Source organism: Bacillus sp. FSL K6-0069 (assembly GCF_038007785.1).
GTDB lineage: Bacteria > Bacillota > Bacilli > Bacillales > Bacillaceae_G > Bacillus_A > Bacillus_A mobilis.
The window spans coordinates 545,001-660,343 of sequence record NZ_JBBOXN010000001.1; the positions used below are offsets into that span (position 1 = coordinate 545,001).

92 protein-coding genes, 16 tRNA genes, 2 rRNA genes and 4 pseudogenes (2 of these 114 cut by a window edge) are annotated in these 115,343 nt (G+C 35.2%); 87 read left to right on the forward strand and 27 right to left on the reverse strand.

The genetic code is table 11. The features are described from left to right. The 17 genes from MHB74_RS02750 to MHB74_RS02830 all read left to right on the forward strand — a co-directional run. Positions 1–1,340 (forward strand): 23S ribosomal RNA (locus MHB74_RS02750) (it extends 1,582 nt beyond the left edge of the window). A gap of 101 nt (positions 1,341–1,441) precedes the next feature. After that, positions 1,442–1,557: ribosomal RNA gene (rrf, locus tag MHB74_RS02755) — 5S ribosomal RNA — on the forward strand. Positions 1,558–1,565: 8 nt separating this feature from the next. Beyond that, positions 1,566–1,640, forward strand: a tRNA-Asn gene (locus MHB74_RS02760). Positions 1,641–1,642: 2 nt separating this feature from the next. Continuing rightward, a tRNA-Ser gene (locus MHB74_RS02765) sits at positions 1,643–1,734 on the forward strand. Between the two features lie 17 nt (positions 1,735–1,751). Then, positions 1,752–1,826, forward strand: a tRNA-Glu gene (locus tag MHB74_RS02770). Positions 1,827–1,830: 4 nt separating this feature from the next. Continuing rightward, positions 1,831–1,906 (forward strand) — tRNA-Val (locus MHB74_RS02775). A gap of 24 nt (positions 1,907–1,930) precedes the next feature. Beyond that, positions 1,931–2,007, forward strand: a tRNA-Met gene (locus MHB74_RS02780). A gap of 3 nt (positions 2,008–2,010) precedes the next feature. After that, positions 2,011–2,086, forward strand: a tRNA-Asp gene (locus MHB74_RS02785). A gap of 9 nt (positions 2,087–2,095) precedes the next feature. Continuing rightward, positions 2,096–2,171 (forward strand) — tRNA-Phe (locus MHB74_RS02790). Positions 2,172–2,189: 18 nt separating this feature from the next. Next, positions 2,190–2,265 (forward strand) — tRNA-Thr (locus tag MHB74_RS02795). Positions 2,266–2,275: 10 nt separating this feature from the next. Further along, positions 2,276–2,359 (forward strand) — tRNA-Tyr (locus MHB74_RS02800). Positions 2,360–2,366: 7 nt separating this feature from the next. Further along, a tRNA-Trp gene (locus MHB74_RS02805) sits at positions 2,367–2,440 on the forward strand. 19 nt (positions 2,441–2,459) lie between these two features. After that, positions 2,460–2,535 (forward strand) — tRNA-His (locus MHB74_RS02810). A gap of 63 nt (positions 2,536–2,598) precedes the next feature. Next, a tRNA-Gln gene (locus MHB74_RS02815) sits at positions 2,599–2,673 on the forward strand. 5 nt (positions 2,674–2,678) lie between these two features. Further along, a tRNA-Gly gene (locus MHB74_RS02820) sits at positions 2,679–2,753 on the forward strand. Positions 2,754–2,767: 14 nt separating this feature from the next. Next, positions 2,768–2,838 (forward strand) — tRNA-Cys (locus MHB74_RS02825). A 10-nt stretch (positions 2,839–2,848) separates the two neighbouring features. Further along, positions 2,849–2,930 (forward strand) — tRNA-Leu (locus MHB74_RS02830). A 178-nt stretch (positions 2,931–3,108) separates the two neighbouring features. Here the strand turns inward: MHB74_RS02830 and MHB74_RS02835 are convergent. Then, positions 3,109–3,429, reverse strand: a complete 321-nt coding sequence (locus tag MHB74_RS02835) for a DUF3884 family protein (protein ID WP_061680182.1) — start codon at positions 3,427–3,429, stop codon at positions 3,109–3,111. Positions 3,430–3,781: 352 nt separating this feature from the next. Between MHB74_RS02835 and MHB74_RS02840 the strand changes: the two genes are divergently transcribed. From MHB74_RS02840 to MHB74_RS02900, 13 genes are all read left to right on the forward strand, one after another. Next, positions 3,782–4,501 carry a YebC/PmpR family DNA-binding transcriptional regulator gene (locus MHB74_RS02840; protein WP_000532956.1) on the forward strand — a complete coding sequence of 240 codons (720 nt, stop codon included), beginning with the start codon at positions 3,782–3,784 and terminating at the stop codon, positions 4,499–4,501. Positions 4,502–4,650: 149 nt separating this feature from the next. After that, a complete protein-coding gene (locus MHB74_RS02845) occupies positions 4,651–5,112 on the forward strand; it encodes an NUDIX hydrolase (RefSeq protein WP_061680183.1) in 462 nt (153 codons plus the stop codon). 481 nt (positions 5,113–5,593) lie between these two features. Continuing rightward, positions 5,594–6,370 (forward strand): transglycosylase domain-containing protein, encoded by a 777-nt coding sequence (locus tag MHB74_RS02850; protein ID WP_000664703.1) that lies wholly within the window; start codon positions 5,594–5,596, stop codon positions 6,368–6,370. Positions 6,371–6,557: 187 nt separating this feature from the next. Then, entirely contained in the window at positions 6,558–7,208 is a 651-nt protein-coding gene (locus MHB74_RS02855) for a DsbA family protein (RefSeq protein WP_000841317.1), read from the forward strand. Positions 7,209–7,322: 114 nt separating this feature from the next. Beyond that, positions 7,323–7,396 (forward strand) — tRNA-Gly (locus MHB74_RS02860). A 198-nt stretch (positions 7,397–7,594) separates the two neighbouring features. Beyond that, positions 7,595–8,737 carry a tRNA epoxyqueuosine(34) reductase QueG gene (gene queG, locus MHB74_RS02865; protein WP_060629454.1) on the forward strand — a complete coding sequence of 381 codons (1,143 nt, stop codon included), beginning with the start codon at positions 7,595–7,597 and terminating at the stop codon, positions 8,735–8,737. Between the two features lie 44 nt (positions 8,738–8,781). Beyond that, a complete protein-coding gene (locus MHB74_RS02870; RefSeq protein ID WP_061680184.1) occupies positions 8,782–9,669 on the forward strand; it encodes an amidase domain-containing protein in 888 nt (295 codons plus the stop codon). A 58-nt stretch (positions 9,670–9,727) separates the two neighbouring features. Beyond that, the gene (gene trmL / locus MHB74_RS02875) at positions 9,728–10,216 is read left to right on the forward strand and encodes a tRNA (uridine(34)/cytosine(34)/5-carboxymethylaminomethyluridine(34)-2'-O)-methyltransferase TrmL (protein WP_000538149.1); all 489 of its coding nucleotides are present in this window, start codon (positions 9,728–9,730) and stop codon (positions 10,214–10,216) included. A gap of 128 nt (positions 10,217–10,344) precedes the next feature. After that, on the forward strand, positions 10,345–12,414 hold the full coding sequence (locus MHB74_RS02880) for a sensor domain-containing protein (RefSeq protein WP_061680185.1): 2,070 nt from the start codon (positions 10,345–10,347) through the stop codon (positions 12,412–12,414). 393 nt (positions 12,415–12,807) lie between these two features. Continuing rightward, positions 12,808–14,703 carry a PrkA family serine protein kinase gene (locus MHB74_RS02885; protein WP_061680186.1) on the forward strand — a complete coding sequence of 632 codons (1,896 nt, stop codon included), beginning with the start codon at positions 12,808–12,810 and terminating at the stop codon, positions 14,701–14,703. 446 nt (positions 14,704–15,149) lie between these two features. Continuing rightward, complete coding sequence (gene yhbH, locus MHB74_RS02890) at positions 15,150–16,325, forward strand: sporulation protein YhbH (RefSeq protein WP_061680187.1); 1,176 nt, start codon at positions 15,150–15,152, stop codon at positions 16,323–16,325. A gap of 129 nt (positions 16,326–16,454) precedes the next feature. Continuing rightward, complete coding sequence (locus MHB74_RS02895) at positions 16,455–19,838, forward strand: leucine-rich repeat domain-containing protein (RefSeq protein WP_340843831.1); 3,384 nt, start codon at positions 16,455–16,457, stop codon at positions 19,836–19,838. Positions 19,839–19,993: 155 nt separating this feature from the next. Next, positions 19,994–20,860: a GNAT family N-acetyltransferase gene (locus tag MHB74_RS02900; RefSeq protein ID WP_061677013.1), complete on the forward strand. Its 867-nt coding sequence runs from the start codon at positions 19,994–19,996 to the stop codon at positions 20,858–20,860. A gap of 60 nt (positions 20,861–20,920) precedes the next feature. On the opposite strand, the gene MHB74_RS02905 is transcribed toward MHB74_RS02900, so the two are convergent. The 5 genes from MHB74_RS02905 to opuD form a co-directional block, all read right to left on the reverse strand. After that, positions 20,921–21,781 carry a transporter substrate-binding domain-containing protein gene (locus MHB74_RS02905; protein ID WP_061677012.1) on the reverse strand — a complete coding sequence of 287 codons (861 nt, stop codon included), beginning with the start codon at positions 21,779–21,781 and terminating at the stop codon, positions 20,921–20,923. Then, positions 21,778–22,545 carry an amino acid ABC transporter ATP-binding protein gene (locus MHB74_RS02910; protein WP_061677011.1) on the reverse strand — a complete coding sequence of 256 codons (768 nt, stop codon included), beginning with the start codon at positions 22,543–22,545 and terminating at the stop codon, positions 21,778–21,780. The genes MHB74_RS02905 and MHB74_RS02910 overlap by 4 nt, the downstream gene beginning before the upstream one ends. Positions 22,546–22,575: 30 nt before the next feature. Then, entirely contained in the window at positions 22,576–23,229 is a 654-nt protein-coding gene (locus MHB74_RS02915; protein WP_061677010.1) for an amino acid ABC transporter permease, read from the reverse strand. Then, positions 23,210–23,875 carry an amino acid ABC transporter permease gene (locus MHB74_RS02920; RefSeq protein WP_061677009.1) on the reverse strand — a complete coding sequence of 222 codons (666 nt, stop codon included), beginning with the start codon at positions 23,873–23,875 and terminating at the stop codon, positions 23,210–23,212. Before MHB74_RS02920 ends, MHB74_RS02915 begins: the two co-directional genes overlap by 20 nt. Positions 23,876–24,065: 190 nt before the next feature. After that, positions 24,066–25,616 (reverse strand): glycine betaine transporter OpuD, encoded by a 1,551-nt coding sequence (gene opuD, locus MHB74_RS02925; protein WP_061677015.1) that lies wholly within the window; start codon positions 25,614–25,616, stop codon positions 24,066–24,068. A gap of 268 nt (positions 25,617–25,884) precedes the next feature. Here opuD and colA point away from each other — a divergent pair, with 268 nt between their 5' ends. From colA to MHB74_RS02955, 7 genes and pseudogenes are all read left to right on the forward strand, one after another. Further along, positions 25,885–28,782: a collagenase ColA gene (gene colA / locus MHB74_RS02930; RefSeq protein ID WP_061677008.1), complete on the forward strand. Its 2,898-nt coding sequence runs from the start codon at positions 25,885–25,887 to the stop codon at positions 28,780–28,782. A gap of 246 nt (positions 28,783–29,028) precedes the next feature. After that, complete coding sequence (locus tag MHB74_RS02935) at positions 29,029–29,577, forward strand: NfeD family protein (protein ID WP_001173143.1); 549 nt, start codon at positions 29,029–29,031, stop codon at positions 29,575–29,577. A 12-nt stretch (positions 29,578–29,589) separates the two neighbouring features. Next, complete coding sequence (locus tag MHB74_RS02940; protein WP_000155003.1) at positions 29,590–31,164, forward strand: flotillin family protein; 1,575 nt, start codon at positions 29,590–29,592, stop codon at positions 31,162–31,164. A gap of 245 nt (positions 31,165–31,409) precedes the next feature. Continuing rightward, positions 31,410–32,444 (forward strand): annotated as a pseudogene (locus MHB74_RS29165) (HAMP domain-containing protein); the annotation flags it as partial. 81 nt (positions 32,445–32,525) lie between these two features. Continuing rightward, the gene (locus MHB74_RS29170; RefSeq protein WP_416241272.1) at positions 32,526–33,386 is read left to right on the forward strand and encodes a methyl-accepting chemotaxis protein; all 861 of its coding nucleotides are present in this window, start codon (positions 32,526–32,528) and stop codon (positions 33,384–33,386) included. 152 nt (positions 33,387–33,538) lie between these two features. Further along, positions 33,539–35,149, forward strand: coding sequence for an ATP-binding protein (locus tag MHB74_RS02950; protein WP_081110163.1), 1,611 nt, complete (start codon positions 33,539–33,541; stop codon positions 35,147–35,149). Then, positions 35,149–35,841, forward strand: a complete 693-nt coding sequence (locus MHB74_RS02955; RefSeq protein ID WP_061677005.1) for a response regulator — start codon at positions 35,149–35,151, stop codon at positions 35,839–35,841. The genes MHB74_RS02950 and MHB74_RS02955 overlap by 1 nt, the downstream gene beginning before the upstream one ends. Before the next feature lie 43 nt (positions 35,842–35,884). Here MHB74_RS02955 and MHB74_RS02960 read toward each other — a convergent pair whose 3' ends face one another. Further along, positions 35,885–37,189: a CitMHS family transporter gene (locus MHB74_RS02960; protein ID WP_061677004.1), complete on the reverse strand. Its 1,305-nt coding sequence runs from the start codon at positions 37,187–37,189 to the stop codon at positions 35,885–35,887. A gap of 253 nt (positions 37,190–37,442) precedes the next feature. Between MHB74_RS02960 and MHB74_RS02965 the strand changes: the two genes are divergently transcribed. The 22 genes and pseudogenes from MHB74_RS02965 to MHB74_RS03065 all read left to right on the forward strand — a co-directional run bounded on the left by MHB74_RS02965 (position 37,443) and on the right by MHB74_RS03065 (position 58,627). Continuing rightward, the gene (locus MHB74_RS02965; protein ID WP_000857649.1) at positions 37,443–37,697 is read left to right on the forward strand and encodes a hypothetical protein; all 255 of its coding nucleotides are present in this window, start codon (positions 37,443–37,445) and stop codon (positions 37,695–37,697) included. 131 nt (positions 37,698–37,828) lie between these two features. After that, positions 37,829–38,332 carry a nitrous oxide reductase accessory protein NosL gene (locus MHB74_RS02970; RefSeq protein ID WP_061677003.1) on the forward strand — a complete coding sequence of 168 codons (504 nt, stop codon included), beginning with the start codon at positions 37,829–37,831 and terminating at the stop codon, positions 38,330–38,332. 293 nt (positions 38,333–38,625) lie between these two features. Beyond that, positions 38,626–39,462, forward strand: coding sequence for an ankyrin repeat domain-containing protein (locus tag MHB74_RS02975; RefSeq protein ID WP_141658048.1), 837 nt, complete (start codon positions 38,626–38,628; stop codon positions 39,460–39,462). A gap of 163 nt (positions 39,463–39,625) precedes the next feature. After that, a complete protein-coding gene (locus MHB74_RS02980) occupies positions 39,626–40,306 on the forward strand; it encodes a GNAT family N-acetyltransferase (RefSeq protein ID WP_061677002.1) in 681 nt (226 codons plus the stop codon). Between the two features lie 307 nt (positions 40,307–40,613). Further along, complete coding sequence (locus MHB74_RS02985; RefSeq protein WP_061677001.1) at positions 40,614–41,180, forward strand: glycerol-3-phosphate responsive antiterminator; 567 nt, start codon at positions 40,614–40,616, stop codon at positions 41,178–41,180. After that, the gene (locus MHB74_RS02990) at positions 41,177–42,274 is read left to right on the forward strand and encodes an ABC transporter ATP-binding protein (RefSeq protein WP_061677000.1); all 1,098 of its coding nucleotides are present in this window, start codon (positions 41,177–41,179) and stop codon (positions 42,272–42,274) included. Before MHB74_RS02985 ends, MHB74_RS02990 begins: the two co-directional genes overlap by 4 nt. After that, a complete protein-coding gene (locus MHB74_RS02995) occupies positions 42,274–43,206 on the forward strand; it encodes a carbohydrate ABC transporter permease (RefSeq protein WP_061676999.1) in 933 nt (310 codons plus the stop codon). Before MHB74_RS02990 ends, MHB74_RS02995 begins: the two co-directional genes overlap by 1 nt. Beyond that, a complete protein-coding gene (locus MHB74_RS03000) occupies positions 43,203–44,024 on the forward strand; it encodes a carbohydrate ABC transporter permease (RefSeq protein WP_061676998.1) in 822 nt (273 codons plus the stop codon). The genes MHB74_RS02995 and MHB74_RS03000 overlap by 4 nt, the downstream gene beginning before the upstream one ends. A 21-nt stretch (positions 44,025–44,045) precedes the next feature. Next, the gene (locus MHB74_RS03005; protein ID WP_061676997.1) at positions 44,046–45,422 is read left to right on the forward strand and encodes an ABC transporter substrate-binding protein; all 1,377 of its coding nucleotides are present in this window, start codon (positions 44,046–44,048) and stop codon (positions 45,420–45,422) included. A gap of 403 nt (positions 45,423–45,825) precedes the next feature. After that, positions 45,826–45,930: pseudogene (locus MHB74_RS03010) on the forward strand (serine/threonine protein phosphatase); the annotation flags it as partial. Between the two features lie 222 nt (positions 45,931–46,152). Further along, positions 46,153–47,271, forward strand: a complete 1,119-nt coding sequence (gene tnpB, locus MHB74_RS03015; protein WP_340843845.1) for an IS200/IS605 family element RNA-guided endonuclease TnpB — start codon at positions 46,153–46,155, stop codon at positions 47,269–47,271. A gap of 79 nt (positions 47,272–47,350) precedes the next feature. Then, positions 47,351–47,431 (forward strand): annotated as a pseudogene (locus tag MHB74_RS03020) (serine/threonine protein phosphatase); the annotation flags it as partial. Between the two features lie 144 nt (positions 47,432–47,575). Then, a complete protein-coding gene (locus tag MHB74_RS03025; protein ID WP_061676995.1) occupies positions 47,576–48,247 on the forward strand; it encodes a response regulator transcription factor in 672 nt (223 codons plus the stop codon). Positions 48,248–48,258: 11 nt separating this feature from the next. Beyond that, entirely contained in the window at positions 48,259–49,494 is a 1,236-nt protein-coding gene (locus MHB74_RS03030; RefSeq protein WP_141658047.1) for a sensor histidine kinase, read from the forward strand. A 206-nt stretch (positions 49,495–49,700) separates the two neighbouring features. After that, positions 49,701–50,522 carry a hypothetical protein gene (locus MHB74_RS03035; protein ID WP_061676993.1) on the forward strand — a complete coding sequence of 274 codons (822 nt, stop codon included), beginning with the start codon at positions 49,701–49,703 and terminating at the stop codon, positions 50,520–50,522. Positions 50,523–50,535: 13 nt separating this feature from the next. Further along, positions 50,536–51,282, forward strand: coding sequence for a C39 family peptidase (locus MHB74_RS03040; protein WP_061676992.1), 747 nt, complete (start codon positions 50,536–50,538; stop codon positions 51,280–51,282). 277 nt (positions 51,283–51,559) lie between these two features. After that, positions 51,560–52,573 (forward strand): annotated as a pseudogene (locus MHB74_RS29175) (HAMP domain-containing protein); the annotation flags it as partial. A 120-nt stretch (positions 52,574–52,693) separates the two neighbouring features. Beyond that, the gene (locus tag MHB74_RS29180) at positions 52,694–53,512 is read left to right on the forward strand and encodes a methyl-accepting chemotaxis protein (RefSeq protein ID WP_445661912.1); all 819 of its coding nucleotides are present in this window, start codon (positions 52,694–52,696) and stop codon (positions 53,510–53,512) included. A 78-nt stretch (positions 53,513–53,590) separates the two neighbouring features. Further along, complete coding sequence (locus tag MHB74_RS03050; RefSeq protein ID WP_061676990.1) at positions 53,591–55,195, forward strand: sensor histidine kinase; 1,605 nt, start codon at positions 53,591–53,593, stop codon at positions 55,193–55,195. Beyond that, the gene (locus tag MHB74_RS03055; protein ID WP_061676989.1) at positions 55,192–55,899 is read left to right on the forward strand and encodes a response regulator; all 708 of its coding nucleotides are present in this window, start codon (positions 55,192–55,194) and stop codon (positions 55,897–55,899) included. Before MHB74_RS03050 ends, MHB74_RS03055 begins: the two co-directional genes overlap by 4 nt. A 122-nt stretch (positions 55,900–56,021) precedes the next feature. Continuing rightward, the gene (locus MHB74_RS03060; protein WP_061676988.1) at positions 56,022–57,368 is read left to right on the forward strand and encodes a 2-hydroxycarboxylate transporter family protein; all 1,347 of its coding nucleotides are present in this window, start codon (positions 56,022–56,024) and stop codon (positions 57,366–57,368) included. 59 nt (positions 57,369–57,427) lie between these two features. Further along, positions 57,428–58,627, forward strand: a complete 1,200-nt coding sequence (locus MHB74_RS03065) for an NAD(P)-dependent malic enzyme (RefSeq protein WP_061676987.1) — start codon at positions 57,428–57,430, stop codon at positions 58,625–58,627. 293 nt (positions 58,628–58,920) lie between these two features. On the opposite strand, the gene MHB74_RS03070 is transcribed toward MHB74_RS03065, so the two are convergent. Further along, a complete protein-coding gene (locus MHB74_RS03070; RefSeq protein ID WP_061676986.1) occupies positions 58,921–59,445 on the reverse strand; it encodes a DUF4871 domain-containing protein in 525 nt (174 codons plus the stop codon). A gap of 115 nt (positions 59,446–59,560) precedes the next feature. Next, on the reverse strand, positions 59,561–60,487 hold the full coding sequence (locus tag MHB74_RS03075) for a DMT family transporter (protein WP_061676985.1): 927 nt from the start codon (positions 60,485–60,487) through the stop codon (positions 59,561–59,563). A 120-nt stretch (positions 60,488–60,607) separates the two neighbouring features. Between MHB74_RS03075 and pdxR the strand changes: the two genes are divergently transcribed. After that, positions 60,608–62,008, forward strand: coding sequence for a MocR-like pyridoxine biosynthesis transcription factor PdxR (pdxR, locus tag MHB74_RS03080; protein ID WP_061676984.1), 1,401 nt, complete (start codon positions 60,608–60,610; stop codon positions 62,006–62,008). Between the two features lie 33 nt (positions 62,009–62,041). On the opposite strand, the gene MHB74_RS03085 is transcribed toward pdxR, so the two are convergent. The 3 genes from MHB74_RS03085 to MHB74_RS03095 form a co-directional block, all read right to left on the reverse strand. Then, positions 62,042–62,554, reverse strand: a complete 513-nt coding sequence (locus tag MHB74_RS03085; protein ID WP_000351216.1) for a GNAT family N-acetyltransferase — start codon at positions 62,552–62,554, stop codon at positions 62,042–62,044. A gap of 145 nt (positions 62,555–62,699) precedes the next feature. Next, positions 62,700–64,145: a HAMP domain-containing sensor histidine kinase gene (locus tag MHB74_RS03090; protein WP_061676983.1), complete on the reverse strand. Its 1,446-nt coding sequence runs from the start codon at positions 64,143–64,145 to the stop codon at positions 62,700–62,702. Between the two features lie 65 nt (positions 64,146–64,210). Then, entirely contained in the window at positions 64,211–64,882 is a 672-nt protein-coding gene (locus MHB74_RS03095; protein WP_061676982.1) for a response regulator transcription factor, read from the reverse strand. Positions 64,883–65,212: 330 nt separating this feature from the next. Here MHB74_RS03095 and MHB74_RS03100 point away from each other — a divergent pair, with 330 nt between their 5' ends. Then, entirely contained in the window at positions 65,213–65,335 is a 123-nt protein-coding gene (locus MHB74_RS03100; RefSeq protein ID WP_001068392.1) for a hypothetical protein, read from the forward strand. A 342-nt stretch (positions 65,336–65,677) separates the two neighbouring features. Here the strand turns inward: MHB74_RS03100 and MHB74_RS03105 are convergent, their stop codons facing one another. Then, positions 65,678–66,184 (reverse strand): GNAT family N-acetyltransferase, encoded by a 507-nt coding sequence (locus MHB74_RS03105; protein WP_061676981.1) that lies wholly within the window; start codon positions 66,182–66,184, stop codon positions 65,678–65,680. Positions 66,185–66,414: 230 nt separating this feature from the next. Further along, positions 66,415–67,221: a formate dehydrogenase accessory sulfurtransferase FdhD gene (gene fdhD / locus MHB74_RS03110; RefSeq protein ID WP_061676980.1), complete on the reverse strand. Its 807-nt coding sequence runs from the start codon at positions 67,219–67,221 to the stop codon at positions 66,415–66,417. 301 nt (positions 67,222–67,522) lie between these two features. Between fdhD and fdhF the strand changes: the two genes are divergently transcribed. The 7 genes from fdhF to MHB74_RS03145 all read left to right on the forward strand — a co-directional run bounded on the left by fdhF (position 67,523) and on the right by MHB74_RS03145 (position 79,039). Beyond that, on the forward strand, positions 67,523–70,459 hold the full coding sequence (fdhF, locus tag MHB74_RS03115) for a formate dehydrogenase subunit alpha (RefSeq protein ID WP_061676979.1): 2,937 nt from the start codon (positions 67,523–67,525) through the stop codon (positions 70,457–70,459). Positions 70,460–70,471: 12 nt separating this feature from the next. Next, entirely contained in the window at positions 70,472–70,954 is a 483-nt protein-coding gene (locus MHB74_RS03120; RefSeq protein ID WP_001040525.1) for a DUF1641 domain-containing protein, read from the forward strand. A gap of 156 nt (positions 70,955–71,110) precedes the next feature. Next, entirely contained in the window at positions 71,111–72,982 is a 1,872-nt protein-coding gene (locus MHB74_RS03125) for a glycerophosphoryl diester phosphodiesterase membrane domain-containing protein (RefSeq protein ID WP_061676978.1), read from the forward strand. A 369-nt stretch (positions 72,983–73,351) separates the two neighbouring features. Then, positions 73,352–74,485: an alanine dehydrogenase gene (gene ald / locus MHB74_RS03130; protein WP_001219741.1), complete on the forward strand. Its 1,134-nt coding sequence runs from the start codon at positions 73,352–73,354 to the stop codon at positions 74,483–74,485. 103 nt (positions 74,486–74,588) lie between these two features. Beyond that, positions 74,589–76,004 (forward strand): amino acid permease, encoded by a 1,416-nt coding sequence (locus MHB74_RS03135; protein ID WP_061676977.1) that lies wholly within the window; start codon positions 74,589–74,591, stop codon positions 76,002–76,004. A gap of 266 nt (positions 76,005–76,270) precedes the next feature. Continuing rightward, on the forward strand, positions 76,271–76,648 hold the full coding sequence (locus MHB74_RS03140) for an ArsR/SmtB family transcription factor (protein WP_061676976.1): 378 nt from the start codon (positions 76,271–76,273) through the stop codon (positions 76,646–76,648). Positions 76,649–76,672: 24 nt separating this feature from the next. Beyond that, positions 76,673–79,039 carry a heavy metal translocating P-type ATPase gene (locus tag MHB74_RS03145; protein ID WP_061676975.1) on the forward strand — a complete coding sequence of 789 codons (2,367 nt, stop codon included), beginning with the start codon at positions 76,673–76,675 and terminating at the stop codon, positions 79,037–79,039. Positions 79,040–79,299: 260 nt separating this feature from the next. On the opposite strand, the gene MHB74_RS03150 is transcribed toward MHB74_RS03145, so the two are convergent. Then, the gene (locus MHB74_RS03150; protein WP_061676974.1) at positions 79,300–80,763 is read right to left on the reverse strand and encodes a nicotinate phosphoribosyltransferase; all 1,464 of its coding nucleotides are present in this window, start codon (positions 80,761–80,763) and stop codon (positions 79,300–79,302) included. A gap of 199 nt (positions 80,764–80,962) precedes the next feature. On the opposite strand from MHB74_RS03150, the gene MHB74_RS03155 reads away from it, so the two are divergent. The 3 genes from MHB74_RS03155 (at position 80,963) to MHB74_RS03165 (ending at position 84,231) form a co-directional block, all read left to right on the forward strand. Next, a complete protein-coding gene (locus MHB74_RS03155; RefSeq protein WP_061676973.1) occupies positions 80,963–82,234 on the forward strand; it encodes a tetratricopeptide repeat protein in 1,272 nt (423 codons plus the stop codon). A 2-nt stretch (positions 82,235–82,236) separates the two neighbouring features. Then, entirely contained in the window at positions 82,237–82,362 is a 126-nt protein-coding gene (locus MHB74_RS03160; RefSeq protein ID WP_140384220.1) for an NprX family peptide pheromone, read from the forward strand. 168 nt (positions 82,363–82,530) lie between these two features. Further along, complete coding sequence (locus MHB74_RS03165; RefSeq protein WP_061676972.1) at positions 82,531–84,231, forward strand: M4 family metallopeptidase; 1,701 nt, start codon at positions 82,531–82,533, stop codon at positions 84,229–84,231. Between the two features lie 63 nt (positions 84,232–84,294). On the opposite strand, the gene MHB74_RS03170 is transcribed toward MHB74_RS03165, so the two are convergent. After that, a complete protein-coding gene (locus MHB74_RS03170) occupies positions 84,295–84,843 on the reverse strand; it encodes a TVP38/TMEM64 family protein (protein ID WP_061676971.1) in 549 nt (182 codons plus the stop codon). 398 nt (positions 84,844–85,241) lie between these two features. On the opposite strand from MHB74_RS03170, the gene MHB74_RS03175 reads away from it, so the two are divergent. After that, on the forward strand, positions 85,242–85,760 hold the full coding sequence (locus MHB74_RS03175) for an RNase A-like domain-containing lipoprotein (RefSeq protein ID WP_061676970.1): 519 nt from the start codon (positions 85,242–85,244) through the stop codon (positions 85,758–85,760). Positions 85,761–85,775: 15 nt separating this feature from the next. Then, complete coding sequence (locus MHB74_RS03180) at positions 85,776–86,048, forward strand: hypothetical protein (RefSeq protein WP_000288799.1); 273 nt, start codon at positions 85,776–85,778, stop codon at positions 86,046–86,048. Between the two features lie 202 nt (positions 86,049–86,250). Here the strand turns inward: MHB74_RS03180 and MHB74_RS03185 are convergent, their stop codons facing one another. From MHB74_RS03185 to MHB74_RS03195, 3 genes are all read right to left on the reverse strand, one after another. After that, complete coding sequence (locus tag MHB74_RS03185; RefSeq protein WP_061676969.1) at positions 86,251–87,513, reverse strand: VanW family protein; 1,263 nt, start codon at positions 87,511–87,513, stop codon at positions 86,251–86,253. Between the two features lie 234 nt (positions 87,514–87,747). Further along, complete coding sequence (locus MHB74_RS03190) at positions 87,748–88,764, reverse strand: LCP family protein (RefSeq protein WP_333490711.1); 1,017 nt, start codon at positions 88,762–88,764, stop codon at positions 87,748–87,750. 187 nt (positions 88,765–88,951) lie between these two features. Then, on the reverse strand, positions 88,952–90,130 hold the full coding sequence (locus MHB74_RS03195) for a NupC/NupG family nucleoside CNT transporter (RefSeq protein ID WP_061676967.1): 1,179 nt from the start codon (positions 90,128–90,130) through the stop codon (positions 88,952–88,954). Positions 90,131–90,221: 91 nt separating this feature from the next. On the opposite strand from MHB74_RS03195, the gene gloA2 reads away from it, so the two are divergent. From gloA2 to aspA, 3 genes are all read left to right on the forward strand, one after another. Next, a complete protein-coding gene (gene gloA2, locus MHB74_RS03200; RefSeq protein WP_061676966.1) occupies positions 90,222–90,608 on the forward strand; it encodes an SMU1112c/YaeR family gloxylase I-like metalloprotein in 387 nt (128 codons plus the stop codon). 107 nt (positions 90,609–90,715) lie between these two features. Then, positions 90,716–92,014 (forward strand): hemolysin family protein, encoded by a 1,299-nt coding sequence (locus tag MHB74_RS03205; RefSeq protein ID WP_061676965.1) that lies wholly within the window; start codon positions 90,716–90,718, stop codon positions 92,012–92,014. 277 nt (positions 92,015–92,291) lie between these two features. After that, positions 92,292–93,725, forward strand: coding sequence for an aspartate ammonia-lyase (aspA, locus tag MHB74_RS03210; RefSeq protein ID WP_000562161.1), 1,434 nt, complete (start codon positions 92,292–92,294; stop codon positions 93,723–93,725). Positions 93,726–93,786: 61 nt separating this feature from the next. On the opposite strand, the gene MHB74_RS03215 is transcribed toward aspA, so the two are convergent. Both MHB74_RS03215 and MHB74_RS03220 read right to left on the reverse strand, forming a co-directional pair. Further along, a protein-coding gene (locus MHB74_RS03215; protein ID WP_151360624.1) for an IS3 family transposase occupies positions 93,787–94,943 on the reverse strand; the annotation gives its coding sequence in 2 pieces (ribosomal slippage) (positions 93,787–94,691 and positions 94,691–94,943; 1,158 coding nt in all). 110 nt (positions 94,944–95,053) lie between these two features. Then, positions 95,054–96,673 carry an L-lactate permease gene (locus MHB74_RS03220; RefSeq protein WP_061676386.1) on the reverse strand — a complete coding sequence of 540 codons (1,620 nt, stop codon included), beginning with the start codon at positions 96,671–96,673 and terminating at the stop codon, positions 95,054–95,056. Positions 96,674–97,572: 899 nt separating this feature from the next. Here MHB74_RS03220 and MHB74_RS03225 point away from each other — a divergent pair. Together MHB74_RS03225 and MHB74_RS03230 are read left to right on the forward strand one after the other, a co-directional pair. Then, a complete protein-coding gene (locus tag MHB74_RS03225) occupies positions 97,573–97,860 on the forward strand; it encodes an ArsR/SmtB family transcription factor (RefSeq protein ID WP_000081429.1) in 288 nt (95 codons plus the stop codon). Between the two features lie 191 nt (positions 97,861–98,051). Then, positions 98,052–98,231 carry an acid-soluble spore protein H gene (locus tag MHB74_RS03230; protein WP_000382683.1) on the forward strand — a complete coding sequence of 60 codons (180 nt, stop codon included), beginning with the start codon at positions 98,052–98,054 and terminating at the stop codon, positions 98,229–98,231. Positions 98,232–98,270: 39 nt separating this feature from the next. Here MHB74_RS03230 and MHB74_RS03235 read toward each other — a convergent pair whose 3' ends face one another. Together MHB74_RS03235 and MHB74_RS03240 are read right to left on the reverse strand one after the other, a co-directional pair. Then, positions 98,271–99,620 (reverse strand): peptide MFS transporter, encoded by a 1,350-nt coding sequence (locus tag MHB74_RS03235; RefSeq protein WP_017560398.1) that lies wholly within the window; start codon positions 99,618–99,620, stop codon positions 98,271–98,273. A gap of 381 nt (positions 99,621–100,001) precedes the next feature. Beyond that, the gene (locus MHB74_RS03240) at positions 100,002–100,967 is read right to left on the reverse strand and encodes an ABC transporter substrate-binding protein (RefSeq protein WP_061676385.1); all 966 of its coding nucleotides are present in this window, start codon (positions 100,965–100,967) and stop codon (positions 100,002–100,004) included. A gap of 162 nt (positions 100,968–101,129) precedes the next feature. On the opposite strand from MHB74_RS03240, the gene MHB74_RS03245 reads away from it, so the two are divergent. Genes MHB74_RS03245 through MHB74_RS03255 form a run of 3 tightly spaced genes read left to right on the forward strand, consistent with a single transcriptional unit; the run spans position 101,130 to position 104,023 of the window. Further along, the gene (locus MHB74_RS03245) at positions 101,130–102,134 is read left to right on the forward strand and encodes a FecCD family ABC transporter permease (protein WP_061676384.1); all 1,005 of its coding nucleotides are present in this window, start codon (positions 101,130–101,132) and stop codon (positions 102,132–102,134) included. Then, a complete protein-coding gene (locus tag MHB74_RS03250; RefSeq protein ID WP_061676383.1) occupies positions 102,131–103,189 on the forward strand; it encodes a FecCD family ABC transporter permease in 1,059 nt (352 codons plus the stop codon). Before MHB74_RS03245 ends, MHB74_RS03250 begins: the two co-directional genes overlap by 4 nt. A 12-nt stretch (positions 103,190–103,201) precedes the next feature. Then, positions 103,202–104,023, forward strand: a complete 822-nt coding sequence (locus tag MHB74_RS03255; protein ID WP_061676382.1) for an ABC transporter ATP-binding protein — start codon at positions 103,202–103,204, stop codon at positions 104,021–104,023. A 31-nt stretch (positions 104,024–104,054) separates the two neighbouring features. On the opposite strand, the gene MHB74_RS03260 is transcribed toward MHB74_RS03255, so the two are convergent. After that, positions 104,055–104,786 (reverse strand): class I SAM-dependent DNA methyltransferase, encoded by a 732-nt coding sequence (locus MHB74_RS03260; protein ID WP_061676381.1) that lies wholly within the window; start codon positions 104,784–104,786, stop codon positions 104,055–104,057. Between the two features lie 213 nt (positions 104,787–104,999). Between MHB74_RS03260 and MHB74_RS03265 the strand changes: the two genes are divergently transcribed. The 4 genes from MHB74_RS03265 (at position 105,000) to MHB74_RS03280 (ending at position 108,263) form a co-directional block, all read left to right on the forward strand. Beyond that, complete coding sequence (locus MHB74_RS03265; protein ID WP_000095914.1) at positions 105,000–106,190, forward strand: glycine C-acetyltransferase; 1,191 nt, start codon at positions 105,000–105,002, stop codon at positions 106,188–106,190. 44 nt (positions 106,191–106,234) lie between these two features. After that, the gene (locus MHB74_RS03270) at positions 106,235–107,200 is read left to right on the forward strand and encodes an L-threonine 3-dehydrogenase (RefSeq protein WP_000723117.1); all 966 of its coding nucleotides are present in this window, start codon (positions 106,235–106,237) and stop codon (positions 107,198–107,200) included. A gap of 111 nt (positions 107,201–107,311) precedes the next feature. Further along, on the forward strand, positions 107,312–107,854 hold the full coding sequence (gene pyrE / locus MHB74_RS03275; protein ID WP_017560405.1) for an orotate phosphoribosyltransferase: 543 nt from the start codon (positions 107,312–107,314) through the stop codon (positions 107,852–107,854). Beyond that, positions 107,841–108,263, forward strand: a complete 423-nt coding sequence (locus MHB74_RS03280; RefSeq protein WP_061676380.1) for an NUDIX hydrolase — start codon at positions 107,841–107,843, stop codon at positions 108,261–108,263. Before pyrE ends, MHB74_RS03280 begins: the two co-directional genes overlap by 14 nt. A gap of 37 nt (positions 108,264–108,300) precedes the next feature. Here the strand turns inward: MHB74_RS03280 and MHB74_RS03285 are convergent, their stop codons facing one another. The 3 genes from MHB74_RS03285 to MHB74_RS03295 all read right to left on the reverse strand — a co-directional run bounded on the left by MHB74_RS03285 (position 108,301) and on the right by MHB74_RS03295 (position 112,738). After that, complete coding sequence (locus MHB74_RS03285; protein ID WP_061676379.1) at positions 108,301–110,184, reverse strand: vWA domain-containing protein; 1,884 nt, start codon at positions 110,182–110,184, stop codon at positions 108,301–108,303. Between the two features lie 3 nt (positions 110,185–110,187). After that, positions 110,188–111,081, reverse strand: coding sequence for an ATP-binding protein (locus tag MHB74_RS03290; protein ID WP_061676378.1), 894 nt, complete (start codon positions 111,079–111,081; stop codon positions 110,188–110,190). 127 nt (positions 111,082–111,208) lie between these two features. After that, the gene (locus MHB74_RS03295) at positions 111,209–112,738 is read right to left on the reverse strand and encodes a cardiolipin synthase (RefSeq protein ID WP_061676377.1); all 1,530 of its coding nucleotides are present in this window, start codon (positions 112,736–112,738) and stop codon (positions 111,209–111,211) included. Between the two features lie 377 nt (positions 112,739–113,115). Between MHB74_RS03295 and MHB74_RS03300 the strand changes: the two genes are divergently transcribed. Then, positions 113,116–113,448: a hypothetical protein gene (locus tag MHB74_RS03300; RefSeq protein WP_061676376.1), complete on the forward strand. Its 333-nt coding sequence runs from the start codon at positions 113,116–113,118 to the stop codon at positions 113,446–113,448. A gap of 496 nt (positions 113,449–113,944) precedes the next feature. After that, a protein-coding gene (locus tag MHB74_RS03305; RefSeq protein WP_061676375.1) for a putative bifunctional diguanylate cyclase/phosphodiesterase crosses the window boundary here: on the forward strand, positions 113,945–115,343 show its 5' portion. 308 nt of this gene lie beyond the right edge of the window; 1,399 of the gene's 1,707 nt are visible here — the first part of the coding sequence; it begins with the start codon at positions 113,945–113,947; the stop codon falls past the right edge of the window.

Consider the following 115,343-nt stretch of genomic DNA (forward strand, 5'->3'; position numbering starts at 1 on the left):
CTCCTTATGGAGCGAAGTCTTTGATTCCCCGCTGCCAAGAAAAGCTTCTAGCGAGATAAAAGGTGCCTGTACCGCAAACCGACACAGGTAGGCGAGGAGAGAATCCTAAGGTGTGCGAGAGAACTCTGGTTAAGGAACTCGGCAAAATGACCCCGTAACTTCGGGAGAAGGGGTGCTTTCTTAACGGAAAGCCGCAGTGAATAGGCCCAAGCGACTGTTTAGCAAAAACACAGCTCTCTGCGAAGCCGTAAGGCGAAGTATAGGGGGTGACACCTGCCCGGTGCTGGAAGGTTAAGGAGAGGGGTTAGCGTAAGCGAAGCTCTGAACTGAAGCCCCAGTAAACGGCGGCCGTAACTATAACGGTCCTAAGGTAGCGAAATTCCTTGTCGGGTAAGTTCCGACCCGCACGAAAGGTGTAACGATTTGGGCACTGTCTCAACCAGAGACTCGGTGAAATTATAGTACCTGTGAAGATGCAGGTTACCCGCGACAGGACGGAAAGACCCCGTGGAGCTTTACTGTAGCCTGATATTGAATTTTGGTACATTTTGTACAGGATAGGCGGGAGCCATTGAAACCGGAGCGCTAGCTTCGGTGGAGGCGCTGGTGGGATACCGCCCTGAATGTATTGAAATTCTAACCTACGGGTCTTATCGACCCGGGAGACAGTGTCAGGTGGGCAGTTTGACTGGGGCGGTCGCCTCCTAAAGTGTAACGGAGGCGCCCAAAGGTTCCCTCAGAATGGTTGGAAATCATTCGTAGAGTGCAAAGGCATAAGGGAGCTTGACTGCGAGACCTACAAGTCGAGCAGGGACGAAAGTCGGGCTTAGTGATCCGGTGGTTCCGCATGGAAGGGCCATCGCTCAACGGATAAAAGCTACCCCGGGGATAACAGGCTTATCTCCCCCAAGAGTCCACATCGACGGGGAGGTTTGGCACCTCGATGTCGGCTCATCGCATCCTGGGGCTGTAGTCGGTCCCAAGGGTTGGGCTGTTCGCCCATTAAAGCGGTACGCGAGCTGGGTTCAGAACGTCGTGAGACAGTTCGGTCCCTATCCGTCGTGGGCGTAGGAAATTTGAGAGGAGCTGTCCTTAGTACGAGAGGACCGGGATGGACGCACCGCTGGTGTACCAGTTGTTCTGCCAAGGGCATAGCTGGGTAGCTATGTGCGGAAGGGATAAGTGCTGAAAGCATCTAAGCATGAAGCCCCCCTCAAGATGAGATTTCCCATAGCGTAAGCTAGTAAGATCCCTGAAAGATGATCAGGTTGATAGGTTCGAGGTGGAAGCGTGGTGACATGTGGAGCTGACGAATACTAATAGATCGAGGACTTAACCATATAATATGAAGCAAGTGTTATCTAGTTTTGAGAGAACATAAAAAACTTGTTGACTTTTAAAGTGAATAAGTTATAATAATGATTGTCTCAAAAGAATAATGTCTGGTAATGATGGCAGAGAGGTCACACCCGTTCCCATACCGAACACGGAAGTTAAGCTCTCTAGCGCCGATGGTAGTTGGGACCTTGTCCCTGTGAGAGTAGGACGTTGCCAGGCAATATTATTCCGCAGTAGCTCAGCGGTAGAGCTATCGGCTGTTAACCGATCGGTCGTAGGTTCGATTCCTACCTGCGGAGCCATTGGAGAGCTGTCCGAGCTGGCCGAAGGAGCACGATTGGAAATCGTGTATACGTCACAAGCGTATCAAGGGTTCGAATCCCTTGCTCTCCGCCATAGGATTTATAATATTTGGCCCGTTGGTCAAGTGGTTAAGACACCGCCCTTTCACGGCGGTAACACGGGTTCGAATCCCGTACGGGTCACCACTTTGGAGGATTAGCTCAGCTGGGAGAGCACCTGCCTTACAAGCAGGGGGTCGGCGGTTCGATCCCGTCATCCTCCACCATATAAATTATATAAATAGTATTATCGCGGGGTGGAGCAGCACGGTAGCTCGTCGGGCTCATAACCCGAAGGTCGCAGGTTCAAATCCTGTCCCCGCAACCAAATGGTCCCGTGGTGTAGTGGTTAACATGCCTGCCTGTCACGCAGGAGATCGCCGGTTCGACCCCGGTCGGGACCGCCATTTTAATAAGGCTCGGTAGCTCAGTAGGTAGAGCAGAGGACTGAAAATCCTCGTGTCGGCGGTTCGATTCCGTCCCGAGCCACCATTTATCTTAATAATATACGCCGGCTTAGCTCAATTGGTAGAGCAACTGACTTGTAATCAGTAGGTTGGGGGTTCAAGTCCTCTAGCCGGCACCATGTAAGTTTCGGAGGGGTAGCGAAGTGGCTAAACGCGGCGGACTGTAAATCCGCTCCTTCGGGTTCGGCAGTTCGAATCTGCCCCCCTCCACCATTTACATAGGGGCATAGTTTAAAGGTAGAACTGAGGTCTCCAAAACCTCCAGTGTGGGTTCGATTCCTACTGCCCCTGCCAAATATATTTACACAACATGGCGGTTGTGGCGAAGTGGTTAACGCACCGGATTGTGGCTCCGGCATTCGTGGGTTCGATTCCCATCAGTCGCCCCATTTTTATTTTAAAAATTACAAATAATCTAATGGATACTTACATATAATTAAGTAAGAAATCAATGGGCTATAGCCAAGCGGTAAGGCAACGGACTTTGACTCCGTCATGCGCTGGTTCGAATCCAGCTAGCCCAGCCATTTTCGCGGAAGTAGTTCAGTGGTAGAATACAACCTTGCCAAGGTTGGGGTCGCGGGTTCGAATCCCGTCTTCCGCTCCAATAAAATTTCATATGGCGGCATAGCCAAGTGGTAAGGCAGAGGTCTGCAAAACCTTTATCACCGGTTCAAATCCGGTTGCCGCCTTTTCTTTTGTGCCGATGTGGCGGAATTGGCAGACGCGCACGACTCAAAATCGTGTTCCTTCGGGAGTGTCGGTTCGACCCCGACCATCGGTATCATGAACGGCGTAAAAAACTCTATACTAACTGTATAGATTTTTTTTGTATTTTCTTCGCGTGACAAAATAAGCACAAAAAGTGTGCGGTGAGTAAACTAAGAAACATTAAGAGGGCAAAAACATTCATTTTTATCCTTTTAATTCCGGTATTCTATACAATATTCCCTCCAAGCACTCTAGAGCGAATTTCTCCAGCCCGGTGACATGAAGTTAAATCCGACACCACCAGTAGAGATTAGCACATTATCAGCTGTTAATTTTGTAATTTCTAAAAACTTCTTTTTAAACTCTTCTCTGTTGTACTTGTACATGGTTGAGTGGCACGCCCACATGTGTGTTGAAGTACTCAACCAGTCCCCTAATTCCTTTAATTCAGGAAACGACTCAAATTGAATTGGTTCATCTAATTTCATAAATCTTACTTGATAGATAGTTGGGTTTAACTTCTCGCCAATTCCTTTAAGACCATGTGCTTTTTTCTCATTTGAATGTGTCATAATTCTCCCCCACATCTTCCCTTCAAATTTTTTCCTGTTTTTATTATACAACGATAGAAAGTGATTATAGTAATATTATGGAAATTGTTATCGGAGATATAAAAAAACTCTAACAGAAATGTTAGAGTTTTTTTGTTAAATTGTGCTATGTGCTTCTAAAATTCGTAATAAACGTAGGAATTCATGTATAATATAACTTGTCGAAAGAACAAAATGATAGTAATTTATATTATGTCTGTAATATGAATCAAAAATGAACTTTTTATATTTCTTTTAAAAATGTGTTGAATACACATTATATTTCATATTAATATTTTTATGTAGATTTAAAACGGGAAAGAGAGTGGAAAGTATGGGTCGTAAATGGAATAATATTAAGGATAAAAAAGCATCAAAAGATGCAAATACAAGCCGTATATACGCGAAATTTGGACGTGAAATTTATGTGGCAGCAAAACAAGGTGAGCCAGATCCAGAATCAAACCAAGCGCTTAGAGTCGTATTAGAACGTGCGAAAACATACAATGTACCAAGAACAATTATTGATCGTGCAGTTGAAAAAGCAAAAGGCGGTTCAGAAGAAAATTATGACGAGCTTCGTTATGAAGGATTCGGACCAAATGGATCTATGGTAATTGTAGATACACTTACAAATAACGTAAACCGTACTGCAGCAGATGTACGAGCTGCATTTAGCAAAAACAGTGGTAACATGGGTGTAAACGGTTCTGTAGCTTACATGTTTGATGCGACAGCTGTTATCGGTCTTGAAGGTAAAACATCAGATGAAGTTCTTGAAATTTTAATGGAAGCAGATGTAGATGCACGTGACATTCTTGAAGAAGAAGATGCTGTTATCGTGTATGCTGAACCTGATCAATTCCATTCTGTACAATCTGCACTTAAAGATGCTGGTGTTGAAGAATTCACAGTTGCAGAATTAACAATGCTTGCACAAAGTGATGTAGAACTTCCTGAAGATGCTCAAGTACAATTTGAAAAAATGGTTGATGCATTAGAAGATCTAGAAGATGTGCAACAAGTTTACCACAACGTAGACTTAGGAGAATAATCCGATAGAAGCCCCCTGTTCGTTTAACGGATAGGGGGCTTTTTTTATGAGGTTAATTAAGTTGATGAATTAGTAAAGGGATTTTGTTGTAGACAGGGAATATGCTTATAGGGATATGTGAAATATTCATTATTGCTAGGAGGCTTAATATGGAACATAAAACACCGAAGCATATCGTTGCCGTAGCAGGCTATTTAACAAATGAAAAAGGTGAAGTGTTATTGGCTAAAGTACATTGGCGAGCGGATACGTGGGAGTTGCCAGGAGGACAGGTGGAAGAAGGAGAAGCGCTCGATAAAGCAGTTTGTAGGGAAATGTTTGAGGAGACGGGTTTGACTGTGAAGCCGCTTGGAGTTACAGGTGTTTACTATAATGCTTCTATGCATATTTTATCTGTTGTTTTTAAAGTCGCATATGTGAGCGGTGAAATACAAATTCAGCCTGAAGAAATACAAGAGGCTAAATTTGTTGCTTTAAATGAAGAGAACATAGATGAGTACATAACGCGTCCTCATATGAAATCCAGAACGATTGATGCGATGAGAGCGACACATTTTATTCCATACGAAACGTGGGAAGTGCAGCCGTATAATTTAATAGCTAGATTATAAAGAAAAGGGTAGCTGGTTTGAGATACAATCAAATCACTACTCTTTTTGTATACTGTTTAAGAAAAAGGTCAAAATAATAATAGTGCTAGTATTGATTTTAAGAACGTTTGTTCTGTATAATGTATGATATATTGTATACATTTAGATTACTAGATACTTACAAATATATATATTTGTAGATGATATAATGAAAATAGGGTGTTTTAATAGGGAAGTATAGGCTTAAGGTATACTCTACTATTGGTTTAGCATACTCTATATTCAATATTTCAGATGAATAGTAGATAAAAATAGACTGTGATACAATACTTTTTTACCCCGTTATTTGCCGGACAGCCCGATTGGGGAGGGCTGATTAAAGTTTCACTTTATACCTTACAATGATGTAAGGTACGTGTAAGAGAAATCGATGGGATGTTTTTTTACAACAAGGTATTCTTAAAGTAAGAGTTATACGCTGTGTGGAAAAGAGGTGTTCAAGATGAAAGAACGAGTATTATCTAGGGTGAACTATCATCAAAAAGTTGCATTAAATCCAATGACTAAATTCTTTTATAAAGCCATTATTTTATTATTATTGTTAAGTTGTACGTTATTATTCGTTGGAAATGTGATGATTGAGCAAAGTGATATTAGTAAATTACATGTACCGGCTAAGTTAGAGGTGCCAGAATCATTAACACATGCATTTATTGCGACAGAAGATAAAAGGTTTTATCATCATAACGGTTTAGATTATATAGCGATTGTCAGAGCGTCTGTTGAGAATATAAAGGCTGGTGGTGTTGTGCAAGGCGGAAGCACAATTACACAGCAGTTATCCAAAAATGCTTTTTTAACAAATGAACGTACATTTTCTCGTAAGTGGAAAGAGATTTTCTATACGAAAAAAATTGAACGCACATTTACGAAGGATGAAATTTTAAAATTGTATGTAAGCAATATTTATTACGGAGAAGGAGCATGGGGAATTGAAAAAGCGGCAAACCTTTACTTCGGTAAAAAAGTAAGCCAATTAACGCTGGCTGAAAGTGCAATGATGGCTGCTGTAGTAAAAGCACCTGCTTATTACTCACCTGCACAAAATTATGATAAGGCCGTAGAGAGACGAAATGTCGTTTTGAGATTGATGGAGAAAGAAGGCTATATCAATCATGATGAGTATGTGCAAGCAGTTAGTGAGAAGTTAGTCATTCGTCATGATATTAAAACAGAGCAGTCGATGTTAAATAATGCGCGTGAAAAAGCAGTAAGCTAAAGGAAGTTCCTACATAGGAGCTTCTTTTTTTGAATAAATTGTGACAAAAGGCGACACAATATTGTCACAAATGTTCTGTTTTTGTAATTTATGTGAGCGTGTTCATTGCGTGACGCATATAAGTGTTGATATTATGTGTATTGTGTACAATGCTGTATACAGAATATGAATTTAAAGAGGAATGTATATGAAATCAAACAAACTCATGGCTCTTGGTATAGTTTTTTCTATCGCAGTATTGATTGTAATCGGAACAATTGCGTATAGCATCATAAATGACAAAAAAGATAAAGGGAATGAGATGTTTGCTTATTCCACACAACAATCTTTAGGGAAAGATGATGCTCCAGTTAAGGTAGTTGAATTTGGAGACTTCAAATGTCCTGCTTGTCGTACTTGGGATGTAACAGTATTGCCACGATTAAAAGAAGAGTATATTGATAAAGGTAAAGTGCAGTTATATTTTATTAACTTCCCGTTTATTGGAAAAGACTCTGATTTAGGTGCAGCAGCTGGTGAAGCAATTTATAAACAAGATCAAGATTCATTCTGGACTTTCTATGATGAGATTTATCAAAGTCAAAAGAAAGACACGGAAGAATGGATTACAGAAGAGTTACTTCTTAACATTGTGAAAGAGAAGCTTCCGAAAGTTGATGTAGAACAATTTAAGAAAGATTTACACAGTAAAGAAATAAAAGAAAAAGTACGTAAAGATTCAGATCGTGCTCAAAAATTAAAAGTTCAAGGTGCTCCTTCAGTATACATAAACGGAAATCTTGCAAACCCTGATTTCGATAGTATGAAGAAGGCGATTGATAAAGAATTGAAAAAGTGATGAGCTATTCATCACTTTTTCGACTTTTTTCGATAAAATTCTTGCTTCCGTTTTTTGTACATGCTATACTACTTTACATAAGTTATTCTAATATCTTATATGTATTTCATATTTGCGGGTGTAGTTTAGTGGTAAAACAAGAGCCTTCCAAGCTCTGGTCGAGAGTTCGATTCTCTTCACCCGCTCCAAATTTATTAAATGTTTTTCTATAAATTGTGATCAACGCAGTGTTTCGTTTCTAAGATAAACGAGGCATTGCGTTTTTTAATGTTTGAAAAAGATAATTGTATGCGAAAATAGAAGTAGAGAATAGTATTCCAAAAGTGAATTGCTAACTAATATAGACGTTACATAAAGGGTGAGTTCATCTGAGGAGGCGATGAGGAATGGATTTTGAACAATTAAAGCAAGATGTAATTGCGTATAGTAAAACGATTGGTATAGATAAAATAGGCTTTGCTAGTGCTTCACCATTTGAGGAATTAAAGCAACGCTTAATCCAGCAGCAACAATTAAATTATCAATCTGGATTTGAAGAGCCTGATATAGAAAAAAGAACGAACCCACAACTTTTACTACCTGGTGCAAAATCAATTATTGCGATTGCATTAGCGTATCCTTCAAAATTAAAAAATGCACCATTAAGTAAGCGTGGAGAACGCCGCGGGATTTTTTGTCGTGCTTCTTGGGGACAAGATTATCATCTTGTTTTACGAGATCGTTTGCAAAAATTAGAAGCATATTTAATCGAAAAACTTCCCGATATAGAAGTTAAGTCAATGGTTGATACGGGAGAGTTAAGTGATCGAGCTGTTTCGGAGCGTGCCGGTATTGGGTGGAGCGGTAAGAATTGCGCTATTATTACACCCGAATTTGGTTCGTATGTATATTTAGGAGAAATGATTACAAACGTTCCATTCCCACCAGATCAGCCAATAGAAGATCAATGCGGGAGCTGTACGAAATGTATTGATATTTGTCCTACAGGTGCTTTAATACAAGGAGGACAGTTAGACTCGAAGAAATGTATTGCATTTTTAACACAGACGAAAGGATTCCTACCGGAAGAATATCGTGACAAAATAGGAAACCGTATATATGGATGTGATACATGTCAGACTGTTTGTCCAAAAAACAAAGGAATGGATTTTCATAACCACCCTGAGATGGAACCGGATCCTGAGTTAGTTAAGCCGCTATTAACACCACTTTTAACAATTAGTAATCGTGATTTTAAAGAGAAATATGGAATTATGTCTGGTTCATGGAGAGGTAAAAAGCCGTTGCAACGAAATGCAATTTTGGCACTTGCTCATTTTAAAGAGGCATCAGCAATTCCTGATTTAATAGGTGTTATGAAAGATGACCCAAGACCAGTACTTCGCGGAACGGCAGCATGGGCACTTGGGAAAATTGGTGGAGATGGCGTGGGCGAAGCCATTGAAAAAGCAATGCAGCGTGAGAAAGATGAAGAGGTTCTTCATGAAATGAATCGCGGACTTGAATTGTTAGCGCAGAAAAAAGAGTAGATAATATCTCCCTTTTTCATATTGTAATATGGGAGGGAGACGAAATGGTTGTAAAAATAAATATTGAAAAGCAAGTACAACAATTTTTAGCCTATATAACAGAAAAAAGAACAAATGTAGAGGGGATTGCTCAAGATTTATTCCAGATAGCACAGAGAAAGAAACAATTGTTTCAAAAGCGTAATGCACATGTAGTGAAAGCAACTGCGGACGTTTCTTTCATGAGACAATTAAATAATAGCAATCATCAAGAAATTGATTATCAAATACATTTTAAATATTTAATTAAGCATAAAGAATTATTTTATATCGAAGAGGAACAACTAAAACGAAGAGTTTGTTTAAATAATAGCCGGATAATAGGTGATTATGCTATTGAAGTGCCAGAAGCAGTTGGCATGAGTGAGACGTTAGAAAGAGAAGTTATAAAAGAGAAGTATGGTTCTTATCAGTATAATCGTTTAGAGGCAGTTAAATATGCAGAGCGTTGGTGGGATGATCGAAACCCTGTATATCGTAATTTCCCTGATAATTGTACGAATTTTATTTCTCAATGTCTTCATACTGGAGAAGTACCAATGAATGGATATCCTAATATTCGTAAAGGATGGTGGCAAAGGGAGAATCAGTGGAGTTGGAGCTGGGCTGTCGCACACTCTTTTTATTGGTATTTATCAGGTTCTACAACAGGGCTTCGAGCAGAAGCGGTAGAAAGGCCAGAGGATCTTATTCTTGGTGATGTCATTGCTTATGATTTTGAGGATGATGGTAGGTGGAATCATACGACGATTGTAGTAGCAAAAGACGCAGATGGTATGCCACTTGTAAATGCACATTCAGCGAATAGCCGTCGGCGTTATTGGAACTATGAAGATTCTAGTAAATATACACCACAAATGAAATATAAATTCTTTCACATTATTAATGGGTAGAGATTTTTCGCTCAAGTGGTATAATACGTAGTAGACAAAAAATAGAGGTGAATATCGCGTGGGAGTACATGTTGTTTTATATCAACCAGAAATTCCAGCAAATACAGGGAATATTGCTCGTACTTGTGCAGCAACTGGAACAGAATTACATTTGATTAGACCGCTTGGATTTTCAACGGATGATAAAATGTTAAAGCGTGCAGGATTAGATTATTGGCAGCACGTGAAAGTTACGTATTATGATTCAATTGAAGAATTTTATGAGAAAAATAAAGACGGTGAATTCTTCTATTTAACAAAGTATGGCGAGAAAGCTCATACAGCGTTTGATTATAGCAAACGTGAGAAGGATTACTATTTTGTATTTGGAAGAGAAACAAACGGTTTACCAGCTAATGTAATCGAAGAAAATTTCGATCATTGTTTACGTATTCCAATGACTGATAAAGTGCGCTCATTAAATTTATCTAATACAGCAGCTATTTTAATTTATGAAGCATTCCGTCAACAAAATTATCCAGGATTAGATTTAGAAATTGTTTATTAAAAGTCGCCATATGGCGACTTTTTTTCTAAAAATAAAAATAATATATAATCATACATTTAAAAAAGGGTACATATTCATATAGAATGGGGATATATGAATAAAAATAGATTAGACGGGTTGAGATAAATATGAAGGAACGATATAGTAATCAAAATACCTTTTTAAGTATGATAGATATGGATTTAATAAGAAGAGGATTATTACATGCTATTCAAGATTTAGTATTTATTGTGAAAGTTATGGATGATGAAACCTTTAAATATATTTATGTAAATAAGATAGGTATGGATTATGCGAAGCTAAGCGAAGAATGTTATGGAAAAACGTTCGCTGAAGTATTACCGGAAGATACGGCGGAAATATTACAAGTGCAATACGCAAAAGTAGCGAGCGAAGCGAAAGCACATACCTTTTGTGATGTAGTTAGTTTACCAACTGGTAATTTACATTATGAATCTTCACTTAATCCTGTATTTGATGAAGAAGGAGTATGTCAGTTTATTATTTGTATTACGAGGGATATTACAGCTCAAATTGAGGAGAAGATTGAAATAGAGGAAAAACAAATGCTATTTAAGTCATTACTAGAATATAATAATGACTCCATTATATCTATAGATTCTATAGGTAGAATTACATATGCAAACCCAGCAACGTATGAAATATTTGGATACCGATATGAAGAATTAAACAATAAATTTATTTTTGAATTTATTAATAAAGAATATGAAAAAGATTTCCAAATTATATTTAAAGGATCCATGCAAGGAAAAGCGAAGCAAATTGTTTCAAAGAAATATGTTCATAAAGAAGGGTACGAGCTCTATATTTCTTTAAGAACTATTCCAATTATTGTGAACGGGGAAATTGTCGGGATATATATTGTTACGAGGGATGTTACAAGGCAAGTATTAAATGAGATGAGAACGGAATATTTAGCTTATTATGACCAGTTAACAGGATTAATGAATAGAATTTCATGTACAAATAAGTTAAATGGTTTTTTAAATGAGAAGATAGATTTTGCGTTTATTTTTATAGATTTAGATGAATTTCATCTTATTAATGATACTTTTGGCCATAAAGAAGGAGATAAAGTATTACAAAAAGTTACAGAATGTTTAAGCAGTTTTCAAATAGACGGTATGCACTTATTTAGAGAACACGATGATCAATTTGTTATGTTAATAGAAAATATAACGAAAGAACGTGTAGAGGTAGTTGCAAAAAGCATACTAAAAAAGATTAGTGAACATTTTGTAATCGAAGAAGAGGACGTGTATTTAAGTGCGTCAATCGGAATTGTAATGGCTCCAACAGATGGAGAGGATGAAAAAATATTATTCCAAAGAGTTGATGCTGCTTTGGAAAAAGCAAAAGAAAAAGGAAAAGGGCATTATCATTTTTATTGCAATGGATTAGATTGTGAACGTGAACAAAGATTTATAATAGAAAACCAATTACATCGTGCTATAGAAAAAAACGAATTCTTCTTATATTATCAGCCACAAATGAATATTGAAACGAAAAAAATAGTCAGTATGGAAGCTTTAATAAGGTGGGAGAATAAAGAATTAGGATTTGTCTCTCCCAATCAATTTATTCCGTTAGCAGAAAGAACAGGATTTATTATTAAGCTTGATGAATGGGTAGTAAATGAAGTGTGTCAGCAAATACGTGAATGGTTAAATAAAGGATATGAAGTGGTCCCGATTGCAGTTAATATTTCAGCCAGGCACTTTCGTTCTATTACACTAATAGAGATGATTACACGAGCGTTACATAAGTACAATGTACCAGCTCATCTATTAGCGATAGAGGTTACAGAAGGAGCCCTTATACATAAAGACATATCGAAAAGAGTATTGCTACAATTAAAAGAACAAAATTTAAAGATTCATTTAGATGATTTTGGGACGGGATATTCATCTTTAAGTTATTTAAAAACGTATCCAATTGATACTTTGAAAATCGATCGTTCCTTTATGGAAGGTATACATGTAGATGAACGTGATACGAATATTACAGCTGCAATTATTCATTTAGCTCATACTTTGGAATTGAATGTAATTGCAGAAGGAGTAGAAAAAGCAGAACAAATACAATTTTTGAAGGAAAAGAATGTGAAGTTTGTACAAGGTTATTATTATAGCAAACCACTATCAAAATACGACGTGGAAAAAGTGTATTATAAATAATTCATAAAAAAAGTGATGTGCTAAGAAGCACATCACTTTTTATGTGTACCGGGTTTATCATTGTAACCGGATGTGAAAATAGCTGTAAGAAATGTGAGTGATACACCTAAAATTAATAATAATTTCATACTAATATCCCTCCTAATTTTTCAGTTTATGAATCTTAAATATGAATCGAAATGTATGTAAGGTTCTTGGAAGAAAAGAATTTATTTAAAATGAATAGCGGTGTAAAATCTTTAATACCTATATTATACAGAATTTTCTTTGAATTTTGGAGAGAATTTTATTGCACTACTGTATATTTCATTTTGATTTAAAGAATGTTTGAGGACATCCTAGCATACCTTTTATAATAATCCGATTGAACAAGGAGATGGGGGAGGAGCTATAATGGATATTCTAAAAAAAATTGAACAGCATCGAGAAGCAGAAGAACGCTTACAATGGGAAGGTACGTTTGCGGAGTATTTAGAGCTTGTGAAGGAAAGACCATGGGTGGCTCAAACAGCACACTCTCGCATTTACAATATGATAAAAGATGCTGGAATTGAAGAGGTAGATGGTAGAAGAAAGTATAACTTCTTTAGTAATCAGCTATTTGGATTAGAGGATGCTTTAGAACGTCTTGTAGAAGAATATTTTCATCCAGCTGCAAAACGATTAGATGTTAGAAAACGTATTTTATTATTAATGGGTCCTGTTAGTGGGGGGAAATCAACATTAGTTACGATGTTGAAACGAGGATTAGAAACATATTCCCGAACAGATCGAGGAGCAATTTTTGCAATTAAAGGCTGCCCAATGCATGAAGATCCACTTCATTTAATTCCGCATCATTTACGAGATGATTTCTTTGATGAGTATGGAGTTAGAATTGAAGGGAATCTATCACCACTAAACGTTATGCGCCTAGAGCAAGAATATGGTTCAAGAATTGAGGATGTAGTTGTAGAGCGTATTTTCTTCTCAGAAGATCGCCGTACAGGGATTGGTACATTTAGCCCGTCTGATCCTAAATCACAAGATATCGCCGATTTAACAGGTAGTCTGGACTTTTCAACAATCGCAGAATATGGTTCAGAATCAGATCCACGAGCATATCGCTTCGATGGAGAATTGAATAAGGCAAACCGTGGGATGATGGAATTCCAAGAGATGTTAAAATGCGACGAGAAGTTTTTATGGCATTTATTATCGCTTACGCAAGAAGGGAATTTCAAAGCGGGAAGATTTGCGCTTATTTCAGCAGATGAATTAATTGTAGCGCATACGAATGAAACGGAGTATCGTTCTTTCATAGCAAACAAGAAAAATGAAGCATTGCACTCAAGAATTATTGTAATGCCAGTTCCATATAATTTACGAGTGAGTGAAGAAGAACATATTTATGAAAAAATGATTCGTGAAAGTGATGTATCCAATGTGCATATTGCACCGCACACACTTCGCGTTGCAGCAATGTTTACGATTTTAACTCGTTTAAAAGATCCGAAGCGTCCGGATATTGATTTAATTAAAAAGATGCGTTTATATGATGGAGAAACAGTAGAAGGTTATAATGCGATTGATGTAGAGGAGTTACAACGTGAATATCAAGATGAAGGCATGAAAGGTATCGATCCTCGTTATGTTATTAACCGAATCTCTTCTACAATTATTCGAAAAGAGGTACCATCTATTAACGCATTAGATGTACTTAGATCGCTAAAAGACGGGTTGGATCAGCATCCGTCAATTAGTAATGAAGATCGAGAGCGTTATATGAATTTCATCTCATTAGCGAGAAAAGAATATGATGAAATTGCGAAGAAAGAAGTACAAAAAGCATTCGTGTATTCATATGAAGAATCAGCGAAGACACTTATGGATAATTACTTAGACAACGTTGAAGCATATTGCAATAAATCAAAATTACGTGATCCATTAACAGGTGAAGAAATGAGTCCAGATGAAAAGCTAATGCGCTCAATTGAAGAGCAAATTGGAATTTCAGAAAATGCTAAGAAAGCATTCCGTGAAGAAATTTTAATTCGCATTTCTGCTTATGCGCGTAAAGGAAAACGCTTTGATTATAATTCACACGAGCGTCTTCGCGAAGCGATTCAGAAAAAACTATTTGCTGATTTAAAAGATATAGTGAAAATTACAACATCAACGAAAACGCCAGACGAAAATCAGCTTAAGAAAATCAATGATGTTGTTGCACGCCTAATTGATGAGCACGGCTATAATTCTTCATCTGCGAATGAATTATTACGCTATGTAGGTAGCCTGCTAAACCGATAGTTTGATAACAAAACGCTGTCTCTTGTATTTTGCGGGACAGCGTTTTATTATCCATTCATATGTGTAAAGTGTCATACCTTGTCCAAATATAATAAATTAAGATGCAATTTCATGAATTTATTGTCAATTATTTTTACAATATGCATATGATAGAGTAACCAACCATTCATACGAAAAAAGCCAACACAATACAATATGTTGCAAAGTGTAAATGTGTGCAACTATGCATTGTGTTTCTTTCTTATCAACGGCTGAATGTTTCTTTCTAGTATGTGAGTGGCAAAATTTTGTTTAGAATGCTCGGGGTATTATATGAAAAACGTTATATATGTTTATGGGATGAATTTCGATGGGCAGTTACCTTTCATTCTTGCTTGCACAGTATAAAATAAAATTTCTAGCTTGCTGTTCATATAGAAAGACAATTACAGTAAGGAGGGAAAGAAATGGGTGAAGAAAACCAACCAAATTATACGATTTCACAGGAAAACTGGTCCCTCCATCGCAAAGGATATGACGACCAACAACGCCATCAAGAAAAAGTACAAGAGGCAATTAAGAATAATTTACCCGATCTTGTAACAGAGGAAAGTATAGTTATGTCTAATGGCAAGGATGTTGTAAAAATACCAATTCGTTCTCTAGATGAATATAAGATTAGATACAATTATGATAAAAACAAACACGTTGGGCAAGGAAATGGTGACAGCAAAGTTGGTGATGTCGTTGCGAGAGATGGATCAGGTGGTCAAAAGCAAAAAGGACCAGGAAAAGGGCAAGGAGCAGGAGATGCGGCTGGAGAAGATTATTATGAAGCTGAAGTCTCTATTCTAGAATTAGAGCAAGCGTTTTTCAAAGAGTTAGAGCTGCCTAATTTAAAGAGAAAAGAAATGGATGAAAACCGGATTGAACATGTTGAATTTAATGATATTAGAAAAACTGGATTATGGGGAAATATTGATAAGAAACGAACGATGATATCTGCATATAAACGAAATGCAATGCGTGGTAAAGCATCCTTCCATCCAATTCACCAAGAAGATTTAAAGTTCCGTACTTGGAATGAAGTATTAAAACCAGATTCAAAAGCAGTTGTATTAGCGATGATGGATACAAGTGGATCGATGGGAATATGGGAGAAGTATATGGCACGTAGCTTCTTTTTCTGGATGACAAGATTTCTAAGAACGAAGTATGAAACAGTAGATATTGAGTTCATTGCCCATCATACGGAAGCAAAAGTCGTTACAGAGGAAGAGTTTTTCTCAAAAGGAGAAAGTGGCGGAACAATCTGTTCTTCTGTATACAAAAAAGCACTCGAGTTAATCGATAATAAATATTCACCAGACCGCTATAATATTTATCCATTCCATTTTTCAGACGGTGATAATTTAACATCAGATAACGCTAGATGCGTAAAGCTTGTTGAAGAGTTGATGAAGAAGTGTAACATGTTTGGATATGGGGAAGTGAACCAATACAATCGCCACAGTACCCTCATGTCAGCCTATAAAAATATTAAAGATGAGAATTTCAGATATTATATTTTAAAGCAAAAAGCAGATGTATTCCACGCGATGAAGAGCTTTTTTAGAGAAGAAGCAGGAGAGAAAATGGCATAACCCCTTTAAAAAGGGGTTATTTTTTTGTAAACTTTTCATTTTTCTAGTTGACAATGAAAATGAAAATCATTATCATTTATTCGAGATATGATTACATTTAGATTTATATATTTTGGAGGAGATGTAAAGTTGAAAAAAAATAAAAGAAAACATATAAATGCAATGTTAGTGGCTGCGACATTATCGTTGCCGTTTGCTGTTTATGCTACACCGGTCTTAGCGGCTACTGCTACTATAGAGAAAATGGCTGCACAAAGTCCAAAGAAACATGTTTTTGATGTGGTAATTAAGGCTTATAAAGATAACTCAAATGAAGAGTCATATGCAACTGTATATATAAAAGATCCAAAACTGACGATTGAAAATGGGAAAAGAATAATTACAGCAACATTAAAAGATAGTGATTTCTTTGACTATCTGAAAGTCGAAGATAGTAAAGAGCCAGGTGTCTTCCATGATGTAAAGGTGCTTTCAGAAGATAAAAGAAAACATGGAACGAAAGTTATACAATTCGAAGTAGGTGAGTTAGGAAAAAGATATAATATGCAAATGCATATTTTAATTCCCACTTTAGGGTACGATAAGGAATTCAAAATTCAGTTTGAAGTAAACATGCGTACATTTGTAGAAAGCGATATAGAAGAGGATGAAGAAGAACAAATTGAAGATACACAAAATATCATACGTGATAAACGATTACAACAAGTAATTAATAAAACTGTATTAAATAGAAAAGATGTAAATGAACCTATATTTGAAGAAGATTTAAAAGAAATTAAAGAGTTAAATATATATGCAGGTCAAGGAATTGAGAGTCTAAAAGGATTAGAGTATATGGAAAATCTAGAAAGACTAATAATACAAGGGTCTGATGTACGAAATATAGCTCCTATTTCACAGCTAAAACGTTTAAAAGTAGTTGATCTATCTTTTAATAAAATAGAAAATGTTGAGCCGCTTGTAAACTTAGAAAGACTGGATATATTAGAGCTACAAAATAATAGAATTGCTGACATTACTCCACTGAGTCAACTTAAAAAGGTTAGAACAATTAACTTATCAGGTAATAAAATTAGTGATATAAAGCCTTTATATAATGTTTCTTCTTTAAGAAAGCTATATGTAAGTAATAATAAGATTACTGATCTTACAGGCATTGAGCAAATGAATAAGTTAGGGACATTAGGGGTAGGAAGTAATGGGCTTGTAAATATTGAACCAATTAGTAAGATGAGTGGCATTGTGGAACTTGATCTTCAAAAAAATGATATTAAAGATATTACATCATTATCTAAACTAGCTGGCTTACAATCACTTAACTTAGAAGAAAACTATGTTTCGGATGTATCACCAATTAGTAATTTGAACAATTTATATGATTTAAAACTTGCGACAAATGAGATTCGTGATATAAGACCTATTCATGAATTAGGAAAACGAATTAAGATTGATGCTCAAAGACAAAAAGTCTTTTTAGATGAAGCCTACATGAATAAAGAAGTGAAAATTCCTGTATATGATTTAAATGGGACAGCACTTCAAAATATTGAGTGGAAGAGTGAAGGCGGAAGTATTACGAACGGAGCAATAAAGTGGAATAGCCTTGGAGAAAAAACGTATGAATTTAAGATGGATACTGGCGAAAGTAAGATAAGGTTCCAAGGAAGGGTAATACAAAATATCGTTGAAAAACGAGAAGAGAGTTCGAACGTAATTCAAGATATGAAACTAAGACAATACATGAATAAACATAATTTTGAACGTAAAAATGTAAATACACCTATAACGAAAGAAGATTTATTAACAGTTAAGGCTTTGAAAATTACGGATGGGAAAAAAGAGGGCATAACAGATTTTTCTGGATTAGAATTAATGACAAATATGGAAGAATTGACATTACAAAATGTTAATATGAAAAATGTGGAATTTATCTCAGGTTTGAGAAATTTGAAGTCAGTAGATTTATCCTATAATCAAATTGAAGATATTAAACCGCTTCATTCATTAGAGAATCTTGAAAAATTAAATATTAGCAATAACGGTATAAAAAATGTTCCCGAACTATTTAAGATGCAGAAATTAAAAAATCTAGACCTATCAAATAATAAACTGGATAATGCTGCTTTGGATGGAATTCATCAATTGGAAAATCTAGATGCATTGTTAGTAAATAATAATGAAATCAATAATTTAGATGAGATTAGCAAAGTTAGCAAATTAAATAAGCTTGAAATGATGGGCAATAAAGTACGAGATATTTCTCCATTAGCTAGCTTGAAAAACTTACAGTGGTTAAATTTATCTGATAATAAGATTAAAGATATCTCTACTTTATCTTCTATGCTTGATTTACTTAGCTTGAAATTAGCTGGAAATGAGATTCGTGATGTAAGACCGGTCATTCAATTGGCTCAATGGATAACAGTTGATATTAAAAACCAAAAAATTGTTTTAGAAGATGGACAAATGAATCAAGAAATCCAAATTCCTATCTACGATTTAGAGGGAGAAATCTTCGAAGATATTGAACTGAAGAGTGAAGACGGTATCGTTACCGATAGAGGAACAGTCGTATGGAAAACCCCAGGAGAAAAAGTTTATGCATTCTCCTTAAACGGAAATTATCACGGTCTATCTCTATTATTCAGTGGTACGGTTATGCAAAATATAGTAGCGAAAGAAGAACCAAAAGAACCAACACCAGGAGCTGAAGAATCGAAAGAAGAGCCAAAAGAACCAACAAAAGAAGTTGAAAAACCAAAAGAAGAAGTAAAAGAACCAGCAAAAGAAGTTGAAGAACCGAAAGAAGAAGTAAAAGAACCAGTAAAAGAAGTTGAAGAACCGAAAGAAGAGCCAAAAGAACCAACGAAAGAAGTTGAAAAACCGAAAGAAGAGCCAAAAGAACCAACGAAAGAAGTTGAAAAACCAAAAGAAGAGCCAAAAGAACCAACAAAAGAAGTTGAAGGTCCGAAAGAAGAAGTAAAAGAACCAGTAAAAGAAGTTGAAGAATCGAAAGAAGAAGTAAAAGAACCAGTAAAAGAAGTTGAAGAACCGAAAGAAGAGCCAAAAGAACCAACAGCGGAGGTTGAAGAACCAAAAGAAGAAGTAAAAGAACCAACAGCGGAGGTTGAAGAACCAAAAGAAGAAGTAAAAGAACCAACAGCGGAGGTTGAAGAACCAAAAGAAGAAGTGAAAGAACCAACAACAGGAGTTGAAGGATCGAAAGTCGAGGTAAAAGAACCGGCAAAAGAAGTTGAAGGATCGAAAGACGCAGTAAATCAATCAGCAGTAGTTCAAGAACAAAACGTGAATAATCAAGTTGTGAAAGAAAAAGTAGTAGAGAATCAAAAAATGAAAGAAAGTAAACCAGCTGTTAATAAACAAGAAGAAAGTAAGAAATCATTAGGAGCAACAGGTGGGCAAGAAAATAATGTATCTTTATTTGGTGGCTTAGCATTAGTTCTTTCAGCATTAAGTATGTTTGTATTTAGAAAGAAATTATTTAAGAAATAAAAACGTTTTATCTTACTATAACGTAAAATAATTATATGATTTTTTGAGAAGACATTATTATGGCGATTTCATTTTGAAATATGCTTATGATAATGTCTTTTTTTGAAGGATATAAATGGAAAAAGTGTAAATGTATTAGAGAAGGAGGAGAGGTTATGCATGTTAGTTCTATTTTGAAAATCGAAGAGGTGGCAGCATTTATTGCGAATATGAATAAAGATGCTACTCATCATGTTGGTTATTGTGGAGATGAGAAAGAGGAGTTGTTACAGACAATTATTCATGATTTTTCGGATATAGGATGGGAACAATCTTTTGTTGCTACTTATGAGAATAATAATTTAATAGGTGTATTAGGATTTGATGTGGATGAAGTAAAAAAATGTGCAGAGATTTGGGGACCGTTTATTCTTTCAGCGAATTGGGAAGAAGTTGCTTTACATATGTGGAAGGAACTTATCGAAAAGGTGCCTTTTCATATTGAAAAGTTTTATGGTTTTTATCATGTGGAAAATAATAATTGTGCCCGCCTAATGAAGGAGTTATATGCAAAAGAACAAGATCGACATAGTATTTTCAGTTTAAGCCATAGTATTGTGGAAGAACGTAGTATATGTAATGTAGAAGAAGCTTTACCAAAAGTATTTGAGCAGTTTATCTCTTTACACAATAATACTTTTCCTAATACATATTATGAAGGAAATGAAATTATCGAACGTTTAAGTGATACGAATAAATTATTTGTAAGTATGAAGGATGATAAGTTAGAAGGTTACGTATATGTTGAAGTAAATCCGGAGTTTCAAGAAGCGAATATCGAATTTATTGCAAGTGCTGAAAATAGTAGAAGAAAAGGTGTCGGAGAGCGGTTATTACAAGCTGCTATTCAGTATATTTTCTCGTTCCACGGGATGAGAGAGATAGAGTTATGTTTGAATACGAATAATGATCGTGCGATGAAGTTATACAAGAAAGTAGGTTTTGAGGAGAAAGCATGTTTACAACACTATATAATAGAGTAAAAACCCATTCGTATGAAGATTATAATTCATACGAATGGGTTTTATTTAATTTAATTTAATTTAATTTAATTTGCCGCCCTCAGTAATAACGGATGCAGGAGTAATTTGAGGACCGAATTCTTCTTTTAGATGTTTGTCATATAGTGTATGTAGGAAGTTTTCTTTTCCTAGTTTTTCAAGCTCTTTATTTACCCAATCATGCACTTCTTTGTTACCTTTCTTCACTGCTATAGCAATTAAGTCATCTCCACCTAATTTGTCTTTTAATAAGTGGAATCCAGGGTTTTTGTTTGCCCAAGATAGAAGGACAAGATTGTCTTGAGCATATGCATCAGCACGGCCATCTTTTAGTGCTTGTAACGCTTCTGTATTTTTATCAAATTTAATCAATTCTACGTTTTTCATATTCTTTGTTAAATAAATATCTGCAGTTGTACCCTTTGTTACAATTACTTTTTTACCTTCTAAATCTTTTACTGATTGAATAGGACTACCATCTTTAACAAGCACTTGCACAGCTACTTTTAAATGTGGATTTGTAAAATCAACTACCTTTTTTCGCTCATCTGTTGCAGTCATATTCGCTAATACGAAATCTACTTTATCAGATTGTAAATACGGAATACGGCTTGCTGCTTCAACGGGAACAAATTTCACTTTTGATTCATCACCTAATAAGTCTTTTGCAAACCGTTTTGCCATATCAATTTCAAATCCAACGTTTTTACCATCTTTGTCAACGTAACCGAATGGTGGTTTATCTGTAAAAACAGCAACGACTAGTTCACCGCGCTCTTTTATTTGTTCAATTTTCCCACTTGGTTTTGCTGAGGTTTTTTCTGTTTTCTTTTCATTTGAACCACATGCAACGACTAAAATAGAAAGCAGTCCGATCATAATAAATGTTAGTAACTTTTTCATATAATATCTCTTCCTTTCACCGTTTCAATATAGAAAAATTGATTTAAGAAATGTTGTGCACGTTCTGTTTGCGGAGATGTGAAAAAAGTAGTTGGATCTCCTGTTTCACAAATTTCTCCTTCATCCATGAAAATAACTCGATCAGCAACAGCTTTTGCAAATCCCATTTCATGAGTGACGATTAACATTGTCATACCTTGTTTAGCTAAGCTCATAATGACTTCTAATACTTCTTTGACCATTTCAGGGTCTAGTGCAGCTGTTACTTCATCAAATAAAATGACTTCAGGATTCATACAGAGAGTGCGAACAATTGCAATACGCTGTTGTTGCCCGCCAGATAACTCTCTTGGATAGGCACCTTTTTTCTCTAGTAAACCGACTTTTAGTAATAATTGTTCCGCTTGCTTCAATACTTCATTTTTATTTCGTTTTTGTACTTTTAGGGGACCGAGTAAAATGTTTTCTAAAACAGTCATATGCGGAAATAAATGATAACTTTGAAAGACCATTCCGATTTTTTGACGGAGTTTTTGCCAGTTAACGTCGTTTTTCGGAAGGGGGGCTTCATGAAAAAGCATTTGCCCACTTTGGATATCCTCAAGACCATTTAAGCACCTCAGTAATGTACTTTTTCCGCAGCCACTTGGACCTAAAATAACGATGACTTCTCCGGAAGATACTTGTAAGCTAACGTCTCTTAAAACAGGGGTATCACCGTATGACTTATAGATGTTTTGTAATTGTAACAATGGAGCAGTCATATCTTTTCTCCTCTCAAACTATTGAATTGTCTATATCCATCTTGTCTCTAGTTTTCTTGACCAAATAGATAGTGGATAGCAAAGCAAAAAATAGAAAATAAATAAGCAACCGTATATGAGAAATGCTTCTCCTGTTCGCTCTACAATTTGTTGCCCAGCTTTTATGACTTCAGTTACACCAATTAAAACGGTCAAAGATGTTGTTTGAATAATACGAATGAAGATGTTTATTGTAGCTGGAATCATTCGCCGGATTGTTTGGGGAATGAGTACATATTGATACAATTGATTCTTATTCATTCCGATAGATTTTCCAGCTTCTACTTGGCCCTTTGGTAAGGACTGAAGTGCTCCTCTTACAATTTCTCCAATTTCTGTGATTCCCCATAATGATAGAGCTGTAATAGCGGCTACTGTACTAGAAACATCTATCCCTAGAGCGATTGGAAGGCCGAAAAAGAAAAGAAACAACCAAACAAGGATTGGGATAGAACGAAATAATTCAATATAAGTTCTTGAAATGAATCTTAAAATAGCAATCTTTGATGTACGGATAATTCCAAATAGAATTCCACCAATTGTACTAATGATGATTGTAAATAATGCAATTAATAATGTTTGTTCTAGTCCCTTTAGCAATTGCGGGAGTGATTCAATTAGTAGATTAATGCCCGAATTGCCCATAACGATTTCTCCTTTCTAACCAAGATAGTAGAAATGATAGTGGTACAAAAAGAAAGATATAGGAAGCAGTTAGCATAATGAGCATCTCAGATGTTTTGTAATAAATTGAAATTAAGTTTGTTGTTGTATACAACAATTCAGGAACAGCGATCGCAGAAACGATAGATGTTTCTTTTAATAAAAAGATAAAATTTGCAAATAAGGCTGGTGCAGAAATAGTTGTGGCTTGTGGTAAAACTACAAATCTAAATAGTTGCCATTTATTTAATCCAATGGCATATCCTGATTCCACTTGGCTTTTGGCTATTGAATCGAGACCCGATCGAATGACCTCTGTCATATATCCACCACCTAAAAAACACATTGCAAGTAATGCGATTGAAAAATTAGATAATGTAATACCTAATGATGGTAAACCGAAATATAAGAAAAATAATTGAATGAGTAAAGGGGTATTTCGAGCTACCTCTACATAAGCGCGAACGAATGTATGTAGAATGCGAACTCGAAAGAACAAGATTAAACCATTTATACTCGCAATAAGTAATGAAATGATAATGGCGATACATGCGATTTTTAAAGTTAATAGTGCACTATCTAGGAATAGTGGGATTTGTTCCCTCATAAAATCGATGTCTATTTCCACATGGACAACCTCCTTTCATTTAGATATCAAGAAAAAAAGATTAAAAGTTAGTAAAATATGTAAAAACATTCAATTTATTTCCTTTATAATAACATATAATTCCTATAAAACAAGTAGGTTTTATTTGTTTTAGGAAAATAAATGAAATGAAAATAGAAAACACCTCTCCTGAAAGAAGAGGTGCTAATCGTTACATAACTTTTTTTATTTTTTTCGGAACTTCTTTCGTTTGCGAATTAACATCTTCTTTTCGCAGCTCTTTAAAGAGCGAAGTAACCATAAGAACGACTACGATAGAAAATGGTAGTGCTGCGATTATAGCTGCAATTTGTAGTGCATTTAATCCTCCAGCTTGTAATAAAAGAGCTGCAATGATCGCGATTGTTAATCCCCATATAAGTTTTAAACTATTTTTCGGTGATAAGCTTCCGTTACTCGTTTGCATTGAAACAACAAACGTTGCCGAGTCGGCAGAAGTAACGAAAAATGTGGCTACTAAAATTAACCCGATAACCGTTAAAAATGTAGAGAATGGTAGGTGTGAAATAACAGCAAATAATCCAATCTCTGTACCGTTTTTTGCAATTTCATCAGCTATTCCAAGCGATTGGAACATTTCCATATGGATAGCCGTACCGCCAAATACTGCAAACCAAAATGTACATATAAGAGTTGGGACTAATACAACTCCAATAATAAATTCTTTTATTGTGCGCCCTTTAGAAATACGAGCGATGAATGTACCGACGAATGGAGACCAAGAGATCCACCATCCCCAATAGAAAATAGTCCAGTTTTCAATCCAAGAAGAAGATTTTTCATTAAATGCTCCTAAATTTAATCCCATACTAGGTAAAGCTCCGATATAAGAACCGAGTGTAGATGTGAAATATTTCATAATAAATACAGTTGGTCCTAAAAGTAAAAAGGAGATGAGTAATATACCTGCAAGAGAGAAATTTAAGTTACTCAAATATTTAATCCCACGATCTAAGCCCGTTTGTGCGCTTGTTAAATATAAAACAGCGAAGATGGCGATAAGTACGAGCTGTGTAAGTAAAGTGTTATGAATAGAAGGGAATAAATAGCTTAATCCTCCGGCGATTTGTTGAGCACCAATCCCAACAGATGGCACAATACCGAATACTGTGGCTAAAACAGCTAAAATATCGACTGTTTTTCCGATAGGAGAATTTTTCGATCGATTAAATAATGGAGTAACTGTAGCCCCAATTGTGCTACCTTTTTGTTTACGGAATGTGAAATATGCAATTGTTAAAGCAACCATCGCGTATAGTGACCACGGAAAGAGTCCCCAGTGGAAAAATGAATACTGCATGGCGAGTTTGGCGCTTTCCTCTGTACCTGCGTTTCCTGTTAATGGATCTGTAAAATGTGAAATCGGTTCAGTGATTCCATAAAAGAGGAGTCCAATTCCCATTCCTGCTCCAAACAACATGGATAGCCAAGATGGATAACTATACTGTGGTTTTTCTCCATCTTTACCAAGACGAATAGAACCGTACTTAGAAAATGCTAAATAAGTGGCTAAAATAATCATTGCGGTCATAAGTAGAGAGTAAAACCATCCAAATTTATTGAGGATAAATGAGTTTAAGGAAGATGTAACACTTTGTAAATCATAGCCTTGTATCCAACTTGCCGGGGTAATTCCCCATATGATGAATAATGTTGTTAGCAAGATGGAGATATAAAATACACTGTTCTCTTTTTTTATCATAGAATCCCACCCTTGTTTAATAAAGTTAACAATTATATTAATCATAACAATTAAAGGGTTAATTGTCAAAAAATTCTCTTTTTTACGCGTGTGAAGGGACTGTTTAATTGCCATAGATTCATAACTATTGGAGGTTAGATAAAGGGAAGGTTGTTCACGATATGTACAAAATGTAAGAAGAAATAATATGAAATATTGCATTTTATATTGTTGTATCTAGATTTTATGTTAAATTCGTGAATGGAATATTTGAATAGGGGGCAAGGATATGAACAAGAAATCAACAATTAATAAAGTAATGCTTAGCATTAGTACAATGGCTCTATCACTGGGGGCAATTCAAACTCATGTATCAGCAGAAGAAAAGGTGCCATATAATGTATTGCATTCGAGACCGGTTGGAATTGAAAAGCCAGTAGATGAGATTGGGCACGTTTCTAAAGCTGAGGAGACATTATCGTTTAAAGAACGGTTACAAGTAGGAGACTTCTCGCAGCGACCAGCATCTATTATGAAGAGCTCAGAAGTTAAGCAAGTTAAAGAAAGTTATTCAATGGCTGATTTAAACAAAATGAATAATCAAGAATTGGTTGAAACACTAGGAAGTATTAAATGGAATCAAATTACAGACTTATTCCAGTTCAATGAAGATGCAAAGGCTTTTTATAAAGACAAAGGGAAAATGCAAGCGGTTATAGATGAATTAACTCACCGAGGTAGTACGTTTACGAAAGATGATTCAAAAGGAATTCAAACGTTTACGGAAGTGTTACGTTCAGCTTTTTATCTCTCATTTTACAATAATGAATTAAGCGATTTAAATGAGAGAAGCTTCCAGGATAAATGTTTACCTGCTTTAAAAGCAATTGCAACCAATCCAAACTTTAAGCTTGGTACATATGAGCAAGATTCAGTCGTATCTGCATACGGTAAATTAATCAGCAATGCTTCAAGTGATGTAGAAACGGTTCAATACGCAGCTAATATTTTAAAACAATACAATGATAATCTTCGTACGTATGTAGACGATCGTATGAAAGGACAAGCTGTATACGATATGATGCAAGGTATTGATTATGATATGCAATCTTATTTATTTGAAACTCGTAAAGAGGCAAAAGATACAATGTGGTATGGGAAAGTAGATGGGTTTATTAATGAAATAAATCGTATCGCTCTTCTAAATGAAGTAACATCAGAAAACAAGTGGCTCGTTAATAATGGAATTTATTTCGCTAGTCGTTTAGGGAAGTTTCATAGTAATCCTAATAAAGGATTAGAGGTTGTTACACAAGCAATGCATATGTACCCGCGTTTAAGTGAGCCATATTTTGTTGCAGTAGAACAAATTACAACAAATTATAACGGGAAAGATTATAGCGGGAATACAGTAGATTTAGAGAAAATACGTAAAGAAGGAAAAGAACAGTACTTACCAAAAACGTACACATTCGATGATGGATCTATTGTGTTTAAAACAGGGGATAAAGTATCAGAAGAAAAAATTAAGAGACTATACTGGGCTGCAAAGGAAGTAAAAGCACAGTATCATCGTGTAATTGGAAATGATAAAGCGTTAGAGCCAGGCAATGCGGATGATGTATTAACGATAGTAATTTATAACAGTCCAGAGGAGTATCAGTTAAATAGACAACTGTATGGATATGAAACAAACAACGGTGGAATTTATATTGAAGAAACAGGAACATTCTTTACATATGAGCGTACGCCAGAACAAAGTATTTATAGCTTAGAAGAGTTATTCCGTCATGAGTTTACTCATTATCTTCAAGGTAGATTTGAAGTGCCAGGTTTATTTGGAAGAGGAGATATGTATCAAAATGAGAGATTAACTTGGTTCCAAGAAGGAAATGCAGAATTTTTCGCAGGATCTACTCGTACAAATAATGTAGTACCGAGAAAGAGCATTATTAGTGGATTATCATCTGATCCTGCAAGCCGTTATACAGCAGAGCGCACATTATTTGCTAAATATGGTTCTTGGGATTTCTATAATTACTCATTCGCATTGCAGTCTTATTTATATACACATCAATTTGAAACATTTGATAAAATTCAAGATTTAATTCGTGCAAATGACGTGGAAAATTATGATGTATATCGTGAAAAGCTAAGTAAAGATTCTAAACTAAATAAAGAGTATCAAGATTATATGCAACAGCTAATTGATAATCAAGATAAATATAATGTGCCGGAAGTAGCAAATGATTATTTAGCTGAACATGCACCGAAATCACTAACAGCAGTAGAGAAAGAAATTAGTGATACGATGCCTATGAAAGATGGGAAAATGAAAAAACATAGCTCACAATTCTTTAATACATTTACATTAGAAGGTACGTATACGGGTAGTGCAACAAAAGGTGAGGCAGAAGACTGGAATGCAATGAGTAAGAAAGTAAATGAAGCGCTAGAACAACTGGCACAAAAAGAATGGAGTGGCTACAAAACTATTACAGCATACTTCGTCAATTACCGTGTGAATAGCTCAAAGCAATTTGAATATGATGTAGTCTTCCACGGTATCGCAAAAGATGACGGAGAAAATAAAGCCCCAACAGTTACTATAAATGGGCCTTATAACGGACTTGTAAAAGAAGGTATTCGATTTAAAAGTGATGGCTCAAATGATGAAGATGGAAAAATCGTTTCTTATTTATGGGAATTTGGAGATGGAAGCACAAGTGCAGAGGTTAATCCAGTACATGCATATGAAAGAGAAGGAACTTATAAGGTAGCGTTAAGAGTAAAAGATGATAAAGGTAAAGAGAACAGAAGCGAAACAACTGTTACGATTAAAGATGGAAGTTTAACAGAATCAGAACCAAATAATCGTCCAGAGGAAGCAAATCGTATTGGGCTAAACACTACTATAAAAGGTAGCCTTATCGGCGGAGATCACACTGATGTTTATACATTTAATGTAGCATCAGCGAAAGATATCGATATTTCCGTTTTAAATGAGTATGGAATCGGGATGACATGGGTACTTCACCATGAATCAGATATGCAAAATTATGCAGCTTACGGTCAAGCTAATGGAAATCATATAGAAGCAAAATTTGGTGCAAAACCAGGTAAGTATTATTTGTATGTATATAAATATGATAATGGCGATGGAACGTACGAATTATCAGTAAAATAAGTGCTTTTCCAATGTATGTTTAACTTTACTTTTTGTGGAAAATAGTATATTATATAGATATATAATATATCGGTTATTTACTAGGAGGAGCCTGTCACAATAGGTTTCTCCTGTTCTTTTTTAGGGGCCTGTCTTACAGGCTTTTCTTTAAAGGGTAAATAACTGAAAATTAAGAACTATAATCTTTGAAAGAGGTGGGGCATACACATAACAAAAAAGGGATTGTTTAAGAGAGGGGGATAAGAAATGGCTTTGTTTGGTTATCCACTTGAAACAATTTATTTATACGGATTTATTATTGCTACTATACTCACTGTTATTTATATCTTTTTTGGAGATATATTTGAATCCATATTTAGTTTTGGAGGCGGATCTGTATCCGTTGTTACTTTATTACTTAGTTTTTTCGCCATGTTATGTGGACTTAGTTATATAGGAGAATATTTATTTTCCTTTAATAGCATTCTTATTTTTGGGGCTGCATTTGCTATATCCTTTATTGGTGTTTTCATAATGAAAATATTAATTTTAAAGCCAATCGCAGAAGCAGAACAAAACACTGTGCAGCGTATGGATGAATTCATTGGTTGTAAGGGAGAGGTCATTACGACTATTCCTACAGAAGGATTTGGTGAAGTATTAATTTCCTCCCAATTTGGAAACAATGCAATCCTAGCTAAAACAGTTGGAAAGAAAGATATTTCACAAGGAACTGAAGTTATTATCGAGGGAGTCCAAGATGGTGTTTTGCTTGTACAGAACATCGCTTATTCTTTAAAGAAACCAAAATTATAAGGGGGAATTTACATGACGATTCCATTAATTATCGGTGGAGTATTACTCGCAATTTTAATTCTACTCATTTTAGTATTCATTACAAAGTATCGAACAGTTGGACCAGATGAAGCATTAATTGTTACTGGAAACTGGCTTGGTGGCGGGAAAAATGTAGTTACCACTGATGATGGAAAGAAGATTAAGATTATTCGTGGTGGCGGTACTTTCGTAGTTCCGATTATGCAAAGAGCAGAGCCTTTAAGTCTATTAAACTACAAGTTAGAAGTGGGAACACGTGATACGTATACGAAACAAGGTGTACCGATTACAGTAAACGGTGTTTCTATTATTAAAGTAGGATCTACCATTGAAGAAGTTTCTACAGCTGCTGAACAATATTTAGGAAAAGAAACAGAAGAGTTGAAAATAGAAGCAAAAGAGGTTTTAGAAGGGCATCTACGTGCTATCTTATCTTCTATGACAGTAGAAGATGCGTATAGTAATAGAGAGCAATTTGCTCAAAAGGTGCATGAGGTAGCTTCTACAGATTTAAAGAAAATGGGTCTTCGCATTGTTTCCTTTACAATTAAAGAAATCATGGATAAGAACGGTTATTTAGATGCACTTGGTCAGCCGCAAATTGCGACAGTTAAGCGTGATGCAACTATTGCGAATGCAGAGCGTGAAAAAGAAGCTCGTATTGAAAAAGCTCGTGCTGAGAAAGAAGCGAAAGAAGCTGAATACCAACGTGATGCCCAAATCGCTGAAGCTGAAAAACATAAAGAGTTAAAAGTACAATCTTATAAGAGAGAGCAAGAACAAGCTCGTGCAGATGCCGATCTTTCTTACGAATTACAACAAGCGAAAGCGCAACAAGGTGTTACAGAAGAGCAAATGCGCGTTAAAATCATTGAGCGTGAGAAACAAATTGAATTAGAAGAAAAAGAGATTGCGCGTCGTGAAAAGCAATACGATGCAGAAGTAAAGAAAAAAGCAGATGCAGATCGCTATGCTGTTGAGCAATCAGCGGAAGCAGAGAAAGTAAAACAAATTAAAAAGGCAGATGCGGATCAATATAAGATTGAAGCTGAAGCGAGAGCTCGTGCAGAAGAAGTACGTGTAGAAGGTTTAGCGAAAGCGGAAATCGAAAAAGCGCAAGGTCAAGCAAAAGCAGAAGTACAAAAAGCACAAGGTACAGCGGAAGCAGATGTTATTAGGTTAAAAGGTTTAGCAGAAGCAGAAGCGAAACAAAAAATTGCAGAGGCATTTGAGTTATATGGCCAAGCGGCAATTATGGATATGGTTCTTAACATGCTTCCAAGTTATGCGAAGGAAGTTGCAAGCCCACTTAGCAACATTGATAAAATTACAGTTGTCGATACAGGCGGCGGTGGTAAAAATAGCGGTGCCGGAAAAGTTGCAGGTTATGCGACTGATTTAATGGCAACGATGCAAGAAACATTAAAGGCTTCTTCTGGCATTGACTTAAAAGAGTTATTAGAAGGATTTGCTGGAAAAGGAGCAGTACAACAATTATCAAACGATAAACCTGTTGTGTCTGTAGTAGAAGATGAGAAAAAAGAAGTAGCAAAAGATAAAGAATAGCAAAGTGAAGAACCTCTAGTAAGTGAGATACTAGAGGTTCTTCTGTGAATTATAATATTTCGAATAATATACATTTTTATATATTGTTTTAATTATATAAATTATATAGAATGAAAAAGGTATGTATCAACTCTTCAATAGAGAAAGATATAGAGAGTCACACTGATACATTTCAATCGTAAGATTTATATAAAGAAATTAAATGTAAGGCAATTACATTTAAAACGGTATGGAGGGGTAGAAACATGTTTCAAGGAAAATTAAGGAGTAGTAGCTTAAAAGCAAAGTTACTTGTATCATTTGTTATCATTTTAATTCTTCCAAGTATTGTAATTGGTTGGACGTCTTATCAACAAGCGAAGACAAATTTTAATGAAACGATTTCACAATCGGCGAAAGATAATATAAAAATTTTGGATAATGTAATTAATAAAGAATTGGATAGTAAAAAAGTAGATGCAGTTTATTTTACGAAGTTATTTACACAATCAAGTTACCAAGCGGATCAAATACAAAATATCCAAAATAAACTAGAAGAATATAATAAGTTACATCCAGAACTGGAAGCCATCTATACTGGAACCAGCAATGGGCAGTTTATTCAATCACCGTCTATTCAAATGCCAGAAGGATATAATCCTACAGAAAGAGATTGGTATAAAGAGGCAGCGAAAAAAAGTGGAGAAGTAATTATTACAGCTCCATATAAATCAAAAACGACAGGAAATATTGTTATTACAATAGCAAAACAAAATGAGGATAAGAGCGGTGTTCTCGGTATTGATTTAATTATTAATGATATCGTAAACACTTCGAAGATGGTTAATATCGGTAAAAGTGGATATGTAGCAATTTTTGATCAAGATAAAAATGTAGTAGCGCATCCAACGATGAAGCCAGGGGATAAGGTAGAAGAGAAGCTTGAAAAAAAGTTGTATAAACAAGAAATAGGTGATTTTAATTTCACATTAGATGGTGAAGAGCGCCATATCACTTTTAAAACAAATAAGATAACTGGATGGAAAATAGCAGGAATTATGCCTTCAAAAGAAATTATTGAAGCAGCTGAACCTATTTTCTATAAAACGATAACTGTTATTGGTATTTCATTAATAATTGGCGGGATTTTAATTTACTTCATAATTGCTTCTATAATTAATCCGTTAAAACAACTTGTTATATCATCGAAAAAAATTAGTGAAGGCGATTTAACAGAATCCATTACAGTTCATTCTAAAGATGAAATTGGACAGCTAGGAGAAAGCTTTAACGAGATGGCAGCATCATTACAGAAGGTCATTTCTAATATAAATACTTCAGCAAGTCATGTAGCGGCATCTTCAGAAGAATTAACAGCTAGTATGAAGCAGACGAGTGAAGCGACGGAACAAATTACACAAGCGATAGAGCAAGTGTCGAGTGGAGCGGAAATACAAACGAAAGAAGTTGAAGAAGGCGCAACGTTATTAGAAGAAGTTACAGAAGGAATTCAGCGTGTTGCAGATAGTTCTTCATTAGTATCCACAGCATCTATGTATACGAAGAAAAAGGCCGAAGATGGTGGGAAGTTAGTTGAACAAACTGTGAATCAAATGCAATTAATCCATGATTCGGTTTCACAATCAGATAAAGTTATTGTGTTGTTAGATGATAAATCGAAACAAATTGGAGCGATTCTTGAGGTGATTCAACATATTGCAGAGCAGACAAATTTACTAGCATTAAATGCTGCAATTGAGGCTGCGAGAGCTGGAGAGCAAGGAAGAGGATTTGCAATTGTAGCAGATGAAGTGCGAAAGTTAGCAGAACAATCAGGACAGTCTTCTACGGAAATTGGAAAACTAGTAAAAGAGATACAATTTGACATAAAAGAGACAGTAAGCTCTATGAAGCAAGTTGGAACAGAAGTACAATCAGGACTTGTAGTTGCAAATGAAACGAAGCAAAGCTTTGCTGAAATATTGAAGTCTACAGATGATACAGTTGTACAAATTGATAGTATGGTAGAAGTAGCGAAACAAATGACAGTAGATGCAAAACAAGTTAGCGCATCTATTAATGAAATTGCAGCTACGATTGAAGAAAATGCAGCAAGCGTTCAAAATATTGCTGGTTCTTCAGAAGAACAATTAGCTTCAGTGGATGAAATCAATGCAGCAGCAGTTCATTTATCGCAAATGGCAGAAGAATTACAAGAGATGATTGGAAAATTTAAAGTGTAATAAAAAATGTTAAGAAACGAGGTAGTAATTGTACTTCGTTTCTTTTTTTATGAAGATAAAAATAAAGAAATATAGAGTAACCGTGTTATGATTAGGTGTAATTACAAAAGACTGTAAATTCTTTAAATTCCATCTTTAATTATGTTAGGGGAATGGTTTTGAAATTTAAAAAGTTAAAACTACAACCGAGAATTACATTAACAATTAGTACACTTATTCTAGTCGTACTTCTATTAACAAGTTATTTATTTTATTACATATTGTCTGAAACGGTAGAAGAGCAAATTGGTAAACGGGCTTTGCATGTTGCGAAAACAGTTGCTGCTATACCTGAAATAACGGAAGCTTTTCAAAAAGAAAATCCAGCTTCTATTATTCAGCCAATTGCAGAAAAAATTCGAATTGATACAGATGCTGATTTTATTGTAGTTGGAAACAAAGAGGGGATTCGATATGCACATCCTAAGCGAGATAAAATAGGAGAAGAAATGGTTGGTGGAGATAACGAAGGGGTTCTATTAGAAGGGAAATCGTATGTTTCGAGAGCAACTGGATCATTAGGCCCTTCATTACGTGGAAAAGTTCCAATCCGTAATCAGGAAAATGAAATTATTGGCGTGGTGTCTGTTGGATTTTCAATGGATGATATTCATGGAGCCGTAGAAGTGTATGGAAAGCGCGTATTTTGGATTACAATAATCGGTCTTTTAATTGGAATAATTGGCTCTATATATTTAGCGGGAAGTATAAAAAGAATGATGTTTGGGATGGAGCCAGAAGAAATTTCATCTTTATACGAAGAGCATAGTACAGTGATTCAATCTGTACGTGAAGGGATTATTGTTATTGATCAAAATGGCATGATTAGTTTAGTCAACCAAGCGGCTTATGATATTCTTTCGCTAGATAAACAACGAAATATTATTGGAGAATTTATTTTAAATGTAATTCCTAATTCAACAATACTAGATGTATTTCAAACTGGTGAAGAACAGTTTGATCGTCAATTAAATATAAAAGGGCAGGCTGTGATTGCGAACCGTCTACCTATTAAAGTAAAGAATAAAGTAACTGGCGTTGTATCGAGCTTACGTTTGAAATCTGAAATGGATCAATTAACAGCAGAATTATCTCAGACGAAGCAATATACAGAGGCATTACGAGCGCAAACACATGAATATAACAATTTGTTGTATACGCTTTCAGGTCTTATTCAGTTAGAATCATATGAGGATGCTTTAGAGCTTATTCATAAGGAAACAGCGGTATATCAAGATTTTGTTCAATTTATTATGAAGCGAATTCAAAATCCGTGGTTAGGTGGGATTTTAATTGGATTCTATAATAGAGCGCGAGAGTTAAAGATTGATTTTATGCTAGATCGAGAAAGTAGCTTAGATAAATTAAGTCCGCACATTGAGAGTAATTATGTCGTTTCTATTTTAGGAAATTTAATTACGAATGCATTTGAAGCAATTGAGAGAAATGAAGAGAATGATAAGAAGGTAAGAATGTTTGTAACTGATATTGGAGAAGAAATAGTAATTGAAGTGGAAGATTCAGGACAGGGGATCCATGATGAAGTCATTACTAGTATATTCTATAAAGGCTTCTCGACGAAAGAAGGCGGGAAGCGAGGTTATGGATTAGCAAAAGTGAAAGAGCTAGTAGAAGATTTAAATGGAAGTATTGCAATCGAAAAAGGGGATTTAGGTGGTGCATTATTTATTATCGCATTACCAAAAGAGAGAGGCGAATTGTAATGGGTGAGGAGATTGAAGTATTGATTGTAGAAGATGATATTCGAATTGCGGACATTCATCGTCGTTTTACTGAAAAGGTTGGGGGCTTTAAAGTAATTGGAACAGCAACGACTGGAGAACAAGCGAAAGAATGGCTAGATCTTGTGAAGCCGCAGCTCGTTTTATTAGATGTGTATTTACCTGATATGCAAGGAACGGAACTTGTCACATATATTAGGCATAATTTACATGATACAGATATTATTATGATTACAGCTGCATCGGAAACAGATGTAGTGAGGCACGCTTTACGAGGCGGAGTAACAGATTATATCGTAAAGCCACTTATGTTTGATCGATTTAAGGCGAGTTTGGAAAGTTATCAAAAAAAGATTGTGCAGTTGAAGAAAAATAATCAATTATCTACAGAACAAATAGAACATTTATGGTCTCAAAGAGGCGTAAAAGGAACTGAAATAGAATATGCGCCGAAAGGGATCGATCCTTTAACTTTAGCAAAAATAAAAAAGCATATGTTAATAGTGAATGAAGAAGGAATTACAGCAGAAGTGTTAAGTACAATGGTAGGAGTAAGCAGGTCAACAGCGAGGCGTTATTTAGAGTATTTAATATCTGGAAAGAGAGTTTATGCGGAGCTTACATATGGGAGTGTAGGGAGACCGGAGAGACGGTATTTTCTTGTTTCTTCATAATAGAAAAAGAGTAGAGGATATATGTCCTCTACTCTTTTTTATCTTATATTGGAATAATCCCAATTACAATTCCAGTAATCAACATCACCATTGTTGTTCCAACTGCCCACAATAAAGTGAAGCGTTGATGTTCACCAAAATCAACTTTGGCCATTCCGACTAATAAATAAGTGGATGCGACAAGAGGGCTTAATAAGTGAACAGGTTGACCAAGTAAAGAAGCACGTCCCATTTCGGCTGCACTAATTCCGTAAGCAGCGGCAGCTTTCGTTAAAATAGGTAATACGCCGAAGTAAAATGCATCATTAGACATGAAAAATGTGAACGGCATACTAAGAAGAGCTGTAATAATTGGTAGTTGTGGTCCAAGAGCGTCTGGTATAAGAGTGACTACACTTTGAGCCATTGCATCTACCATTTTTGTTCCTGATAAAATACCAGTGAAAATTCCAGCGGCAAATACGAGAGAAACAACCGCTAATACGTTTCCTGCGTGAGAAGCAATACGTTCTTTCTGTTGTTCTAAGTTCGGATAGTTAAGCATAACAGCAATCGCGAAAGCAATTGTAAATAAAACAGGTAACGGCATAACTTCTAGTATAAGGAAAACAAGTAAGGTAACAGTTAATAAAAAGTTAATCCATAGAAGCTTAGGGCGTTTATGAACGGCAGCTTCTACTGTGGCAGCTTGCTCATCCATCGTTTGCATTTGTTTTAAATATTGTACATCCATAATGCCTAAACGTTTTCTTTCTTTTTTGCCAAGATAGTAAGCAACGAAAACGACCCAAATTGCACCAGCGATCATTCCTGGTATAAGTGGTGTAAAGAGTTCTGATGCGTCTAGTCCAAGAGCACTCATAACCCGAGCTGTCGGTCCGCCCCACGGTGTAAGATTTGTTACTCCTGCTCCTAACATAACAACCCCAGCTAATATAAGTGGATTCATTCCAAGGCGTTTATATAGTGGGTACATTGCGGAAACAGTAATCATATACGTTGTTGTTCCATCCCCATCTAATGAAACAATAATCGTAAGAATCGCTGTACCAACAACAATTTTTAAAGGATCTCCTTTTACAAATTTCAAAATCCTACTAATGACAGGATCGAATAAACCGCTATCAATCATAATTCCAAAATACAAAATAGCAAACATAAGCATAATACCAGTAGGTGCTAGTTTTTGAATCCCTTCTAACATCATAGGTCCCATATTTGCATAAAAACCGCCAATTAATGCGAAAGTAATTGGAATTAATATTAATGCTACTAGTGCTGACATACGTTTCGTCATAATTAAAAACATAAAGACAAATACCATCGCAAATCCAAGTAGTGCTAACATGTAATCTCCCCCTTAAAAATGATTGCGCTTTCAAAATGTAATGAAAATTCAGATAAAATGTTTTTTGTTTATCATAAAATCAATCATTCAAATGGTAAATAATTTGAAAAATAACATCATTAGAAGCATAATTTTTATTTTGGTCATTTTGTTCACAGGAGTTAATTTGAATTTTTAAAAAGTAAGCTGCTCTCCGTAAGAATGGTAGAATAAGATGAAAATATTGAAGTGTGAAATAGGGAGTAGATTTTATATGAAAACGAGAATGGAAGAGATTTATAGTTCTTATGAAGGAAAAGTAGAAGAGATTTTTGTTAAAGAATCTTCTTACGTATATGAGTGGGAAAAATTAATGATGATCCGAAAAAATAACGGTGAACTTGAAAAAGTTGCGATCGGTATTAGTGGAAATATAAGGTTAGTAAATGTAGTTGTTGGACAGCAAATTAATACAGATACATTATTAGTTAAGTTAGAAGATGATTTATTAATTACAGGTTGTGAATGATGAGAGATGTGTAGATATGACTACACATCTTTTTTGTTCCATATATTACAAAAAGAACATTGTTTTTTCACAAATCTCACACAAGTTTTTGATATTCTCCTAGTGGAAGATACGGTTAGGGAGGAAATAAAATGAGAACAAAGTATGTGATGCTTGCTATATGCTTATTCCTTGTCTTTACAATAGTAGGATGTGGTAAGAAACGAGCAGAGGCTGTGGCAATTGATGAGAAACATGATAAATGTGATATTTGCCAAATTGGGGTAATGGATAATCAATTTGCAACAGAAGTTATTTTAGAAAATGGAAAAGCGTTAAAGTTTGATGATATCGGTTGTATGTATAAATGGATGGAGATTAATCCAGGAGAAAAGACGAAAGAAAAATTTGTTCGCGATTATGATTCGAAAGAGTGGATTTCATTAGAAGATGCGACTTACGTATATGATAAAACAATAACGACACCGATGGCTTATAATGTTATTTCATTTGAAAGTAAAAAGGATGCAGAGAATTTTGTGTCTAACTATAAAGGAAAAGTTCTTTCATATAAAGAGCTAGCAGCGCATAAATGGGAAATGAATAAAGAGATGATGGGGAACCCGAAAAAGGGAAATCACGGTGGGCACCATTAATAATAAAAAAAGACAACTACATAGTTGTCTTTTTTTATTATTACTCAGGTGCAAATATAGAAAAGGTGTCAAATTTTTAGAAGAACGGTTACAATGGAATATAGTAACCTAAAGCAATTATGTATGTACTTTTTAGAAATGTATACAAATGCGGTAAAATCGTGCTAAACTAATTGCTGCGCTAATATAGGTTGAGAAACGTAGATATAAGTTTAGATAATCCGATTAAAGAAGGAATATAAAGGGCTTATGGATAAATGTAATCAAGAAGAGTTATTGTATGTGATGGAGGAATGGTTAAGAAAACATTATCTTTCATAGGAGCTGTAGTTGTGAGAAAACAAAAAATTTTATTATGTATGTTATTAGGATTTTTAATGACGGTAGTGGCTTGCGATAAGCAAGAGGAGCCAGAATCGAAACCGGTTCATGTGAAAAATGAAAAGAAAAAAGAAAAGCATAAAGAACAGGAAGAACCTAAAGAAGAAAAAAGTATAAATTTAATGGACAAACAGTTGCTACTTTCTGCGACTCTTGGAGACACGGAAACAGCTATGAAGTTGATTCAAGATGGAGCCAATATAAACGTAGAAGGTGACAATGGAGAAACGCCAATCCTTGCAGCAACGTATCAAAATCATGTAGAGACAGTTAAAGCGTTAATTGGTGCAGGGGCTAATATTGAAAGTAAAGACGAGAAACAAAGTAATCCATTTCTTTATGCAAGTAGAGAAGGCTATACTGACATTGTAAAGCTATTAATTAATGCAGGGGTTAATACGAAAGAAATTACTAAATCAGGTGGAACAGCACTCATTTCTGCATCTGAACGTGGCCATGTAGAGGTCGTAAAAGAGTTATTAGAGCATACGGATATTGATGTGAATTATAGAAATGCTCGTGGTGGAACAGCTTTAGTAGAAGCAATCGTATTAGGAAATGGTAGTGAAAGCCATAAGAAAGTAATTCAAATGCTTATTGACCACGGGGCAGATGTAAATATGGCCAATAAGGAAAATGTTACACCACTGCAATATGCTGAAAAAAGAGGTTTTAAAGATATTGCAAATATGTTGAGGGTAGCTGGAGCGAATGAAGTAATGCAGCCACAACCACAACCGGTGGAATAACAAAACAAAGAAATAAAAAGTACGAAATAATCTCATTTAGATAGACAGAATGAAGAAGTCATTTAGTATGGTGGATTCAGTAATGTGTATTTAAATGGGATTTTTATTTTGGGCATGAAAAATAGATTATGAATGGTATATGGAGTAACTAAGGAGGATATAAATGAGGCTCTCAGAACTTGATTTAATAGCAATTCAGGTAGAGGTTTTATTTGTTCATAATCAAGTAGGAAAAATGAAATATGTAAATGAACAAGGAAATCCAAAAGCACCACGCTTTTTTCTTGGCGGAACTCGTGAAGGTAGTATAACGAGATATCATTGTGATCTGGATGATGAAACGGTAGGTCAGATTGAGAAATTAATTCGAGAACCTTCAAATCATATAGAATTAGCTAAGATCATTGATGTATTAAATGAAGAAAGAACAGTAAAAAATATTTGGATGGGCACTGCTTTCATGTTCTCTAATAATTTACATAAGCCAACTAGAACAATACAGATAACAGAGAAGAATAAAGAGCTTTTGCGAGAAAATTTTCCTAATCTAATAGAACAGATGGAGTGGAGGCAACCTTACTTTGCAATTGTAAAAAATGAAAAGGTAGTTTCTATATGTTGCAGTGCTAGGAGTACGCCTGTAGCTGCTGAGGCGAGTGTGGAAACTTTAGCGGAGTTTCAAGGGAATGGATATGGTGCTGATGTTGTTACAGACTGGGCGATATCAATACAAGAAGAAAAACGCATTCCACTTTATAGTACTTCTTGGGATAATTATGCTTCACAAGCAGTTGCGAGAAAACTAAAACTGATTAACTATGGAATGAATTTGCATATCACTTAAATTTTAAAAATAGTTGTTTGCTGTTGGGGTTCATTCGTATATTTAGATTATTGTTAAAAAAATATGGTGAATATTAACATTCGATTAACACCTAATTAACAATCTATCAAAACTGACTTAATAAATGCGTAATATAGTAAAGGTAACAGAATAACTAGGGTAGAGAACATTTGAGAACACCCGCTTACATATAACGTGCCACTTTCTTAGGTGTGCTCTATTTCCTAGAGTTCAAATAAGGAGAAAGGTGTTCTATGTAAGTAGGTGTTTTTAGTTTGGATAAAAATAGAAAAGCTAGGTGGAATAAATGTTCAAAGAACCTTATATTGCGATGATAAAGGATTGGAAAGGGTACAAAACATACAAAAAATTACCGAAAACAGTTTTTCTTATGACTGGTTCAATGCTGGAGTTACCAGAGCGTGTATATGAATTACAGAAACATGGACATGATGTATTTCTTCATTGTGATTTTATACAAGGTTTAAATACAAATACAGAGGAAGCCCTTTTGTATATTCAAGATGTTATTGGGGCGCAAGGCATTATTTCAACAAAAGGCTCGACAATTCGAAATGCTAATAAAATTGGATTAAAAACGATTCAACGCATTTTTATTGTTGATACTTTGTCTCTTACAAAATCAATTGAGAATTGTAAAACGACTAAACCGAATGCGGTAGAGATTATGCCTGGTATTATGCCTTCCATTATTAAGCAGTTAGCAGAGGAAATAGAGTTTCCTATTATTGCAGGCGGACTAATTCAAACACGAGAAGATGCGGAAATTGCTATTCGTGCAGGAGCAAGTGCGATTTCAACGAGTCATTATGAAGTATGGATACAAGAAGAAAAAAGGAGTGCAATCTTGTGATTGAATTGAAAAATGTTTCAAAGGTGTATAAAAATGCGGAAGAGATAGCGGTTAAAGGTGTATCGGTTCACATTAAGAAGGGCGAGTTTTTTGTTTTAGTTGGACCTTCAGGATGTGGGAAAAGTACACTATTACGAATGATCGCTGGTTTAGAAGAGATTTCTTCGGGAGATTTAATTATTAATGAACATGTTGCAAATGATTTAGAGCCGAAAGACCGTAATCTATCAATGGTATTTCAAAATTATGCACTATATCCACACTTATCTGTAGAAGAAAACATTTTATTCGGACTTAAGGTAAGAAAAATACAAAAAGAAGAGCGACAAAAGCGATTAATGGAAGCAATTGAAATGGTAGGACTGAAAGAGTATGTAAAAATGAAGCCAGGACAGTTATCAGGGGGACAAAGACAGCGTGTGGCACTTGCTAGGGCGATCGTGAGTCAAGCACCGATCTGTTTAATGGATGAACCACTTTCAAATTTAGATGCGAAATTACGTGCGCAAATGAGGATTGAAATTAGAGAAATTCAGCAACGTCTAGGAATTACAATGATTTATGTTACTCATGATCAAATAGAAGCGATGACTATGGGAGATCGTATCATGGTCTTAAATAAAGGAAGTATACAGCAAGTTGGAACACCGCTTGATATATATAACGAACCCGCGAATGAATTTGTTGCAAGTTTTATAGGTTCTCCTTCGATGAATATAAATGATGGGGAAGTGGACAAAGAAAAAGGCGTATTACATATAGGACAATTGCAAGTTCCGTTATCTATAGGACAGTTAAAGCGATTACCAGAAGGAACTATTCGAATAGGTATGCGTCCTGAACATATTGCACTGTCTGAGGAAGGGCAAGAAGTGACGCTACAATCTGTGGAAGTATTAGGGAATGAATCTATATTAAATTTCGCAGTAAATGGAACAATTTGGAGTGCGAAAGTCATTGGACAGCTACTCCTGAACAAAGGTGACAAAGTAAAATTATTATTCTCGCAAGAAAAGTTATGCTTCTTTCACCAAAATACGAATGAACGGTTAAAAGTGGTAGCTGAAGAAGAGTTGAAAGTGGTGGCGAAATAATGATTGAAGTAGGTAAGTTACCAGCTCAAGCAAAAGTGTCAAAAAAGAAGAATTTATGGAGTAGAACGAAAGATTTAAGAGTAGGATTATTGTTTTTGGCGCCATCTATTTTACTGTTTTCAATTTTTCTTTTCTATCCATTATTTAGAACGATCTACTATAGTTTTTATTTAACAGATATACACGGAGAAGCTAATCTTTTTGTTGGCTTAGAAAATTATCAATACCTATTTTCTGATCCTGCTTTCTACAAGAGTATAAAGTCAACTTTATTATTTGTTGTATATACAGTGCCGACGAGTATTATAATCGCTTTATTTCTTGCATTGATTGCAAATGGAAAAGTAAGGGGTGTTGGGTTATTCCGTGTGTTATTTTCTTCCACTATGGGAATATCAGTAGCTGCTAGTGCGGTGATTTGGCTATTTTTGTTTCATCCAAGTGTAGGGTTATTTAATAATATATTAGCCTCTATGAATCTACCTGCAATCGCATGGTTAACGAGTCCAGATTGGGCGTTGTTCTCTGTATCGGTTACAACGGTTTGGGTGAATACAGGATTTGCATTTTTAGTTATATTAGGTGGTTTACAAAATATTGATACGTCTTTATATGAGAGTGCATCAATAGATGGTGCTAGCTATTTATATAAGCTTCGTCGTGTTACATTACCGATGCTATCACCAACTTTATTCTTTATCGTGACAGTAACGTTAATTAGTGCGTTTCAAAGCTTTGGACAAATTGATATTTTAACGCACGGTGGGCCAAATGATGCAACGAATTTAATTGTGTATTCGATTTATAAAGAGGCATTTGTGAATCATCAATTTGGAACAGCAAGTGCACAAGCGATGGTATTATTTATTTTCATTTTCATTGCTACATTACTTCAATTCAAGTTTGCTGAGAGAAAGGTGCATTATAAATGATCGTTAAACAGTGGAAACAAAATTTCCTATTATACATGCTGCTCATTATTAGTGCAGTAATGGTATTTTTTCCTGTACTCTATGCGTTTTTAATAAGCTTTATGACACCAGATGATATTCAAATGAGAAGGTTATTTCCGACCCAATTTACTTTTGATAATTTTATTAATATCTTTCAAAAAGTACCGCTGTTTACATACCTATATAACAGTTTAATCGTATCAACAGTCGTTATGATTGGACAACTTATCGTATCAAGTTTAGCGGCTTATGCTTTTGTCTTTCTTCAGTTTAAAGGAAGAAACCTTATTTTCTTCCTGTTTATTTCAACGATGCTTATTCCGTGGGAAGCGACGATGGTACCTAACTTTTTAACGATTCAAAACTTTGGTTGGATCAATAGTTTTGCTGGGATGACAGTGCCGTTTTTTGCAACAGCTTTCGGTATTTTCTTACTCCGTCAACATTTTATGACGCTTCCGAATGAACTGAAAGAAGCTGCTTTTATTGAAGGAATTGGAAATGTAAGGTTTTTATTTCGCGTCGTAATTCCGTATTGTAAAACGAGTTTTATTACGCTTGGAGTATATAGCTTTTTAACAACATGGAATATGTACTTATGGCCACTCTTAGTGACCACTGATGAAAAAGTGAGAACAGTCCAAATTGGTATAAAGCAGCTTCAGTCTCAAGAAGTTGCAACTGATTGGGGAAGTGTAATGGCCGGTGTTACGGTTATTGTAATTCCAACATTGATTTTACTATTTGTAGGGCAAAAGCAATTACAACAAGGGTTAACAAAAGGTGCAATTAAATAACGAAGAGAAGGTGAATGTAAAATGAATTTAGTTAAAAAAGGTGCTGCTCTATTAATGGCAGCAACAATGGCATTATCTAGTGCCGCTTGTTCAAATAGTAAAACGGAGGGGAAACCTGAAGCACAGGCAAAAGTAGCACCAGTTGAAAAAAATGGTGATAAAACTGTAATTCGTTTCTGGCACGCAATGGGTGGAAAAACACAAGGTGTATTAGATGGGCTTGTTGCAGACTATAATAAATCGCAGAATAAATACGAGATAAAGGCAGAATTCCAAGGGACATATGAAGAGTCTTTAACGAAATTTAGAACGATGTCTGCAACGAAAGAAGCACCAGCGCTTGTTCAATCGAGTGAAATTACAACGAAATATATGATTGATAGCAAAAAGATTACGCCAATTGATAGTTGGATAAAAAAAGATAAGTATGATACTTCAAAGTTGGAAAAAGCAATTACAAATTATTATTCAGTTGATGGGAAAATGTATTCTATGCCATTTAATTCATCTACACCAGTATTAATTTATAATAAAGATGCTTTTGCAAAGGCGGGCTTAGATCCAGAAAAAGCTCCGAAAACGTATACGGAATTACAAGAAGCAGCGAAAAAGTTAACGATTAAAGAAGGCGGAAATGTAAAACAATATGGATTCTCAATGCTGAATTATGGTTGGTTCTTTGAAGAATTGTTAGCGACACAAGGAGCTTTATATGTAGATAATGAAAATGGTCGTAAAGATGCTGCAAAGAAGGCGGTATTTAACGGTAAAGAAGGACAAAAAGTATTTGGAATGTTAGATGAATTAAATAAAGCTGGTGCACTTGGAAAGTATGGAGCAAGTTGGGATGATATTCGTGCCGCGTTCCAGTCTGGACAAGTTGCTATGTATTTAGATTCTTCAGCGGGTGTTCGCGACTTAATTGATGCATCTAAGTTTAATGTAGGCGTGTCGTATATTCCGTATCCAGAGGATTCGAAACAAAATGGCGTTGTTATTGGTGGAGCATCATTATGGATGACGAATATGGTTTCAGAAGAAACACAACAAGGTGCTTGGGACTTTATGAAATATTTAACGAAGCCAGACGTACAAGCAAAATGGCATACTGCAACAGGCTATTTCTCTATTAATCCAGATGCATACAATGAACCGTTAGTAAAAGAGCAATATGAAAAATATCCACAGCTAAAAGTAACAGTAGAACAATTACAAGCGACGAAGCAATCTCCAGCAACTCAAGGGGCATTAATTAGTGTATTCCCAGAATCACGAGATGCAGTTGTAAAAGCATTAGAAGCAATGTATGACGGAAAGAATAGTAAAGAAGCGTTAGATGAGGCTGCAAAAGCAACAGATAGAGCAATTAGTATTTCAGCTCGTACGAGTCAAAAATAAGAGAAAGCCGTATCCCAAAAGGATACGGTTTTCTTTACAAGGAGATAAGGGATCAAAAAAATGAAGAAGTCTTATCTCTTTTATATGAGTAAAGAGTCTAGAATGAATCTTGTCCTTTTCATTATTTGTTTAACTCCATTGCAACTTGTTTGCCATTTACGAAAACCTCTGCCACCGCTACTACAACTTCCATCACTTTTTTCATTTCTCATCTCTCCTTGTTTTTTTGTTTCATTTCTTACTTTTAGTATAAGGAAATATAGCAATTGCAACTATCGAATTGGATGACAAGAGACTTACATTGTTGTAAGGATAATAGTTTAGTTTGTAATAAATGTGATTTGGAATTACAGTTCGTAACTTTCTGACGTTTTGAACTATAATTAGAAAGGGGAGGGATAATATGAAAAGAATTCTTGTTATTAGTGATATTCATGGAGAAATAAAAAAGTTTGAACAGTTATTGGAAGAAGCTCAATACGATGCGAGACAAGATCAATTGATTTTATCAATTTAGCCAAGAAGACTCCTTCCTCAAGGAGCGTGAAGGACGTAGTCCAGCGAGTAGGTGGGAGATGAATTGGCTTCGAACAAGAGATGACAGGAGGGCATCTTAATTGTTCGACATATGTAAAGTGTTACCAGACAATTTGTAATAATCACTTCACTATCAATCGAATGTACGTTTGGTATATGATAGACATATATCGAAATGGAGGTGAAACGAAGGATGATTAATAAAGCGTATAAATTTCGTATCTATCCAAATAAAGCACAAGCGATCCTAATTAATAAAACGATTGGTTGTTCTCGTTTTGTATTCAATCACTTCCTATCTTTATGGGATAATGCATACAAAGAAACAGGAAAAGGTTTGACATATGGTACATGCTCTGCCAAACTTCCTGTCATGAAGAAAGAGTTTGTTTGGCTAAAAGAAGTGGATAGTATTGCTATTCAATCGTCTGTTCGCAACCTTGCGGATGCTTACACACGCTTTTTTAAAAAACAAAACAGTGCCCCGCGTTTCAAATCTAAAAAGAACAACGTACAATCTTATACCACAAAACAAACAAATGAAAACATTGCTGTTGTGGGAAACAAAATGAAATTGCCGAAACTAGGTCTTGTTCGATTTGCCAAAAGTCGTGAAGTAAAGGGACGTATTTTAAATGCTACGGTTAGACGGAACCCTTCTGGTAGATATTTTGTGTCATTGTTAGTTGAAACAGAAGTACAAGAACTTCCGAAAACACATTCTTATATTGGAATGGATGTAGGATTAAAAGATTTCGCCATTTTGTCAGATGGAACAACCTATAAAAACCCTAAATTTTTTCGCTCATTGGAAGAGAAGTTGGCAAAAGCACAGCGTGTTCTTTCTAGAAGAATGAAAGGATCTTCTCGCTGGAATAAACAACGAGTAAGGGTAGCTAGAATTCATGAATACATAGCTAATGCTAGAAAAGATTACTTGGACAAAATCTCAACTGAAATCATCAAAAACCACGATGTTATCGGTATAGAAGATTTACAAGTATCGAATATGTTAAAAAATCATAAGTTAGCAAAAGCGATTAGTGAAGTATCTTGGTCACAATTTAGAACGTTGCTAGAATACAAGGCAAAATGGTATGGAAAACAAGTCATTCCGGTATCCAAAACATTTGCTTCAAGCCAATTATGTTCTTGTTGTGGGTATCAAAATAAAGACGTTAAGACTCTAAATCTTCGTGAATGGGATTGTCCTGAGTGCAATAGTCATCACGACAGAGATATTAACGCAAGTATCAATCTTAAAAATGAAGCTTTAAGGCTTCTAACCGTAGGAACTACGGGGATAGCCTAATGAATTAGAAGCCACTAGGCTTCTGTACTTAGGAATCTCCCACTTCAAACAGTCCGTAAGGACGTTAAGTGGTGAGTAGTTCAATCAAGAATTAGATCATTACATTGAAACAGAAGAGTATATATTTGTACATGCTGGTGTTGAGCCAATGAAGCGAGTTTAGGAGGAATCTTATTTCTTTCAATTTTTTATTAAGCAAAATTTAAGGAAGAGTTTTTATAATAAATCTTCCAAATTTTATATCGAGAAAAACGTTAAAATATAATTATAAATAGAATTGAACAATATGGTGGAAGGTGAGAATATGCGCTTACTCGTAGTAGAAGATAACGCTTCTTTATTAGAGTCTATTGTCCAAATATTACGCGATGAATTTGAAGTAGATACAGCATTGAATGGAGAAGATGGGTTATTTCTAGCGTTACAAAATATATATGATGCCATTTTGCTCGATGTGATGATGCCAGAAATGGACGGTTTTGAAGTGATTCAAAAAATACGTGATGAAAAGATTGAAACGCCAGTCCTGTTTTTGACAGCGAGAGATTCTTTAGAAGATCGAGTGAAAGGGTTGGATTTTGGCGGGGATGACTATATCGTTAAGCCGTTTCAGGCCCCAGAATTAAAAGCAAGAATTCGTGCTTTGTTACGACGAAGCGGTAGTTTAACAACAAAGCAGACCATTCGCTATAAAGGGATTGAATTATTTGGAAAAGATAAAGAGGTTCAAGTCGATGGACAAGGTATTAAGCTAACACTAAAACAATATGAGCTTCTAGAGTACCTTGTTCAAAATAGCGGAAAGATTTTAATGCGTGAACAAATTTTTGATCGTGTTTGGGGATTTGATTCAGATACGACAGTAGCAATTGTAGAAGTGTATGTACATCATTTACGTAAAAAATTAGAGCCATTCGGTTATCAGAAAGATATTCAAACCGTTCGAGGTATTGGATACATATTAAAAGAACAATGAAAAAGGGAAGTATGTTTCAGAAGACGCGCATTCGATTGACTATATTGAATTCATTAGTATTTATCATTTTGATAGGCGTATTAGGTAGTATTGTTTATTCGTACACATATAAGCGGATTTATAGTGGAGTAAATGAATCGATAGAAAAAGTCGTTCAACATAGAGAGAATGCAGATGATAAAAAACTACCTAAAAAAATTAGAGGATATCCTCCAATTGGGGATCCGAGGATAATGGAATTAACCTGGAATGGAAACACAGTGGAGATAGGTGTTGAAAACGGCAAACGCCGTTTTATCTTTGAAGATAATTTGGAAAAGTTTTCGCCAAAGAAATTAGGAACTTTGCAAGATATAGAGGCGCAAGGGATATATTTTAGAACATTTGCATTTCAACAAAGTGGAAAAATTGTTCAAATCGTACGCGATATAACAGCTGAAGAAGAAATGTTAAATAATTTATTTTTAATTCTTGTTATAGGTTGTAGTGTAGGAAGCCTATTTGCAATAGGAATCGGCTTTTTCTTAGCTGGCAGGGCACTCGTACCCATTCAAAATTCATGGGAAAAGCAGCAACAATTCGTTTCGGACGCATCGCATGAATTAAGGACACCGCTTGCGGTTATTCAATCCAAAACAGATATATTATTTCAGTCACCATCTGCGACAATAGAAGAAAAAGCGATGGATATTTCTACGATTTCAAAGGAGTGTAGACGGTTATCTAAGCTTGTAGCTAATTTATTATTGTTAGCACGTTCGGATTCTAATCAAATTGAGATGGATAAGAAAACATTTGAAATGGATACATTGTTAGAAGAAATAGTAGATCCATATAAGGAGATTGCTTCTTATCAAGAAAAAGAGATGATATTAAAAGTAGAGCATGGTATATCATTTATGGGTGATAGAGAGAGAATTCATCAAATGATGGTCATATTGTTAGACAATGCGATGAAGTATACGAATGAAGGTGGTCATATTCAAATCGATTGTACGCAAACGAACAGTTCGATTCGTATACGAGTGAAAGATGATGGGATAGGAGTGAAAGATGAGGATATCCCCAAACTATTTAATCGTTTTTATCAAGGGGATAAAGCGAGAAGTGCGTCAGAAGGAGCTGGATTAGGCCTTTCAATCGCGAATTGGATTGTAGACAAGCATTATGGGAAAATATTAGTAGAGAGCAAATGGGAAGAGGGTACTTGTTTTGAAGTGATTCTTCCTAAAAACCAAAGAATATAAGTGAGAAGACGATCTTGTTTTTACAAGGTCGTCTTTTTTTAAGGGAAAGTTAAGAAACTATTTATAACATGTATGATATACAGAAAGTTCGCCGTATGAAGAAGCGATTATAAAAAGGTATTTGAGCAGATTATATCGATCATAACGTTATTTCGATTATGTATAGGGAATGATGTAAAAGAAAGTGTAAGAGGGAGGAATTAATTTTGAAAAAGAAAATGATGACGGTATTCACTATTGGAGTAATGAGTTTAAGTATATTAGGCGGTGCCTCTCCTTCTGAAACATCAAAAGGAAAGACAAATTACACGCAGCGTAGTAAAGAACAATTAAATAATGGAAAGATACATGCGGTACATACAGAAGAAAAGGCAGAGAATTTAGGGATTGAAACGGAAGGGAAAGAACAAATTACGCTAGAAAAAGAAATCCATGAGACGGAAGTAGGAAGGGAAGCAGAACAGTTAGGAATTTCGATTGAAGGAAAAGACGTTGGAACTCTTTCAGAAGAAATCTATGAAACAAAAATAAAGCAAGAAGCGTTAAAGCTAGGCATATCTATAGAGAATACAACGATTGTAAATTTAATTAATCAAATTAATACGATTAAAATTAACAATGAAGCGGATAAATTAGGCATTTCGGCAAATGGAAAAGAAATAGAGGACATTGAGGAAGAAATCTATGGAACGAAAGTAAGAGAGGAAGCAGGGGAGTTAGGTATTTCCCAAAAAGGAAAAGAGATAGAAACGTTAGCACAAGAAGTGTATGAACAAAAAGTACAGGAAGAAGCAAAAAAATATCATATTGATTTGTATGGTAAAGATATATATCAAGTATTAAAAGAAATTAATGAGCAAAAAGTATTACAAATGGCAGATGAGCTTAATATGGATAAAACGAATATGAACGTTCAAGAATTAGCCGAAAAAATAAAAAAAGATCAGCCTGAAAAAGGAAAAGAACTAAATTTTGTACCGGTGATTCGCACGGATGCTGACGCGTTTTATTCTTATTTAACGAACTAAAAAGGGCGTGAGAGTGATACGGAGATGGAAGTGGTATTTATGTATGGCCTTACTCGGTATAGCAGTATGGAACGTATATACAAATGGAATTACAAAGTATATGGAGAAGTTAACATTTTTCAATATACAAAGCGGAAAAGAAGCGGAGTTTAGTAATAATGATGAAAATGTTATCTTATCAAATGTACCTTTAATTCAGCAATTACCAGAGCTAGATAGAGGATGCGAAGTAACGAGCTTAGCGATGTTATTACAATATGCAGGTGTTTCAGTAGATAAGATGCAATTGGCAAGTGAAATCAAAAAGGTTAATTTTTTAGATGACGGTGTAAGAGGGAATCCGAATGAAGGATTTGTAGGAAATATTTATACTTTTTCTGAATCTGGATATGGTGTATATCATGAACCACTTTTTCAATTAGCAAAAAAATATTTACCTAATAAAGCTGTAGACTTAACAGGGAAGAGTATAGAAGAAATGTATAAGAGTGTAAAATCAGGACAACCGGTAGTTATGATTACGAATGCAACATTTGCACCATTAGATGAGGATGAATTTACTACATGGGAAACAAATAGTGGAGATGTTTCTATTACGTATAATGAGCATTGTGTTGTGCTTGTTGGATATGATAAGGAATTTGTATATATTCGAGATCCTCTCAGTGAAAGTTTGGATGTAAAAGTACCGAGAGATCGTTTTGAAGAGGCATGGATGCAAATGGGGAGTCAGGCGATTAGTTATGTGAAAAGCAATTAGTAAGGAAGGGGATGTAAGGAATTATAAGAGGATTTTGTGTGGGTGTATTTTGTTAAGAAATAAGAGAACTTCAGCTTATTAAATAAGCTGAAGTTCTCTTATTTTTTATGATTAAAACTTTAGAAGTAGTGAATATGTAAAAATGCATAATTGACGAAAAAATTACATGTTATCATTATATATTGTTTTATATATGTTGATTGTATAAAATTACACAAGTATTCACATTACATAAAGGAGGCTTATTATGCAAAAAATATTTAACTGGGTTAAATGTATGAGTATCAAGAAAAAATTAATCATTTCATTCTTTCTTATTTTAACTATACCAGGACTTATTATCGGTGGTGTTTCATATCAAACTGCCAAAACAAATTTTGAACAACAAATCACAGGTAAAGCAAAGGAAAACATTTCGATTTTAAATACTGTTATTTCTCAAAATATAGAAGAGAAATTTGTTGATGCAGCATACTTTGCAGACATCTTAACAGAGGATACATATCCAAACGGGCAAGAAGAAATAGTAAGAACGAAGTTAGCACAATATATAAAACTTCATCCAGAAGTAGAAGGCATTTATATTGGAACGCAGACGGGAAAGTTTATAAGAGAACCATTTATCCAAATGGCTGATGGGTATAATCCAACAGATAGATCTTGGTATAAAGAAGCGCATGAGAATAAAGGGAAAGTAATTGTTACTGCACCATATCAATCAGCATCTACCAAAAATATGGTAGTGACAATTGCTAAAGAAGTAAAAGATGGTAAAGGTGTTATAGGAATTAACTTAAATTTAGATAACATCTTAAAAATTTCCAAAATGATTAATATTGGTGAAAAAGGTTATGCAGTTATTTTAGATCAAAATAAGCAAATTGTTAGTCACCCATCCAGAAAACCAGGTGCAAAAGTTACTGATCCTTGGATTAAACCAATTTATGAAGAAAAACAAGGAAATGTGTCTTATACAGAACAAGATGATAAAAAGAATTTAATCTTTGCAACAAATGAGAAAACAGGATGGAAAGTAGTTGGAGTTATGTTCGACGAAGAAATTACCCAAGCTGCGAATCCCGTGTTTTATAAGACTTTGATTGTCATAGCTATCGCTATTGTATTTGGTAGTGTATTAATTTATTTCATTACAAAGTCTATTACAAGACCATTAAGAAAAATAGCTGACTCGGCACATAAAATTAGTAAGGGAGATTTGACAGAGAAAATTACAATCCATTCCAAGGATGATATAGGGAAATTAGGGAATTCATTTAATGAAATGTCTGCCTCTTTACAAGATGTGATTACTCAAATTAGTTTTTCAGCAGAACATGTCGCTGCATCGGCTGAAGAGTTAACAGCGAGCGTACAGCAAGCAAATGATGCGACAGATCAAATTACAATTGCAATGGAACAAGTATCAGGTGGGGCTGAATCACAAAGTCAAGGTGTTGAAGAAGGTGCGGCTACATTACAACAAGTAAATACAGCAATTCAAGATGTAAATGGAAGCGCGGAATCAATTTCTATCTCCTCATTACATGCGAGAGAAAAAGCTGAAGAAGGGGAAGAATTGGTTGAACAAGCAGCAAAACAAATGCAGTCTATTTCTAAATCAGTATCCGAGTCAGATGCTATTATTAAACTTCTTGATGAGAAATCAAAGCAGGTAGGAGCTATTTCTGAAGCAATTCAAAACATCGCTACTCAAACGAACTTATTAGCTCTAAATGCGGCTATTGAAGCAGCAAGAGCAGGTGAACAGGGCCGAGGTTTTGCTATTGTAGCAGATGAGGTTAGAAAATTAGCGGAGCAATCAGGAGAATCATCTGGAGAGATTGCAAATTTAATTGCAGAAATTAAGGCTGATATTGAACATACTGTTAAGGCGATGGATAATGTGAATGGGGAAGTTCAACAAGGCCTTGATGTTGTAATAAAAACGAAAGTAAGTTTTACGGAAATTTTAAGTTCTACTACACATATTGTTTCTCAAGTAAATCAAATGGTAGAAACAACGCAGAGAATTGCTGGAGATGCAAATGAAGTGACAAATGCTATTGATGAAATTGCAGCGGCTGCAGAAGAAAATACAGCTAGTATGCAAAGTGTTGCTGCTTCAACAGAGGAACAAATGAATTCAATGGAAGAAATTAGTTCAGCTTCGCAAAATTTAGCTGAGATGGCCGAAGAACTACAAGCGATGACTAGTAAATTTAAAGTATAATAAAAGCAGATAAGTAAGGTGAAAATAATATCACCTTACTTATTTTTCTATTTAGCAATTAGGGGAGTCATTAACGGGATGAAGAAAAGAAAAAGACTATGGAATTTATGGAAAACGATTACATTGTTAGTTTGTACAGTTGTAATTTTTTCTTTACTTGTGACAGATATATTAATTAGTCATAATGTAGAACGGACGACGGAGGATAGCCAAGCAGAGAAAGCAAAAACAATTGCACACATTGTGGCGAATGATTCGATTGTAATCGATGGTTTGACTGGGAAAGCAGATACTTCTGCAATCCAAACGTATACAAATAGAATATTAAAAAACACAGGTGTTCAATTTATTGTAGTTATGGACATGAATGGAATAAGAAAATCACATCCAAATCCTCAAAAAATAGGTCATCATTTTATTGGGGGAGATGAAGGGCCTGCATTGAAAGGAAAGGAACATGTATCGCTGGCAGAAGGAACTTTAGGTATTTCAATGCGAGTGTTTGTACCTGTATTTTCTGAAACAGGTGAACAACTTGGAGCGGTGGCCGTTGGTATTTCAGCAGATAATGTAAAAGAGAGAGTTAAGGAAAGTAGACATATCATTTATATTGGAGTTGGAGTTGGAGTACTAGTCGGAATTATAGGAGCAATATTACTAGCTAGACATATAAAGAAAAGTTTATTTGGTCTTGAACCTCACAGGATAGCAAAAATTCTTGAAGAAAGAAATACGATGCTACAATCTGTAAAGGAAGGTATTATTGCTGTAGATAAAGAGGCCAATGTAACTTTAATAAATAATGAGGCAAAACGATTGTTTAAGAAAAGTGGTCTTGAAGAAGATTTTATTGGTAAAGATGTTGAATTGTATATGCCTAATTCACGTATAAAAGAAGTATTACAAACGGGAGAGGTACAATTAAACGAAGAACAAAATATTTATGGAATTACGATTGTGACGAATCGTGTTCCTTTATATGTAAAAGGAGAAATAGTTGGTGCGATTGCAACATTTCGTGATAAAACAGAGATTAGAAAATTAGCAGAAGAATTAACTGGTATTAGACTATATGCGGAAGCATTACGGGCACAATCGCATGAATTTATGAATAAAATGCATGTCGTATTAGGGCTTACACACATGAAGCAGTATGAAGAATTGCAGAAGTATATAAGCGGTATGGTATCAGAGCATCAATATGAAATTGGTGGGGTTATGGAAAGAGTAAAAAGTCCAGTATTTGCTGGTTTTTTACTTGGGAAACTTAGCTATGCTAGAGAGAAAAATATAAAATTAATCATAAGTGAAGACTCTTACATGCCGGAAATAGATGATGAAAGTATTATTCATGAACTAATTACGATTGTCGGAAATTTAATTGATAATGCATTAGAGGCAGTGACGAATTGTGAAAAGAAGCAAGTTGAACTTGAGATACAATATGGTGATACATTAATCATTACAGTACAAGATACGGGGAAAGGTATACCAGAAGAAGAAATAGGGGCATTATTTACGAAAGGTTATTCCACAAAGGGAGATAACCGTGGTTATGGTTTGTATCTTGTAAAAGAAAGTATACAGCGAATAAATGGGGAAATTCATATGCATTCATTAGTAGGAAAGGGAACAACGATAACAATTGAAATACCTAAAGGTAGGGATGAGAGGCAAATATGATTAAAGTTTTAATTGTAGAAGATGACCCGATGGTAGCAATGTTAAATACGCATTATTTAGAGCAAGTAGGAGGGTTTGAACTTGTTCAAGCAGTTAACTCCGTAAAATCAGCGATAGAAGTATTAGAGAAATCACGAGTAGATTTAGTATTACTTGATATTTTTATGCCTGAAGAGACTGGATTTGAGCTTTTAATGTATATTCGGAACCAAGAAAAAGAAATCGATATTATAATGATTTCAGCTGTACATGATATGGGGAGTATTAAAAAAGCATTACAATATGGCGTAGTAGATTATTTAATTAAACCATTTACATTTGAACGATTTAAAAAGGCATTAACTATATATCGAGAAAAACTTACTTTCATGAAAGAACAACAAAAAATTAGTCAATCCGAATTAGATTCGTTAATTTTGCAAAAAGAAAAAAAAGAGCCTACTGTTACTAAAGAGCTTCCGAAAGGATTAACGAAGCAAACGATGCAATTAATTTGGCAGAAGATCGAGTCGCTGAATGGACGAGCATTTACAACAGACGAAATGGCACAATTAGTAGGAGTTTCAAGAGTTTCTATTCGAAAGTATGTAATGTTTTTGACTGAAATTGGAGTATTAGAAAACGAAATGGTGTATCAAAATGTGGGAAGACCAGTGAGTAAATTAAGATGTATTGACCAAACTAAAATAGAGTTTTACGTATAAGCGACTTATTATAAGTCGCTTATACTTTTTTTAATTACAAAATCAATTACAAAACTTACAAAAACTATTTTTACTATTGAAAGCGTTTTAATATTGTTATTAAGAAAACAAGGGGGTGCCATATGGGAATTCAAAAGAATGTGGAAGCGGTATCATTTCCTGGAGGAAATGAAGCACAAAGAGAATCGTTCGCTTCTAAAATTATGAATGTAAAAATCGGTGTTATACCTTTACCGTTATATGTAGTATTGGCTGCTATTATTTATGGGGCATCTGTATATAATAAATTGCCAGCAGATATGATTGGTGGATTTGCAGTTATTATGATCATGGGTATTTTCTTAGGCGACATTGGGATGAGAATTCCAATTTTGAAAAATATCGGTGGTCCAGCAATACTTTCGTTATTTATTCCATCATTACTTGTATTCTTTAACTGGATGAATCCAGCTTCAATGGAAGCTGCAACTATGTTAATGAAAAAATCGAACTTTTTATATTTATATATTTCTTGTTTAGTAGTCGGAAGTATTTTAGGAATGAACCGTAAAGTGTTAGTACAAGGTTTCGTTCGTATGTTTATTCCCTTAGTAGTAGGGACGTTAGCTTCTGTAGCAGTAGGATTATTGGTCGGTTCACTATTTGGATTTGAAATGAAGCAAACTTTCTTCTTTATCATCGTACCCATTGTGAGTGGTGGTATCGGAGAAGGGATTTTACCATTGTCATTAGCTTATAGTGATATTTTAAATGAATCATCAGCAACGTTTGTATCGCAGCTTATTCCAGCGGCTATTATTGGAAATATGTTCGCAATCGTGAGTGCAGGGTATATGAAGCGTTTAGGTGAGAAGAAGCCGGAACTTAGTGGTAACGGTGTATTAGTGAAAACAGATAATCAAGCAGAGTTATTAAAAGAACAAAATACAGAGAAGCCAATTGACTTCTCATTAATGGGAGCAGGTTTATTAATTGCGTGTACGTTCTTCATCTTTGGAGGATTTGCTTCTAAGTTCATCGGTATTCCTGGAGCAATCATTATGATTTTTTCAGCAGCACTTGTGAAATATTTTAAATTAATGCCAGCAAAAATGGAGCAAGGAGCATTCCATTTATATAAATTTATTTCGAAGAATTTAACTTGGCCGTTAATGGTCGGATTAGGGTTGCTATATATTCCGCTAAAAGACGTAGCAGCAGTTCTTTCAGTAGGATATGTTGTTGTGTGCGCATCAGTTGTTCTTACAATGGTAGCATCAGGTTTTCTTGTAGGGAAAGTGATGAAAATGTATCCAGTTGAATCAGCAATTGTAACGGGATGTCATAGTGGTTTAGGTGGAACTGGAGATGTTGCTATTTTATCAGCTTCAAATCGTATGGAATTAATGCCGTTTGCGCAAATTTCAACACGTTTAGGCGGGGCAGCAATGGTTGTAACAGCGACAATTTTATTAAAAATGTTTTCATGATCAAACAAGCTAGCTATATTCATATAGCTAGCTTGTCAAATTAAGGGGAGATTATAAGTATGTTAGAGAATCAAATTAATGAAAGATCATTGTTATTGCATAAAGAATTAGTAGGGAAAATTGAAATTACAAGTAAAGTAGAAGTAAATTCAGCGGATGATTTAAGCCTGACATATACACCAGGTGTAGCGGAGTCTTGCAAAGCAATTGCGGCGGATGAAGAAACAGTGTATGACTATACAGCACGCGGTAATATGGTGGCAGTTGTCTCAGATGGAACAGCGGTACTTGGTTTAGGGAATATTGGACCGAAAGCAGCTATGCCTGTTATGGAAGGGAAGAGTATTTTATTTAAGAAATTTGCGAATGTAGATGCCTTTCCGTTATGTTTAGGTACGACTGATGTGGATGAAATCGTTACCCTTGTGAAAAATTTAGAGCCTACGTTTGCAGGAATTAACTTAGAAGATATTGCGGCACCACGTTGTTTTGAAATTGAAAAGCGATTAAAAGCAGAAACAAATATTCCTGTATTCCATGATGATCAACATGGAACCGCTATTGTCGTCTTAGCAGCTGTTATTAATGCATTAAAAGTTGTTAGCAAACAAATGGATAATGTAAAAATTGTTATTAACGGTGCGGGTTCGGCAGGAATTGCAATTGGAAAATTATTATTAAAGGCTGGTGCAAAGCACATTACGTTAGTTAGCTTAGAAGGTATTGTTTGTGAAGGTGAAACATGGATGAACGAAGCGCAAATCGAAGTTTCAAGAATGACAAATCGAGAACATGTGCGTGGAACGTTAAAAGAAGCGATTCATCAAGCTGATATTTTTATTGGAGTATCTGCTCCTAACGTATTAACGAAAGAACTTGTACAAACGATGAATGAGAAAGCAATTGTGTTTGCTATGGCGAATCCAATTCCAGAAATCTTCCCAGAGGATGCATTAGAGGCTGGGGCAGCTGTAGTAGGAACCGGGCGCTCGGATTATGCGAATCAAGTAAATAATGTATTGGCGTTCCCAGGGATATTCCGTGGTGCGTTAGATGTGCGCGCGACGGATATTACAGAAGAGATGAAATTAGCGGCAGCATATGGGATCGCTAACATCATTACGGACGAAGAACGTAATACGAATTATGTAATCCCGAATCCGTTAGATAAAAGAGTTGTTCCAAGTGTTGCGGAAGCAGTAGCGAAGGCAGCTATTGATTCAGGCGTGGCGCAAATTACGACAATACCAAGTTATTAATAGCAAAAAGCAGTGCCTAAAAAGGCACTGCTTTTTTGAGATAAGAAATCAAAATAATGAAGAAGTGTAGAATTATTTATGTTTCTTCACTATTTATTTAATTCCATTGCAACTTGTTTACCATTTACTAAAACCTCAGTTACTGCTACGATCACTTCTATCACTTTTTTCATCTCTCATCTCTCCTCATTTCATTTCTTACTTTAAGTATAAGAGAAGAGAGATACTTCAACTATCGAAGTACATGACGTAGAAATTACATTGTTGTAAGAAAGTGGTTTATTTTTGTCACTTTACTTAGCGGTGATTACAAATTGCTCATAATATTTTTCATTTACATATATGTTTAATACCCATAATCCAGATGAAGGTAGTGACATAGTGAGTGGGAGTTCGGTTGTAGTAGAATCAATTGTATTTGAAGTAGTCCAAGTTGGTTTAGAATTTTCTTGTTGAAAGAGTACGGGTGTTGGGGTTACTGATCCTTGTTTTAGTGCAACAATAGATAGTTTTCCAGTTGGCATTTCAGGATCTAAAAAGTACCACATCATTTCATTGTGTTCATTTGCGATAATAGGTTTATCAGCCATTGCGACTTTTTCTTCGATGCCTTTTAAAGGTATTTTTTCTTGTATGAAGGAGGGTGTTTCTTCCCAATTTACATCTTTTAAAACGCTAAGATGAAAGAAGGAAGGTGCATTAACTTGAGTGGATGACGTTGCGATAGCTTCTTTTTTAGGTGCTTCTGAATCAGGCTGCGCTTGTGTGCATCCAGTGATGAGAAAGGAGAAAAGTAGCATAGTTCCAATTTTTTTCATGGTGTCACACTCCTAATTTTTATTGTTAGTGTAATTGTATTTGCTAGAAAGCGGGACAATTCCTTTAAAACGTCAAAAGAGGTCGTAAGTTTTGTACGACCTCTTTTGACATTTTCTATATTTGCTCAGTTGTAAAGGTTGGTTCTCGTTCTTTTTGCGGCATCGTTAAGAAAATAACAGAAAGAACGATACATACGCCGCCTAGTAATTGATAGGCTCCAAAGGATTCATTTAGCCAAGCGATTGAAACAATGGCAGCTACAAGTGGTTCAATGCTAGATAAAATGCTTGTTTCTGTTGCTGCTAAATATTTCAGACTACCGATATAGAGAAGGAAAGAAAGGGTGCCACTTATGATGATAAGAATAAGCATAGAAAAAGTTTTTGGTGTAAAAGTTTGTGAAAGCTGATTCCATTCAAACGAGCGATTACAAATAAGCAGGGCAATGCCACCGATTAGCATCCCCCAGCCAATTACTACAGTTGTTCCGCATTCTTTAATAAGAGAAGCTGGATGAAGGGTATAAAATGCAAATCCAATTGCTGTTAATAGACCAAAAATAATGGCTTCTTTTGATAAAACAATATTTTCAATTGAACCGTTTGTAATAATAAAGTACGTCCCTGTTAGTGCTGTTAAAATTGCGAGTAGTTGCAGAGAAGCAGGGAATTTTCGTTGTTCAAATGCGACATAAATGGTAATAAGAACAGGACCTAGAAATTGAAACAATGTCGCTGTAACAGCATTACTAATATGAACTGTTTCGATAAAGGCATATTGGGCACCGAGCATGCCGAGAATAGAGAAAATAATAAGTTGTATAGAATGTCTAGGGTGTTTCCAAATTTGAAATATGTTTTGTTTCTTTATAAGCAAGAAAGATAAAATAAATATTCCCGCAAGCAACAAGCGAATTGTTAAAAAATCAATTGAGGATACATTAGTATGCTGAAATAGCCACTGAATCATTGGACCAGATAATCCCCATAATGTAGCCCCTGTAATAATCATAATGAGTCCGATACGTCTACCATTGTTCATTATCATGTTTCTCCTCTCCGGTATTTGATTTTTTATGTGTGACATGATAAAAGGAATTATATATAACTTCTGGTACTGTAAAAAGTATCAGATATTAGTTTTATTAAGGGGTCAGATATTGTGTTAGAATTAACGCCTAATTTAAATACGAAAAGTAAAAAGGCATTGTACGTGCAATTGTATGAGTATATAAAAAAAGAGATTAAAGATGGAACGATTCCGGCTTTAACAAAATTACCTGCGAAAAGAAAGCTGGCGAGCTATTTACAAGTGAGTAAGAATACAGTAGAAGCGGCTTACGAGCAATTACTTGCCGAAGGTTATATAGAGTCGGAATCGAGAAAAGGTTATTTTGTATGTAAAGTTGAACAAATGATTTATGTAGAAGGAAGCGAAGAGAAAGTAGAAGAAGTACCGTTTCGGGAGGAGAACTATACATTTGATTTCACCCAAACAGGGGTTGATACGAATACGTTTCCGTTCACTATGTACCGTAAGCTTATAAATGATGTATGGCAGCCACATAATAATGAGTTGCTTTTTCTTGGACACCCTCAAGGGGAATTGAGCTTAAGGGAGGAAATTGCGAACTATTTGTATGAATCTAGAGGTGTGCGTTGTTCAGCTAGCCAAATCGTATTAGGCGCGGGTACACAAATATTAGTAAAGCTGCTGTTTCAATTGTTGAGGGGAAGTAAGTATGCAGTTGAAAACCCAGGTTATCACAGGAAAATGGTCGTTTTTGAACAGGGAGAAAAGAAGGTTCAAATGTTGTCTTTAGATAGGGATGGAATTTGTATGGCAGATTTAGAGAATAGCGATGCAAATGTTGTATTTGTTACACCTTCTCATCAATTCCCATATGGAATGATTATGCCTATTACGAGAAGGACGCAGCTTTTACAATGGGCGAAGAAAGAAGAAGACAGGTATATTATTGAAGATGATTACGATAGTGAATTTCGTTATTCAGGAAAGCCAATTCCGGCACTGCAAGGGTTAGATACAGATGGGAAAGTTATTTATATGGGGACGCTATCAAAAGCTTTGTTGCCCTCATTACGGATGAGTTATATAGTATTACCGAAGAATTTAATTAACAAGTATCAAAAGGAATATTTGTTTTATACGCAAAGTGTTTCGAGAATGGACCAAGAAGTGATTAGAAAGTTTTTAAATGAAGGTTATTGGGAAAAACATATTCATAAAATGCGTGTCGTCTACCGGAAAAAGAGAGATCGACTTGTTTTTGAAATAGAGAAGTATTTCTCTAATCGTGTTGAAGTAATAGGAGAAGATTCGGGATTACACATTTTATTACAAGTGCATAATGGAATGCGAGAAGAAGAACTCATTAAAGAAGCTGCGAAATATAGTATTAAACTATATCCTGTTTCTACGTATTATAAAGAAGGTACTGCACCTGAAAATGTAGTTTTACTTGGGTTTGCGATTTTATTAGAAGAAGAAATTGCGAAAGCGATTCAATTATTACATAAGGCATGGTATACAACAAAGTAAAAAAACATCCTCCAAGAATGAGGATGTTTTTTATTATTTATTTTCATCTAAGAATAAGACCATATGCTCTTCGTCCCAATATTGTCCGTTATATTTTAACGAACGTTCTTGTACACCAAATGTTTTAAATCCTAATGATTCATAAAGTTTTTTTGCCCCATCGTTGCCAACAACAACATCAAGCATAACTTGTTCTACTTCTAAAGATTTAGCAAGTTCAAGACATTCTTTAATAAGTGCTTTTCCTGCTCCAAGTCCGCGTGCTTTTGGAGACACATATACAGAACCGATTTTAGCTTTATGTTCTTGTTTTACATATGGTTTCGTTTCCAGTGTTGCAACCCCGATTAATTGTCCATCTTTAAATGCACCTAGCGTATAGTTTTCATCTTGTGCTAATTTTTGTGCTTTATATTCAATCGCACACTCTTTATTAATAATATCTTCATAAGAAGAGCTGAAAGCTTCAGGGTTTTGCTTTAATCCTTCTACACGAAGTTCTAAGTAAATTTCCGCTTCGTCTTTTGTTAATACATGGATATCCAATTATATCACCCTCCAAATCTTTGCAAATGTACCTTTATTTTATATTGAAATAAGAATAATTTCAAAAGCTTAGCTTATATGAGCTGATTTTATGAACAAAATAACACCAGTAGTGTTTACTACTACTGGTGTTTTCACACGCATCTTATTCAAAAGGTAGCTCAATTATAAAGTTTGTTCCTACTCCTAATTGGCTTGTTACTAGAATGGAACCGTTATGCAATTCTACAATTTCTTTTGCAACAGCTAGCCCAATACCTTTGCCGCCAGTAGCCCTCGTTCTGGATTTATCAACACGATAAAAACGATCAAAAATATGCGGGATATCTTCTTCAGGAATACCTTCTCCTTCATCGTCTACACTTATTGTAAAAGAATTTGTTTCCGTGAGTACACGTATCGTAATAGTTGTGTTTTCAGGCGAATGTTGATAAGCATTGTGTAATAAATTTAACATAACTTGTTCCATACGTCTTTCGTCTATGCAAACTTCTAAATCATCTTTGCAATATACATGGAGTTGCATTTGTTTATTTGTTAATGTTGTTTTTGTTTTTTCAACCATTCGTTCTAAAAATGGTTTAAGGATTACTTTTTGTTTTTTGATAACAAACTGGTGTTGTTCTAATTGCACCAGCATAAATAAATCTTGGACGAGATCGGTTACACTATCTGTTTCATCCTCAATGATTTGTAAGTATTCTTCACGCTCTTCTTTCGTTAAAGAGTCCCTTTTTGCTACCTTCGCATAACCTTTCATATAGGTCAATGGCGTTAATAGTTCATGGGCGACACTAGCAAGAAATTCATTGCGTTCTTTTTTCATATAAGTCAGTTCACTGGATAAATCTTCAATCGTCTTTGCTAAGCTTCCAAGTTCATCATTCCGTTTAATACCTAATTGAATTGGCTTATTTAATTTTGACATTTTTTCTGTCGCCCTCTTCATTTTTATAAGCGGTTCTGTAATAACACGAGAAAAAACAAAGACAGAAATAGTCGTTAAAATAATCGTTAAAACACTAATAATCAGAAATTGATTCATGAGTTTAAGTAACATTTTTTCTAAGAAAGATGTCTTTAATAACATATATAACTTACCTTGAAATCCTTGAATTTCAATTGGACTTACTGTTGAGATAAATTTTGATTTTTTCCAATTTCTTTCAATGATTAATCCGTCTTTTGGGATAGGTTCTGTTTTACAAGTAAGTTGTTTTTTCATTTCTTTTGTTACGGGTTCTGAGTTAGAAATAATTTTCCCTTCATTGTCAGTGATAATGATAGATATATCCGAGTTAGCAATTAACTCGGATTCAATTAATCCTTCAGCCGCATGTTCGATAGTGAACTCTTGATACCCATAACGTTTTGGACGTTCAGTGTATGGCTGTTGTTTAGCACGTTCATTCCACTCTGCACGTTTTTTTAGTGTTTTACTATAACGATTTCCTTTCTCTAAAAGAGCGAGCGTTTCCTCTTCAATCCGCATTGTTGAAATACTTTTATAAAAAGATACGAAAGCAATTGTTTCAATACATAAAGCTAATATTAAAAAGTATGTCCCAATTTTAAGTGAAAGTTTACTCATTTTCTCACCATACCTTATTTCATATAAAGGGTCAGTGGTATACTATTGTCCACTGACCGAAGTAATTATTCACTTTTCCATTTATATCCGACTTTATAGACAGTTTCTAAGTGATTTTCAATTGGAAATCCTTTTTTACGTAATTTATCACGGATATTGCGAATATGTGAATCGATTGTTCTATATTCAATGTCTGTTTCATAACCCCAAATTTTTTCGATTAGATCATCTCGGCTATAAGCACGGTTTGTATTTTGTAAAAATAGTCCAAGTAACGAAAACTCGATAGGTGTCAGTGAGATTTTTTCGTCATAAACTGTGACAGTATGTTTCGTTTTATCCCACTCGATACCATTGAAGCTAACGAAGCCATCTTTCTTTGTACGCCGTAATATAGCCTCGATTCTTGCGACTAATACATGCTCATCAAATGGTTTTGTAATATAGTCATCTGCGCCCATAGTAAGGCCTTTCACCATATCGTAATTTTGATTACGAGCTGTTAGCATAATAATTGGAACGTTGGAAATTTGGCGGATTTGATAGCAAGTATCCCATCCATCCATATTCGGCATCATAACATCTAACAAAATAATATCGAAGTCTTTTTGTTCTATTAACTTTAGTGCTTCAAGGCCAGAAGTAGCTTTCATACAAAAATAGCCACGCGGACTTAAGAACAGATCTAATAATCGTAACATGCGTTCTTCATCGTCTACTAATAAAATTTTTACCATAATCTTGTGCACCCCAAACTGTTCATTCTACTTGTATAGTTTACATGAAAATAATAAAAAACTCTTTTTATGTGATTGAGTGGAAGAGTGATTTTTTCACTCAAAGCAATTGACATAAAAAATGCACTAGTTTTGCACAACTATTTTTTATAATAGAAAACGTAGCGACACAAAATACCCTATGTTGCGACATAACGTCATGTCATTTTATTTATAAAATGACAATTCCATTCTATTGTGTATGTGAGATAGAGAGGTTTTTCGTATTCACCTCGCATCGGATAAGAAAAAATTCCTATCTCACACTTTTTTTAAAAGGAGATCATACACATGAATCCAAAAGAAGAAATTTCAAAAAAAGAAAAGCAAGATCGTAATACGGTTGTCATGTGCGTTGCCGTATCTATGGTTATTATTATAAGTTGTGTAAATAAAATTTTGGGGATTTTATAATATAAAAAAGCTTATTGCTTCTTAAGAAGCAATAAGCTTTTTTCGTTATTAGGGGAATAGTTCATATAATAAACCAAGGTAAAATTGCTAACCCAGAAGTTACAATTGCTGTAGTAAATATTAAAAGCATAGCTCGTTTGTTTTGTTTCATGTCACATTCTCCTTTATATATCAATTGAATGCTATACGTTCATTTCATGATTGGTGCCTTACTTTATACTTTTAGTATAATGAATGGAAAGGTTTGGTACGATCGATAAAGGTGACATGAAGATTACATTGTTGTAATGAAAAAAGCACCTTCTTTAATAAGAAGATGCTTTAAAAAACTATATTGAAGTATTAATTATTTAAGAACAGAACCATATGTTCCTCGTCCCAATATTGACCGTTATGTTTTAATGAACGCTCTTGTACGCCGTAAGTTTGGAAACCTAATGATTCATATAATTTTTTGGCACCAGCGTTACCAACTACAACATCGAGCATAAGTTGTTCTACATGTAATTTATCGGCATTTTCAATAATGGCTTTAATTAGAGCTCGTCCTGCTCCAAGGCCACGCGCTTTTGGGGAAACAAAAACGGAACCGATTTTTGCTTTATGTTCTTGTTTAATGAAAGGCTTTGTTTCTAAAGTAGCAATGCCGATTAAATCGTTATCTTTGAAGACCCCTAGAGTATACTTATCCGGATTGCTTAATCGTTTTGCCATAGCAGCTACAGGATCCTCATGTTTCAGAACATCTTCATAAGAAGAGCTAAAAGCTTCCGGGTTTTTCGTTAAACCTTCCATACAAACTTTTAAATATATTTCTGCGTCCTCTGTCGTTAATAAGCGAATTTCCATAGTTGTAACCTCCTTGGTCGATTTCAAATCAAATAAATCCATTATTTTTATAAGATTGTGTATGCATTTTGTTAGCAGTCTCTTTTAATTTGTAAAAGAATGAAAAGATATATGCTACAATGTTGTGTTTTTAATATGTAATGAAATTATATATTAACTTTATTAACTATTCAAGCTTTTAATATATTACATTTTTATAACTAAAATAACTCCTCAGTTGAGGAGTTATTTTAGTTATTCGATTGATAACCATCAATTCGCTTTGGATGGGTGTAAATATTACAAGATTCATTTCTAATAAATCCTACGACTGTAATGCCTAAATCGTGAGCGAGTTGCAATGCTAATTTTGTTGGAGCGGATTTAGATAGAACAATTTCACATCCGATTTTTGAAACTTTGAGTAGAATTTCGGATGAAATGCGCCCGCTAAATGCAATGATTTTTCCTTTAACGGATATATCGTTGCGCAAACAATGGCCATATATTTTATCTAATGCATTATGTCTCCCGATATCCATTCTTGATAGGAGAATATTGTTTCGATCACATAGAGCGGTATTGTGAACACCGCCGGTTTGGCGAAATGTAGTGGAAGATTGTTGTAAAGTATTCATTAAGTAAAAACATTCTTCAGGAGTAATTTTCACGTGTATATCATGTAAATCTTTTGCTTTTGCTGCATCGTTAACGAAAATAAAACCTTGTCTACCTTTTCCGCAGCAAGAAGTGATGTATCGCTTATTATATAAAGTTTGATAGAGCGGATTTACTTTTGATGATTTTACATGGACAATTCCGTTATCTTTTTGCACCCATAGTTCTTCCACATCTTTATAAGAAGAAATAATCCCCTCAGAAATTAAAAAACCAATAACCATATCTTCAATATAGGTCGGTGTGCATACGACTGTTACATATTCTTCACCATTCAATTTAATAGTAATAGGAGATTCTGTAACAATCTCATCAAGCTGTTTTGAAAATGTACCAGATTGATAGCGTACAATTGTATAAGTTTCTTGCGTAGGCTCCATATTAAATTCCCCTTTTTTATGTTTTTCTCTCCCATATTTATCATAAAACAATGGAAAAAATAAAAACACCTATTAGGAAGAAGATCACAGATTATTTTGGTTATTATTGTATATGTACGATATAATAGAACTGTAGAATAGTGATATTTTCAAGCTTTCGTAGTTATACCTTATAACATCTAGAATCGACTTCATAAGAAAAGTATTCGGGCAGAGCGTTTCAAAAATATGTACAGTAATACGATTTTGAAAACGGATTCATAATTGTGTTGTACAGTTGGTTGTAAGGAGAGGGGAAACTATGGCAGAACAGACAGTCCGTGTAACCGTGGATGGTAAAGAATTTTCCACATCGGGTGCAAAGACGATACTACAATTATTTAACGAGAGTAATTTGGAACATCCTCAAATTTGTCATGTACCAGAAGTAGATCCAATTCAAACTTGTGATACGTGTATTGTAGAAGTAAATGGGAAGTTATTGCGTGCTTGTTCAACGAAATTAGAGAATGGTATGCATATCGAAAGACAGTCCCAGCGTGCAAAAGAGGCACAGACTGAGGCGATGGATCGTATATTAGAGAATCATTTATTGTATTGTACCGTTTGTGATAACAATAATGGTAACTGTAAAGTCCATAACACCGTACATATGATGGAAATTGAAGAACAGAAATATCCGTATGAGCCGAAAGTAAGTGCTTGTGAAGTGGATATGTCACATCCGTTTTATCGGTATGATCCAAATCAATGTATTGCTTGTGGACAGTGTGTAGAAGTATGTCAAAACTTACAGGTTAATGAAACTATATCGATAGACTGGAACTTAGATCGTCCACGTGTTATATGGGATCATGGTGTAAGTATAAATGACTCATCTTGTGTAAGTTGTGGACAGTGTGTAACAGTATGTCCGTGTAATGCGTTAATGGAAAAATCAATGTTAGGTGAAGCTGGGTTTATGACAGGATTAAAACCAGATGTGTTAGATCCGATGATTGATTTTGTAAAGGATGTTGAGCCCGGATATAGTAGTATTTTAGCGGTTTCAGAAGTAGAGGCTGCGATGCGTAAGACGAAAGTGAATAAAACAAAAACAGTTTGTACATTTTGTGGTGTCGGTTGTTCCTTCGAAGTATGGACGAAAAATCGCCATATATTAAAAGTTCAACCTGTTTCAGATGCACCGGTTAATGGGATTTCCACATGTGTAAAAGGTAAATTTGGATGGGACTTCGTAAATAGTGAAGATCGAATTACGAAGCCATTAATTCGTCAAGGAGATATGTTTGTTGAAGCTTCATGGGAAGAAGCATTAGAGGTTGTTGCTTCTAACATGCAGCATATTAAATCTGAATACGGTAGCGATGCATTTGGGTTCATCTCTTCTTCGAAAGTAACAAATGAAGAGAATTACCTTATGCAAAAACTAGCTCGACAAATATATGGAACGAATAATGTGGACAACTGTTCTCGTTATTGTCAATCTCCAGCGACAGACGGTTTATTTAAAACTGTCGGTATGGGCGGGGATGCTGGAACAGTGAAAGATATAGCGGAAGCAGGTCTTGTTATTATCGTTGGTGCGAATCCAACAGAAGGACATCCTGTACTTGCTACGAGAGTAAAACGTGCTCATAAATTACACGAGCAAAAACTAATTGTAGCAGACCTTCGTAAACATGAAATGGCAGAGCGTGCGGATTTATTTATTCATCCGCGCCAAGGTACGGATTACGTATGGCTTGCTGGTATTACGAAATATATTATTGATCAAGATTGGCACGATAAAAAGTTTTTAGCTGAAAATGTGAAGAACTTTGATGAATATAGCAAAATGTTAGAAAAGTATACGCTCGATTATACAGAAGAAATTACGGGGATTTCAAAAGGAAATCTGAAAGAAATGGCTCGTATGGTATATGAAGCAGATGGAACTTGTATACTTTGGGGAATGGGTGTAACGCAAAATACAGGAGGAAGTACAACATCCGCTGCCATTTCAAATTTACTGCTTGTTACGGGGAACTATCGTCGTCCTGGTGCAGGTGCATATCCATTACGCGGACATAATAACGTACAAGGTGCTTGTGATATGGCAACATTACCAAACTGGCTTCCAGGTTATCAAGCAGTATCAGATGATACGCTTCGTGCGAAGTTTGAAAAAGCATATGGTACAACTATTCCGAAAGCACCAGGATTAAATAATATTGCAATGTTACTTGCGGCGGAAGAAGGAAGACTACGTGGTATGTATGTCATGGGTGAAGAAATGGCTTTAGTCGATTCAAATGCGAACCATGTGCAACATATTTTATCGAATTTAGACTTCCTAGTTGTTCAAGATATGTTCCTATCAAAAACAGCTCGTTTTGCTGATGTTATTTTACCAGCGGCACCAAGCTTAGAAAAAGAAGGAACGTTTACGAATACAGAGCGCCGTATTCAAAGGTTATATGAAGTATTGAAACCACTCGGTGATTCTAAACCAGACTGGTGGATTTTACAAAAAGTTGCACGTGCACTAGGCGGGGATTGGAATTATGAAAGTCCAAGTGAAATTATGGACGAAATCGCATCACTTGCACCGTTATACTCTCAAGCAACGTACGACCGTCTAGAAGGATGGAATAGTTTATGTTGGGGTAGTCATGATGGTAGCGATACACCGCTATTATATGTAGATGGATTTAACTTCCCAGATAAACTTGCTCGTTTATCATTAGATGAATGGGTGCCACCGGTTGTAGCGCCAGATGAGTATGATTTACTTTTAAATAATGGTCGTATGCTAGAACATTTCCATGAAGGGAACATGACGAATAAGTCGGCGGGTATTTTATCTAAAGTATCTGAAGTATTCGTTGAAATTTCACCTGAACTCGCTGTAGAGCGTAATGTGAAAGATGGTGGTCTTGTGGAATTAGCATCACCATTTGGAAAAATTAAAGTACAAGCGCTTATTACAGATCGTGTAACGGGGAAAGAGCTATATTTACCGATGCATGCAACGATAAATGAAGAAGCGATTAATATTTTAACTGGGACAGCAACAGACCTTTATACATGTACACCAGCATATAAACAAACGATGGTGAAAATGCGTGTATTACGTGAAAAAGGAAATCGTCCGTTACCATCTTCAAACCCGCGAGATAAAAAGCGTAATCCGCAAAATGGTGTTGAAATCGAGCAAAAGTGGCAAAGAAAACAATACGTATCACTTGTGGACTAGGGGGCGGAGATAGTGGCGAAAGAAATTACGTTAATTAAAAAGAAAGTTGTAACAGAGGAAGAACAGAAACAGCAAGTAGCAGATGAACTTCTAAATGAGCTATCTAATAATCGTGAAGCAGTAGAGGAAACGATGCAGCTTTTAGCGCAGTTGCAGAAGGCTGGGATATTAGATGCGGCGATTAGTTTACTTGCTGCGAAGGAAGATGTTTCAAAAATTGCTGTGGAGCAATTAAATCGTGAACCAGTTAAAAATGCACTCAACAATATGATGGGGGCGGGGGAAGCTCTATCCGCAGTTGACCCAGAAGTAACAAAGCAAATCACATCGAGTTTAGTTACTGGATTGCAATTTGCAACAGATGAATTAAATAGTGGTAAAAAAACAAAAGTGATGGATTTCTTTAAAGTGTTAAAAGATCCAGATATCAATAGAGCCATTACATTCGGTTTTAGTTTCTTGAAAGCATTTGGGCAAGGGTTAGAGAAAAAATAGAGTAAATGAAAAAAGTGATGGGAAATAGCCATCACTTTTTTCATTGTATGTATAAGAGTGTTCATGTTAAGCGGAATATATTATTATTAAAAAGATGGATTAGAAATGGAAATATGGAATCCATCTCAAATATCGTTTTAGAATGTGGAGGAATATATGCAACACCGTAAAAGACTATCTATACCAGGAGTAATGAGACATTCCTTTCAAACTGTTAGATTTGCTTTTTGGAATGTGTTAACATTCCAACTTGCTTATAAATTGCTAGCAGCGATTGTGTTTATCCCACTTTTCGGTATTATTTTCAATAAGTTGTTGTACTTTGGTGGGTATGCAAATGCAACAAATGATGAGTTATTAGCATTTTTGAAAACACCGTACGGGATTTTGGCGATTGTAATTTTATCTATATTGGCATTGTTTCTTATCTTTACAGAGTTTGCAGTACTTATTATCATTTCGTACTTCGCTCATAAAAGGCAAAAGGTGAGATTACGTCCAATTTTGTATAAAACAGTAACGTATTTACCTTCCCTGTTTACATATTGCTTACCTGGATTTGTTTTGTATGCAGTTGTACTATTACCACTATTAAGTATGGGATATAAATCTGCATTGATTCCTGAAATTCAAATTCCTAATTTTATTACAGGTGAACTATTTAAGACAACAATGGGGCAAGTTGGGTATTATACTTTCTTCGCTGTAGTTGCCTATTTAAATCTTCGTTGGATTTTTGTTTTACCTATTATTGTTTTAGAGGAAAAGCCGTTCCGCACGGCAGCACGCAAAAGCGCAAACTTAGTAAAAGAAAGCTTCTTTAAAGTATTGTTCTTTTTAGTAGGTTTTTTCATATCTGTAGGAATCGTCTTTCTTTTATGTGTAGGAATTTATTTACTTTGTCTGTGGGGAGTATATGAATTTACAAACCCAGAAGGGACATTTGCGTTGCTAGCAGAGTCAACTATTTCAGTCTTCTTAACAAGTACATTGTATCTATTTAGTTTTATTATGACGCCGTTTTACATTATGGCATTAACAAGACTGTATTTACAAAAGGTTCCAGTTGAAGATGTTTTATTAGAAGAGGGATTAGATTATTCAAAAACGAAAGCAGATAAATGTTTCTTCCAAAAACATCGTTGGAAATTTATTGGTGTATATATTGTAGGAATTATTACTGCGGGAATGGTCGTTGCCTTCATTGTAACCTTTATTACAAACACATATAAAGAACCAATTATTATGGCTCATCGTGGCTATATTTCAAAAGGTGTAGAGAATACAAAAGAAGCTGTGCAGGGGGCTATTGATGCGAAAGCAGATTATGCTGAAATTGATGTACTGCAAACGAAAGACGGTGAACTAGCTGTTATACATGATTTGAAGTTGAAACGCCTTGCTAATGCTAATGTTCATGTGTCAGATTTAACGATGGATGAGTTAAGACAGCTTACCCTTAGTCAAGATGGGTTTTCAGGACAAATCAGTACACTTGATGAAATCATTAAGCTGGCAAAGGGGAAAATCAAGCTTAATATTGAAGTGAAGCTTCATGGTGGCGAAAAAGATTTCGTAAACAAAGTATTAAAAGTGATTAAAGATAATGAATTTGAGAAGCAATGTGTCATTCAAACGTTACATTACCCACTTATTAAAGAGTTTAAGCGTGCAAATCCAGATATAAAAGTCGGATATATACTGTATGCAAGTAGAGCTAACTTAAAGAATGTGAAAGCTGATTTTTATGTAGCTGAAGAATATATGTTAAATAAGAAGTTAGTAAAAGAAGCAAGGAAGTTAAATAAGCCAATTTACGTATGGACAGTAAATGATATGGAAAGTTTAAAGGGATATTATAAGCTAAACGTAGATGGTATCATTACCGATTATCCTGAAGATGCACGTGAAACAATTAAGATGCTAAAAGAACAAGAAGCGGAAGAAAGTGATCTGTTTGATAAAATTAGTGAAACAACAGATGATTTATTTTCCAAGTTATTTATAAGTTACCCAGCTGCTGGCTAGATGCCCGCAGCTGTTTTTTTATGAAAAGAATATATCCCTAAAGTATTGTGTAAATTAATAATTGTATATGTATACGGCATTATTGGGGTTTTTTACATTGTTACATTATTGTCGAATAATAAATGATTGCTGCTTATTTTTAAGGAGTATAATGAAAATAGGGTGATAGATAATGGAATGTAACGAAGAGGCTAATAGAATCAATGTTCCATATATTTACACTATTCTAAATATATAAACTTTAAAAAAATGATATGTTAGCGTTTTCATAACTTTTAAGTTATGCTAGAATAAGGACATAAGTTATTAATTATTACAAAAAGAAAAAAGACTTTCTTTTTTCTGTTAATTATAAGGGGGCATTTCATTATGCGTATTGGGGTACCAGCAGAAATTAAAAACAACGAAAACCGTGTGGCAATGACACCAGCAGGTGTTGTACATTTAATTCGTAACAATCACGAAGTATTCATTCAAAAGGGTGCAGGTTTAGGATCTGGTTTCACAGATGCTCAGTATGTTGAAGCGGGAGCAAAAATCGTTGATACAGCTGAAGAAGCTTGGAACATGGAAATGGTTATGAAAGTTAAGGAACCAATTGAAAGCGAATACAAACACTTCAGCGAAGGTTTGATCTTATTCACATACTTACACTTAGCTCCAGAACCAGAATTAACAAAAGCGTTAATCGAAAAGAAAGTTGTTGCGATTGCATATGAAACAGTACAATTAGAAAACCGTTCTCTACCATTACTTGCACCTATGAGTGAAGTAGCTGGTCGTATGGCTGCACAAATTGGTGCACAATTCCTTGAGAAAAACAAAGGCGGTAAAGGTATCTTACTTGCAGGTGTTCCAGGGGTTAAACGTGGTAAAGTAACAATCATCGGTGGTGGACAAGCTGGTACAAATGCTGCTAAAATTGCAGTTGGACTAGGTGCGGATGTAACAATCATCGACTTAAGTGCAGAACGTCTTCGTCAATTAGATGACATTTTCGGAAACCAAGTAAAAACTTTAATGTCTAATCCTTACAATATTGCAGAAGCTGTAAAAGAGTCTGATCTTGTAATCGGTGCAGTATTAATCCCAGGTGCAAAAGCGCCAAAACTTGTAACAGAAGAAATGATTAAATCAATGGAACCAGGTTCTGTTGTTGTAGATATCGCGATTGACCAAGGTGGTATTTTCGAAACAACTGACCGTATTACAACTCATGATAACCCAACTTACGAAAAACACGGCGTTGTTCATTATGCAGTTGCAAACATGCCAGGTGCGGTTCCACGTACATCAACTCTTGCATTAACAAACGTAACAGTACCATATGCAGTACAAATTGCTAACAAAGGCTACAAAGAAGCTTGCCTAGGCAACTCTGCATTACTAAAAGGTATTAACACATTAGATGGCTATGTAACATTCGAAGCAGTTGCAGAAGCTCACGGTGTAGAATACAAAGGTGCTAAAGAATTATTAGAAGCAGAAACAGTATCTTGCTAATAGAAGCATTATACAAAACAAAATCGAACAATATATAAACCAACATGATAAGAGCTAAGAGTGAATATCTCTTAGCTCTTCTTGGCAAAAGGGGGCATACATCGTGGCCAACCTATTTAAAAAGAAATCCGTTACGCAATTGTTAGGTGAAAGTAAAAGTAAAACTTTAACGAAAACGCTAGGGGCATTCGACCTAACAATGCTAGGGATTGGTGCGATAATCGGTACAGGAGTTCTAGTATTAACAGGATTAGTAGCAGCAAGAGATGCTGGTCCAGCAGTTATTTTTTCATTCATGATTGCAGCGATTGTTTGTGGATTTGCAGCTTTATGTTATGCAGAGGTTGCATCTACACTTCCTGTTTCAGGTAGTGTGTACACATATTCATATGCAACAATTGGTGAGTTTGTTGCCCATTTAATGGGATGGACATTGTTATCCGTATATGTCGTAACAACTGCCGCAGTAGCTGGCGGATGGACGGGTTATTTCCATAACCTAGTGAGTGGATTGGGACTTGAAATTCCAAAAGCATTGCTAACGATTCCATCGCAAGGTGGTATGGTGAACTTACCCGCAATTATCGTTACGTTGGTGATAACTTGGTTATTATCACGAGGTACAAAAGAAAGTAAGCGTGTGAATAACATAATGGTATTAATTAAAATTGGTATTGTTGTTTTATTCATTGCAGTTGGTGTATTCTACGTGAAACCAGAAAACTGGATACCATTTGCACCGTACGGTTTAAGTGGAGTGTTCGCAGGGGGAGCAGCAGTATTCTTCGCTTTCTTAGGATTTGATGCATTAGCAACTTCTGCTGAAGAAGTAAAAAATCCGCAACGTGATCTGCCGATTGGTATTATTGCTTCATTAGTCATTTGTACAATCATTTATGTTGTAGTTTGTCTCGTTATGACAGGTATGGTTTCTTATAAAGAATTAGATGTACCAGAAGCTATGGCATATGTGTTAGAAGTTGTAGGACAAGATAAAGTGGCTGGTGTAATTGCTATTGGAGCTGTAATCGGTATTATGGCTGTAATTTTCGCTTACATTTATGCAACAACTCGTGTATTCTTCGCAATGAGCCGTGACGGTTTATTACCAAAATCTTTCGCGAAAATTAACAAGAAGACTGAAGCGCCAACATTTTCAGTTTGGTTAACAGGAATTGGTAGTGCTTTAATTGCTGGATTTATCGATTTAAAAGAATTGTCGAATTTAGCGAATATTGGAGCGTTATTAACATTCGCCATGGTTGGTGTAACTGTTATCATTCTTCGTAAAACGCATCCGAAATTACAACGTGGATTTATGGTACCACTTGTACCGATCTTACCGATTATTTCAGTTGCATGTTGTCTATTCTTAATGGTAAATCTACCATTAAAAACATGGATATACTTCGGTGTTTGGTTAGCAATCGGAGTAGTTGTATACTTTGTTTATTCGAAAAAGCATAGTCATTTAAAAGAAGATGGAAGTTCGCAGGATAATTTAGAACAAGCTAATTAACAGCTAATTAAAAGGGATATAAGTATAAGTAAGCCTTGTGCGTCTAGGGAACGCGCAAGGCTTTTTTCTTTTGTGCAAAACGTACATCTTTTTTGTATGAGAATGTAATGGATGCGGAAAATATGGATAGACCTTTTTAAATGTGAACGAAATGTTCAAAAAAAATGTATGAGATTTCATTGACACATATGAATAGGCGCTCATATAATAAGAGTATAAGATATATGAATGATTGTTCATATGTTCAAATGAAGAGGTGAGCTATAATGGCTGGAAATAAAGTAGAAACACCACAAGAGACATGTTCTCAAACGGTAATTCATGAAGAAGTTGTTGATCAAGTAAAACAAACAATTCCAACTGATGAAAGTTTAAGTAAAGTAGCAGAACTATTTAAAGTATTAGGCGATCGTACACGTACGAGAATATTACATGCGTTATTTGAAGCTGAAATGTGTGTTTGTGATTTAGCGTATTTATTAGGAATGACACAATCATCTATTTCACATCAGCTTCGTGTGTTAAAGCAAGCGAAACTTGTAAAGAATCGTAAAGAAGGCAAGGTCGTTTATTATTCGTTAGCTGACCAGCACGTAATTCATATCTTCGAGCAAGCGTTTGAACACGTAAACGAGGAAGAATAAAAAAGAACGCGAGGAGGGAGAACGATGGCTGAAGCATTAGTGAAAAAGAAACTGGTGTTAGAAGGTTTAGATTGTGCGAACTGTGCAATGAAAATTGAAAAAGGTGTTGGGAATATAGAAGGAGTAAATTCTTGCTCTGTAAATTTCGCGACAAAAACAATGGTTTTAGAAACAGCACAAAATAAAGAAAGCGAAGTTGTTACAGAAGCAAAGCAACTCGTTACAAAATTAGAACCGCATATTAAAGTACAAGAAGAAAAAAACACAAAAATAGCAAAAGAAGTGTTTATATTAGAAGGTTTAGATTGTGCGAACTGTGCGATGAAAATTGAAAATAAAGTGAAAGAAATGCCGACCGTTTCAGAAGCAACTGTTGATTTCGTATCAAAGAAATTAAGAGTTGAAGTAGCGAATAAAAGAGAATTAGAAGCAACTGTAGCAAATATAACGAATGTTGTTCAAAAGTTAGAACCAGATGTGAAAGTTGTTCGTGAAGAAAAAGGTGGTCATGACCACGGACATAGTCACGACCATGGTGAAGCAAATGTGAAAAAGATGGTAGGACGATTAGTGATCGGCGGAATTTTGACAGCAATTGCTGCATTAGCTGGTTTACCACAAATGATAACAATTCCGTTATTCGTTCTTGCGTATTTATTAATAGGTGGAGATATCGTTTGGAGAGCGGTAAGAAACATAACTCGCGGCCAAGTGTTCGATGAGAACTTCTTAATGGCAATTGCAACCCTAGGGGCTTTCGCAATTCAACAATATTCAGAAGCTGTTGCGGTAATGCTATTCTATCAAGTGGGGGAACTATTCCAAAGTATTGCGGTCAATCGCTCTCGAAAATCAATTACTTCATTAATGGATATCCGTCCTGATTATGCGAATGTGAAGGTTGGAAATGAAACGAAACAAGTATCACCAGAAGATGTACGAATCGGCGATTATATTATCGTGAAGCCTGGTGAAAAAGTACCGTTAGACGGCAAAGTAGTTGAAGGAACATCAATGGTAGATACTTCAGCATTGACTGGTGAATCTGTACCACGTGAAGTCGAAGTTGGAAATGATGTATTAAGTGGTTTTGTGAACCAAAATGGTGTATTAACAATTGAAGTTACAAAAGAATTTGGTGAATCAACTGTATCAAAAATTTTAGATTTAGTTCAAAATGCAAGCAGTAAAAAAGCGCCAACAGAAAACTTTATTACGAAATTTGCGCGTTACTACACTCCAGTTGTAGTTATTACAGCAGCGATCATGGCGTTTATTCCACCACTTATTTTAGAAGGAGCTACATTCTCAGAATGGATTTATAGAGCTTTAGTGTTCTTAGTAATCTCGTGTCCATGTGCGTTAGTTGTATCTATACCGCTTGGATTCTTTGGAGGAATTGGTGGGGCATCTAAAAGTGGTGTATTAATAAAAGGAAGTAACTATTTAGAAGCTTTAAATGATGTGAAATATATTGTTTTTGATAAAACGGGAACATTAACAAAAGGTGTCTTCAAAGTTACAAAAATGGAACCAAGCGAAGGCATAAAAAATGAAGAATTATTAGAGTATGCAGCATTTGCTGAAGTGTATTCTAATCATCCAATTGCACAATCGATTCGAAAGGCATATGGAAAATCAATTGATGAAAAAATAATCGATGATTATAACGAAATTTCTGGTCACGGTACAGTCGTAAAAGTACAAGGAAAAGAAATTTTTGCGGGTAATGCCAAATTAATGAGAAAAGAAAACATTACATTTAAGCAACCAGAAACAGTAGGTACATTAGTTCACGTTGCTGTAGATGGAGAATATGCAGGTTATATCGTTATCTCTGATGAGGTAAAAGAAGATTCAAAACAAGCAATTCAAAAATTAAAAGAACTGGGTATTAAGAAGACAGTCATGTTAACTGGTGATGCAAAAGCAGTTGGTGAAGCTGTCGGTAGGGAATTAGGTTTAGATGAAGTTCACGCAGAACTATTACCGCAACAAAAAGTGGAAGAGATTGAAAAAATTGATGCGGCGAAGAACGGAAAAGAAAAAGTTGCTTTCGTTGGTGATGGTATTAATGACACACCGGTATTAGCAAGAGCAGATGTTGGTATTGCGATGGGTGGTTTAGGATCAGATGCAGCGATTGAGGCAGCAGACATCGTTATTATGACTGATGAGCCTTCAAAAATTGCAACAGCCTTAAACATCGCAAAACGTACACGACGCATTGTATGGCAGAATATCATCTTTGCATTAGGGGTAAAAGGGTTAGTTTTATTACTTGGTGCTTTTGGTATTGCAACAATGTGGGAAGCTGTTTTCTCAGATGTTGGTGTGACACTACTTGCAGTGTTAAATGCAATGCGTGTACTACGAGTGAAAGATTTATAAAAAAGAGGACGCAACATGCGTCCTCTTTTTTAGGTTATTTTGTTGAAATTGACTCAATAAAATAATAGCAAATATTATTTTATAAATAAATAACGTAATATTAAAATTTACAAATAAAAAATATTTGTCTTACTATTTTAATATATTTTTCACAAAGCTACATATCGTATTGAAAAAACAGAGAAGGAGAAGCTTCTCTGTTTTTTCAAGCTTTACTGGCCATAAAAGTCCGATTGGTGAGGGCTGATTAAAGTTTCACTTTATTTTTGTATATTTTTTTCAACTTGTTCTCGAACAGTTTGAATGTAATTCATTTTATGATCCCAACATTCTTGACTTAAATCGACAGGGTACTCTTCGGGATTTAAAGTTCGCATATACTCTTCCCAAAATAGCGCGAGACTCTGTTCATTATATTTTTGAATATCTAATATATCTGGTAGTTCATATGCTCTTTCGCCGTTAACGAAAATGTCTTTATGCAGTTCGCGAGCTTCAAAGTTTGTTACAAATTTACTTATATACGTGTGAACAGGGTGAAACATTTTTAAGCGTTCTTCTTTTCCAGGTTTTTCAGAATCTAATGCAATATAATCGCCTTCTGCATGATCGTTAACTCGATTGATAATGCGATAAATTCGTTTCAGTCCTGGAGTCGTAATTTTTTCAGGGTTAGATGAAATTTTAATTGTATCATTTAACTTTCCATCCGTATCTTCAATCGCAACTAGTTTATAAACAGCCCCTAATGCCGGTTGCTCAAAGGATGTAATCAATTTTGTTCCAACGCCCCATACATCAATTTTTGCTCCTTGAGATTTCAAATGCATAATTGTGTATTCATCTAAATCGCTAGAAGCAATAATTTTTGTATGTGTAAATCCAGCTGCATCTAGTAGTTTTCTTGCTTTTTTAGATAAATAAGCCATATCACCACTATCAAGGCGAATGCCATAAAAATCGATACGATCTCCAAACTCTTTTGCGACGCGAATCGCATTTGGAACACCTGATTTTAAAGTGTCGTATGTATCAACGAGAAAGACGCATTTTTTATGAGTTTCAGCATATTTCTTAAACGCGACATATTCATCGCGATAAGCTTGAACGAAAGAGTGAGCGTGTGTGCCGGCTACAGGTATCCCGAATCGTTTTCCAGCACGAACGTTACTCGTAGATGAGAAACCACCAATAAAGGCAGCGCGTGTACCCCAAAGAGCAGCGTCAAACTCGTGAGCACGTCTTGTGCCAAACTCTAAAAGTTCATCATTATTTGCAGCGTGCTTCATACGAGCAGCTTTTGTTGCAATTAATGTTTGGTAATTCACAATGTTTAACAGGGCAGTTTCAATAATTTGTGCTTCGCCGAGCGGTGCATCAACACGTAATAAAGGCTCATTATTAAATACAACTTCACCTTCTTGCATACTTCGAATCGTCCCAGTGAATTTCATATTTTGTAAATATTGAAGGAATTCCTCTTCAAATTGTAATTCTGCTAAATAAGCGAGATCGCTTTCGGTAAAGCTGAAGTTTTCTATGTACTCTACAATCTTTTCAAGACCAGCAAAAACAGCATAACCGTTCTCGAATGGAAGTTTTCGAAAGTATAAATCAAACACCGAGCGGCGATTATGAATACCATCTTTCCAATATGTATAAGCCATATTAATTTGATATAAATCTGTATGTAAGGCATAGCTATCGTCTTTATAATAAGTCATCGCGAAAACACCTCCATAATTTGGTTATAGTATACCAATTTTTCACCGCCCGTAGCAAAGAATGGATATGAAAGTATAGTCAAGAAAGAAAAAAATGAAATATTGCATATTTTTTAGAAAATTAACATTTATCAATTTATATTTCTCAAGATTTTATGTATTATTAGAGTAATGGGGGTAATGAGAATGGAGGAGGACAATGCAACAAACATTAGAAAAAATAGGCAAACAAGTCTTTTATAAACGGCTACAGCAAAAAATGACACAAGAAGAATTATGTCAGGGCATTTGTTCTGTCTCATACTTAAGTAAAATAGAAAATGGAAAGATCGAAGCATCAGAAGAGATTCTACAATTGCTCTGCACAAGGTTAGAAATTGCCGTGACGGATTTGAGAGATGTAGAAGAAGATGTGAAGGGGAAGCTGGATGAGTGGTTGAATGCACTCGTTCATTTGGACAGGCAACAAGTAGAACGCATATATGAAGAATTACAAGGTGAAATGAAGCATGTTTTGGATTTTGAAATTATAAATTATTATAAACTGCTTTATACGCGTTATTTAATTATGAAACGAGATTTTTCTGCTCTTGAAGAAGAATTAGAGAGATTAAAAAAGATGTACAAAAAGTATTCGCCATTTCAGAAATTATTATATACGTATAGTAAAGGGCTATATTATTTTTTACAACATAAATATAAAACGGCCTTAGATTATTTAGTTCAAACTGAAGTGATGGCGAAAGAACAAGGCTATTATGAAACTGGAATCTATTATAATTTAGCTCTCATTTATAATGAATTAGAAATAGAACATATGGCGTTACATTTTGCTCATTTAGCTATGGAAGGCTTTAAGAATGAATATAAATTTCGTCATGTGATTAATTGCCAGTTATTGATAGGGTTAAGTTATATACAGAAAAAACAATATAATGAAGCTTTGGAAATTTATAGAAATATTTTAAGAGAGGCTAATTCTTTTGCGGATAAAGATAACATAACAGCGATTGCTCTAAATAACATGGGGTATTTACATTACCATTTAAAGGATTATGCAAAAGCGAAAGAGTATTATTTGCAATGTTTACAATACAAGAAGGAAGAAGATTTAGATTACATTGATGCTGTATATGAGATTGCATTGCAATGTATTGAATTGAAGGAATTTGAAGAAGTAAAAGAGTGGATTAATAAAGGGATAGAAGTTGCGAAAAGAGATGAGAAGTATAAAAGTATGTTATATACACTTTTAATACTTCAATATAAATATTTTGAAGAGAAGGGGGTGTATAAAAAGTTTTTAGAAACAGAAGCTTTAACATTTTTTAAGCAAGAGGAAAATAAAAAAGATTTAAAAAAGGTATATTTAGAATTAGCAAGATATCATGAGGAAGTATTAGAATTTCAAGAAAGTAATAGATATTATAGACTAACTATTAATTTATTAGAAGAAAAGGGAGGAAGATGAATATGAAAAAAATGATTTTGGGTGCTTTAGCATTAGTGGCTATATTAGTAGTGTTAGAACCTCAGTATGCTTGGACTGGAGACATGTATGGTCAAGCTAAAGAAGTAATAGAAGTAATAAATTCTTAATAGAAACCCCTTTCCAATCGGAAAGGGGTTTTTCAATATTTGTTCCCCAAAAATCTACAAAACTTGAGAAAAAAATTAATTGAATTTTTAGTATATTAATAGTGGAAACATAATGCTACGATAAAACTACTCTTTTTCACAAAAATTTTTTATTAGGGGGAAGGTTATATGAAAAAGAAGAGTTTAGCATTAGTGTTAGCGACAGGAATGGCAGTTACAACGTTTGGAGGGACAGGCTCTGCATTTGCGGATTCTAAAAATGTGCTCTCTACGAAGAAGTACAATGAGACGGTGCAGTCGCCGGAGTTTATTTCTGGTGATTTAACTGAGGCAACTGGTAAGAAAGCAGAATCTGTTGTGTTTGATTATTTAAACGCGGCAAAAGGTGATTATAAGTTAGGGGAAAAGAGTGCGCAAGATTCTTTCAAAGTGAAACAAGTGAAGAAAGATGCTGTAACTGATTCAACAGTATTACGTTTGCAACAAGTTTACGAAGGAGTACCTGTATGGGGGTCTACTCAAGTAGCTCACGTAAGTAAAGATGGTTCTTTAAAAGTATTGTCTGGAACAGTTGCGCCTGATTTAGACAAAAAGGACAAGCTGAAAAATAAAAATAAGATTGAAGGCGCAAAGGCAATTGAAATCGCGCAGCAAGATTTAGGTGTAACACCGAAATATGAGGTAGAACCAAAAGCGGACTTATATGTATATCAAAACGGTGAAGATACAACATACGCATACGTTGTAAACTTGAACTTCTTAGATCCAAGTCCAGGAAATTACTACTATTTCATTGAAGCAGACAGCGGTAAAGTATTAAATAAATTTAATACAATTGATCATGTAACGAATGATGATAAGTCTCCAGTTAAACAAGAGGCTCCTAAGCAGGATGCAAAAGCGGTTGTAAAGCCTGTAACAGGAACAAATAAAGTAGGAACTGGTAAAGGGGTATTAGGAGATACGAAATCGCTTAATACAACGTTATCTGGTTCATCTTACTACTTACAAGATAATACGCGCGGAGCAACAATTTTCACATATGATGCGAAAAACCGCTCAACATTACCAGGAACATTATGGGCAGATGCAGATAATGTTTTCAATGCAGCGTATGATGCAGCGGCAGTAGATGCTCATTACTATGCAGGTAAAACATATGATTACTATAAAGCTACATTTAATAGAAACTCTATTAATGATGCAGGAGCGCCATTAAAATCAACAGTTCATTACGGAAGTAATTATAATAATGCATTCTGGAACGGATCACAAATGGTATACGGAGATGGTGATGGTGTAACGTTCACTTCATTATCTGGTGGTATTGATGTTATCGGTCACGAATTAACGCATGCAGTTACGGAAAATAGTTCTAATTTAATTTATCAAAATGAATCAGGAGCTTTAAATGAAGCGATTTCTGATATCTTTGGTACTTTAGTAGAATTCTATGATAACCGTAACCCAGATTGGGAGATTGGTGAAGATATTTACACACCTGGTAAAGCAGGAGATGCACTTCGCTCTATGAGTGATCCAACGAAATATGGTGATCCAGATCATTATTCTAAGCGTTACACGGGTTCAAGTGATAACGGTGGGGTTCATACAAACAGTGGTATTATTAATAAACAGGCTTACTTATTAGCAAATGGCGGTACACATTACGGTGTAACTGTAACTGGTATCGGTAAAGATAAGCTAGGTGCAATTTATTACCGTGCAAATACACAATATTACACGCAATCTACTACATTTAGCCAAGCTCGTGCTGGTGCAGTACAAGCTGCAGCTGATTTATATGGTGCAAATTCTGCTGAAGTAGCAGCAGTTAAGCAATCATTTAGTGCTGTTGGTATAAACTAAGGCTGTAAGAGATAGCTGTTAATAAAATACCTCAAAAATAAAGAAGGAGCCTATGCTCCTTCTTTATTTTTTTCTCCATTTTTTCCACAAATAATACAATCCGATACAACCCGCGATTGTTACAATCCACTTCGCTTCATTTGTACCATTCATGACATGGTATGCAGAATATACTTCAATTAATAAGGACGGTATTTTACCTATTGTACTGGCAATACTGAAGGATAGTAATGACATTTTGCCTAGAGCCGCAAATAAAGTCACGATACTGGACGGAATAAATGGAATAAAACGAAAAGATAGGACGAGTAGAAAGGCCTCTCTACCTTCTACGTAAAGAAGGCGTTCTACCTTAGGATACTTATTTACTTTATCGTGAGTGAACTTTTGAAGGCCTAGACGATAAATATAAAACGAGATAATAGCCCCTAAGGCCTCACCTATGATCGAAATGATTGTACCGTTTACTACGCCAAAGAGCTGTATGTTAATGGCGGTTAAAAAAATACTAGGGATAAAACCTAAAAGACTGATGATGATGTTGATTAAGATACTAAGTGGAATTGCGATTGAATAATAGTCTGTTAAGAAGTTTTGAATTGTTTCAGCCATTGTTTAAAATCCTTTATCTTTTTTTGCATTACACCATATTTCTATTGTGTAGGCAAGTGCAAATTTACATAATGTAGGAAAACGTTGATAAAACACCATCTACATACCTTATAAGGGTATTGGGTATGTAAAAACAGGGGTATATTTTTACGATTTAAAAAACATCGAATAAACCTTGAGTTTAAAGGGTTTATTCGATGTTTTAAGAGGTGATTTGATTCGGGAAATAATCAAAAAATATAGGGGTATATTACAGGTGAGGGCCGAAATAGTAGTTTTATGAAATTAGGGTGGTAATATGGAAAAATAGACGTGGAATTTTAAAAATGTATATGTTTTTTCTATGTGAAATTGACTTTTAGTGAAGTTACGATAATAATCATGGAAGAGGTGATATGATGAAACGAATAAGTAGTCTTTTCTTGAGTGGTTTAATGGCATTCATGCTGATCTTAAGTGGATGTGCAGGAAAAGAACAAAAAACAGAGAAACAAACAGGAAATCAATCGACATCAGTAGAAAAAATTAGTGATAATATTTTAGATGAAATGGAAGGACCACCTAAAAATGGTCATACGATTGAAAGGCATGTAGGGAAATCAGAAGAGGATTTGAAGAATCGCTTGAAGACAGATAAAGTATCAGCGGCAAGTACATACTATGATAAGGAAACAGCGACGAAAGCTGTAAAAGATAGTTTGAAGCAGCATGATAAGGAAATTCAAGATTGGTTAAAAAATTCTAAAGAGGCTCGTCTCGTATTAAATACAACTCATTCATTCCCAGTTGGAAAAACGGTAATAAAGAAAAATATGAATGTAAAAGACAAGCTAGTAAAAACTGTTACTGTTTTGGCGAGAGATAAGTCAGGAGATTTAGGATATAAGATCATTACTTCTTATCCATCTGACAAATAAGAAGGGGGAGTACATATGTATACGACATTACAATACTTTCTTAAATCGTACTGTACGTTAAGTATTCATGAAGATGAAATAGTAGGCGTGATGGAAGAGTTTATAGAGCAAGAGGATGAAGAAATTGTTTTGAAATTACGCGATGAATTATTATATATGAAGAAAAAGAATGCTTGGGAAGAGGCGTGCGTATTAGCTGCGAAGCAAGGAAATCGCATGTGGTCTTTAGAAGAAACGAAAGACCATCTTGAAGCTTTTTTACTATTATTGCAAAAGAAAAAGGCGTGAGTAGATCACGCCTTTTTCTTTTTGGAAATTTGCTTGTTTATCCCGCTTTAATGGGCAGTAAGACCCCCACCTCAAAATTCAGCGAAAGCAAAGAAGTTAGGTGGGGATCAACTGCCCATAAAAGTCCGATTGGTTCAACTAATAATCAGTGGGGAATGAAGAAAACCCCCACTGATTAAAGTTTCACTTTATTAGCAGCGCCTCATTGTTTTGGAGCGCTTTTATATACGCTTTTTGAAATTTGTCCATTTGAGATCACTTCACCGTTTTGTGTTACTTTTTTATACGTTACCGCTGTTATTTTGTCATTAGCTCTACTAATTACTTGAGAAGAAACTTCAACATTTTTACCAGTATTGGTACCGAAAATACGGGTAGTAATACTACCTCCATTTGAAAATGCTTGAATATAAATATGATTGCCTGTATTGTTTTTGAATTTTAAATCTGGACCATAATCTGCCACTGCTGCATCTTGCCCAAGTGGTAAATAATTTACGGGCATAGAATGATTGCTTCGAGAAACAATTCCTAAATCTGCCCTTAAAGCGGCGCTATATAAAGTACTACTAACTTGGCAAACGCCTCCACCTGCACTTTGTATAACTTTACCTTCTGAAAATACTGCTGCGGATTTATAACCATGTGCAGCATCCGTTACGCCAACACGGCCATTAAAACTAAACGTTTCATCAGGTGCGACAATAACTCCACTTAAAGTATTAGCTGACTTATTTACGTTATAGGATTGGTTTCCATTACGACCAGCCATTGGAGTTGAATATTCAGCAATTACTTCTTTAATCCCCATTTTCTGTATATCTTCTGTAGAACGCTCAGGTTTTAAGAGTGTAACTGGTAACGTAACGTCTGATGTGCCAGAAGCAATGGCCTGTTTCGTTAAATCAGTTAACTTTCCTTTATCAATTTTTTCTCCGTTTTGACTTTGGCTAATATTTACTGTAGAGCCTTCAACATTTAATTCTGCATTAACAGGATTTTTTAATGTGTCATTATATTTATCCTTCATAAAGCTTTCATAAGCAGTTGTATTTAATTGAGCTGTTAATTTATAATCACGTTTTAATTCACCGTTTTCAGCCTGCTTCCGCATTTTGTAACGATTCATTGCATTTCCTTCTTGTTCTTTAAAGATTTTGTCGATAATATCTTTTTCCTTATAATTTATCCCTAAATCTTTCCATGTGTACGTTTGTTTATCATTTTGGAATATGTACGTAAGAGATTTTTGATCTAATTCAGTTACCTTTTGATTAATAATTGCTTGAATATCTTTTTTATTTTTTCCATCGAGAGAAATACCTTCAAATGTAGTATTTGGTAATGCAGTAGTATCTAATTGATTATTTAGTTTGGATACATATTTATATCCACCAACACCGCCTACACAAAGTAATATGCCTCCAGTAATTGCAGAACCAATCAGTATTTTACTTAGCTTCATTTATTTCCCCCCAGAAATTTTTGTATAAATATATGTATTACATTTTTTGTATAAAAATGATGAAAATAACATTATGTACGTACTAGTATACTATTATTTCCACTATGTGTGTAATGTTTTTATAAAAAATGTTACACTGTTGTAATAATTGTCTCTTTTTGTCACAATATGCACGAGAAATATGTTGAAAATTATAATAAAAAGGCTGTCTAGAAAGATCTAGCAGCCTTTTTATTATAATTTTTTATGTTCATTTTTATTCGTAACACCGAGATGTTCTTGTAATGTTGTCGAAATGTTATTGACGCTTTTTTCATTTGGAACGTAATAATAAATACCACCTATATATTTATCAGTACCTTCTATTTGCATTTTGTCCATTTTTAAATTGGAATCCATTGAATTTTTTGCAATGGTCATCATATCGTCAAAGGTTAAATTTGTCTTTAAGTCTTTATCGACAGCGTCGAGTAGACCACCAATTTTATTAATAGAATTAAGAGATAGTGCTTTTTCAGCGATAGCTTCTAAAACAAGCTGTTGTCGTTGACCGCGCATATAATCACTATCGATATGACGTGTTCTAGCTAGTGCTAATGCCTCTTCTCCATTTAAATGTTGACGTCCTTTTTTCAGATGAATAGCATCTGGTTCGTCTTTACTATTTTGTTCTGTGAATTCAACGGGAACATCGACAGTAATACCACCAAGGGAATCGACAATTTTAATAAATGATTTAAAGTTGAATTTTACATAGTAATCAACTGGAACATCTAAAAAGTTCTCTACGGTATCAATCGTGCTGTCTACACCACCGAATACGTGCGCGTGTGTAATTTTATCGTATTTGTCACGTGATTTAATGAAGACACGTGAGTCACGTGGAATACTGACAAGTTTAACAGATTTGTCGTTTTTATTAATTGTTGCAAGTAATAGCGCATCCGTGCGAGTTGCTTTTCCGTAATTCTTGTCCCTAATTTCACTTTCATCAACACCCATAATAAGTACGGAAATGTTGTCAGTCATAGGTTTCACGGCTTTTTCACGTTTGCTGGATTTATCCCCGCGGCCCAGTTCAGAATAGGCATTACTTAATACAGACTTTGCTTTACTGTATATATGGAAGGAATATCCTCCTGCTCCAAGTGCTATAATCAGTAATGGAATAAGAAGGAACCAAAGTAGTCGTTTTTTCTTTGAGAGTCCTTTTTTGGCTCGAGTATCTTTGTTCATATCGGATTTCATCATTTTTTCTCCTTTAAAGCTATCAAAGTGTATACATCTAGAAGCGCATTCAAACACATAAAAAATATTGTACGCTAAATAAAAGCGATTGTACATGTATAAAAAATAGATGTCTTGATTATTTATAAAGACATCTATTCGTTATTGTATACAAAAGATAGGGATAAGAAAATGATAAAATTTTACCTGATTACAACATAATGCTTACGATAATTGCAGATAAAATACTGACGAGAGTAGCTCCGTATAGTAATTTTAGGCCAAATCTGGCAACAACGTTTCCTTGTTCTTCGTTTAATCCTTTTACCGCACCTGAAATAATACCGATAGAAGAAAAGTTGGCAAAAGAAACGAGGAAAACAGAAATGATACCCACTGTACGAGGAGAAAGGCTATTAGAAATTTTACTAAGGTCCATCATTGCTACAAATTCATTCGTTACAAGCTTTGTTGCCATAATGCTACCAGCTGTGACAATTTCGGAACTTGGTACACCGATAAGGAATGCAACAGGTGCAAATATGTAGCCGATTAATTGCTGGAAAGTAATGCCGAATATAATGAGGAATAGGTCATTAATGCAGCTCATTAATGCGACGAATCCGATGAGCATAGCGCCGACAACAATAGCTACGCGAAAGCCATCTAGAATGTATTCTCCAAGCATTTCAAAAAAGCTTTGCTTTTCGCCTTTAATCTCTAAAATATCTTCGTCATCTTTAACGTCGTAAGGATTAATGATGAGTACGATAATAAAACCACTAAATAAATTGAGGACGAGTGCGGTTACTACATATTTAGGTTCGATCATTGTCATATAGGCACCTACGATAGACATAGATACGGTTGACATGGCAGAAGCACAAAGTGTATAAAGACGGTGTTTTGGAATTTGAGCTAATTGTTTTTTTACCGTAATAAAAACTTCTGATTGGCCGACAATGGCAGAGGCGATAGCGTTGTAAGATTCTAATTTCCCAAGACCATTTATTTTACTAAGGAAGTAACCGATCCAATGAATAAAAAATGGTAGTATTTTGAAATGTTGTAGTATACCAATTAAGACGGAAATGAAGACAATTGGTAATAGTACAGTAAGGAAAAATGACATTTCACCTTTATTGGCAAGACCGCCAAATACGAAGTTTATACCATCAGCAGCATACTCGAGTAACTTTGTAAACAGACTGGAAATGACCCGAATAAGTATGAGGCCGATTTCTGTATTTAATAATAAATAGGTTAAGATCAACTGTATAATAAGCATGATGAAAATTGGTTTAAATTTAATATGTTTCTTATTGTTGCTAGCAATATAAGCAAGGAAGAAAACAACGATAAGTCCCACGAAAAAAGTAATAAATTTCATAGTAAGCCCCCTAAAAGAGATATTCTGCTATATATGTTTTTCATTTCAAGGGAGAATATGCATCTTTGGTAAAGAAAGGAATAGAGAGAGCATGAATATATGTAGAGTGCACCACGTTGCAATTATTTGTTCAAATTATGAAGTGTCAAAGGATTTTTATACTCGGATATTAGGTTTTAAAGCGATAAATGAAGTATATAGAAAGGAACGAGATTCTTATAAGTTAGATTTATGTGTAGGGGAAGAGTATCAAATCGAATTATTTTCATTTCCAAGTCCGCCTGAGCGCCCAAGTTTCCCGGAAGCGGCTGGACTTAGACATTTAGCATTTGCTGTTACAAATATAGGAGAAGCTGTGAAACATTTAAATGAATGTGGTGTAGAGACTGAATCGATACGTATGGATGAAATAACCGGAAAAAAATTCGTCTTTTTCCAAGATCCTGATGGGCTACCTTTAGAATTGTATGAGGTTTGAAATTGGTGAATTTTATATAGGGTTGCTTTTGCGTAAATGAAGAAACTAAAGTGAAACTTCTTTTTTAAAGGAGGTGTAACTTTAGCTAAGAAAGCTAAAGGGCATATGTGGATATTTTAAAATTATTGATGGTAGTCATTCTTATTGCATTAACAGGTTTTTTTGTAGCTGTTGAGTTTGCAATTATTAAGGTGCGTAGCAGTCGTATTGATCAACTCGTTAGTGAAAAACGACGAGGAGCATTGGCAGCTAAAAAAGTAACTTCAAATTTAGATGAGTATTTATCAGCATGTCAGTTAGGTATTACAATTACTGCTTTAGGACTTGGGTGGTTAGGCGAGCCGACTATAAAACATTTACTCGAGCCGTTGTTTTTAAAACTACACTTATCTCCTGCAATTGCAAGTACAGTTTCGTTTATTATTGCCTTTGCAGTGATTACGTTTTTACACGTTGTCATTGGTGAACTTGCTCCGAAGACGCTCGCTATACAAAGGGCAGAGCAAGTTAGCTTATTATTATCGAAGCCAATTATTTACTTTTACCGAGTAATGTATCCGTTTATTTGGGCTTTAAATGGTTCAGCAAGGGTTGTGACAGGGTTATTCGGGTTACATCCGGCTTCTGAACATGAAGTTGCTCATTCGGAGGAAGAATTACGATTAATCTTATCTGAGAGTTATGAGAGCGGAGAGATTAATCAAAGGGAATTTAAATATGTAAATAATATTTTTGAATTTGATAATAGAGTTGCAAAGGAAATTATGGTACCTCGTACGGAAGTTGTAGGTTTATATGAGGATGAACCATTTGAAACACATCTTAAAATAATCGCACAAGAAAAATATACGAGGTATCCCGTATTTGGTGAAGATAAAGATGAAATTATTGGGATGGTTAATGTAAAGGATTTATTTATTCGTTATATGGATGGTAATCGAGATGAGGAGTGCTCGATTACACCGTATACAAGGCCAGTTATTGAAGTACTAGAAAATATTCCTATACATGATTTACTATTACAAATGCAAAGAAAACGAATCCCATTAGCTGTATTATATGATGAATATGGTGGTACAGCGGGGATTGTTACATTAGAAGATATTTTAGAAGAAATTGTTGGAGAAATCCGAGATGAATACGATGAAGACGAGCATCCGCCTGTAGAGCATGTAAGTGAAGGGTGTAAAATCGTAGAGGGAAAAGTGCTTATTAGTGAAGTAAATGATTTATTTGGCATACACTTAATTGCTGATGATGTAGATACAATTGGTGGCTGGATTATGGTGCAAAAGCAAATTGTTGCTGAAGGAGATGTTATTGAAAAACACGGCTTTTCTTTTAAAGTTCTCGAAAAGGATATGCATCAAATTAAACGAGTGGAAATAAAGAAGGTAGAAGAATGATTTTCTATAAATTGTTATCCCGCTATATTTGTGGGCAGTAAGACCCCACCTCAAAATTCGGCGAAAGCGAAGAAGTTAGGTGGGGGATGAACAAAATCCCCACTGATTAAGGTGTCACTTTATAAAAGGTATATATAGAAAAATAAATGTTTGCGCTTTCAAAAGAGGTGCTATATAGTGAAGGTGGATACTGAAAAATTCTTCTGAATGATACTCGTATTTTTAGATGGCGAATTTTTTAGATAAGGATTTAGAATGAAAAGCATAGGTGATGAAAATGATAGCAACGAAGGATATACGTATAGAAAAAGATTTTTTAGGTGAAAAGGAAGTACCGAGTGTAGCTTATTATGGTGTACAAACATTACGTGCTGTTGAAAACTTCCCGATTACAGGATATCGCATTCATCCGTCACTAATTACGGCAATGGCAATTGTGAAAAAAGCGGCGGCACTTGCAAATATGGATACTGGTTACTTAGCTAAAGACATTGGACATGAAATTGCAGAAGCAGCGCAGGAAATTGTTGATGGAAAATTCCATGATCAATTTATCGTGGATCCAATCCAAGGCGGTGCTGGAACTTCTATTAATATGAATACAAATGAAGTAATCGCTAATCGAGCGTTAGAACGTATGGGATATGAAAAAGGTGAGTATGCGAAAATTAGTCCAAACACGCATGTGAACATGGCTCAATCAACGAATGATGCGTTTCCAACAGGAATTCATATTGCAACTCTTATGATGTTAGAAGAACTTCTTATTACAATGGAAGAACTTCATGCTGCTTTCCGTGCAAAAGCAAAAGAGTTTGATCACGTCATTAAAATGGGACGTACACATTTACAAGATGCTGTTCCGATTCGTCTTGGACAAGAATTTGAAGCGTATAGCCGTGTGCTTGAGCGTGACATAAAAAGAATTAAACAGTCTCGCCAACATTTATATGAAGTGAACATGGGGGCGACAGCTGTTGGTACGGGATTAAATGCAAACCCTACGTACATTGAACAAGTGGTTAAACACTTGCGAACATTTAGCGGATTCCCACTTGTTGGTGCAGAGCATTTAGTTGACGCAACGCAAAACACAGATGCATACACAGAAGTATCTGCGGCATTAAAAGTATGTATGATGAATATGTCTAAAATTGCGAATGACCTTCGTATTATGGCATCTGGTCCACGTGTTGGATTGGCGGAAATTCAATTGCCAGCTCGTCAACCAGGTTCATCTATTATGCCAGGGAAAGTAAACCCTGTTATGGCAGAAGTAATTAATCAAGTTGCTTTCCAAGTAATTGGTAATGATCATACAATTTGCTTAGCATCAGAAGCAGGGCAATTAGAGTTAAACGTAATGGAGCCTGTACTCGTGTTTAATTTAATTCAATCTATTAGTATTATGAATAACGGATTCCGCGTATTCCGTGAATATTGTATTAAAGGAATTACAGCAAATGAAGAATTGCTGAAGCAATATGTGGAGAAGAGTGTTGGAATTATTACGGCAGTTAACCCTCATATTGGTTACGAAGCAGCATCTCGTATTGCACGTGAGGCAATTGAAACAGGAAAATCTGTTAGGGAGTTATGTTTAGAACATGGTGTACTGACAGAAGAAGAATTGGATATTATTTTGGATCCATTCGAAATGACGCATCCTGAAATTGCTGGTGCTTCTTTACTAAAGAATAAGAAGATGTAATGCGAAAAAACACCGATCCGTTTTGAAGTGAACCCCGAAAACGGGACACCAATCAAAACACCTAAACCACTTGTTCCCTAAATTCTTTAGGGGATAGGTGGTTTAATTTTTCTTGAATTCGCACACAATTGTAGTAATGAATGTATTCTAGCACAATCTTTCGCACAGTTGTGTTGGATACTTTTGTTATCTCTTGTGAATAGAAAGCTTCACTTTTCAAATGACCAAAGAAGCTTTCCATGACGGCATTATCATGGCAATTTCCTCTCCGGGACATGCTGGTGATAATGCCGTTTTCTTTGGCATACGCTTGAAATTCTTTTGCTGTATAAATACTTCCTTGATCCGAGTGAAGAAGGACATCTTTTACTCTTCGCCCTCTCATTGCTTGTTTCAATGTCTTCATCGCTAATGTCAGTGTTTGTGATTCGCTGATGACACAACTAATAATTTCACGATTAAAGGCATCCATGATCGTTGATAAATACAAGGTACGCTCTCCAAATAAGAGATACGTCACATCTGTAAACCACTTTTCATTTGGTCTGGATGCATCGAATTCACGCTCCAATCGATGAGGGGCTACCATTGGTTCCGTACCATTGATATATTTCTTTTTCTTTCGACGTACTTTTGAAAGAATGTGATTTTGTCTCATGATTCGTAATACTTTTTTATGATTAACACACAGTCCCATTTTTTGAAGAGTAGCGGTCACTCTTCGATATCCATACCGAAATTTATGCCTAAGACAGACGTCCTTTACTTTCTCTTCTATATCATCTTTCCGATCTTCCGTTCGTTGTAACCAGCGATAAAATGTGGAACGGGGTAATTCTAATACGTTACACAATTCTTTTATCGTTATTTTTGTTTTTACATTTTTCCATAAAGTAACTACAGTTTCTGGTTTCAGCCCCTTTCGATTTCCAGATACTTTCCCCATACAAGTAATTTTGTTTTTAGATGCTTATTTTCTAGACGTAGTTGTTCTAATTCACTGAGCTCTTTTGGTCCTTTTCCATAAGAATATTGTTTTCCTACAGGTTGTTGAAAACGATACGTTTGATCTGTACGATACCATTTCATCCATGTCTTAATTTGGGAAACATTTTTAATTCCGAGTTTCTCCATAATTGTACGATTTGAATAACCATCTTTCTTCATTTCAATTACTTTCCACTTTGTTTCTTCTGGGTAATGAACTCTTGTCGTCATACGAAAAAAACACCTCCATTGAATTTGCATACTTAGTATGCGAATTCAGGAGGTGTTTTTTTCATGTACCACTATTCGGGTTCACTTCAGTTTGGATCGGTGTTTTATTTTTAAAAGATGTTAAATACAGAGTTTAATTGAAGTAAGCTAATAATCGCTAAGAAGATTAAACTGTATTTCATTGCTGTTTTAAATAGGGCAGATTCTTTACCAACTAGTCCAACTGCTGCACAAGCAACTGCTACAGATTGTGGTGAAACCATTTTTGCCATTGTACCACCTACTACGTTTAATGCAACAAGTGTAGAAGGAACGATGTTTAATTGATCTGCAGTTACTGCTTGAAGCGGTGCGAATAATGAACCACTTGATACTACTGATCCTGTAATGAATACGCCAATCCATCCTAAGATTGGAGAAAGAACAGGGAATGCATTACCAGTAGAAGAGAATGCAAGTCCAAGTGTAGATGACATACCAGAGTAGTTCTCTACGTAAGCTAAAGCGATAACGCTACAGATTGTATATACTGGAGCTTTTAGTTCTTTCATTGTTTCCACTACTAATTCTTTAACCATTTTACCTTTTACGCGGTACACGATAAGTGAAACGATAATTGCTAATACGATTGCAGTAGTTGTAGATGAGAATACATCAAATTTGAAAACAGCTGCGAAAGGTGTATCAGCTTTTGTAATAGGTGTAGTTTTCATAACAGCATTATGAAGACCAGGGAATTGAATGTTAAATACTAAGTTTGCTAGTACGCCATCCGGAGCAAATAAAGCTTTAATTGGTTTTAAATTAAAGATTGTTACGAATGCAGTTAAGAATACGAATGGAGACCAAGCATATAAAATTTGATTGAATGTATGAGATACTTTTTCTTCTTGTTTTTCTTCTTTAGTAGAAGATTTTGGCTGCCAAACACGTAAGAATAATGCAAGAGAGATCATACTTACAACGGCTGCGAAAATATTAGTAAGTTCTGCACCTAAGAAGTAAGTTACAAGGAACTGAGTAACCGCGAAAGAAACACCACTTACAAGAATACCTTGCCAAGTTTCTTTAATACCTTTAATTCCATCAACCATTGATACAAGTAAGAAAGGTAAAACAATACTAATGAAAGGTAAAATAAGAACAGTTTGACGACCGATAGTTAATGCATCTAGTTCAGTTAATTGTGCTGGCACTGTAACTGGGATACCCATAGCACCCATAGCACCACCAGCGATGTTTGCTACTAAACAAATACCTGCTGCTTTTAATGGATTAAAGCCCATACCTACCAGTAATGCAGCAGTAATAGCAACTGGAACCCCTAGACCAGCTGCGCCTTCTAAGAAAGCACCGAAAGAATAAGCGATTAATAATACTTGTAAACGTTGGTCATTTGTAATGCTTGAAATACTATCACGAATGACATTGAATTGCTCTGTTTTAACAGTTAATTTGTAAAGGAAAATTGCTGCGATAACGATAGTACAAATTGGATAAAATCCAGATAAAACACCGAATCCGGCAGATGCTACAGCTACAGTTGCTGGCATTTTATAAACGAATATAGCAAGAATAATAGCGACAATCACACTGTAAAGGCCAGCCATGTAACTTTTCATTTTCAGTCCCATTAAACAAATGATGAAGCAGAAAATTGGAAGTGCTGCGATTAGTGCAGATAACCAAATATTGTTTAATGGGTCATAAATTTGTGTCCAAGTACTCATAATAATGACAACTCCTATCTATTTTATGTGAAGAAATTCACATTATTTGTGAAACAATTCACAATCAACTTACATGCTTAGTATATTCTCCTTCAACACTATTGTCAACGTAAAAAAGTATAATTATTCCATAATAGTGTTAAAAGAAATACTTTGTTCATAAAGTAGACAAAAAGCACACTCTAATCTATTTGAGTGTGCTTTATAAAGTAAAGCTTTATCCTGCATTCGTCAAAATTTGAAATAGGATTCATATTGTCCACTAATAGCAGGATAAATTATTTGCATATTCTTTTCTTTTATTTGTTTCTATATTATTGATCCTACGGCTCTATAGTAGAGGCCGTCTTTGTATCGAATATGAAATGGTGGTGTAATTCTTAAGATTTGATAGGGAGCACAGCTTGTCCCATTGGATCAAGTCAGAAAGGGACAGTAAATGCACTTAATAGGAAGTGTTCCATCACAGTTCAAGCTATTGAACACGAATTAAAAGGCAATAAATTAATTTTTTTGTTACGGTATCTTTTTTACTTAAAATTCCTTTTAGCATAACAAAGAGGTTAAATATAACCCAAATACGTTACGATAGGTTATCAATTATAGACGGTATTTTACAATATCATTACTATACGTTGCAGTGAGGTGAAAATATAACAAAAAGCCTGATAAAACAACGTTTGCAAGCAAAGTATTTGGAGCCCGTTGTTTTGCTTTTTCGTTATATCATATAGTATAATATTCAAAATCAGCAAGGATTTTTTCCTGAATTCTTTCCTGATAAAGGTGGAAAAAATTTTCAGCTTTATAGGTTGATAAAGTTATGTCGTAACAGGAAATATAAGAACAGATATATAAATAAATAAAAAGAAAATAAAAACGAAAATGAGGGGAACTTTATGAGCCAAAATCAATTCGAATGTCGTATTTCAGAAGAAGATGTACAAATGTTAAGAGCGTTAGCGCATCCGTTACGTTTACGCCTAGTAATGGAACTAATGCAACGTGGAACTTGTAATGTAACACAATTACAGGAAGTGCTAGAAATTCCACAATCAACGGTTTCGCAACATTTAACGAAATTAAAACAAAATAAAGTAGTGCGCTTTGAAAGACGAGGACTAGAAGTGTATTATCAAATTCATAATGATAAAGTAAGTGAAGTTGTAAAAACATTATTTTCTTAAAATTTGAATATTATGGAAAAAGACGTGTGGGATATACGTCTTTTTTTATTTGTCATAAAGGTAACAGGAGAGAAAATGTTAGCATGAAAGGAAGAAAAGGCTATCCATTAAAATGCTGCTATATGGAATATATTCTAAAGGGGAAAGAAAAGATAAAAAGGAGTGTAGTAAGTAAAAGGAGGAATAGTAGTATGGATGTAAAACGTGTGAAACAAATTTTATCTTCTTCAAGTAGAATTGACGTTACATATGAGGGCGTCCCAGTATGGATTGAGAGCTGTGACGAGCAGAGTGGAGTTGCTCAAGTGTATGATGTATCTAATCCTGGAGAAAGCGTTCACGTGAACGTGACGGCTTTAGAGGAGAAGTAATAGAAAAGACGCTTCTAGTATCTAGAAGCGTCTTCTTATTTATTCCATCATATGTGCAATTTTCTTAGAGAACATAAGAAGTACTAATCCGAGTACGATTACGATAACACCGATGCTTGCGAATACTTCTAAATATCCTAAAGATTGAGTGAAAGCAGCTAATTGTCCTGCTAGTAAGTTTGCGAAGCCAGTACCAGCTAACCATACACCCATTAATAATGATGCTAATTTAACAGGAGCGATTGCACTTACCATAGATAATCCGATTGGTGATAAGAATAATTCACCGATTGTATGGAACATGTAAGTGAATACAATGAATAGTAAGTTTGCTTTCATTGTAATGTTACCTTCGTCGCTACCAGTTTTTAATACAGCTAAAGTTAAAACTAGGTACCCAATCCCTAGCAAGATCATACCAAATGCCATTTTTGTTGGGATTTTTAAGTCACCATTTTTCGTTTTTGAAAGTTTAATCCATAATGCAGAAACCGGTAATGCTAGTAAGATAATGAATAGTGGGTTTACAGATTGGAACCAAGGTGTTGGAATTGTAAATCCACCAATTGTACGATCCACGAACTTATCTGTGTAAAGTGTTAAAGAACTACCAGCTTGTTCAAATCCTGCCCAGAAGAATACAACGAAACAAGTTAAAATTAAAATTGCAGTAGTACGTTTTTTCTCTTGTGTTGTTAAAGGCTTTTTCTCAATTGCTTTTGCATTTTTTTCTTTAGACTTTTTACCGACAACAGTTGTTCCGATAGATCCTAAGTAACGAGGTGCTAAGAAATTAAAAGCAAGCTGTCCAATAATCATACCGATACAAGCTGTTAAGAAACCGTATCTATAATCTGCGAAGTAACCGCAAATGAATGGAGCAATAAGAGCCCCTAAGTTAATTCCCATGTAGAAGATAGTGAAGGCACTATCACGACGAGAATCGTTTTCGCTATATAATTGACCTAATAAAGTCGAAATATTTGGTTTGAAGAATCCGTTACCAATAACTAATAATCCTAATCCTAAAAATAGTCCAGTTTTAGTGTTCATTGAAAATAGTACAAAGTTACCAATTGCCATAATGATACCACCAATAGTAATGGCATGGCGCTTCGTAATGAAATGGTCAGTTAACCAACCACCGATAATTGGTGTGAAGTATACTAACATTGTGAAAATACCGTAAATTTGAACTGCAACTGCTTTATCAAATCCTAAACCGCCGCTTACTAAGCTCGTTGTTAAATAAAGAACTAATAAGCCACGCATTCCGTAATAACTAAATCTTTCCCATGCCTCTGTAAAGAACAACAAATATAATCCTGGTGGATGTTTTTTTGGTGATTGTTGCTCTCCAGCTTTGTCTAATTTTAAAGCTGCATCCATGTTTGTTTCCCCCTAATCCTGTATAACGGATATTTATGTAATCATTTTAATTTACAAAATATTTAGAAGTCAATAGAATTATATGGAAATAGAAAGAAAATTCCTAAAAAAATTCTATTTTTCTTCAACCGTTACTGTATTTTGCCCTGAAAACGAGATGATAAGCGTTTTCAAATGTAATAATTGAATTCTAAAAGAAAATAAAATAGTGATTAATCAGAAAATTTAGATTAAAATATTTATTCTGATATAGAGAAAATATATTCTATTTACTTTTATAATATAACATATTGGGAATAAAAATACAAAATGAAATAATGTGACATTTAAGTGAATCGAAAAATAACCAGCTCCATAGAAGGGGAGCTGGTTAGAAAAATATTATTTAACGAAGCGTTTTTCGATATCATCTAATAGTAGGTTAGCGGCCATTACACCACCAGCTGTATTCCAAATAACATCGTCAACTTTGTATGCTTTATTATTTTTCACTGCATTTAAGTTTTTAAATAGAGGATCATTGATATATTCTTTTTCTAATTCGGAACCTTTTTTCTCGTTTCCTTTATCGAATGTGAAGTAGAATAATACATCGCCATCCATTGCAGAAATACGTTCTTTAGATACGTTACGCTCTGCGAAGTCCTCTTTATTTTGATCACCAGGACGTTTAAATCCAAGTTCTTTTAAAATAACACCAGAGAATGTATCACCGTGATAAATACGAACATCACCAGGCATGAAGCGAACCATGGAGATTTCTTGATTTACTTTATCGCCTAGTTTAGCTTTTAATTCTTTCATACTTTTATCGTAATCAGCTAAAATCTTTTGACCTTCTTTTTCTTTATTTAATGCTTTTGCATAAAATTTGAAGTTATCTTTCCATTCACCACGTAGCGTTTCAGAGAACACAGTAGGTGCAATTGCTGTTAGTTGCTCGTACACTTTTTCGTGACGCATTTTGTTACCTATAATTAAGTCTGGTTTTAAAGATGCGATTGTTTCCACGTTCACTTGTCCTTCATCACCAATAACTTTTACATCTTTCATTTTATCTTTAATATGTGGATACCAAGGATCACCAGTCCAAGATTTTACAGCCCCAACTGGTTTCACACCTAGTTCAAGTAAAGCTTCAGTCCCTTCATTTGTTAAAATAACTACACGTTTTGGATTTGCAGGAACTTCTGTTTTACCCATTGCATGCTCAACCGTAATCATTTCTTTTTTTGTATCTTCTTTTGTTTCCTCTTTCGTATTTGATTTTCCACAAGCACTTAAAAGTAATGAAAAGGCTAGTAAAAATACAAATACTGTAAACGATTTCTTTCGTATTAAATTCATTATGTACCCCCTACATACTGAGAAGTTTTTTCAATAGCAAGCATGATAATAATACTTCATGGTCCAATTGTCAATGAAAATAATTCTCAATATCGTTGACAATGAGAATTAAGTTGAAATACACTTACAACGTATCATTATACATTGAAGGGGAAACGCTGCATGTTATTAAAAACAAATCAAGCAAAATGGATTGGATTATTTGTTGGAATCATTGCGGTTGTTATTTGTATTTGGGCAAGTATTATTTTCGGATATACAAATACGAGCTGGAAATTAGCGTTAGATGCTTTTTTTCATTTTAATGGTTCTAATGAACATATTATTATTCAAAATGTGCGTCTACCAAGGGCATTAATTGCAGCTAGTGTCGGTGCTAGTTTAGCCATTGCAGGTTGTCTTATGCAAACTTTAACGAAGAATCCACTTGCCTCTCCAGATTTTATTGGATTAAATTCAGGTGCTGCGTTTTTCATAGTTGTAGCAATTGTTATTTTTTCCGTGACATCATTATCGGCTTTCACGTGGATTGCCTTTTTAGGGGCAGCAGTTGCAGCTGTACTTGTATTTGCGTCTAGTTCTTTAGGAAAAGAAGGGACAACGCCTCTTAAGCTAACATTAGCAGGGGTCGCAATTAGTGCGTTATTTTCATCATTAACACAAGGATTACTTGTGTTAAATGAAAAAGCGCTTGAAGAGGTATTATTTTGGCTTGCCGGATCTGTGCAAGGAAGAAAGTTAGAAATTTTACAATCTGTATTCCCGTATTTATTAGTAGGCTGGATCGCATCTCTTATGATGGCAGGGAAAGTAAATACATTAATGATGGGGGAAGACGTTGCAAAAGGACTTGGACAACGAACGATTTTAATGAAATCATTCGTACTACTTATTATTGTCCTGTTGTCTGGTGGTTCAGTTGCGGTCGCTGGTCCAATTGGATTTATTGGTATTATTACTCCGCATTTTGCAAGATTTCTAGTTGGAGTAGATCATAGGTGGAGAGTACCGTATAGCGGGTTGTTAGGTGCAATACTATTAATCTTAGCTGATATAGCAGCAAGATATGTCATTATGCCACAAGAAGTACCAGTAGGGGTTATGACAGCATTTATCGGGGCCCCATTCTTTATTTATATTGCACGTAAGAGAGGGCTTAGCAAATGAAGAAGTATATTCCGTTTCGTATAGGAAAAGGCGGGCTCTCGTTTTTAATGTATAAACGAGCTTGTCTCGTCTTATTCAGTTTACTAGTTGTTTTAATAGGTTTATTTTTTGCGAGTGCAGGTATGGGAGACATGAAAATTGCTCCTTATGATGTATGGCAAGCGATTACTGGAAATGGCGATGCGATGTCAAATATGGTTGTAAATAAGCTTCGTATGCCGCGTATTTTGATTGCGATCCTTGTAGGAATCGCACTTGCTGTAGCAGGATGTATTTTACAAGGTCTCGTTCGAAATCCACTGGCTTCACCTGATATCATCGGGATTACAGGTGGTGCGAGTGTAGCTGTTGTATTGTTTTTAGCTATATTTAGTGATAAAAATAATGCGCTAACTGTAAGCATTCATTATATGCCGTTAGCAGCCTTTGCTGGGGCCACAATTGTAGCGCTTTTTGTATATTTATTCGCATGGAGAAATGATGGATTATCACCGATTAGTCTTGTTTTAATTGGTGTTGGTTTTTGGGCATTGACGAAAGCAGCAACGACTTTGTTTATGTTGTTAGCGCCAATTTATCAAGCGAGCCAAGCGAATGTATGGATTACAGGTACTGTTTACGGTTCTTCATGGCAAAACGTTATGGTACTTGCGCCGTGGGTTCTCATTTTAACGATAATATCATTTATAGCTGCTAGACATTTAAATGCTCAGGAGCTAGGGGATGATATTGCGGTAGGGCTTGGTGTTCCTTTAACGAAGTCACGCGTATTCATGTTATTACTGAGTACAGCTTTAATTGGTGGAGCAGTTGCTTTCGCCGGAGGAATTGGATTTGTTGGTTTAATGGCGCCTCATATTTCACGAAGACTAGTTGGTTCTTTATACGGTGCATTACTCCCAGTTGCGGCGATTGTTGGTGCAATTTTAGTACTTGCTGCAGATTTAATTGGGCGTACAGTTTTCACACCACTTGAAATTCCAGCAGGGGTATTTACATCAGCAATTGGTGCACCTTATTTTATTTATTTACTTTATAAAAGTCGGAATTCATAAAGGGAGATGAATATGCAAAAAGCATTGGAGACGAAACGTTTGACGCTGTCTTATGGTGAAGCAATTATTATTGATGAGCTGAATTTAGAAATTCCAAAAGGCGAAATTACAATATTTATCGGTTCTAACGGTTGCGGGAAATCAACTTTATTACGTTCACTAGCTAGATTATTAAAGCCAACAACTGGTGATATTTTGTTAGATAATCAAGCAATTCAAAGTATGCAAACGAAGCAAATCGCTCGTCAAATGGCAATTTTACCACAAGGACCGCAAGCACCAGAAGGGCTTACAGTATTGCAACTTGTAAAACAAGGACGCTATCCATATCAAACGTGGCTGAAGCAATGGTCAGAAAAAGATGAGGAAATGGTACAAAAAGCCCTTGCAGCAACAGGTATGACAGATTTTGCTGAGCGTGATGTGCATGCTCTTTCAGGTGGACAACGTCAACGTGCTTGGATTGCAATGACGCTTGCACAAGATACCGATATTATTTTACTGGATGAGCCTACTACATATTTAGATATGACTCACCAAATTGAAGTGCTAGATTTATTATTCGAATTAAATGAAACAGAACAAAGAACAATTGTTATGGTATTACACGATTTAAATTTAGCATGCCGCTATGCAGACAATATTGTAGCCATTCAAGATAAACAAATATATGCACAAGGTAAGCCGGAAGAAGTAGTAGATGAGAAGCTAGTACGTGATGTATTCCGAATGGAGTGTCAAATCAGTACGGATCCATTATTTGGGACGCCACTTTGTATCCCACATGGAAAAGGAAGACGTGTACGGAAAGAGGTTGCTCAAGTAATGAGATAATGAAAAAAGACGATGAGAATTCATCGTCTTTTTATTTTCGGCAAGAAAATAAGAGGAAGAGGGGAATACGTAACCGACGTTCATATTCTTTTTCACTCTGAAAATGGGTTTGATTGGGTGTAGCTTCTTTTATGTTTGTAATCGTAAATCCGGCTTGTTGTAACAATGTAAAATATTCTTCTGTTGTACGATGATATTTAATAACTTCTTGCTCAATCCAAGGTTCAACGCGTTTTCCCATTTTAAAATAATCATCGACGAGCCAGTTTGTTCTTTTCCCGCTCGTTTGCAAGCTTTCAAATGAAGAAGTAATAATAGGATGTTGAACGCTAAAGGTAAAGTTTCCATTTGTTTTTAAAGTTTCGTACACATTTTGAAAAATGATAGGAAGATGTTCAATATAATGTAAGGCGAGTCTAGATGTTACTAAATCAAAAGTAGCAGGAGGGGATGTGTAGTCTTTGAGGTTTAAAAAATGTACGGTCCCATTTTTATTTTCTAGTTGTTTTTTAGCTTTTTCATACATAAGTTCGGAGCCTTCAATACCAGTGTAAGAGTGGCAGCCTTTTTCTAATAACTCCTCACCGAATTTAGCGTCCCCGCAGCCTAAATCAAGGATTTGCTTTCCTTTCACATCACCAATGAGCTGAAAGAAGGATGGTTTTTCAAGTGATTCATTTGGGCTATTTTCTCTGTATCTTCGTTTCATATATTGTTTAAAAAATGCTTCGTTATTATATACATCAGATTCAGTAAATGCCATGATTGAAGCCCCCTTAAATATTTTTTTTATTCTACCAAATATGAAAAGTAAATGATAGATTTCTTGTAATGAATCATATATAATCTAGAATTGTAAGCGGTTACTTTAAACTATTTTTCTATAATAAATTCTGAAAACGTGTTAAGCTAGTAGAGGGATTATTAGAACTATTAAGACAATAATTCGCTTACATGAACGATGGGAGGCTTCACAATGTCTAGTAAAACACTTGCGAAATTTTTAGAAGAAAATTTAGAGGATTTAAAATCAAAGGGGCTTTATAACGTAATTGATCCGCTTGAGAGTTCAAATGGACCGATCATTACAATTGGCGGAAAAGAATATATTAACTTATCTTCAAACAACTATCTTGGATTAGCAACAGATAGCCGTTTGCAAGAAGCAGCAATTGGTGCTATTCATAAGTACGGCGTTGGAGCAGGAGCTGTTCGTACAATTAACGGTACTTTAGATCTGCATATTAAATTAGAGGAAACAATTGCAAAGTTTAAACATACAGAAGCAGCGATTGCTTACCAATCTGGATTTAACTGTAATATGGCAGCGATTTCAGCCGTTATGGATAAAAATGATGCGATTCTTTCAGATGAATTAAACCATGCTTCTATCATTGATGGTAGTCGTCTATCAAGAGCGAAAATCATCGTTTATAAGCATTCTGATATGGAAGATTTACGCCAAAAAGCAATCGCGGCGAAAGAATCAGGTCTTTACAATAAATTAATGGTAATTACAGACGGTGTCTTCTCAATGGATGGAGATGTTGCAAAACTACCAGAAATTGTTGAGATTGCAGAAGAATTAGATTTAATGACATACGTAGATGATGCACACGGTTCAGGTGTACTTGGTAAAGGTGCAGGAACTGTAAAACACTTCGGTCTGTCTGATAAAGTTGATTTCCAAATTGGTACATTATCAAAAGCAATTGGGGTAATTGGTGGATATGTAGCAGGGAAACAAAACTTAATTGACTGGTTAAAAGTTCGTTCACGTCCATTCTTATTCTCTACAGCATTAACACCAGCTGATGCAGCAGCTTGCATGAGATCAATTGAAATCTTAATGGAAAGCACAGAGTTGCACGATCGTTTATGGGAAAACGGTCGATATTTAAAACAAGGGTTAAAAGAACTTGGCTTTAATATCGGAGAAAGTGAAACGCCAATTACACCTTGTATTATTGGTGACGAAGTATTAACACAAGAATTTAGTAAACGTCTAAATGAAGAAGGCGTATATGCAAAATCTATCGTGTTCCCAACTGTAGCAAAAGGAACAGGACGCGTTCGTAATATGCCTACAGCAGCTCATACGAAAGAAATGTTAGATGAAGCAATTCGTAAGTATGAAAAAGTAGGGAAAGAAATGGGCATCATTTAAGTAACGACATCTTTTGAATAGCTTGCAAATGAGGAGTGGGGAAAATGAAAAAAATTCTAGTAACCGGTTCTTTAGGGCAAATTGGTTCTGAACTAGTAATGAAACTTCGTGATGTATACGGTGCATCAAATATTATTGCAACAGATATTCGTGAAACAGATAGTGAAGTAGTAACGTCCGGTCCATTTGAAACGTTAGATGTAACAGATGGACAAAAACTACATGATATTGCAAAGCGTAATGAAGTAGATACAATTATTCATTTAGCAGCTTTACTTTCAGCAACAGCAGAAAAAAATCCGTTATTTGCATGGAATTTAAATATGGGTGGACTTGTAAATGCATTAGAAGCAGCTCGTGAATTAAACTGTAAGTTTTTCACGCCAAGTTCTATCGGTGCATTCGGTCCATCAACGCCGAAAGATAATACGCCACAAGATACAATTCAGCGTCCTACTACGATGTATGGGGTAAACAAAGTAGCAGGAGAATTACTATGTGATTATTATCATCAAAAGTTTGGCGTGGATACGCGCGGTGTACGTTTCCCAGGTTTAATTTCTTACGTAGCTCCTCCAGGAGGCGGAACAACTGACTATGCAGTTGAAATTTATTATGAGGCGATTAAAAAAGGCACATACACCTCATACATTGCAGAAGGAACATACATGGATATGATGTATATGCCAGATGCTTTACAAGCGATCATTTCATTAATGGAAGCTGATCCAAGTAAACTTGTGCATAGAAACGCGTTCAATATTACAGCAATGAGCTTTGAGCCAGAGCAAATCGCAGCATCAATTCGTAAACACATCCCGACGTTTACAATGGATTACGCTGTAGATCCTGCTCGTCAAACAATCGCTGATAGCTGGCCAAACTCTATTGATGCAACAGCAGCAATGAACGAGTGGGGCTTTAAAGCAGAATACGATTTAGACAAAATGACAACCGACATGTTGGCTAAGTTAAAAAAAAAGCTCACAGCTGAGTTAGTGATGAATTAATAGTAAGGGTCGATTCTTAGGAGTCGGCCCTTTTATTTGTATTTTAGAAATATACAAATAATTACAAGTGTGATAGAATGAGTTAATTTGTGCATAAAGGGGAGAGATACAATGGAGAAATGGGAGTTAGCAAAGGAAATTTACAATACGTCACGTTTAACGGGAACATTTAAACTTCGATCGGGACAAGTATCAAATCAATACTTTGATAAGTACTTATTTGAATCTAATCCAGTACTGTTACTAGAAATTGCTAAACAATTGAAAGAGCTCATTCCTCCAGAGACAGAAGTACTCGCGGGTTTAGAAATGGGAGGAATTCCAGTGGCAACAGCATTATCTTTACAAACAGGTATACCTGTTGTATTTGTAAGGAAAGAAGCGAAGAAGTACGGTACATGTAAGTTAGCAGAAGGCGTTGATATTACGGGGAAAAATGTTTGTGTTGTTGAAGATGTTATTACGACAGGCGGGCAAATATTATTAAGTACGAAAGATTTAAGGGAACTGGGTGCGAAAGTACACCATGTTCTAGGCGTCATTGAACGAACGAAAGAGGGAAGAGAAAACTTATTAGAAGATGGCTTACAGTTACATTCTTTATTTACAATGGATGAGTTAATTGAAGGAGAAAAGCAACATGCAAAGAGTTGACGTCGTATATGCATTAATACATGATGAAGAAACAGATAAGATATTAATGGTACATAATATAGAACAAAACGGTTGGTCACTGCCGGGTGGGGCTGTTGAAAAAGGTGAAATATTAGAGGAAGCACTAATAAGAGAAGTGAAAGAAGAGACAGGTTTAACAGCCGTGACAGGTGGACTTGTTGCAATCAATGAAAAATTCTTTGAAGCATCAGGGAATCATGCGATACTATTTACATTCCGAGCAAATGTAGTAAACGGTGAACTGATTGCGGAAGATGAAGAAGAAATTTCTGCAATAGAGTGGGTGGATCGAACGATCGCAAATGAACGATTCCCATTCTACGATGGAGGATTCGAGGCATTATTAGAAGTAGCTATTCCATACAAGCTTCAACCAGAAACAAAGTGATTGAATAGAAAAAACAGGAGCGCAAGGCTCCTGTTTTCTATTCAATCGTCTTCAGTAATAACTTTTTCAATAGTGGTTTAATCTTCAGACGTAAATCTTCAGCGTGATTTGCAACTAAGAAGTGATGGTTATAAATGTTCTTCATTAATTGATAAGTTGCTTCTTTTGCTTCGCCTTCTTCGATGAAGATTCCGATTACTTCCATACCACTTTTACGAGCAAGTTTGACAGCTTCATGCGTATCTAAAATACCGTCTTGTTGATAGTCTAGCGCAGAAGGTTCACCGTCTGTAAAGACAAGTAAGAATTTATGCTTTTCTGGTCTTTTCGCAAGTTTTTCAGAAACGATACGAATAATATATCCGTCGCGGTTATCTTCTTCTTCGCGAAGCTGCATAATTTCGGGACCAACGTTTGGTAACGTTGAGTTTTTATACGTTACAACTTCATGGATAACGTTCGGCTTATCTTCAGGTTTAGCACTAGAAGCATCCTCCCAAAATCCGCTAATAGCATGCGGGATTTTTAAAGATTTCAACGCTTCATGGAATAGGACCACACTCTTTTTCGTTTCTTCCATTTTGTTATACATAGAACCAGAGCAGTCCACTAACAATTGGAATGCAACATCGAGTTCTTGTGATTCTTGTCCTTTTTTATAAAACATGCGCGGCTGCTTTTCAGTATAAATACGAAGGAATTTCTTACGAAGTCTTCCGTAGTATTTATCACTATTTGCATTCGTTTTATTTTCAATCGTTTTTTCGATAATTTTCTTTAATTCTTTTACATCTTTATTAACGACTGATTTGATAGCTTGGTAATCTTTTTTCTCATCGGTATTTACCTTGCGAGCTTCTTTAAATGTATGAGAGGCACCAACGTTATACTTACCGTATGCACCTTCGTTTTGGCTAGAAGCGTGTGAAGCTCTTGCTTCTTCTGTATCAGCGCCATCAAAGTTGGATTGTGTACTTTTTTGAGAAGTACCTTGTACAGAGCCAAGTGCTTGGTCGCCATCTTCTGATTCACGAGCAGTATCGCCCATCATATTTGTTTTTGTTCCGCTTTCTAATTCGAAGCGTAAAAAGTTCTCGTTTTCGTTGTTTTTATTTTCACGATGCCATGTCGAGAAACTTTCATCCATTTTGTTTTTGTTTTCATCGTCATCTATGAGCTGCGTATCATCATTTGCTAAATCTTCGACGCGACAGTTCTTTTCATCTGCAATGACAGATAAATAAAGTGGAGCATGTCCGAAATAATTATTAAGCATATCACTTTCAAGAAGCTCCTCTAAGCGATAGCGAATCTTTTCAACGATATACATAATATCTTCCGTATTACGAGCTTGGAATGTTTCATGCAAAATTGCTTCAATTTGCTCGAAATATTCATTATTAAACATTTCATATTTATCGCTCGTTAATGAAAGATAGCAGAGACAAAATAGACGATCACCGTGATAGTTACGAACACGATTGATTTCATTTTGTGAGCCGAAGTAATTGCGATACATTTCTTTTCTTCTTTTAAAAACATGTTTTGTGCCAGGGCGTAAGTTTTTTACGATTTCCTCAACACGTAAATCTTCTAATAGAACAAATAATTGTGTTAAAAACTTTTTTAAAGGTGATTCTTGTAATTCAATCGCATAAGAACGAATTAAAGTCATGTCCGAGTAATGTTTATTACCAAGTGCTTTTAAAAACACTTCGCTTTTTAATCCGATTACTGTATCCTCTTCTTTTCGATCATCCCAAAAGTGACTAATGACAACCTTTTTTTCAATTTCGTCGTAGTATGCTTTATAGCCATACTCAAGGTATGCATCGTCTTCTTTTAGAAGAGCATACATTAAGTTTTCCATTTGTAGAAACAGCGACGCATCAATTTTTTTGTCACTAAAAATTTGTCTCATGAATTATCCCTCAAAGAAATAACTTTCTGCTAATTCACGGACAGTCATTTGTTCTGTTTCATCGTTTAATTTTGCGATAATACTACGTTCGATTGCGCGCATAACAGGAATATATACACCTAAATCACATGCGTCGATAATGCCACGAATACTTGCTGCCTCTTCACTTACACGTCCATCACGAGCTAAAGGCATAAGGTCGCTTGCAAATGCAACGAACTTTTCAATTGTTGCAACATCATTTAATTTTGATTCAGCTAATAATAGTTCTTTTAATGTATCACCTTGAATGTAAGGAACTTCAATAATAACGAAACGGTTTTTTAATGCTTCGTTTAGTTCACTTGTACCAACGTAACCTTCATTAATTGCCGCAATTACACGATACTCGTCATCGCCGTATACAACTTCTTGTGTAAACGGGTTAGTAATCATTTTACGGTAATCTAACGCACCGTGAAGAAGTGGTAACGTTTCAGGTTTTGCCATATTGATTTCATCAATATATAGGAAATGACCGCTCTTCATTGCTTTCATAAGAGGACCGTTAACGAATGCAACTTCAGATGCGCCATCTTTCGTTTGTAGCGTGTTGTATCCTAAAATACCTTCTACATCTAGGTCGACAGAACAGTTAATGCTATGCATTGGTTTTTGGAATAAAGAAGAAAGAGTTTCCGCTAGTACTGTTTTACCACTACCAGTTGGTCCTTTTAATAGAATGTTTTTGCCAAGAAGAAGTGCTGTAATAGCATCTTCAATAATGCTGTTATCAGATGCTTTATATATTTTCTTACCAATTAAATGTGCATTTTCACCAGCTTCTTGCTTATTCTTTTCGTGAATGTTTGAGAGCTGTTGTTTTAAATCAGCATGTATATGAAATTGTTCTAACATGTATTTCCCACCTAACATTATTTTCATAAAGTAATACATCTTATGATAACTTGTTTTAATATGGTATGCAAAGAAAAGGAGAGAGGGGAAATAGAAAAGAAAAAGCAATCAATAGTACATTGATTGCTTACAGTAAAGGAGAAATGAGTCGCATGAAAGACTCTAATATTCGTTTTTTGATACTTCTTTTTTGGAATGCGTTCCATTTAATTTCGGTGGAATGTTTAAAGTCATCTTCAAAATCACGTTTAATATCATGAACGGTTTCTGATTCATAAAGTACGCTAATAAGTTCGTAATTTAATTCAAAGCTACGTACGTCCATATTTGCTGTTCCAATTGTAGCGATTTGATCATCAACGAGTACAATTTTTGCATGCATAAAACCATCTTTATAACTATAAATAGAGGCACCGGCTTTTAAAAGTGGAGTGAAGTAGGACTGAGATGCTTGATCACTAATAATACTATCACTTTTACCTGGATATAAAATACGTACATCTATGCCAGATATTGCGCTTAAGCGTAATAATGTTAAAGTTTCTTGATCTGGAATAAAGTATGGTGTAGCGATCCAAATCGATTTTTTTGCAGACCCCATAACGGCTAATAATGTATTGCGAATGCTTTTATCATCTGAGCTTGGTCCGCTCGCTACAATTTGTACGGCACCTTCTGCACTTGAAATTTCTTTACCTGGGAAGTATTGTCTATTCATAAATTGATCCCAGGAATAAGTATTCAATCCACTAGATGCATAAAGCCAGTCCTCTAGAAAGATTGCTTGTAATTTATATAGCGCTTTTCCTTCTATTTTTAAATGACTATCACGCCAAACAGGAAATTTTTTTGAACGACCAAGATATTCATCACCGACGTTGAGTCCACCAGTAAAACCGATTTCTCCATCTACAATAACGATTTTTCGATGGTTACGATAATTGACAGTTTCAAGTAACCAAGCTGAAAAAATAGGATCAAATTCAACAATTTCAATTCCAGCTTCTTTCATAGGTTGTAAAAATCTTCTTCTTAAAGTATTACTTCCGAGTCCATCATAAAGGAATCGTACAATAACACCATCTTTTGCTTTTTTTATTAAAGCATCTCGAACTTTTGTACCAATCTCATCAGATTTATAAATATAGTATTGAATATGTATGTGATGTTTTGCTTGGTCGATAGCTTGCAAAATTTCTGAAAATGTTTGATCGCCATTTGTTAAAAGTTGTGTAGTTGTTTTATCTGCGGCAGGTCCGCCTCCAAATTTTTGAACGACTTTTGTCAAATGTGTAGAACGTTCATGTAAGGGGACTGTGAGTGATAATTCTACTCGTCTTCCTTCTAATATTTCACGGAATAATTTTCGTTGCTCTTCTGAACGATGTAGATGTTTTTTTCTTCTCCAACGGCTACGCCCGAAAAGCGCATATAAAAGCACACCTACAACAGGGAGAAGTGCTAATACTAAAAACCATGCTAAAGTGCTTTGTGGGGATCTATTTTCAATAAAAATAACGAAAGAAATCCCTATGATTGTAAGAGACCATAATGCACCAACAAAGGTATATAGCGAGAGGATAGACGTATCTAAAAGTAAGAGTACGATAGATATAATTGTAAATACCAATAATAATTGAACGATAGGCTTCTTCATTTCTATAAAATTCCTCTAATCTTTCTTAAATATAGACTTCTAATATAAAAAGGTATAATCCGACATTCTTATTATAAAGTGTTTTGTTTTTTTTACAAAATATAGGCAGTTTCCCCATGCTTTCCGCATTTGTCCTACATACAGTATATTATCCCGCTATTTATTGGTTAATAAATAGTGTAGGAGGGACAAAACCTTTGCCCCTTATATAGGAAAGGGGATAATCATATCATGGATTTGTAGCAGGTGCATGCTGAAATTTAGGATATGGTTATCCATATTATGTGGTTTCTTCTTATTATATAGGTTACTAAAAAGGTCCGTACTATTCGTACAATACCTATTAAGATGAGAAAATGGAAAAGGAGAGGGGAAATATGAATTATATAGAAAATAACGGATTGTATTATCGTCATAATCATGGAGGACACCATCATAATGGCGGGCATCATCACCATGGTGGACACAATCATTATGATCATCATCATCACGGTGGTGGATGGGGCTGGGGCGGCGGCTCATGGGGCGGTGGATTTTTCCCTGGAAGTTTTGCTGGAGGTATGTTAGGTGGACTTACAGCTGGTGCATTAACGGGTGCAGCAGGTGGAGGCTACTATCCAGCACCGTATCCAGTAACTTATCCTGCGCCATACCCAGCACCATATCCAACGCCATATCCGGGGTATCAGCAAATGCCATATCCGTATTAAACGAAAAAAAGAGGCTATCCTCTTTTTTTTCGTTTAATAAAGTATTTATTTATAAAATACTTCCAAAATTAAGGTGAAAATATGTTAATATTTTGTTATTGTAATTCAAAAACATATATACTAATTTTAATTTTTATATTATTATTCGTGAATAGTTGTATAGTGAGCTCAAACGTCTATTTTGCTAGTAAAGTAAAGAGGTTAAATGTGAGCGGGATTAGTAGGAAACAGTGATTGTATGGAGCTAGCTATAAAGGAATGTAAGAGAATGAATAAGGTATAATAAAGTAGGCTAATTATAACGATTAGAAACTACTATTTATAATTGAAACGGTATTATATTGCTTTTTATTACAAATAATATTATGTTATTTTAATCGGCATATTTCAAAACGTGATTTATGTAAAGGACGATTATTAGGAAATGAAATATCTCTATTTCTATGAAAAGAAACAAGTTGTGCTTTAGTCAGATAGGAAGCAAGGAGAGATGCGCATGCTAGAACAAAGAGGTCATGCATTATATGACTCTTCATTGCGAGATTTAAAGTTAGCATTAGATGAGTCTTCAATTGTTGCGATTACAGACCGAAATGGTCGTATTACATATGTAAATGATAAGTTTTGTGAAATCTCCAAATATACACGAGAAGAGTTAATAGGGAAAGATCATCGTATTTTAAATTCAGAATATCACCCGAAAACATTTTTTCGAATTTTATGGAAGCGCATTTTGAGCGGAAAAGTATGGAGAGGTGAGATTCGAAATCAAGCAAAAGATGGGACATATTATTGGGTTAAAACAACAATTGTTCCATTTTTAAATGAAAAAGGAGAGCCATACCAATTTATTGCGATCCGAAATGATATTAGTAGTAGGAAAGAAGCAGAACAGAGGTTGCGGTTAAGCGAAAGTCGTTATAGGGAGCTTGCGTATCATGATGCTTTAACGAGTTTACCGAACCGATTACAGTTAATAACGACTGTAAATGAGATGATTGCAGGCAAAAAAGAATTTGGTATGATTTACTTTGATTTAGATCGTTTTAAATTAGTAAACGATACGCTAGGTCATATGATAGGGGATTTACTTTTGAGCGAAGTTGCTTCACGGTTGCATTATGTGCTAGGAGAGAAAGATGTTCTGGCTAGGCTGGGTGGCGACGAATTTGTGCTGTTAACAAAAAAACATACACAAGATGAAATGAGGCAGTTAGCGACATCTGTGTTGTCGTGTTTTCAGGCACCATTTATGCTTGAAGGTCATGAAGTATACATTTCAGCTAGTCTAGGGCTGTGCTCATATCCGCAAGACGGACAAGATGTAGAAACTCTATTGAAAAATTCGGATTTAGCCATGTATAGCGCGAAAGAGCAAGGCAGAAATGCCGCGTGTTTCTTTACAGATGAATTACGTGCGAAAATAAATCGTAGAATGAAAATTGAATTTGCTTTGCAAAAGGCAATTCGTGATGAAGAGTTAGACGTGGCACTGCAGCCTATTATTGATTTGAAAACGAAGAAATATACTGGTATTGAGGCTTTAGCACGTTGTTCGACAGAAGAAGGACCTATTTCGCCAGGCGAATTTATTCCAGTAGCTGAAGAATCTGGACTTATTATAAAATTAGGAGACTGGGTATTAGAAAAGTCATGTCGCTTGTTTAAAACATTGCCAGATTACGAAGAAGGACTAAAGTTATCGGTGAATTTATCTATACAACAATTAATGCAAAAGCGTTTTATTTTATCTGTACGTAGTATTTTAAGGAGAACGGGATTTCCACCGAATCGTTTAATTTTAGAAATAACGGAAAGCATTGCTGTTCGTCATTTTGATTATATTATTGCTACATTACAAGAATTAAGAAATATGGGTATTTTAATTGCGTTAG

Bases quoted from the DNA above. Each gene is read 5' to 3' on its own strand.
- fdhF (WP_061676979.1), top strand. From the start codon at position 67,523: ATGGCAGAACAGACAGTCCGTGTAACCGTGGATGGTAAAGAATTTTCC.
- MHB74_RS02935 (WP_001173143.1), top strand. From the start codon at position 29,029: ATGGCTTTGTTTGGTTATCCACTTGAAACAATTTATTTATACGGATTT.
- MHB74_RS03255 (WP_061676382.1), top strand. From the start codon at position 103,202: ATGCAAAAAGCATTGGAGACGAAACGTTTGACGCTGTCTTATGGTGAA.
- MHB74_RS03280 (WP_061676380.1), top strand. From the start codon at position 107,841: ATGCAAAGAGTTGACGTCGTATATGCATTAATACATGATGAAGAAACA.
- ald (WP_001219741.1), top strand. From the start codon at position 73,352: ATGCGTATTGGGGTACCAGCAGAAATTAAAAACAACGAAAACCGTGTG.
- MHB74_RS03050 (WP_061676990.1), top strand. From the start codon at position 53,591: ATGAAGAAAAGAAAAAGACTATGGAATTTATGGAAAACGATTACATTG.
- MHB74_RS03265 (WP_000095914.1), top strand. From the start codon at position 105,000: ATGTCTAGTAAAACACTTGCGAAATTTTTAGAAGAAAATTTAGAGGAT.
- MHB74_RS02855 (WP_000841317.1), top strand. From the start codon at position 6,558: ATGAAATCAAACAAACTCATGGCTCTTGGTATAGTTTTTTCTATCGCA.
- pyrE (WP_017560405.1), top strand. From the start codon at position 107,312: ATGGAGAAATGGGAGTTAGCAAAGGAAATTTACAATACGTCACGTTTA.
- MHB74_RS03060 (WP_061676988.1), top strand. From the start codon at position 56,022: ATGGGAATTCAAAAGAATGTGGAAGCGGTATCATTTCCTGGAGGAAAT.
- MHB74_RS03300 (WP_061676376.1), top strand. From the start codon at position 113,116: ATGAATTATATAGAAAATAACGGATTGTATTATCGTCATAATCATGGA.
- MHB74_RS03295 (WP_061676377.1), bottom strand. From the start codon at position 112,738: ATGAAGAAGCCTATCGTTCAATTATTATTGGTATTTACAATTATATCT.
- MHB74_RS03250 (WP_061676383.1), top strand. From the start codon at position 102,131: ATGAAGAAGTATATTCCGTTTCGTATAGGAAAAGGCGGGCTCTCGTTT.
- MHB74_RS02995 (WP_061676999.1), top strand. From the start codon at position 42,274: ATGATTGAAGTAGGTAAGTTACCAGCTCAAGCAAAAGTGTCAAAAAAG.
- MHB74_RS03145 (WP_061676975.1), top strand. From the start codon at position 76,673: ATGGCTGAAGCATTAGTGAAAAAGAAACTGGTGTTAGAAGGTTTAGAT.
- MHB74_RS03270 (WP_000723117.1), top strand. From the start codon at position 106,235: ATGAAAAAAATTCTAGTAACCGGTTCTTTAGGGCAAATTGGTTCTGAA.
- MHB74_RS03235 (WP_017560398.1), bottom strand. From the start codon at position 99,620: ATGGATGCAGCTTTAAAATTAGACAAAGCTGGAGAGCAACAATCACCA.
- gloA2 (WP_061676966.1), top strand. From the start codon at position 90,222: ATGAATATATGTAGAGTGCACCACGTTGCAATTATTTGTTCAAATTAT.
- MHB74_RS02880 (WP_061680185.1), top strand. From the start codon at position 10,345: ATGAAGGAACGATATAGTAATCAAAATACCTTTTTAAGTATGATAGAT.
- MHB74_RS03285 (WP_061676379.1), bottom strand. From the start codon at position 110,184: ATGAGACAAATTTTTAGTGACAAAAAAATTGATGCGTCGCTGTTTCTA.
- MHB74_RS03155 (WP_061676973.1), top strand. From the start codon at position 80,963: ATGCAACAAACATTAGAAAAAATAGGCAAACAAGTCTTTTATAAACGG.
- MHB74_RS03240 (WP_061676385.1), bottom strand. From the start codon at position 100,967: ATGAATTTAATACGAAAGAAATCGTTTACAGTATTTGTATTTTTACTA.
- MHB74_RS03095 (WP_061676982.1), bottom strand. From the start codon at position 64,882: ATGGTAAAAATTTTATTAGTAGACGATGAAGAACGCATGTTACGATTA.
- MHB74_RS02905 (WP_061677012.1), bottom strand. From the start codon at position 21,781: ATGAAAAAGTTACTAACATTTATTATGATCGGACTGCTTTCTATTTTA.
- yhbH (WP_061680187.1), top strand. From the start codon at position 15,150: ATGGGTGAAGAAAACCAACCAAATTATACGATTTCACAGGAAAACTGG.
- MHB74_RS29180 (WP_445661912.1), top strand. From the start codon at position 52,694: ATGGAACAAGTATCAGGTGGGGCTGAATCACAAAGTCAAGGTGTTGAA.
- MHB74_RS02960 (WP_061677004.1), bottom strand. From the start codon at position 37,189: ATGTTAGCACTACTTGGATTTGCGATGGTATTTGTCTTTATGTTTTTA.
- MHB74_RS03195 (WP_061676967.1), bottom strand. From the start codon at position 90,130: ATGAAATTTATTACTTTTTTCGTGGGACTTATCGTTGTTTTCTTCCTT.
- MHB74_RS03005 (WP_061676997.1), top strand. From the start codon at position 44,046: ATGAATTTAGTTAAAAAAGGTGCTGCTCTATTAATGGCAGCAACAATG.
- MHB74_RS02915 (WP_061677010.1), bottom strand. From the start codon at position 23,229: ATGGGCAATTCGGGCATTAATCTACTAATTGAATCACTCCCGCAATTG.
- MHB74_RS03075 (WP_061676985.1), bottom strand. From the start codon at position 60,487: ATGAACAATGGTAGACGTATCGGACTCATTATGATTATTACAGGGGCT.
- MHB74_RS03090 (WP_061676983.1), bottom strand. From the start codon at position 64,145: ATGAGTAAACTTTCACTTAAAATTGGGACATACTTTTTAATATTAGCT.
- MHB74_RS02955 (WP_061677005.1), top strand. From the start codon at position 35,149: ATGGGTGAGGAGATTGAAGTATTGATTGTAGAAGATGATATTCGAATT.
- MHB74_RS03105 (WP_061676981.1), bottom strand. From the start codon at position 66,184: ATGGAAATTCGCTTATTAACGACAGAGGACGCAGAAATATATTTAAAA.
- MHB74_RS02910 (WP_061677011.1), bottom strand. From the start codon at position 22,545: ATGACTGCTCCATTGTTACAATTACAAAACATCTATAAGTCATACGGT.
- MHB74_RS03030 (WP_141658047.1), top strand. From the start codon at position 48,259: ATGTTTCAGAAGACGCGCATTCGATTGACTATATTGAATTCATTAGTA.
- MHB74_RS03180 (WP_000288799.1), top strand. From the start codon at position 85,776: ATGTATACGACATTACAATACTTTCTTAAATCGTACTGTACGTTAAGT.
- MHB74_RS03230 (WP_000382683.1), top strand. From the start codon at position 98,052: ATGGATGTAAAACGTGTGAAACAAATTTTATCTTCTTCAAGTAGAATT.
- MHB74_RS02840 (WP_000532956.1), top strand. From the start codon at position 3,782: ATGGGTCGTAAATGGAATAATATTAAGGATAAAAAAGCATCAAAAGAT.
- MHB74_RS03185 (WP_061676969.1), bottom strand. From the start codon at position 87,513: ATGAAGCTAAGTAAAATACTGATTGGTTCTGCAATTACTGGAGGCATA.
- aspA (WP_000562161.1), top strand. From the start codon at position 92,292: ATGATAGCAACGAAGGATATACGTATAGAAAAAGATTTTTTAGGTGAA.
- opuD (WP_061677015.1), bottom strand. From the start codon at position 25,616: ATGATAAAAAAAGAGAACAGTGTATTTTATATCTCCATCTTGCTAACA.
- MHB74_RS02975 (WP_141658048.1), top strand. From the start codon at position 38,626: ATGGTTAAGAAAACATTATCTTTCATAGGAGCTGTAGTTGTGAGAAAA.
- MHB74_RS03160 (WP_140384220.1), top strand. From the start codon at position 82,237: ATGAAAAAAATGATTTTGGGTGCTTTAGCATTAGTGGCTATATTAGTA.
- MHB74_RS02850 (WP_000664703.1), top strand. From the start codon at position 5,594: ATGAAAGAACGAGTATTATCTAGGGTGAACTATCATCAAAAAGTTGCA.
- MHB74_RS02845 (WP_061680183.1), top strand. From the start codon at position 4,651: ATGGAACATAAAACACCGAAGCATATCGTTGCCGTAGCAGGCTATTTA.
- MHB74_RS02970 (WP_061677003.1), top strand. From the start codon at position 37,829: ATGAGAACAAAGTATGTGATGCTTGCTATATGCTTATTCCTTGTCTTT.
- MHB74_RS03055 (WP_061676989.1), top strand. From the start codon at position 55,192: ATGATTAAAGTTTTAATTGTAGAAGATGACCCGATGGTAGCAATGTTA.
- MHB74_RS03225 (WP_000081429.1), top strand. From the start codon at position 97,573: ATGAGCCAAAATCAATTCGAATGTCGTATTTCAGAAGAAGATGTACAA.
- MHB74_RS02940 (WP_000155003.1), top strand. From the start codon at position 29,590: ATGACGATTCCATTAATTATCGGTGGAGTATTACTCGCAATTTTAATT.
- MHB74_RS02835 (WP_061680182.1), bottom strand. From the start codon at position 3,429: ATGACACATTCAAATGAGAAAAAAGCACATGGTCTTAAAGGAATTGGC.
- colA (WP_061677008.1), top strand. From the start codon at position 25,885: ATGAACAAGAAATCAACAATTAATAAAGTAATGCTTAGCATTAGTACA.
- fdhD (WP_061676980.1), bottom strand. From the start codon at position 67,221: ATGGAGCCTACGCAAGAAACTTATACAATTGTACGCTATCAATCTGGT.
- MHB74_RS02885 (WP_061680186.1), top strand. From the start codon at position 12,808: ATGGATATTCTAAAAAAAATTGAACAGCATCGAGAAGCAGAAGAACGC.
- MHB74_RS03165 (WP_061676972.1), top strand. From the start codon at position 82,531: ATGAAAAAGAAGAGTTTAGCATTAGTGTTAGCGACAGGAATGGCAGTT.
- MHB74_RS03290 (WP_061676378.1), bottom strand. From the start codon at position 111,081: ATGTTAGAACAATTTCATATACATGCTGATTTAAAACAACAGCTCTCA.
- MHB74_RS03125 (WP_061676978.1), top strand. From the start codon at position 71,111: ATGCAACACCGTAAAAGACTATCTATACCAGGAGTAATGAGACATTCC.
- MHB74_RS03000 (WP_061676998.1), top strand. From the start codon at position 43,203: ATGATCGTTAAACAGTGGAAACAAAATTTCCTATTATACATGCTGCTC.
- MHB74_RS02965 (WP_000857649.1), top strand. From the start codon at position 37,443: ATGAAAACGAGAATGGAAGAGATTTATAGTTCTTATGAAGGAAAAGTA.
- MHB74_RS02980 (WP_061677002.1), top strand. From the start codon at position 39,626: ATGAGGCTCTCAGAACTTGATTTAATAGCAATTCAGGTAGAGGTTTTA.
- MHB74_RS03150 (WP_061676974.1), bottom strand. From the start codon at position 80,763: ATGACTTATTATAAAGACGATAGCTATGCCTTACATACAGATTTATAT.
- MHB74_RS02950 (WP_081110163.1), top strand. From the start codon at position 33,539: ATGGTTTTGAAATTTAAAAAGTTAAAACTACAACCGAGAATTACATTA.
- MHB74_RS02900 (WP_061677013.1), top strand. From the start codon at position 19,994: ATGCATGTTAGTTCTATTTTGAAAATCGAAGAGGTGGCAGCATTTATT.
- MHB74_RS03100 (WP_001068392.1), top strand. From the start codon at position 65,213: ATGAATCCAAAAGAAGAAATTTCAAAAAAAGAAAAGCAAGATCGTAAT.
- MHB74_RS02985 (WP_061677001.1), top strand. From the start codon at position 40,614: ATGTTCAAAGAACCTTATATTGCGATGATAAAGGATTGGAAAGGGTAC.
- MHB74_RS03070 (WP_061676986.1), bottom strand. From the start codon at position 59,445: ATGAAAAAAATTGGAACTATGCTACTTTTCTCCTTTCTCATCACTGGA.
- MHB74_RS03245 (WP_061676384.1), top strand. From the start codon at position 101,130: ATGTTATTAAAAACAAATCAAGCAAAATGGATTGGATTATTTGTTGGA.
- MHB74_RS03260 (WP_061676381.1), bottom strand. From the start codon at position 104,786: ATGGCATTTACTGAATCTGATGTATATAATAACGAAGCATTTTTTAAA.
- MHB74_RS03170 (WP_061676971.1), bottom strand. From the start codon at position 84,843: ATGGCTGAAACAATTCAAAACTTCTTAACAGACTATTATTCAATCGCA.
- MHB74_RS03220 (WP_061676386.1), bottom strand. From the start codon at position 96,673: ATGAGTACTTGGACACAAATTTATGACCCATTAAACAATATTTGGTTA.
- queG (WP_060629454.1), top strand. From the start codon at position 7,595: ATGGATTTTGAACAATTAAAGCAAGATGTAATTGCGTATAGTAAAACG.
- MHB74_RS03065 (WP_061676987.1), top strand. From the start codon at position 57,428: ATGTTAGAGAATCAAATTAATGAAAGATCATTGTTATTGCATAAAGAA.
- MHB74_RS29170 (WP_416241272.1), top strand. From the start codon at position 32,526: ATGAAGCAGACGAGTGAAGCGACGGAACAAATTACACAAGCGATAGAG.
- MHB74_RS02870 (WP_061680184.1), top strand. From the start codon at position 8,782: ATGGTTGTAAAAATAAATATTGAAAAGCAAGTACAACAATTTTTAGCC.
- MHB74_RS03140 (WP_061676976.1), top strand. From the start codon at position 76,271: ATGGCTGGAAATAAAGTAGAAACACCACAAGAGACATGTTCTCAAACG.
- MHB74_RS03175 (WP_061676970.1), top strand. From the start codon at position 85,242: ATGAAACGAATAAGTAGTCTTTTCTTGAGTGGTTTAATGGCATTCATG.
- MHB74_RS03190 (WP_333490711.1), bottom strand. From the start codon at position 88,764: ATGATGAAATCCGATATGAACAAAGATACTCGAGCCAAAAAAGGACTC.
- MHB74_RS03025 (WP_061676995.1), top strand. From the start codon at position 47,576: ATGCGCTTACTCGTAGTAGAAGATAACGCTTCTTTATTAGAGTCTATT.
- tnpB (WP_340843845.1), top strand. From the start codon at position 46,153: ATGATTAATAAAGCGTATAAATTTCGTATCTATCCAAATAAAGCACAA.